Origin of the sequence: Rhizobium sp. BK112, from assembly GCF_014193215.1 — a bacterium.
Taxonomy (GTDB): domain Bacteria; phylum Pseudomonadota; class Alphaproteobacteria; order Rhizobiales; family Rhizobiaceae; genus Rhizobium; species Rhizobium anhuiense.
This window is the reverse complement of record NZ_JACHYZ010000014.1, coordinates 1-115,343: the sequence shown is the minus strand read 5'-3', so window position 1 is coordinate 115,343 and position 115,343 is coordinate 1. Positions and strand designations below refer to the sequence as shown.

Sequence of the window (115,343 nt, the reverse complement as noted above, 5' to 3'; positions counted from 1 at the left end):
AGCATCTGAGGATGAATGGTGATGAGGATCCCGGTCGACGCCATGAGCGCGGTAATGGTCAGATAACCGAGCTGAGGTGGGCAATCGATGACGACCACGTCGTACTTGTCATCGACCTGCTTCAGAGCGCTGGCGATCCGCATGTAGAACAGCCGGCCGTCCTCACCTTTCTTGGAAGATATCGCCAGCGGCACGTCATACTCGTATTCCTGAAGAACCAGGTTTGCTGGCACGACATCCAGTCCGGGAATATTGGTCTGCTGGATGACATCGGCGATCGACTTGCGCTCGTCGTCAAAGCGAAGAGCCTCATAAAGAGACGCTGTATCATCAAGCTCCGGCTGTATCCCGAACAAGGAAGTCAGGGATGCCTGCGGGTCAAGGTCGACCGCCAGCACACGATGGCCGGTGAGGGCAAGATACTGAGCAAGGTGTGCGGCAGTGGTGGTCTTGCCGCTTCCGCCCTTGAAGTTTACGACAGAGACGACCTGCATCGGTTCGCCTTCCCGCCGTCTGGGGACGTAATACCGCTTGTCGGATTTCTTGTTGGCCTCAAGATAATCACGAAGCTCAAGCATCTGATCGGCCGTATAATAGCGGCGTCCGCCAACCGATTCTATTTCAGGCCCCTTGCCATCGGCATGGATCTGCCTGAGATGAGTCTGGGTTACGCCCATGAAGTCGGCAACCTCCGCAAGCTGAAACTTGCGCAGTCCCTTGCGGGCGTCCGGCGGATACTGCTGGCTGCGCAACATGTGCAACGCACTTGAGATCTTCGCCCCTTGTTGGGCGATCTCAATATCAAATCTGTTGGGCAACATACTGGTCATTTCGCGAACTATTTCCCCGGAGGTCTTCACTTTCGAAAAAATGGCTGGAATGCCATCATTTGCGAAACTATCTCCCGATTCCCTCCGAGCCGCAAGACATTTAAGATTAACAAGAGGTTAACGCCATCGCGCGGGAAAATGCTATCCCGCTCGATTTTTCTTTAATAATCGAGAGTTAACAAGCCAGAGGTTCTGCTGCGTTCTCGATCTGTTTATCTGTGAATCCTGCAAACCGATCTGGCCGCGTTGGGCGTGAAATGACCTGATCTCCCTAAACTCGGCGATAACCGCGGTGCGACTCACTCGCCAAACATTGCAGGATCCTCCAACTACCGCTCGATTCCGTTCCATGCTGACTTCTCCGCCAATCAACGACGACGGAGAAATTCATGCAGGTTTTCGCGCTCACCAAACCGCGGAATGTTCACGAAGCTCGACTCATCCAGCAACATCACCAGCTACGCGCTCGCGTTTTCGCGGAGCGGCTGGGCTGGGAGGTCGAGGTTGTAGACGGCCAGGAATCGGATGGGTTCGACACTATTGGTCCAACCTACGTGCTGGCCGTCTCCAACGCCGGCGATGTGAGTGGTTGCGCACGGCTCCTGCCGGCCACTGGCCCGACGATGGTGACGAACGTCTTTCCATCGCTTCTACCGAAGGGCGGACTGAACGCCCATCCCGCAATGATCGAGAGCTCCCGCTTCTGCGTTGATACCACCCTTGAGGAGGGCAGGGGATCGGGCTCGGTGCATGAGGTAACGCTGACCATGTTTGCGGGCATCATCGAGTGGTGCCTCGTGAACGCCATCACCGAGATCGTTACCGTGACCGACCTGCGGTTCGAACGCATTCTCAGCCGTGTCGGCTGGCCGCTTCGGCGCATTGGCGAGCCGAGCCGTATCGGAGTGACCATAGCTGTCGCTGGAGTCCTACAGGCGAACACGGAAGCGTTTCAGAGGCTGCGCCCGTCCAGCTATCGATCTCAAATCACCGGCCCTCTGGGCCAGGCAGCTTAAGGAGAAAGCCGTGAACCAGCTTCGCTCTCATCCTCGACTTGTCCGCAAGCTTCAGGAGGCGCTCGGCGATCAGCTCTGCGTCGCTCTCGATGATTCGACCGTGGTCGAAATCATGCTCAATCCAGACGGCAAACTATTCATCGAAAGGCTTGGCCATGGCGTGGCACCTGCAGGAGAAATGTCGTCTGCAGCGGCGGAAATGGTGATTGGAGCGGTGGCGCATGCGCTCCAATCCGAGGTCGATACCGAGCAGCCGATCGTCTCAGGCGAGTTGCCGATCGGAGGCCATCGCTTCGAGGGTCTTTTGCCGCCCGTCGTCTCGAAGCCGGCTTTCACCATTCGCCGTCGCGCCTCGCGCTTGATCCCACTTGAGGATTATGTGCGTTCCGGCGTGATGAGCGAACAGCAAGCGTTGACGATCCGCAGCGCAATTTCGTCCCGGCTCAACATCATCATCTCCGGCGGGACCGGCTCCGGCAAGACGACGCTCGCGAACGCCGTCATCAACGAAATCGTCAAGTCGGCGCCTGACGACCGCCTCGTCATCCTCGAGGACACAGCCGAGATCCAGTGCACAGCCGAGAACGCCGTCCTTCTCCACACAAGCGATACTGTCGATATGGCGCGGCTGTTGAAAAGCACGATGCGCTTGCGTCCCGACCGCATCGTCGTGGGCGAGGTCCGTGACGGCGCTGCGCTTACGCTGCTCAAGGCCTGGAATACTGGCCATCCGGGGGGCGTTGCCACAATTCACTCGAACACCGCCATGTCGGCGCTTCGTCGTCTCGAGCAACTGACTGCTGAGGCCAGCCAGCAGCCGATGCAAGATGTGATTGGAGAAGCGGTCGATCTCATCATCTCGATCGAGCGAACGGCAAGGGGTCGGCGCGTTCGCGACGTCATCCAGGTCGAGCGCTACGCCCACGGCGAATACGAAATAGAATCCGATGAGCTCACGGAAGAACAGGAGGCGCGCCATGTCGCGTAAAAACGCTGTTATCGCCGCAGCACTCCTTGCAGCGCCCATCATCTTAACGTCAGTGGCCCCGGCTCTCGCGAGTTCCGGCGGCGGCCTCCCGTGGGAAGGTCCGCTGCAACAAATCCAGGAATCGATTACCGGACCAGTCGCCGGCGCCATTGCGCTTGCGGCAGTGGCGATCGCCGGCGGCATGCTGATATTTGGGGGCGAACTCAACGATTTCGCTCGGCGGCTCGTCTACGTCGTGCTCGTCGCCGGCATTCTGCTCGGCGCGACCAACATCGTCGGTCTTTTCGGCGCCACCGGCGCCTCGATCGGGCTCTCCGACGTGCGAGCCACCTCCATCGATCCAAGCGGAGAAGGGGAGGGGGATAATGGCTGAGTCCTTATCCGGACTGCAACGCAACCGCATTCACCGTGCCCTGTCGCGCCCGAACCTTCTGATGGGTGCGGACCGGGAACTGGTGCTGCTCACCGGGCTTGCTGCCGTCATTCTGATTTTCGTGGTGCTGACGGCATATTCCGCCCTCTTCGGCGTTGCCGTCTGGATCGTCATCGTCGAGCTTTTGAGAATGATGGCAAAGGCAGACCCGCTGATGCGACAGGTCTACGTCCGCCATATCTCATACCGGCATTACTACAGGGCGACCTCCTCGCCGTGGCGCCGGAATTAAGGAGGAGAGATGGTCGCTCTCAAACGTTTCCGGGCTACCGGCCCATCCTTTGCGGATCTCGTCCCCTATGCCGGTCTGGTGGACAATGGCATCCTTCTGCTGAAAGACGGAAGCCTGACGGCCGGCTGGTACTTTGCCGGGCCGGATTCCGAAAGCGCGACCGACTGGGAGCGCAACGACCTGTCGCGGCAGATCAATACAATCCTGTCGCGGCTCGGGAGCGGCTGGATGATCCAGGTCGAGGCGGTACGCATTCCGACATTCGACTATCCGTCGGATGATCGATGCCATTTCCCCGATCCGATTACGCGTGCGATCGACGCCGAGCGACGGGCACATTTCGCGCGCGAGCAGGGGCATTTCGAAAGCAAGCACGCGCTCGTCCTCACTTATCGGCCGCTCGAGTCCAAGAAAACGGCGCTCAGCAAATACATCTACTCGGACGAGGAGAGCCGTAAGAAGACCTATGCCGATACGGTGCTCTTCATCTTCAGGAACGCGGTCCGCGAGATCGAGCAGTACCTTGGCAACACGCTTTCGATCAGGCGGATGGAAACGCGGGAGGTCTTAGAGAGGGGAGGGGAGCGGGTCGCACGTTACGACGAACTGCTGCAATTCGTTCGATTCTGCATCACTGGCGAGAATCATCCGGTCCGCCTCCCGGAAGCGCCCATGTACCTCGATTGGATCGCGACGGCTGAGCTCGAGCATGGCCTGACCCCAAAGGTTGAAAGCCGCTTCCTCGGCGTCGTCGCGATCGACGGCCTGCCGGCTGAGAGCTGGCCGGGGATCCTGAACAGCCTCGATCTCATGCCGCTCACCTATCGCTGGTCTTCGCGCTTCATTTTCCTCGACGCACAGGAGGCCAGACAGAAACTGGAGCGTACCCGCAAGAAATGGCAGCAAAAGGTGCGGCCATTCTTCGACCAGCTCTTTCAGACGCAAAGCCGTTCGGTCGACCAGGATGCCATGACCATGGTGGCCGAGACCGAAGACGCCATCGCGCAGGCTTCGTCGCAGTTGGTCGCCTACGGCTACTACACGCCCGTCATCGTTCTCTTCGATCACGATCGAGAAGCACTGCAGGAAAAGGCAGAGGCCATCCGCCGGCTGATCCAGGCGGAAGGCTTCGGGGCGCGGATCGAAACGCTCAACGCGACCGACGCTTTTCTCGGCAGCCTCCCGGGCAACTGGTACTGCAACATCCGCGAACCGCTGATCAACACCAGCAATCTTGCCGATCTCATCCCGCTCAACTCGGTCTGGTCGGGCAACCCGGTCGCCCCATGCCCATTCTATCCGCCGAATTCGCCACCGCTAATGCAGGTGGCGAGCGGTTCAACCCCGTTCCGGCTGAATTTGCATGTCGACGATGTCGGTCACACGCTGATTTTTGGGCCAACCGGCTCGGGCAAGTCGACGCTGCTGGCGCTGATCGCCGCGCAGTTCCGACGCTACGAACGGGCCCAGATCTTCGCCTTCGACAAGGGGAACTCGCTCCTGCCGCTCACGCTCGCCGCAGGCGGCGATCACTATGAGATCGGTGGCGACGCTCAAGAGGAGGTAAAGGCGCTAGCCTTCTGCCCGTTATCGGACCTCACCAGCGATGCAGATCGGGCATGGGCTACCGAATGGATAGAAATGCTGGTCGCCCTGCAGGGTGTTACCATCACCCCCGATCATCGCAACGCGATCTCGCGCCAGATCGGATTGATGGCCAGCGCAGCCGGACGGTCGCTATCGGACTTCGTCAGTGGCGTGCAGATGCGCGAGATCAAGGACGCGCTTCATCACTACACGGTCGACGGCCCGATGGGTCAGCTTCTCGACGCGGAACAGGACGGCCTGTCGCTCGGCGCGCTCCAGACTTTCGAGATCGAGCACCTGATGAACATGGGCGAGCGCAATCTTGTGCCGGTGCTTACCTACCTGTTTCGGCGCATCGAAAAACGACTCGACGGTTCCCCGAGCCTGATCGTTCTCGACGAAGCCTGGCTGATGCTGGGACATCCGGTGTTTCGCAGCAAGATCCGCGAATGGCTGAAGGTGCTGCGCAAGGCCAACTGCGCCGTCGTGCTTGCCACGCAATCCATCTCAGACGCCGAGCGCTCCGGAATTATCGACGTGCTGAAGGAATCCTGCCCGACGAAAATCTGCCTCCCGAATGGCGCCGCCCGGGAACCCGGAACCCGCGAGTTCTACGAACGGATCGGCTTCAACGAGCGGCAGATCGAGATCGTTTCGAATGCAATCCCCAAGCGGGAATATTACGTCGTCACGCCTGAGGGCCGGCGGCTGTTCGATATGGCACTCGGCCCCGTGGCGCTCAGCTTCGTCGGCGCCTCCGGCAAGGAAGATTTGAAGCGTATCCGCACGCTCAGTTCCGAACATGGCCGCGACTGGCCGCATCTTTGGCTTGAAATGAGAGGAGTTCACGATGCCGCATCGCTGCTCAACTTCGAATAGATTGGTCGCTGGTATGGCGGCGGTCGTCTTGACGATCGGCGCTGTCATGCCCGCGGACGCCGGCACGGCCACCGGGGCGGCGACAGAATGGACGCAGGTCCTCAACAATGGCGAGCTCGTATCGCTTGTTGGCCAATCCGGCGAGCAAATCCAGAACCAACTCACCCAGATCAGCCAGCTCGCGCAACAGATCGAAACGCAGCTGAATATCTACCAGAACCTGCTGCAGAACACCGCTACCCTTCCGTCGCACATGTGGGGGCAGGTCGAAAGCGACCTCAATCGGTTGCGCAGCATCGTCGACCAGGGCCAGAGCATCTCGTTTTCCATGGGCAATGCCGATGACGTGCTGCAGCAGCGCTTCCAAAGCTACTCAAGCCTCAAAACCAACCTGCCAGACAATGCTTCTTTTTCGACGACATATCAGTCCTGGTCGGACACCAACCGGGACACGATCGCCAGCACACTGAAGGCGGCAAGCCTGACGTCCGAGCAGTTCGATAGCGAGGAGGGCACGATGTCCTCACTGCGGTCGATGTCCGAGACCGCCGACGGGCAGATGAAAGCTCTGCAGGTCGGACACGAAATCGCTGCGCAACAAGTCGCGCAGATGCAGAAACTTCGCGGCCTTGTCTCCCAACAGATGACGATGATGGGAACCTGGCTGCAGACCGAGCAAACCGACAAGGATCTTGCCCAGGCGCGGCGCGAGAAATTCTTCAGCGGGACTGCGCCTTCCACGTCAGGCGGCGAAAAGATGAAGGTGGAATGGTGAGAACGAAATTGATCCTCCTCGCGATCGCAGCGTTCGTGGCGGCCGGCAGTGCCGGCATCTGGTTCCTCATCTCCGAAAAGCTGGCTGCACAGCAGCGCCATGAACAGTTCTTCGGCACCTCCACGAAGTATCCGACCTCTGGCGGCGAAAAGATGAAGGTCGAGTGGTGAGCAGATGACGGTGATATCATTTCAGCGGCTCAGGGGAGCGATGCTACTTACGACCCTCTGCGTGCTGGCAGCCCAGCCGGCGCTTGCCCAGGAAGGTTCGGTGCTGACATCATTGCAGAGCCAGATCACGACGGCTGCAAAGGGGTGGGAAACGACCGTCATGGATGCGGCCAAATCCCTGTTCTGGATCCTGGCGACGATCGAGATCGGCATCGCCGCCGTCTGGCTGGCAATTCAGGCCGCATCGCTCGACAGTTGGTTCGCCGAGCTTGTCCGCCGGATCATGTTCGTTGGTTTCTTCGCCTTCGTGTTGGCACAAGGCCCTACCTTCGCGAAGGCGGTGGTCGATAGTCTGTTTCAGATTGGCGCCGGTGGGGGAACTGCCTCGCCGGCCGACGTTTTCAATGCCGGACTCGCGGTTGCAACAAAGATGTCCGGAAAGATTCAGTTCGGTCTTTTCGAGGACAATGCGTTGGCGATCTCGGCCGCTTTTGCCATGGTCGTCGTGGTCATTTCGTTCTCACTCGTTGCTGCGATCTTCGTTTCCGTCATGGTCGAAATGTATATCGGCCTGCTCGCCGGAATGATCATGCTGGGGCTTGGCGGCTCGTCCTACACGAAGGACTTCGCGATCCGATATCTGATTTATGCCTTTTCGGTGGGGATGAAACTCATGGCGCTCGTCATGATTTCTCGTATCGGATCAGAAGTTCTCATAGGACTTGCAAACCAACCTGACATTGGAGACCAGTTCCAGACTGCCCTTGCGATCGCCGGTATCGCCGTTGTGGTCTTCATTATCGCCATCTACGTTCCGAACATCATGCAGGGTGTTGTTCAGGGGGCGTCCGTCTCGGGCGGGATGGAGGCGATCAGGCATGGTGGTCAGGCCGCATCGTTTGCGACGGGAGCAGGGTTCCTCGCGGCTGGCGCTGCCGGTGCGGGATTTGCGGCGGCCCAAACCGCGCGGGCCGCGGGGTCATCCGTTGCAGGTGCCATGCTTCGAGGATTTGGTGCAGGGATCGGGTCAGCAGGAAAAGCGGCGGGCTCGGCTGCCAAGGAGAAGGCGATCGGCTCTCCCGGCGCCTACGCCGGGTCGATCCTCGGTCTTGCCAATTCCAAGCTTGATCAGGCGCGCAGTGGGCACAGCGGACCAAAACCGCCTCCCGAACGCAAAGACTAACAGTAATCAGAAAGTGATCGATCGATGGCAGCGAACCGCGCCCCCGAAAACCCCTATCTTGCCGCGCGCCAGGAATGGAACGAGCGATACGGCTCCTATGTGCAGGCGGCCGCGGGATGGCGCATCGTCGGCATCCTCGGCCTGACTATGGCGGTGATCGGCTTCGGGTACGCGATGTATCTCAGCACCCAGGTAAAGCTGGTTCCCTATATTGTCGAGGTCGATAAACTCGGGACCGCGGTGACCGCCGGCTATCCTCAGCAGATCGAATATGCCGACGTTCGGGTGGTGCGCGCCACGCTCGGCAATTTCGTCACCAGCTTCCGTTCGATCACGCCGGATGCCGTCGTGCAAAAGCAATATATCGATCGAACCTACGCACTTCTTCGGACATCGGACCCCTCGACAGAGAAGATCAACGCCTGGTTCCGCGGTAACTCGCCATTTGAAAAGGCGAAGTCCTCGACCGTTGCGATCGAGGTCAACAACATCGTCGCGCTCTCAAACCAGACTTATCAGATCGACTGGACCGAATACGAACGCGATCGCAAGGGCAAGGAAATCGGCACTCGCCGGTTTCGCGGGATCGCAACGGTGACGATTACCGCACCGCAGGACGAGGCGACCATCCGGTTCAATCCCATCGGTCTGTATGTCCGGGATTTCGACTGGACAGCACAGCTTTAAGGGCAGGGGTTTCTCAATGCACAGGACAAAATTATTCGCGGCCGCTGGCTGCCTAGGCGCACTCGTCTTCGTGAGCGGCGCGCAAGCACAGAGCATGACGAACAACGAGGTGAAGGGTACGAACATTTCAAGGAAGTGGCGCGGTACACCCGGCTTGGTCACGACCGGCCCGGACGGCAAGGTCATCTTCCTCTTCGGCGAGACGCAGCCGTCGGTCGTCTGCTCGCCGCTGCAAGTTTGCGACATCGAGCTCCAGGGGGGCGAAATCGTTCGCGATGTTCTGGTAGGCGATACCGTGCGCTGGAAGGTCGAGCCGGCGACATCAGGCGCCACTGGCGGGCAGGCTATCCACCTGATCGTCAAGCCGTCGGAGGCTGGTCTCGTCACTTCGATGGTGGTCACGACTTCACGGCGCACCTATCACATCCAGCTGAAATCGCATCCGAGCCAGTACATGGCCCGTATCGGTTTCGAGTATCCCGAGGACGTGTCAACCAAGCTTGCCGATATCAACTCGCGACTGGAGACCGGAGGCATTCCTGGCGCCGCACCCGACAGGCTGAACTTTTCTTACTCCATAAGCGGCAGTGCCCCCTGGAAGCCGAAGAGGGTCTATTCGGATGGCACCAAGACCTACATCCAGTTCTCAAGGTCGATCTCCAGCCAGGATGCGCCGGTTCTTTTCGTCGTCAGCGGCGGCCAGAACCGCATCGTTAATTACCGGATGAAGAACGACATGATGATCGTCGACTATGCGGTCGACAAAGCAATCCTCGTCTCCGGCGTCGGCTGGCGCCAGCAGAAAATCACCATTCGGCGGGGAGGCTGACCCATGCGCAAGCGTATCGCCATCATCATCGCCACCGCCATGCTTTCCGGCTGCCAGACGGCCGAGGACGGGCTGACCACGAGCTCGACGCCCACCACCCTGACAGGACCGGCCGCAAGCGCGATTGCTGGCGACATGGCAAGCCGGCTTGCCGAGCAGATCGGTCCTTCAGGCACGACAACCATCAAGATGGAGAAGGACTCATCGGACTTTGCGGCGGCACTCGAGGCGGCGCTGAAAGGATGGGGCTATGCGGTGATCACTGACGGCAAGGCCGGACAGGACGTGAAACCCGTCGAGCTCGCTTATTCGATCGACGGCGTCGACGGCCAAGTGCTTGCAAGGCTCTCGACGCCATCCATCGCGCTTGGCCGGGCCTATACGGCGACGCCTGCGGGTGCCGTGCCGGCAAGCCCGCTCTCGATCATGCAGCGCAATTGAGGGGAGGCGAGCATGGTCCAATCTCTGCAACTGGGCACCTCCAGCCAGGCCGAAGATCAGAAGGGTATGCGCCGCCTCAATCGGCTGCCGATCATCATCGCCATCGTCATCGTCGCGCTCTTCGTCGGCGTCGTCGTCATCGGGCTTTCGTGGCGCGGGCTTCCTTTCAATCGCAACAATGACCTCGACAGTGCCTCGAATACTCCCGCGACGAACTTCGGCGACCAACTCAAGCGTGGTGTCACCGACGGCATCATTGGCGATCCGGAACAACGCGAAGTGTTCCAGCCGACACCTGCCGTCGAACAGAAGGTCAAGAAGGAAACCGCCGTTGCCGACCCCACGCCGACACAGCGAGAGGAGCGGCGCCCGAGACTTGAATCGGAGGCGGAATGGAAAGCGCGGCTGAAACGGGAGCAGGATGAACAGTATATCCGTGAAGCGCAACGCCAGCGCATGGCCCGGCTGCAGGCGCGGGCGACAGCCTTGGACTCGCCGTTGAAGGTGGATATTTCCGATGTCGAGAAGGCCGCCAATGCCTCCACAGACACGAACCGACAGACGACGACTGCCAACAGCGCCTCGGACCTCTATGCCACTGCGATGAAGTCCGGTCTGATGGGAGAGAACGTCGATCCTAACGCGCAGACCTCGAAGGAGGATTTCTTCAATCAGGACATCAAGGATCTTGGTTATCTACCGAACCGGGTCGTGCCGCAGATGTCCGCCTACGAGCTCAAGCGCGGCTCCGTCATTCCAGCGACCTTGATCACCGGTCTCAACTCCGACCTTCCCGGACGGCTCACGGCGCAGGTGAGCCAGAACGTCTACGACAGCGCCACCGGTTACCGCCTTCTGATCCCGCAGGGGGCAAAACTGTTCGGCCGCTACGATTCCAAGGTTTCCTTCGGTCAGGAACGCGTCCTCGTGGTCTGGACCGATCTCATTTTCCCGAATGGATCGACGCTGCAAATCGGCGGCATGGCTGGCACGGATGCCGAAGGCTATGGCGGCTTCAAGGACAAGGTCGATCGCCATTTCTGGCGCACATGGAGTTCGGCCGCGCTCATCGCATTGATTGGAACAGGGATCGACATGTCGATGCCGCAAAGCTCGACGCTCGCAACACAGGAGACCGCCTCGGATGCGGCTCGCCGCAACTTCGCGGAATCCTTTGGGAGGGTCGCCGAGCAAACCATCTCGAAAAACCTGAATGTGCAGCCGACCATCCAGATCCGCCCCGGCTACAAGTTCAATGTGCTCGTTGACCAGGATATTATATTTCCGTCGGCCTAAAGCAGAAACTGACGAACATAGTCCGACAGCTTCGCCGCCATTTCACCCGCTGGCATGCCCCCCATGCCGGTGCAACATTGCAATCCCCGCAATAACTTTCCTACAATTGTCATCTTTTTAGTTCAAAGGGACTTGAAACTTGCCTTTTCGCAGGTAGTGCTAGACGTACACGGCTAAAGGGACTGCTTCCTGGCTCTCCCGTATCGTGGGTTGCATCGAGATGCCTGTGGCTGATTATGGCTATGACCTGGCCGCCGGGCGGCGAGGCCGTTCGAGCGTCTCGATGTGCCAGATCATGACCGACCGACAGGTCGATAAGACAGGAGAAACGCTGGTGGATGGAGAATTTCGCTCGCTCGTCGACATGTTGGAAGCTGCGCAGGACGAGCTCACGATCAAAGGTGCCATGAAGCGCTTCGCACGGTCCTGCGGCTACGAACGGTTTGCCTATCTTCAAAAGGAAGGCGCCCAGATCAAGACCTTCAACACCTATCCAAAGCCTTGGGAACGCATCTATCTCTCGGCCGACTACTCCAATATCGATCCAGTGGTGACGCAGGCGAAACGGAAAGGCGATATATTTTTTTGGACGGCGGACGATTGGAGACCACGCGGCTCGTCTGAGCTCAGAAGGTTCCGCGATGGGTCCATCGAGCATGGGATCCGTTGCGGTGTGACTATTCCAGTGGAAGGCAGCTACGGCACTTCAATGATGCTGACCTTCGCGTCCTCCGAAAGAAAAGTGGACCAACCGGTTGCCTTTGACCCGAAGAGGGCAGTGCAATTGGTGATGATGATCCACTACCGGCTAAAGATGATCGGAGGCAAGACCGCACTCAATCCAAAGCAGGCGTTGTCGCCTCGTGAAATGGACTGCTTGATCTGGGCGGCCAAGGGGAAGAATACACTCACAACAGCCAATCTGGTCGGCATTGCCTTCCGAACTGTCCAGCATCATCTCGATAAAGCCCGTGGGAAACTCGGCGCTGAGTCGGTGCCACAACTCGTGGCGATCGCCAAGGATCGGGGTTTGCTGCCTCCTAGCTAGCCTTCATCATCGACCGGTACGTCCGGCACGAAACCAAGTGCGTCGAGCATATCCGAAAGCTCATCCTGCTGAGCTGCGGCCCTTTTCTGGCGCGCGAAATGCTCTTCCTGAAGGGTCACCAAGACCGAGTTGGCGATTGAAGGATCCTCGCTTGCGCGTATCCATTCCTCGTAAACCTCCTGGTCGGCAGCGAGGAGACGGCGATGTTCGCGAATGGCGGACACGGTGAGTTCCTCCAACTCCGCCTTATCCATCAAATCGTATCGAGGTTTCGTCTGATCTCCTTCGGCTTGCGAGGAGCCCGCATCTTGCATTTCTTTTCCTTCCCAGATCGATGGATTGGCACGACCGCTCCATATTCGCGTTCGCGTCTCTTGTCTCCTATGTCAGACGATCCTCTTGAAGAGTAAACATCTGATCATCCGGCAATATCACAGGCTTGGACGAATCGGAACTATAGTTCCTAGAACAATAGTTCCGATTCTGGTTCCGCTGACGTCATGGATCTCAACGAGGTCATGGCGAGCAATTTGCGTCGAATACGTCATGGCAAGAAACTGACGCAGGAGGAGCTGGCCCATCGCACAGGCCTAAGCACACGCCATATCGGCGCCATCGAGCGCGCCGAGATGTCGGCGACCCTCACGGTTCTTGGCCAGATCTCTGAAGCGCTAGATGTCGACCCAAGGGAGTTCCTGGCGAAAACAAGCCCGACCTGACGGTATCGACGCTTATCAGATTCCGGATCGCCAACCCGTCGTAAAGTTTAGCGCATTCATCATCTCGAAACTGTTGCACCACTGAACACCGAGATCCTTGCAAACGTCGGGAATGCGGCGATTTGCGCGCTTCGCGCTCGGCTTCGACGCCTCGACCGTCACGACGGTTCGATCAGCAGGCTGCGCCATCGCATAGGCAATCAGAAAGGGATCCCGACCGATCTCGATGACTTCCGCGTCGTTCAAATCCGGCGCGTATTTTTCGATGACGGCCTGCACCAGCGCCGGATCGACATCTTCATCGAGCCTGAGGCTGTCGTAGTTGTCACCCTCGCCCAACCATCGACCGATCTCCGAACCCTCGGTGATTTCCTCGAGGATCTCGACGGGAATTTTGATCTGGCCGGTATTCCCCATATGAACCAGCCAATCCCAGAATTCCGGAAACCGGCCGATCGGGTAGTACAGATTGTGGGCGGTGATGAGAACGTTCGCGTCGAGGAGATGCACGGCTTCTCCTTACGCCGCGCTATCTGTAAGGGAATAAACGTTGCTGGCCCTGACACCGAGGATCGCAGCTGCCTTGGAAGGAGACAACGCGCCCTCCGCCAGCATTCGCTTGGAGAGTTCGACGAGCCGATTGCCGAGCTTGTGGCGCTTGACCGTATAGTAACTTGGCCCGCCCTCGTTTTCCCGGGCGCGATCGCGCTGCGCGGCTCGGTTTCTCAGCCACTGCTGGCGGAACAGCGTCGTCACCGTGGACCAGGTTTCCTGGTCGATGATGCCTTCGCGATAGAGTTTGTAGGCGACCATGGAATGGCTGACTTGGCGAGCTTCCGCGATCGCGGAAATCCGCCCCATAACCTGCTCCTGCGACGCACCGAAGAGGGAAGGCTCCTGCGCAATTTCTGCCGTAGGCAGTAGGATGCGCCCGGCAACATCGTTGCAGAACGTCTCGATCGCGCTCGCCGGCCGTCCGCCGCTGACGCCGGTTTGGCCCAGCCAGATATGTGCGAGCTCGTGCAGAAGCGTGAATGACCACGCCTGCTCGCTGTCCTGATCGTTAATCACGACGAAAGGGGCAATAGGATCGGCGAACGCAAACCCCCTGAAGAGTTCGACATTCAGCGTGCTGTGATGACTGCCGAGATTGCCGATAAGGAGCACGAAGACGCCAGCCGCTTCAGCGCGTTCGCGAAGATAGGCGAACCCTTTGGGCGTTCCCCGGCCGTTACCGTGCCGGAACGTCTGCAAGTCGAACGCCAGGCGCGTCCGGATCGCCGTTGCCAAAGCCTCGGCCCCTTGCCCTTGGTCGAACGAGCCAACGAAATCGAGTGGGGTGGCCTCGTCCTCGGTTTCGAGCACGGCTCTGACCATTTCCTGACGTGCGCGAACTTCACGCAGCAGCGTATCGACCAATGCCGCATCGCGCTTTGCAAACTCGGCCGGCAAGGTGCGAAAATCCTCGCCGCGCGCGGCCACCGAAGGCGGCTCTGCCAAATAGAAGGTCAACAGGGGCCTGCGATATTGCGCAGCCATTTTCAAAAGCATCGGCCGCGTCGGCTCGCTATCCCCCGCCTCAAGCATGGCCAGGCGATCGCTGCCCGCTACACCGCGAGCCTCGCCAAGACCGACTTTCTCAGCGGCATCCTCGAGATTGAGTCCCGCGGTTTCGCGGGCCCAACGAAGGATCGATGGATTGACCTTAGGCACTCTTTTCCCCTGTTCGAAGCAGGCGATACTCGGATTGATATGATCATGCAATCATTACGAAAGATATAGGAACTGCGGACCCATGGACGAGGATACCACTTTCCGATGGCGCTCTTCCTCTTGAAGAAAGCCGTTTCACCCAGCGCAGTGCGCCTATTTTTGCCCACCGATCCGCGACAGATCGATCCGCATCCCTGCGGCACCGACTTCCCTCCCGTCCAGGGGTTCGGCATCGATCGGTGGAGGCTCTTCCACATTCACAGTATCGGTCTCCTTGCCGACGGTCCGATCGCGCTGATTTGCGATAGCGCCGCCCGGATCCTCCGCCTGAAAGACACTCACGCCCTCGAACTCGCCGGTCTTCCAGGCATAGACGGCATCCTCGAAGATCTGGGGGAAGACATCGTCGCTCTTCGGATTGCCGTACCACTTGGCGACAATCCGCAAGACTTTGGCAAACATGGCCGTCCCCTTGCGGAGGTTTTCGCAAGCATCGACGAGATCTGGCTTCAGATCAGCCGCGTCCTTCACGCCGACGCCAGCCGGAAACTGCGTCAGGCCGACACGCACCACTGCCTGGCCGACATACTGCCGGATGATCGCCATTGCCTCGTCAGGCGATGTCGCCTTCGGGACGAGGATCAAGCGGCCACCCGATTTGACAGTGACGGCAAGTGGGTCATTCGAGCCTGCAGCGGTCACGAACTGCGCTACGATCGCGGGCTTCAGCGAATGGTCGGCGCATTGTTGAATTAGAGCAGCATCGAGCATTGCGGGCTCCTTGGAACTCATGTGTTGAAGGAAAAAATGATGGGTTTGTCGAACAGACGCGCCCAGGCTTGCGTGCTCGCGCGCTGGATAGCCACGATGGATGTGCCCTTGGTCCACCAGCCATTGCCGACGGCGACGATGACGTCCGGACCGTGCAGCATGGATTGGAGAATGGGCCAGACAATCAGTTGCTCGTAGCAGATAAGGGGTGCTGCCCGACTGTCGGCAACGGCCACGACCGGATTGGCGAAGAAGTGCGCCCCCGCGCCGCCGCTCTCACCAAGCAAGGGACGCCAAGGTTGCCACATCGAGCCTGGCACAGGCATGCGCTCGCGATAAAGGAGCCGAGCCCCGTCGCCTGAGATGGCGATCAGAACGTTATCGTATCCGCCCGCACCGACAACTGCGGCGCCGGCGATAATGGAGATGTCAGTGCCCTGCAGAGACTTTACCCAGAGCCGCCCGACGGTCGGAGTCCAGAAGCCCAGAGCGCTTTCGGGAAGAACAATGGTGCGGGTGCCGCCGGATGCCCGATCCGTCACCGTGGCAATCAGATCACGGTGACGCTCAATGCTGGCGTCGCGCCCCAGCGACGCGCCCATTTGGAGGTCGACCCCTTGCCAGGATTCCGGTAGGTTCGGTTCGTCCCAAGTTGCGGCGGACCACATCCAAAAGCCTACCAGGACAATCGCGACAGCCGGCCACATGCGGGTTACGAGGCCCATGATCCCGGCTGTCGCAGCAACCAGCCCCCACCATCCCCATCCCGGAAACAGCACGCCCGCGGCGGTGATCGGATGAGCCCAGCCGGTGATGCCGAATGGCGGAACGGCCATCAGAACCGCTGCCAGGAGATAGCGGCGCGGACGAGCACCCGTCTTCTTCGTCCAGAGGACGGTATGCACGATGACGAAGCCGGCGGACGCACAGAGCCAAAGCAATAATCCCGGCCAGAGGTCGGAGGAATAGAAGGTCGCAACGCCCTGCGGCAATCCCCGGGAAGCGGCCAGGAAATAGCCGGCTGAGACAACCGCGGCTGTCAGCCTCGTTCGCGCAAACGCCCAGAGGACCGGAAATGTGAAAGCGACCGGAAGAAGGAGTATGTAGCCACTCCACGCAAGTGTTCCGGCGACGATGGATGCGGCAATCAACAGCGTTGCCCGCACCTTGTCATGGCGCATAGGTGAGAACCTCTTGCGCAAGACCGAGGATACCGGAAGCGGGCAGGGGACCGAAATAGCGGGAGTCATAGGAGCCAGCGAATGGTGAGTGGAGAAAGAGGCTTCCCGCCGGCACGACGCCGCCGGCAAACGGCGTCATTGGCCGACCTTTGCCGTCCCACTCTGCCAGCCTCGAAAAGGGAAGCTTTCGCCCGTCGACCGTCACGTGGGCGCCGATTTCAACACTCTGGCCGGCGATGGCAATGACCGTTTTGATGAGAGGCGCGACGCCGCCAGGGCAGGTGCCGACACGGAGATAGCCGCGCTCTCGCGCCTCGCGCATGACAGGCGTTTGCGGAGGGCAGATGAACACGAGATCGCCGGTCGACGCCGGCCGGTCAAGCGCCACGATACGCCAGAGGCCGATCGGTTCACTCGGTGTCAGGTTGATGCGATATCCGCCCACGATTGCGGCAGCAACGCCGCCGCCAACGATGGACGCCGCCAAGGCTAAGAGCACGACAGCATGCGCCCTTTGAGCGCGGCGCGTCCCAAACGCAAACGCGGATGTCTTCATTTGAGCGAGAGCCCCTGGCTCTTGGCCTGACGCAGCGTCTCCGCTTGCTTCAGCGCCTCGGTCGTGCGCTCGCGCGCGACGAGTTGCTGCACCGTCCGCATCGAATTCCACGCCGATTGCACCTCCGCTTTCTGTACGGCCGTCATTCCCGAAGTGACGGTGTTGAAGGTCTGCCCACTCGGGTCCTTCGCAGCAAGCGACAGGAAGGTTCGCTCGCCGAACCGCTCCGATACGGCCTTGGCGAAACCTTCCAGTTCCGCCTTCACCATTTTGTCGGCGAGCGCAAATTCGAGGCCGGCGGGCAGATCGTTCCGGTCGATCGCGTCGCGAACGCGTTCCAATGTTTGTTTTGCGTTTGGCGACAGTGCGGGAATGTCGATCGAGACCTTCAAGCGGGCAGCACGTTCTTCGACCTCGAACTTACGTTCCGCCTCCGCCCGCTGGCGCAGATAGCGCTCCAAGTTGCGGGCAAGCGCCGGCGCATTCGTTTGTGCCTTTTCTCGCTCCTGCTTGTGAGAGCGGCTGGCGAGGATCCCGGTCTTGCCCTTGAGCGCGCCGAAGCTTTCGGGCTCCGACCCGAGCTTGGTCAACGTGGATTTCGCAACGGTCTCGTCCTTCAGCATCGCGTCGACATTGATTGCCTTGAAGGCGCTTTCCGGCTGCGCGTAGACGATGTGGAAGCGGGTCGAGACCTCCTCCCATTGCTTCTTCAAGCCTGGATCGGCGGCGACCTTGTCCTCGATCGCCTGGTCGACCGATTTGGCGAAGGTTGTGATGCCCGAGACCATCGGCTTTGCCTCCTTGGTACTGTTTTGGGTTGGGGACTGCGCGGCGCCGCGGACGAGCCCGAGCTTGCCGGCGACGGCGGCGAGGCGGGCGCCGAGATTGGCAAGTTTTTGCTTTTGGCTGACGACCCATTCCAGCCGGTCGCGAAGCAGAGTTCGGGCGACGTTGACGAGATTGAGACCGCGGGCTTCGGCAAAACGAAGCGCCTGACGGTAGAAGTCACTTTTCTTGTAATCGAGAGTCGTTTCCTTCGCGTTCCGCCGCGACAGGATCGGGATCAACCCGCCGTTCTTGGCGAAGGATCTGCGACCGTAATAGACGGCCAAGTCCTCACGATGACGGGTCATGGCGACATAGGTGAGATGGCGGTCCAGCGAAAGCGAAGCGAGCACTTTCACCCGGTCGACGGTCGCGCCCTGGCTCTTGTGGATGGTCGTGGCATAACCGTGGTCGAGGTTGTTGTAGAAGCGCTGTTCGACCAGCACCTGGCGGACATTCTCCCCATCGCCGATCAGCGCGGTGATCCGTCCCGGCTTCGCTTCGACGACCTTGGCCAGCATGCCGTTCTTGACGCCCAGTGATCCCTCGTTCTTGAGGAAAATGATCTGGTCGCCGACGGCGAAGTTGCGTTCACCGTCCGCGGTCTTGAACATGGTTCCCTGATCGAGAACCCCGCGTTCAATGAGTTTGATGCGCGCCATCTGGTTGAGCATGCGCACGTCCCGGCGCAGATGAGCGAGGATCAGCGACGTCTTCGCCGGATCGTAATCGCGGTCCCAGGCGGTGATCAGGTTGTCGACGGCCTCGGCCTTGAGATCCGATCCTATTATCTTGCCGTTGGCGCGGTAGGCATCGACCGCCCTGCCGACCTTGCCACGCGCGAGATCGAGCGAGGCATCGCGCATCCATTGCTGGCGCTGGCGATAGATGGTTTCGAGCTCCGCATAGCCGATGCGATCGGCAATGGCGCGGAAGGCAGCACCTGCCTCGATCGGTTGGAGTTGCTCGGGATCGCCGACGAGAACGAGCTTGGCGCCGGCCTTCGTCACCGCTTCGACGAACAGCGCCATCTGCCGCGACGACACCATGCCGGCTTCATCAAGGACGAAAACCGTCTTGCTATCGAACTGATCACGGCCTTGGTTCCATCGGAGCTCCCAGGACGCAAGCGTTCGAGAGATGATGCCCGCTTCTTTCTCCAGACCCTCGGCGGCCTTGCCGGCAAGTGCTGCACCGACAACACGATAGCCTGCCGCTTCCCAGGCCTCGCGCGCGGCCTTCATCATCGTCGTCTTGCCGGCGCCGGCGCGGCCGATCACGGCGGCGATCCGCTCGGGTCCGGCCACATGCTCGATCGCCGTCTTCTGCTCATCCGACAGACGCTCATGGCGCGCAAATGTCGCGGCCAACACTGCGTCGCGAACGCCATGTGACGACCGCTGGGACAGCCAGACCGCTCGATTGGCCATCTCGGATTCGATCCGGATCATGTCGCGCGTCGTATACTTGGCCGGCACTCGGATACCGCTGGCAAGGTCGATCCGCTCGCGCTCGATGCGGAAGGTTTCAGGGTGGAGGATGATCCGAACCATCAGGGTTTGGAACAGCCCCGCGTCATCGACGTAGCGGTGAAGGATCTTGGCGACGTCACGCTCGTCGAAGACGCTCTTTTCGCGCATGATCAGGTCTAGGACAAGTTTGGGGCTCCGCTCGATCCGTCTCGCATTCTCGGCCCTTCGTGCGTCCTGCAATTCGAGGCGCTCGAGCTCGATCGGCTTTGAAGCAAGGTCGGATTTTCGCTCGATCGCCTTGGTCCCAACACCAAGATGGATAGTCGGTTCGAGATCGATCCCTTGCTTTTCGAAGGACCGTCCGTCGACGCGAAGGTCGAGGCCGGCAAGCGCCAGATGCCGATTCTGGCAGGCGAACCAGCCATCGCGAAAGGCGTTGAAATCGTAGATGCTGCCGGCCCAGAGCTCGTAGACGATCTTGCCGGTGTCGTTGCGGATAAGGTTGCCGTCCGGTCCAAGCACCGCGACCTTCTTGGCGCCAAAACCGTCCTCGGTCAGCGGCCGCAAGGTTGTCATCAGATGCACATGCGGATTGCCCGGTGCGTCGTGATAAACCCAGTCCGCTACCATCCCCTTCGACGTGATGTGCCGCTCGACGAAATCCCGCACCAGCGCGATGTTCTGCTCGGCGGTCAACTCGATCGGCAGGGCGATCGTCACATCCTTGGCGAGCTGCGCATCCGAGCGCTTCTCGAAATCTTCGACCATGTTCCAGAAGGCTTCGGACACGCCCGAAACCGAGCGGTCTGATATCATCTTGCGCAGCCATTCCGGCGCATCGGCGGGGATGACGAACTCTTCATGCAGCAATCCCTGCTTGCGCGTGTAGTCGATTATCCGCGCCTCGCGCTCGAACTCCATTTTGGCGCAGTGCCGGTAAGCCGCCGATAGCACGGCGCTGCGGCCGGAGCCACGGGCGACGACGCTGACGGAGAAATGGGGGACGGCCACGGCGGAATTCTTTCCCGATTGCGAACGAAATCAACAGGTTCGTCGAGAGCGGCAGACCGCCAGGGGCCTTGAGCAAGGGCGTCGCGTCAGCGACGTATAATTGCGCCCTTCGGATCCGCTCCTTCGGAACGGCCGGGATCATTCACCAAAGCATCGCCGCTGGCGATTGCATGATCCACCTAGTGCGTCCCGCACCGCGATCGGAAAGACTGAGCTCCGTATCACGCGCATTCTCACCAAGGAGACATCGGGAAATGAAGAAGCCATCCTCAAAGATCCGAGACGAAATCGCCAAGCTGCAGGAGCAGCTCAAGGCCGCCGAGACCCGTGAGGCGGAGCGCATCGGCCGGATCGCGCTCAAAGCCGGCCTCGGCGAGATTGAAGTCGACGAGACAGAGCTGCAGGCGGCCTTCGAGGAACTGGCGACACGGTTTCGCGGAGGAAAGGCCGCTACGACCGGAGGGAAGAAGGGGGGGAACGCGGGAGAAAGCAGCACATCGCCCACGCAGAACGCGTCTGGCGCTGCTGCGGGCGGGACTGCTGAGGCTTGAACGGATGGCGCGCGCGACAACATCCGATGCCCGCAAGAAGGACACGCGGGAGAAAATCGAGCTTGGAGGCTTGATCGTCAAAGCCGGTCTTCGCTTCGAGAAGCGGGCGCTTCTGCTGGGCGCGCTGATCGAGTTACGCCAGCGCCTTAGAACCGACGAGATGGAACGTTCGCGGCTGATGGCGATCGGCGCAGAGGCCTTCGGGAAAGCCGATGAATAGGACCATGCTCTTCATCGCCCCAGCCGCACTGATGATCGGGGTCACCATCGGATTGACCGGGATCGAACACTGGCTGTCCGGTTTCGGAAAGACGGATGCCGCACGGCAGATGCTCGGCCGAGCCGGCATCGCTCTGCCCTATGTCACCGCGGCGCTCGCCGGGATCATCTTCCTGTTTGCGAGCGCCGGCGCGATCAAAATCAAGACAGCAGGTTGGGGCGCCGTCGCCGGCGGTGTGGCGACGATCCTGATCGCCGCAATTCGCGAAACGATCAGGTTGTCTGCACTCGCAGACAATGTTTCGGCGGGTAAGTCCATTCTCTCCTATGTCGATCCGGCAACCATGATCGGAGCGGGGGCGGCGGCGATGGCTTCATGCTTTGCTCTGCGTGTCGCGTTTGCCGGCAATGCGGCATTCGCCAGCGCCGAGCCAAAGCGCATCCGCGGCAAGCGGGCGCTGCATGGCGAGGCCGAGTGGATGAAGCTGCCGGAAGCGGCAAACCTGTTTTCGGATACCGGCGGTATTGTCATTGGCGAACGATATCGCGTCGACAAGGACAGCACCGCGGCGCGCTCGTTTCGGGCCGACGACCCGGACACATGGGGCGCCGGCGGCAAGTCGCCGCTGCTTTGCTTCGACGGATCCTTCGGTTCGTCGCACGGCATTGTGTTCGCCGGCTCCGGTGGCTTCAAAACGACGTCGGTGACGATACCGACGGCGCTCAAATGGGGCGGCTCGCTGATCGTGCTCGATCCGTCGAACGAAGTGGCCCCGATGGTCTCGGCCCACCGGACGAGCGCGAACCGGGACCTGTTCGTCCTTGACCCCAAAAACCCGGCGACAGGCTTCAATGCGCTTGACTGGATCGGGCAATTCGGCGGCACCAAGGAAGAGGATATCGCGTCCGTCGCCTCATGGATCATGAGCGATAGCGGCGGCACGCGCGGTGTGCGCGATGATTTCTTCCGGGCTTCGGCATTGCAGTTGCTGACGGCGATGATCGCCGACGTTTGCCTGTCGGGCCATACGGAGAAGGAAAGCCAGACGCTTCGCCAGGTTCGCGCCAATCTTTCTGAACCGGAGCCGCAGTTGCGCCAACGTCTGCAGGAAATCTACGACAATTCGGACTCGGATTTCGTGAAGGAGAATGTCGCGGCTTTCGTGAACATGACGCCGGAAACCTTCTCCGGCGTCTACGCCAATGCGATCAAAGAAACCCACTGGCTGTCGTATCCAAACTATGCCGCGCTGGTTTCGAGCAAGACGTTTTCGACGGGCGATCTTGCCGATGGCAACACGGACGTGTTCATCAATATCGATCTGAAAACACTGGAGACGCATGCGGGCCTGGCGCGCGTCATCATCGGCTCGTTCCTCAACGCGATCTACAATCGCGATGGCTTGATGAAGGGCAGGGCGCTCTTTCTCCTCGATGAGGTGGCGAGGCTCGGCTACATGCGGATCCTGGAAACCGCTCGAGACGCCGGCCGAAAGTACGGCATCACTCTCATCATGATCTACCAGTCCATCGGGCAGATGCGCGAAACCTATGGCGGTCGTGATGCCGCCAGCAAATGGTTCGAGAGCGCGAGCTGGATCAGTTTCGCGGCGATCAACGATCCGGAAACCGCGGACTACATCTCGCGTCGCTGCGGCATGACGACGGTCGAGATCGACCAAATCAGCCGCAGTTCCCAAGCGAGAGGATCGTCGCGCACGCGATCGAAGCAACTCGCGGCTCGACCGTTGATCCAGCCACATGAGGTGCTGCGCATGCGCGCGGACGAGCAGATCGTCTTCACGGCGGGCAACGCGCCGCTCAGGTGCGGCCGCGCGATCTGGTTTCGGCGCGACGATATGAAAGCTTGTGTTGGCACGAACAGGTTTCACAGGCTCGGAAACACGCCTGGCCCCTCTCGGATCGAGCCGGCGCGCAGCGCAGCGAGCAAGGCCGATCCGGAACAATGAAGAGTATTGGAGAAATCAGCATAGCGGCCACCCAGGGGGTGGGATTTCGGGATTTCTCGTCGTGCGAGAGCGGGAAATAGCGCAGCCGCAGGAGCCTCAGCATAGCGGCCCGAAGGGGAGGCGGGACCGACTGCGCCCCGCTCCCGCACACCATACTGCCGGCCCGACTGAAGGTCGAGGCCGAGCCTATCCGTAAACGCAGATGAAACCGAGTCCGAGATAGGTTGAGGAAAGCAGGAGAGGAGCGGGCAAATGGTGAAATCGAATGTGGTTCCGCTCAGGAGGTCGCGGAAATCCGGGGGCAAGATCGATCGCCGTGGCCCGCAGGGAAAACCTCGAACGGGACAGAACCGTCCGCGCAAATCACTGATCGCAGTCATCTCAGCTATCGTCGTTGCTGCGGCAGGCTGGCTCGCCTTCGGCGGCGCCGGCGACCTCCCCGGACTGCCGGCTGTGGCCAAGTCACCGGTAGCGGACTCATCGTCGGCCGCGTTTTCAATCTGCGGCGACGGCCGTCATGTGAATTGCGTCGTCGACGGCGACACGTTCTGGTTCAAGGGCGAGAAAATCCGCATCGAGGATATCGACACGCCGGAGCTCAGCCCGCCGCGTTGCGAGGCGGAACGGATCAAAGGAGAGGCGGCGAAGGTGCGCCTGCTGGCGCTGCTCAATGCCGGCAACTTCTCACTGGCGGTCAGCTGGCGCGACGAAGACAAGTATGGCCGCAAGCTCCGGACCGTAATGCGATCAGGACACTCGCTCGGAGACACTCTCGTCAACGAGGGCCTTGCCAGGCGCTGGGACGGTACCAGACACGGATGGTGCGGTTGAGGACCCGCGAGAGGATCGTTGCCGGATGGCCGAAACCGCCCCGCGGGTTCGGGGAGCGTAAGCGAGTAGAGCCGTGCGCCGAAGGCGTCTCGCCCAAGTCTGTCATGACCGTTCACCTATCATCACCGATGTGAATCGATCTGTGCCGACCGATTCATAAGTGTCGTTGGACGCGATTCCCGGGATCAGCGATCCTAACCTCATGATCTCGCAACCATACCATCTCTATGTCGAGCGCTCGGACGCGTCCAGGAACATGTCGCGCTACTACGCCATCTCGATCGAACCCAACCTGTTCGGGGACGTCTGTCTCCTGCGTAAATGGGGCCGCATCGGAGCCAAAGGCCAGATGATGGTCCATCATTTCGGACGGGAAGAAGAGGCCGTCGAACTGTTTCTCGATCTGCTCCGACAGAAGCGAAAACGCGGTTACCGCCCGCGCGCCTCCGTGGCGAGTTGAGAAAGGCCCGCCGAAGCGGGCCAAGAGGGCGCCTCATCGGCGCCGGTTCCAATCGGTCTCGAACGATACCTCGATCTCGACGAAGAACGGGATCTTGATCGCGAGCTTCAGGCCGAGCTTGCCCTTGCGGAAAAAGTGGCTGATCACCTTGCCGAGAGTCCGGAGCCGACGGCCGGTGGCGGCGAGGAATTGGGCGAGTTGTTGCATGGCGTTTCTCCTTTCGAAATGCGGTTATCGCAGGGGATATGCGGCAGACCGGAAAGGAGGGACGCACCCAAAGGGCCGGAACGGGTGGAGGACCTGCCGGCGACCGAATTTTGTTCGGCGAGGAGCAGCAGAAAGCGGCGGGGAAAATTCTGGCGGCGGCAGGTTGCGTCGTGACGAACGGGCTGCAACATCCCCGATGACAGATGACGGCAGGTCGAAAAGAAGAGGCTCAACTGGTCGTTCTCACCATGATCGCAATGGTCTCGTCGGCATCTCAATGGAAAGGCGGCTCTCGCCGCCTTCCGGATGATCGAGCCCGCCGCAGGATTGATTATGATCCTGTGCACCTGATGTAGCTGACCCGGGAAGCATTGACCGCGATACCGGTTTCCCGCGTGATATCCTTGATGATCGGCGCGAGTGAGCCGAGTTCGTCGGCGGTGAGCGCAATCAACCCCGGAAAGTCGATGTCGACGCCGGTATGGTCGGCCGTCAAAGCAATGGACCAATCGCCGCCATTGACGCGGTATTCGTGCGTGTCGAAATCGATGTCGAGTTCATCCAGCAGATTGATGGTGAAGCGTCCGAAGATCTCGGTCTCACCTTCGAGCCGGTATGCGGCATAGTCGTCGTCGCCGGCAAGAACGCTCCGCTCCAATGCCATGATGGTCCGGATACGACCGGCAGTCGCCTCGAGCCCTTCGAGCAGTCGCTCATGGAGGTTTCGCGAGATTTCGGTTTCGCAGCCGAAGCGGTTTGCCAGGACGACGAGCCGGAAACCGGAAAGCTTGGTGTAGAGCGCAAGGTTATGGTCAGATGTCATTGTGTGATCTCCTTCATCTTGATGACGAAGATCGGCCACTCCAGTTGCAAAGAGGGGTCAGGGACCGCGGAACGCGGCGCGCAAGCGGGGGAGCCGATTTTTCCGGGAAGCGAAGCGGCGGAAAAATTGGGGGAGACCGCGCCGTCCTTGACGCCGGATTTGCTGGAGTAAAATAGGACGTCAGAGAGAGAAGAGACCCACGGTCCCAGAGGGGGCGTGACCGTATCCGGCGTGAGCCGGAGGGGAGCGTTGAGGGGTGAAATCCCTGACAGCCGAGAGGCCGGTCGATCCGGCCGACAGGCTTATATTCCAGCAGAATGAGAGCCGCCTCAGAAAGGCGGCTCGGCTTCGATGGTGCCGACCTGTTCGGCAAGCGCCACGGCCAGATCGGCCAGGGCGAGCTGAAGCTCCGCTTCGACCTGGGCCCGCTCGACGGCGCAGCAGGCGTTCCTCAATTCGGCGCGCAGTTCCTCGATGTGCTGTTCGATGGTCATCGTCTCATCTCCTTGAGTTCGTGAAAGACGAGACGGCGGGGCGGGAAGAGATGACGGGGTCAAGGAGCGCGGACGCGACCGGCGGAGCCGGCGAGTGGGGGAGCCGATTTTGTTGGAGCGGAGGAAACCGGAGCGGAGGCAAAATTGGGGGCGACCGCTCGTCCTCGAGGCCGGCATTTCTTCCCGGCACGATAGCCTCCACTGAGCAGACATATTCCGGTTCCGTATCGCACCGAAAAAGCCGGCGGCGGGCTCGATGCCTGCCGCCTGCTTGTCTTTGTGGCCTGTTGGCCCCGCCTGGCCGGCGGGGCCGTCCGGGCCTCAGTCGCGGTTGGGGCGGGACCAGATCAGCTGGTAGCCGTCCTCGCCTTCGACTTCGGTGAGGGTTGCGTAGATCGGAGCGGGGAAGCTCGGGTCGTCCAGCTTGACCGAGAGGTAGTCGCGGTCCTGCTCGGAGCGCTTCTGCCAGGCCGCACCCAGCTCGACATTGCCGGCGTAGATGCGGAAGTGCGGGCCCTTGTCGGAGGGGTTTTCGACGCGGGCGATGCGGGCCTTGACGTTGAGGGCGAGCGTGCGGATCGAGCCGTTGAAGCCGGTTTCGGAGGTGGTGAAGGTGCCGATGGTTGCCATTGTCGTATTCCTTTTGCTGTTTCGGGCCGCGCCCATCGCGGCCTCGATGGCTGTCGCAAGGATCGGGGAAGATCGGACCGCACCTGAAAGGCCGGAATGGAATGGAGGGCGGCCGGGAGAAACTTTGTTGTTCCGCGAGGAATGGGCGCGACCGCGCTCAGGGGAAGAAAGTTTTGGAAGGCCGTTGCGGGAGGACGATCGAGGCGAAGCCGCTCTCCGGTCAGACATGCCCCATCGAGCCCGCGAATGGAGCGCCGCTGACCCTTGGCAAAGGGACGTGGCAATGGCGGCCGCGCGCAGTTGGGCCATGGCTCCGATCCCGGCGCATCGGCGGACCAATCACTCCGTCTTTAGTTCAGGCCGTACCAGGTCCCGCGACCCGCTCCATGAAGAGTCAGATGCCCCTGTTCGGTCAACACCCGAAGATGATCCTTGACGGTGTTGCGGCTCGCGCCTGTGGCCTTGGCCGCGTCCATCACCGTAACGCGCCCGCGCTCACGCGCCAGTTCGAGGATCGAGACCGACAACTCCGGCAGGTCGCCCAGCAGGATACGTTCACGCTCGATCTTGCGCTCGAGCCGCTGCTTCTGGCGCTGCAGGCTCCGGAGGAAAAACTCGACCCACGGATTCCAGTCCTGTTGATCTGTCCGGATCGTGCCCTGCGTTCGACGAAGCGCGAGATAATAGGCTTCCTTGTTCTGCTCGACAACACTTTCGAGGGAGCTGTATGGCACGTAGGTATAGCCCGCCCGAAGGAGCAGCAAAGTGGTCAAGGCTCGCGACAGGCGGCCATTGCCGTCCTGGAAAGGATGGATTTCCAGAAAGACCACCACGACGACAGCGACGATGAGCAGAGGGTGAAACGTCCCATCCTTCTCCTGGGCCTGTTGCCAGGACACCAGTTCCGACATCCGGCCCGGCGTATCAAAGGGGGATGCTGTCGCGAAGACGACGCCCAGGCTTCGCCCATCTTCGTCGAAGGCTTCGACGTTGTTGACAAGGGTTTTCCAGTTTCCCCTGTGCCGCTCATCTTTGGTCGAGTGAGCGAGCAGATCCCGATGGAGTTGGCGGATGTGATTTTCGTCAAGCGGGATCGTGTCGAAGGCGGAGAAGATAGTTTCCATTACCTCGGCATAGCCTGCGACCTCCTGTTCGTCCCGGCTGGTGAACGAGCCGATTCGAAGGTTCGAGAGCAGCCTTTCGACTTCTCGGTCGCTCAGTTTTGCGCCTTCGATACGGGTCGAAGAGCCGATGCTTTCGATCGTCGCGACCCGGCGCAAGCTGGAGAGCCGGTCTGGCGCGATACGACCGAGCGCTCGCCATGCACCTTTGAATTCGTCGATCTCGGCGATCAACGATAGGATCTCAGGCGTGATACGCAGTTTCGCCAGATCAAGGGCCGTCATCCATTATCCCATCCGTTTCCATCCGAATGGGATATGACATACCGGACTCCATTTTTCCATCCATTTTCATCCAATAAAGAGAACGGCGGAAAAAAGTCAGAGCACGGGAGAGGCCCCGCCTTGGTGGCGGGGCCGTCCGGATCTCAGTCCCGGTTGGGGCGCGACCAGATCAGCTGGTAACCGTCCTCGCCCTCGACTTCGGTGAGCGTTGCGTAGATCGGGGCGGGGAAGCTCGGGTCGTCGAGCTTGACCGACAGGTAGTCGCGGTCCTGCTCGGGGAGCGCTTCTGCCAGGCGGCACCCAGCTCGACGTTGCCGGCGTAGATGCGGTAGTGCGGGCCCTTGTCGGAGGGGTTTTCGACGCGGGCGATGCGGGCCTTGACGTTGAGGGCGAGCGTGCGGATCGAGCCGTTGAAGCCGGCTTCGGAGGTGGTGAAGGTGCCGATGGTTGCCATTGTCGCATTCCTTTTGCTGTTTCGGGCTGTCGCAGGATCGGGGACGATCGGACCGCACCCGGAGGGCCGGAACAAGGTGGAGGGCGGCCAGGAGAAACTTTGTTGTTCCGCGAGGAATGGGCGCATCGCGCTCAGGGGAAGAAAGTTTTGCAAGGCCGTTGCGGGAGGACGATCGAGGCGAAGCCGTTCTCCGGTCAGACATGCCTCATCGAGCCCGCGAAGGACGTGGCATGGCTCAGGGCCAAAGGAATATGGCGATGGCAGCCACTCCCCGACTGCCTGCCGGATCCCTGCGACGGTGGATCCACCGCCCTGTCCACATGTCAAAATCAGACGTCCGGGAACAGCCGAACAAGGGCGTTGCGTTGGCCGTTCTTCGGGCTATCGTCGTGCTCGCGAATCGTCGCCCGGAGGATCTATGCGTCAGCAGACAAAGCCGTTTATCGTAGAAATCAAGCCGTCCCGGAAGCTCAAGCCGATCGACCGAAACACCTCGATCTGGGGCAAACTGGACCTTAAGGCTGATCCTGACATGCTCTCCGCGTTGAAGCCTGAACAGGTGCCGGCCGCTGGCGAGACCAACGACCGACGCTGATGGTCCTCAGGCAGCGAGCCGCTCGCCAGCGATTTCGGGCTGCAGGCCATGCAGGAAACTTACGGCCCGCTGCGCATGCGCCGCCGCCTGGAAGATCGCCCGTCTGTCATCGGTCAGGACCTTGAGCCAGGAGCCAAGGTACGAGGCGTGATCGGGGCGGGGCTCGAGCTCGGGAGCGATGCCGAGATCGGCGCAAAGAAAGCAGCTGCCGAGTTCGGCAATCAGTTCCTCTCGCGCTCGCTCGGTTTTGTCCTTGGCATAGCGGCTGAGATCGCGGCCGAGGCGATGCGCCGGCGCCGTGAAGTGCGTGACCTCGTGACTCAAGATCGCATAGTAGCTTGCCGCATCCTTGAAGCTCTCAAACGGCGGCATCTGGATGATGTCGGCGGCCGGCGCATAGAAGGCCTGGTTCCCACCGTGGCGGATCACAGCACCGGTGTTGCGAAAGAACCGGTCGGCATGCTCGATGCGCTCGACGGGATCGAGAACCGGAGCCGGCTGGTGACGATACTGGTCGGGAAGTCCGTCGATCTGTTCGACGTTGAAGACACTGTAGGTCTTCAGGAAAGGAATCTCCCGCTCGACCTCGCCGCCATTTCCGTCGGTTTCGGGCTTGGTAAAACGGCTGGCGAAGACGACCGTGGCGCCTGTTTCGCCCTTGCGGACGGCAGCACCCAGTTCGAGGGCCTGCCTGAACGTCATCCACGTAGATGACGTATATCCCCGGGCGTTGCCCTCGGACCAGAGAAGCAGCACGTTGACGCCGGAGTACGGCTGCCCGTTATGACGCAGCGGCCGGGTAATACGGCCGGTCGTGTTCTCGGCGTTCCATGGCTTCATCCACGGCCGCACGCCCTTCGCCAGATCCTCAACGATTCTGTCCGTGATGCGGGTATAAAGATCGACCCGTCGTTTCTCCGTATTGCTCATGTCAGAGCCTCCGTTTTGGGGCCGCGCCCGTCGCGGCCCGTTGCGGAGGGTTGAAGGCAGGAGCCGATCAGCCGGCCGATGCACCGGAACGGCCGAAACTTAAGTGGAGGACGGCAGAGCCGTTGCATCTGCCGGCAGCTCCTGCAGACCCGACGGACGGAACGGGCCGCAGACGGGCGTGCCATCTGCCTGATCTCCGTTTCCTATTGACCACGTCAGCGACACCATAACAGGCCGGCTCCGCCATGGAGCCGGCCCTTATTCGCGTTTGTCGAAAGGCGGGTGGCCAGAGCCCCGCCGGCAAGGCCTAGTCGAAGGCCGAGATCTGCGCTTCGGCAGCCTTGCGGCTGAGCGAGTGACCCGGCTGTTCGACCGGCCGGTCGAAAGGCTTCCAGGTCTCGCCGATCACCTGGGCATAGGCTGCGACGGCGCCTTCGGCCGCCATTCTGAGCGAATGGGCCTGTATGCCCATGTCGGCGGCGAATTCGCGCTTGCGCTGGGCGGCGCTGTCATAGCCGACCGGACCGTCGAGGTCCTCGTCGCGGGCATCGTTGGCAGCCTTGGCCGTGGCATCGCGCGCCTCGGTGACGGCGCGGCTGTAGAACTGCCCGGCGCCGTGGGCAGAGCCGACAAAGGCACCGACGATCCGCTGCAGGTGGATCTGCATAGCCTTGTCGCCCAAGCCGTCGCCGAGCGCATCGGCGGTCTCGATGACGAGCCGTTCGTGCAGGTCGCGGATGCCGTCACTGTCGATGACGGCGGTGCCGAAACTCTCGGCGATCTTCAGCGCCTGGCTGGCGTCGGGGCACGTCAGCCGGACCATTTCGACGGTGGCGCCCTTGCGCAGCTGCACGACGCGGGCGGATTGGCGAGAGGAGGGTGCGGACTTGGCCATGATGGTTTCCTTTCGAGGTCGTCCGATCGGGCTCCGGCCCGTGCCGGCTTACCCTTCGGTGCGGTCATTCCGAACCCGCGGAAGACGGGCGTTTCAGGGTCCGGTCCTGCCTGGACGAGCGGAGCCGGTTTGCGTGCGACGAGGGCAGACTGCCCTCGAAACAGCACGCGGGCCTGTTCCGCGACGGACGGCTGGGTCCGGCCGCCCCGCGGCGCGACAGCGGCCTTGAAGCGCACGGCCGCCGGTTCAGACCGCAGCAAAACCGAAGGGCGATCCGGCAGGAGAGGAATCATGACGTCCTCGAACGAAACGACAGGCGGTCCGCCCTGTCTCCACCCTTCCGGCTCGCTGACGTCGAGCGCTTATCGATCAGCCGGCTTGGGCAATTGGTAGGCCTGCAGCCAGGTCGGACCGTGCGAGTTACGAAGCCCGCGCAGCAGACCGCAGTCATCATGCGGCGGCCCGCCCATCCAGGCGTTGTTGAGGATCGATTTCCAGCGCCGTCCATGTCTGGCGGCATAGGCCTGAAGTGCTCCCTCCTGTTCCGGCGTCAAAGGCGGCAGGGTTCCGCGCGTGCGACGAACGGCGCGCGTTTTTGGTCCGGGATACGGCCCTGCTTCCCTTGAAGTAATCAGCCGCCTGAGTTCCGCGACACCGGCATTGAGGCAGGCTTCGCCTTCGAGGTGATGGAACTGCAGCCAGAAAGCGGTTCGCTCCGCCGGTGACGCGCCGATGCCTGCCCTTCGCTCCAGGTCTCCGATCGTGCTCATGCCTTCCTGCCTCCCTGACCGGTGTTTGTGACTTTGCCGTCGGATCCGGCCCGCGCCCGCAGCGCCGCAATTGCCGCATCCTGTCGGGCGAGTCTTCTCGAAAGCGCATCGATTTCCGGCTGACGCTCGGCGGTGATCGCGGCCAGATTGGACCGGTAGCGTTCGAGGAATGCGTCTGGCTCCGGTGCCTTGCCGCGACGATATCCGGACTGGCGACCAAGCTGGGGAATGATCGTGGTCATGCGTCGCGTGATCTGCCGGTCTATCAGATCGAGCTGGTGCTGCGTCTGCCGCCGTGCCGATTCCATTCTGGTAAACTGTGCGGCGGGTTGCTCGGAATTGGACATCATGCCGCCCTCCCGCGCCAAGCGGCGAAGCTGGAGGGACCCTCATAGACGGCATGCCGCGTCTCATCGATGACGAAGCCGAAGCGGCCGACCGCATACTCGTCGCTTGACACCAGAAAGCGGCGCTCCTGCGCGTGATCGCCGCGTGTGCCGCCGATGGTGGCGATTACCTCGGTCATACCAGGGTGGTGGTCCGAACGAAGTGCTGCAGTGACGATCCAGTCGCCGGCATGTTCCCGCGCGAACGCCTCGGCGTCCCTCTCGTGAGACTCGCCGGGTGCGAGCGACCGACCGAAGATCGTTTCCCAGGCATCCGGCCAGCTGTCGCGGATCGTCTTGTCGGCGCACTTGCGCTCATAAGTCGTGAACAGGTCGGGAAAGGTCAGCGCAACGATCGCCCATGCGGCGTCCTCTTCATACCAGCCGCCACCGGTCCTGAGCATCGGGTGGACCTTGGCATTGCGGGCGTCGGAGAGCCGGAAGCCACCATGGCCTGCCGTCGTGTGGCACACGATTCCGTCTGCGTAGACGGTGGCGCCCTGCGACGGCCCCCGTGGCGTGCTGCAGGTCACCCGGACGGTCTGGCGAGAAAGTAGCCGCAGCTCGCGGCTGTGCTCGGCCTGTTCGAACATGCGGTTGCGGAACGCGGCTTCGCCCTTGACAGAGCCGTGGTGCGAATAGAAATCATCGCGGTTCAGTTCGGCAAGCGGCCGGGACACGCGCCAGGCGCTGGCAAGAAAATACTGGCCATCGCGGGTCGGAACCATGGAGAAGACGAGATCGCCCACACGCGCAACAGCCATATCGTCGGCGCTTCTGCCGAACTCCACCCCTGACGCGTCAGGGGCGGAGACCGCGGAGGATTGCGAGGGAAGTACAGTCATGCCGCAGTCCTCCCCTCGATATGACCGGCGGCGACCTCGTCGGCAGTCACCTCTTCGAGAACGGCATGGGGATATCCATGCCGGGTGAGCCATTCCGCGGCCGCCTTCAGATTGTCCGCCAAGTGGACGAGTTCTGCATTGGCGCCGGGGCGGTCGAAGACGCGAACAGATCCAAGGGCGGGCCGCTCGACGACCTTGAACGTCAGGCCGCTATCGAGCGAAAAAGTCCGGTGGATGCGGACGGTGATGATGCCATTTGCGCCGAGATCGCCTTCATGCAGCGTGAAACACGGTGTCAGGCTGGTGTTGCCGACGCCGCGCTTGCCTTCCTTGCGGATCAGCCGACCCTGGCTATTGCGCGTTTGCCAAGCTGACAGTTTCTTCTTGTGGCACTCGGGCGGTTGTGGAGTACCATCCGACCAGGCGACAATGGCGCCGATCGGGGCGAGGTCATAAATCAGAGACGCGGACATCGCGCATCCTCCTTCTAGTTTTTTGCGAGTGGTGGAAACGAAACCGCCGCCGGGAAGACCGGCGGCGGAAGATCACGCGGAGAAGGACGGGGCGGCGGCTATTCCGCCGCGATGCCGTAGGCGGTTTCCTCCTCGTCGGAGGCGGCATCACTCACCGGGTCGGCGGCGGGATCGTCATGCCCCGTCTCCGTTGGATCGCGCTCGTCGACAACGAAGCTCTCGCCCTCAGCACCGTCGCTGTCGTCGCCGGCGAGATCGTCGGCGTGCTTCATGAGAGCTGCGATGTCCTTCGGGTCAGGCGCAAACAGCGCCGCCGGAAGGACGAAGGCAGCATCGGCCGCGAAGTGATCGACGAGTGCCGCACGGGTTTCGCGGACCCGCGCCCGCGGGACGAGATTGACCGACTTGGCGGCAGCTTCAAGCGCCTGACGCGACAGGCAAAGCAGGAAATCCTCGGTCCCCATATTCGGAAGGAAACCATCCGCGCCGATTGCGTTACCGGCAATGCGCGAGACGATGCCACTGTTCGACATGCCGCGCCGGCACGAGAGCACGTCGATCAGAACGGAGCGGGCGGCGACACGTAGGCTGTCCATGTCGAACGACAACCTTCCGTCTGCGGAATAAAGGCGCGCGACATGACGCTGGAAACGCTTCGGCCCGAACACGGTGTCGTTGGCGCCGGAATCGACCCGAACATTGGTGCCGGCAAAAGCCATGACCAGTAGCGCCATCAGCATGTCGTCCTCGATCGGCGCCCTGGCGAGCGCCTCATGCAGCGCATCGGTACGGAAATCTCCGATCATGTCCTGGCCCTTCTGCGTGACCTCCGGCCTGGTCTTGCCGACGGCATCTGTGCCGTCATCGGCCTCCGTCGAAGCACCGGCGAGACCGGATCGCCCTTCGGTTTTCCTTAGCTCCGGCATCCGGTAGTGGACGCTCTGCACTTTGCCGTCGCGATCGAGATACATCGCGGTGCAATCGCCCTTGGCCGGCTTGCCGTAGACGCGTTCGGCCCTCTTCGGCAGTTCCGGCTGACCCCAATTGTTGACCTCGACGATCGCCCCCTTCTTCGGAAGGTTGCTCGCCATCCACTCCTGCTGTGCGCCGAGAAAGGCTTCGACGTTGGTCGTGTAGCGATTGTCCTCATCGGCAGGGCCGAACAGGTCCTCGGCCCATTCGATACCGTAAGCGAGGCGAAGATCGTCGCCGAAGCTTGCATCGCGAGCATACATGCGGGTTTTCGAGAGGCCGTTGGCGACTTGCCACCAGGCCGCTGTGTCGCCCTTCTTCGGTTTGTGGGCTTTCCAGACCTCTTTCTGCTCCTCGGAGGATGCCGCCGCGATCGTCCTCAGCTGCTGCTCGTTCGGCATGTCGCCCTTCGCCATCTGGTCGAGCATGGACGGCAGCACGTTGGCAAGCAGGCGGAGCTTGCGGATCTGGCGGACGGGAAGCGCGAGCGCCACGGCGATCGCCTCCTCGGTCCAGCCGAGCGCGACCAGCCGCTCGATGCCCCTCCATTGGTCGACCGGATTGAGCGGCTCGCGCGCGATGTTCTCGACCATCGAGCGCATGGCGCCGTTGTCGTTGGCCGCCTCGACGACGATCACGTCGATTTCCTCGAGACCGGCGGCGATCGCCATGCGGGTGCGCCGGTGACCGGCTTCGATGACGTAGCCGTTGCCACCGGCTTCCGGGAAAATGACCGGCGGCTGGATCACGCCGACGGCTTTGATCGTCGCCAAAAGCAGGGCGTCGGCCTGCGGCGTCGACTTCGACTGGCGGGTGTTATCAGGGTTGTCCTTCAACGCACGTGGATCGACCTTCATCAGTTGCATGGGATGCTCCTTCTCGGGGGATTTGGACACGGCCCTCTGCCTGCCCTTGTCGCGTCTTCATTCTTTTCGAAGACACCTCCCGGACCGCAGAGCGGGCGGCCGGGTGCAACTGCGGCCGAGCATTGCTGCCGCGAAGAACGAGCGGGGCTGACAGCCCTGCGAAGGACGAGTGGCCGGGATGCGGAGGCGGCGGTTGAGCGTCAGCGGCGCCCGGCTGCCGGATCGGCGACGGGTTCACTTTTTCCCCACCCCTTCTTTTTCCCTTATTGAATATTCTTTCTTCAAATCCGCTTTGAAGTAACGCATTGTCACACACATACAACCATTCCTTGCTTATACTATGGGGTGACGACGGCGCTGGCGGTCCGATGGATCGAACAAGGGGGAGGGCTCTGATGTCAGAAATCGCGTTGAAGGTATTTTCGAATGCGGACGATGTTCACCTGGTGTGGTCGCATCAGGAAGACATCGCCGGATGCCTCGGTTTCGCAATCCAGTGCAAGCGCGGCGACGGGCAGCCGAAATTCCTGTCCAATCGCGTCGGGTTCGAGGACGACGTCGAGGTCGATGCGCATGGCAAACGCTTGAGGTCGCGCCCGTCCGACATATGGCCGTTTCAGCGCTACGACTGGACCGATCATGCCGCCGATCTTGGCGATGTCATATCCTACCGCGTCATCGCGCGGGTCGTCGGAACTGATGGAAAATTGACGGACGGGCCGGCGAGCGACTGGTCGCCGACATTGCGGCTGACGGCCGATTGCGGCGACGGGGTCAGCGTCCATTTCAACCGGGGCTTTGTCCTTTCCCAGTTCATGGCGCGCTACATGAAGGAGAAGGGGATCACCCTTCAGGAGCTCAAGGAAAAAGCAGTCATCATCAGCCAGGAAGTCGACCGCAGCGTCCGCAACTTTCTCGGTGGAACGCTGCGCGAAACCGTTCTCGCCATGATGAGCGAAGTGGAGCGCACGCCAGGGCTCGAGCTTCACGCAGCCCTTTACGAACTCAGCGACGAGGAACTGCTCGATGGCCTCGCCGCCATCGGCAGTCGCGCCCACATCGTTCTTGCGAACGGGAGCGTCAAGCAGGATGGCGAGGATGAAAATGTCGATGCTCGCGCCCGTCTAAACGATGCGGGCTGCGTCATTCACGACCGGTTCCTGGCGCCCGACGGCCTTGCGCACAACAAATTCGTCGTTATCGGCGAGCGGGAGGGAGACCTGTTTCATGCCGCAAAGGTCTGGACGGGCAGCTTCAACTGGACGCCCACCGGCCTTTGCACCCAGCTCAATAACGGCATCCTGATCGAAAATGTTGAGCTGGCCACGCGTTTCGAGGCGCAGTTCGAGCTCCTCAAAGGCGCCGGAAACGGCTTCACGGACGCCCTGTTGGACTCCAACAACAGTCCGAAGCGCGACATTGCGCTCGGTGCAGCCAAAGTCGACAGCTGGTTTTCCAAACTCGGCCGCGAGATCGATATCAAGGAACTGATCGAGCTCGTAAAGGGCGCGCGCCAGGGCATTTTCTTCGTCATGTTCCAGCCCGGCAACGAACCGGTGCGCACTCTCCTTCGCATGCAGAGCGAGAAGGATCTCTATGTTCGCGGGGTCGCAACGCAATTGACGAGCAACGGGCTCGAAGACTTCAAATTGCTGAAACAGGTGCCCGAGCAGTTCTTCCTCGACACCGCCCAGGCAACCGGCGTGGACATGTCCATCGGCCGATGGGCGGTCGAGGGAACAGCGAACGAGTTCAGGAACAGTATCGGCCACGCTATCACGCATTCGAAGGTGCTGGTGATCGACCCCTTCAGCGGCGATCCCATCGTGGTCACGGGATCGCACAACTTTTCGAAGTCGGCGAGCCGCGACAACGACGAGAACTTCATCGTGATCCGCGGTCACCGGGAGATCGCGATGCACTATGCGATCAATGCGGTGCAGACCTATAACCACTATCGCTGGCGGGCTTATCTCGAAGAGGCTGAGCGGGAAAACAGGGATCCGTTTCAATTTCTGTCGCGCGATCCCAAATGGCAGCGCCGGCGCACGACCGGCGAAACCAAGCGTATGCTGGCCTTCTGGCGCCCGGAGGCTTGAGGCTGCGTCTGGAGACCAAACGATGAGCCGAACAAAAAAATGGGCCAGCGGAAGACCGCGGCCCATAAAGTGTGAAGGTCAATTAACCTCCAGAGGGGAACAGCTGGTGCGGCGGAACTGGGAGGAGACCGCCAATGCATCAGCTACGTGCAGTATGAACGTTTTTTGACCAAGCGAAAGCCATTTATTGTGCAATGCAGCTATGCGAATGCTGCGCTGCTTCTAAAACCATTCCGCGAACCGCGGCGATCCAGACTGGCGCAAACCTCAAGCGGCTTTCGACTCCGTTGCGTGTTCCTCGCGTGCTGCGACGGCCAGTGACTCGTCGACGTCGCGAAGCTGCCGGCGCTTGTCGGCAAGCTCATCCGCGAATGCGAACAGGCCGCCTTCGCGCGAACGGAAGGAGGCAAGGCGCCTGCGCGCATCTTGCAAGCGATGGCGATAGCGCTCCCGCTCGCCGTCAAAACCATCGAGCGCATGTTCGAGGCGGGAGATGGCGCCAAGCGGCGTCACGGTCACCGGCAAATCGATCTCGTAGTCCGCGCCGGTGCGCTGGAGAAGGGTCGTGTAGCGATATCCGTCGTCCCTGCCGAACCGCTCGCCGGAATAGACGAGATCGAAGCCCCCGATCGAGGCAAGGACGCTCTCGTCTTCCTGCTGGAGCTGAACAAGGGTGAGGATTTCCTTCATCAGGGCGCGACCGGCGGCCTTCCGCTCGTGGAGGGCCTCGCCTACGACAGTCATGGCGAAGGCTTCGCCCGCGGCCGGAACGAGGCGCTCGATATCCTTGCCGATTTCCGCAATCCGCCGCTCCGAGATCTCGATATCGCGTTCGGCGTCGCGGATCTGCCGGCGCACAGCGTATTGATCGTCATCATGGGCGGCACGCAGCCGTTCGAGACGGGCAATGTCCGCCTCGAGCCCCGCCTTCTGCATCAGGCGCTCGTCACCGCTGGCAATCGCCTTGGCCATGGCAAACTGATTGGCCGCTCCTTCGCCGAGATCTTCGAGCCGGCGGATCGAAGTATCGCCTGAGAGTGCCGCCGCGATGAAGCGGGCCTTGCGCTCGTTGTTCTGCCACATCGAGGCGTCAAGCGAGCCCTGGGTGGCATAGGCGAAGATATCGACTTCGTCATGCTGGTTGCCCTGGCGCACGATCCGGCCCTCGCGCTGTTCGATCTGCGAGGGCAGCCACGGAACATCGAGGTGATGCAGCGCCTTGAGGCGAAGCTGGGCATTGACACCGGTCCCCATCGTGTCCGACGAGCCAATCAGGAAGCGGACCTTGCCGGCGCGGACGTCGGCGAACAGACGCTGCTTCGCCTCGGTCTTCTTGTAGTCCTGCATGAAGGCGATTTCGTTGGACGGAACGCCCATGCGGACGAGCTCGTCCCTGATCCAGCGGTAAGCGGAAAAGCCGCGGCTTTTCTCGACATTGATGGTGCCGAGATCCGAAAAGATCATCTGCGCCGCGCCTGGGACATCGAAGGGCTTGCCGTCCGGTCGCACAAACGTGCTTTGCGACGTCTCCTGCCAAATACGGAAGGCGTTCTGGACGAGCAGGTTGAGCTTGTTGTCCGGCTCGTTGTCATTGTTCGCATCGACCAGGCGGAGATCGATGGCGGCGTGTCGCCCATCGGTGATGACCGAGAGTAGGATGTCGTCGCCGGGCTGTGCCGGTCCCTCGCGCATCTCGATCGCCTTGATACGGGCGTCGAGGATCACCTGGTAGTTCTTGAACGCCTGCGTCGGCTTGGCCGTCAGGATCTGCCGGCGGCCGGTCGAGATATCGGGCACCTTGACGTAGTCGCGGAGATCCGCGGGCATAACCACGTCGGCGAAGGACCGGAACATCGCGATCAACTCCGGCACATTGACGAAAGAAGCAAAACGGCTGACGGGCTTGTATTTGCCTGATGGCTGGATCTCCAGTTCCGTCGTCGTATCGCCGAAGGTCGAGGCCCAGGCGTCGAATTCATGCAGCCCGCGTTCGGCCAGTGCGGCGTAGCCGAGCAGGCGTTGGACCGAGAACATTTCGCCAAGCGTATTGGTGATCGGCGTGCCGGAGGCGAGAACCAGAGCGCGGCCGGGGTTCCTCGTCTCGATGAAGCGAGACTTGACATAGAGGTCCCAGGCACGCTGCGAACCGTTCGGATCGATGCCTTTCAGGGTCGACATGTTGGTGGCAAAGGAAAGCTTGCGGAATTCCTGCGCCTCGTCGACGATAATCTGGTCCACGCCGATTTCGGAAATGGTCAACGGGTCGTCCTTGCGCGTGGACAGCGCCTCCAGCCGCTCCTTGAGCCCTTCCTTGAGCCTCTCCAGCCGCTTGCGGGAGACACGGTCCTCGCTGTCGACCTTGGTCAGCAGTTCCTCGTAGAGTTCGAGCTCGTCCTGGATCATCTGCCGTTCAAACGCCGGCGGCACAGCGATGAACCGGAATGCCGAGTGGGTGATGATAACAGCATCCCATGTCGCCGTCGCCGCCCGCGACAGGAAACGAGCGCGTTTGTCCTTGGTGAAGTTGGTCTCGTCGGCGAGGAGTATGCGGGCGTTCGGATAGAGCGCGAGAAACTCGCGGGCCGCCTGCGCCAGGCAATGTCCCGGTACAACCAGCATCGCCTTGGCGATCAGCCCGAGCCGGCGCTGTTCCATGATCGCGGCCGCCATCGTCATCGTCTTGCCGGCGCCGACGGCGTGGGCGAGATAGGTCGAGCCGGACGAGATGATGCGCCAGATGCCCCGTTTCTGGTGTCCATAAAGAATAAAGGCGCCGGAGGCGCCAGGAAGGTTCAGATGGGAGCCGTCAAACTTTCGAGGCGCGATATTATTGAATCGATCGTTGTAGACCCGCGCCAGCCGATCGGTGCGATCAGGGTCGGTCCACACCCAATTCTGGAAGGCCGTCTTGATCTTCTGCAGCTTGTCGCGAGCGGCTTCGGTATCGACGACATTCAGCATGCGCCGCTCGCCGTCTGCATCCTTGAAGACGTCGAAGATCTGCGGCACCCGGCTGTTCAGCGCATCGGCGAGCAACTCGCCGGCGTGGCGTCGGTCGGTGCCCCATTCGGATGTGCCGGCCGCCGTCCATCCGAGTTGCCGGGCCTCGACTGTCCATGAGCCGAGTTCCGGCATGTGATGGATCCTGATCTCCGCGCCCATCGTCTCCTGGACGAAGTCGACGATATCGGCCGCGGAAATCCACGGTGCGCCCAGCCGGGCGGTGATATCAGACGGGCGGAGATCAGCCGGCTGCACCGCCTGAAGCGCACGGACATTGCGCTGATAAGCGGGATCGAGGCCGGCCGCGGCTTCTGCAACGCCAAGCTTGGTGCGCACAGCGCCGGATAGATAGGCGTCCGAAGTTTGCCAGGAGCCGTCGGCCGGATCGCGAAAAACCGTGTCACCGAGCGCATCGAGAACCGCATCCGTGTCGCAATGGAGAAGCTCGGCGATATGATACAGATCGACCCGACCGCGCTCGTTGAGGACGACGGCCAAGGCATCGGCTGCAGAGGTGATGACGGGCGGAGAAGGGGGCGCGATGACACGTTCGGAGAAAATCGGCCCGGGCCTGGCGGTGTCGGTTTCGAGGTCATAGTCCTCGATGGAGGCGACCAGCCAGCAGTCCGGATCATCGCGAAATGGCAAAAGGTTCGGCTGGCGATGGGTTTCACGAACCTCGCCCGTCGTCTCATCCTCGATGATCATAACCGTGGTGTGATTGATCGGCCCGAAGTCGCGCACGAAGTTCGACCAGGCGATGCGCAGCCGCACTTGGCAGTCGCGCCACGGCCGGTCCAGTTCCTGGGCTTTCAGGACGTCGCGCACGGCATCGCGGATCGGGATCAGTTTGCGAATGATCCGGACGTGTTTTTCCGAAATTCCCTCGGCGCTGCGGGCCTTGCGCACATAAACCGGAACAGGCTCGCTGTCGACCACCTGCATGAGGCCATGCCTGACATCGATGAAATAGCTGCCTTCGCGCACCTTGGCATTGTCGGGACTGAGATCGACGATCTCGGCAAGCTCGTCCTCCAGATCGATGTCGATGGCGGTCGGCTCGCCGTCATAAAGGCCTTCCGGAAGAAGGGCGATGGCTGCCGTCAGCGCCGCGTCTAGTTCCTCGCCAGCGCGTGGCCGGCACGTATAGGTCTCCCCGAAGGGACCGGAGGTCAGGGCATGATCGCCGAGAACAAAGTCCGGATGCCGCGCGAACCACCTGTTCACGCGGATCACTCCCTCGTCTTCGGCAGCCGGCCGGACCTCCTCCAGTTCGAGCCACGAAAGGTCGCCTTCCGGTTCACCTGCCTTTCGCTTGCGGAAGAAGAGGATGTCGACCACGACGTCGGTCCCTGCGTCACGCCGAAAACTGCCTTCGGGCAGTCGGATTGCGGCGATCAGGTCTGCGGTCTTGGCAATGTGTTCGCATGCGGTGCGATCCGCCTTGTCCATCGTGCCGGCGCTGGTGACAAAGGCGGCCAGGGCGCCCGGCTTCAGGAGATCGATCGATCGGGCAATGAAGTAATCGTGCAACCGAAGACCGAGCGCACGATATTGCCGGTCGGAGCGAACCGTCCGATCGGAGAAGGGCGGATTGCCGATGGCAAGATCGTAGATCGCATTGAGGTCGGCGCGCGCGAAATCACCGTTGATGATGCGCGCCTTCGGCTGCAGCAGTTTCGCGATGCGGGCCGTGACCGGATCGAGCTCGATCCCGGTAACGTAGCTTACTTCGCGATACTTTTTCGGCATCAGCGCCGGAAACAGGCCAGTTCCGATCCCCGGCTCGAGCACGCGGCCGCCGCGCCAGCCGAGCCGTTGCAAGCCTTTCCAGATCGCCCGGATGACGAATTCGGGGGTGAAGTGGGCATATTGGGTGCAGCGGGCGAGCGACGCGTATTCGCCCTCGTTGACGGCCGATTCCAGTGAGCTCCCAAGGTCGTCCCAACCCGTGCGGAAATCAGTTTCGCCCGGCCGCCGGAACATGCCGTTTGCCAGCTCGCCGGCGCCGAAACCGGTGAACCGGATCAGCCTCGCCTGCACGGCCGCGGTCGCCGGCAGGTTCATCTTCTCGATTTCGTTGGCGGTGAGGATGGCCGCGACGTTGATGCGTGCCCGCTCCTTCCAGGTCGCGGCGAGGTCGCGGTCGCCATCGTCGAGATAGAAGTTGGCGCGCTGCCCCTGCTTTCGCGGGACCGGCCGGTTGGTCGCCGGCAGAGCCCGCGCCGGCGCAGGAGAGGGCGGGGTCGGATCGGGCTCGTCGTCGTTGGCGGCAAAACCGCCGAACGCCGTGACGCCAAGACCAAGTCCTGACGACAAAGCGCTGCTGCCAAACATATCGAGGGTGAAGGGATCGGTGCTCATCGAAAGCTCCTTATAAGCGAGCGTCATCGATCTGCCGCAAGGGGCAGTCGAGGAACGCGAAGGGGTGGAAGGGACCGCCGGCATGGGCTGCGCGGCTATCGCTGGCCGAGCGCCATTGCTTCGCGCCCGGATGCAATCGGAAACTCTCAAGCCGCTATCGGCGAGGGGAGGTGGCGCAGTTGTACCGGCAGCTTGGCGGCGATCTCGTCGTCGCTGAGGTCTTCCAGCAGCTTTCGAACGGCGCCGCCTTTACCGCCGTAGATCATCAGGGTGCGCTTGCCGCGCGAAGCCTCTGGCCAGCGCTCGCCCGCAAAGCCGCGATAGTCGTCCGCCGTACTGCTCCAGATGTGCTCGAGGCGTTCCGCGCGCGTCATGGCCCGAACCGGGCGGCTCTCGCGCTCGATAATCGCAAGGCGGATGGTTTCGACGGAGGCTTGATCGGCAAGGTCGCAATAGCCGTGAAAATAGCGGATCGCCTCGTCGATCCGGAGTGCGAAGAACACTGAGGTCACCGAGCCGGTCAGGAACTCGCGCATCGCAAACATCGAGCCGCGAATCCAGAGCGGCGGCAGGATTTCGAACATGTAGTCGTGCTCGGCCTCGCCGATCTCGAACCATTCGCCGGCGTAGCGCCGCGTCGCGTCGCCGTCCCAGCGGTTGAGTCGTTGATGATGACGGTCGAACATGCGGAACATCTGCGGTCGGCTTGCGACGCCCTGGAAGACTTTTCGGATTGCGGGAGAGGGGTTCATCTGCGGCTCCTTCGGGGTTTCGGACCGAAGCGTGGCACGGTCCTCTCGACCTTGCCTTCCTCGTCAGTCCTTCATGACCACTTCCGGGCCGCCGGCATCGCAGCTGCCGGGGTCAAGGGCCGGCTCCGCCGGGCAAAGCTTCCCTTGACGCGGACGGCGCGCATGCGGCACGCCTCCTCCTTCCATCGTTTCCCTCTTTTCCTTTTCCCTGATCTTCAGGGCCTCGTTCCAGTCGTCCGCCGGGGGGCGAAGGCGCGACCAGTCGCAACCTGCATCGTCGGCAAGCGTCCGCAGCCGTTCGGCAAACATGTCGCCCTGTGGATTGGCGTCCGTTGCGGCAACCATCTGGACGCCCGGTTTCGCGGCCAACTCGCGCAACGCTGCCTCCGTCGCCGGCGACCATCCGCCGCCGGTGCTGAGATAAAGCGTGCCCTCATGCGAACCTTCGATCGCCGCGAGGCTCATGGCATCGATCGCGGCTTCCGTCACAGCCAGGCGCACTGCGCTATCCGAACCGAAACGAAAAAGAACCTTGGTTCCTCCGGACGCAAAACCCCGGTATTGCGGACCGCGCGCTTCCCAGCCGGTTAAAACCCCGGCCTTATCCCGGTGCGCCGCCCACATGCTACCTTGCGGACCTTCGCGCAGAAGGTCGCCTTTGATCGCCGTCCGCAGCACGTTCGCTGGCAGGCAGCGCTCGCCGTTGAGATATCGCCATGACGCGGAACCCGGCCAGGGACGGCGGCGGGACTGCCACCGATCGGGAAGAGAGAGGTCGCATCTCGCGCCATCTTTCGCCGGCTGCCACTCCGGCTCCGTGATCTGAAAGCCGACCAGAGCCGCGACCCGTTCTGCGCCTTCGAGAAAACCGACGCGATCGAGATTCTCGACGAGCCGGAACACATCGCCTTTCGCTTCGGACAAAGGATCGAACCATCCGCGCCCTTCACAGGTGACGATGATGATCTCGCCGCCGCGGCGGAACTTGACCGCCCGCCGCGTGCTTTCCTTCGCGTCTATTGCAAACCCGGCATGCTCAAGCACTGCCGCACAACTGACCCGCTCGCGGAGCCCTTCTATCTCTCTTCTCTTCATTTTCCTTCCGATCGCCCGGCGATCGGCCTCCATAGTCCTTGCCTGCCCGTAGGTTCACGCACGCCTTTCGGCAGGCCCCGAAGAGCAAAGACTGCAAGGGCGCGGCTGACAATTGTCGGATCATGCAAGCTGACATCGGACGCGGCGAAGCTTCCCTTGCGGCCTGCCGCTCGCAAGGGGCACCCAGGCGGCGCCGGCTCAATGAGCCGGCCAGGGCATATACTCGTGCACGATCGCCAGATCGTCGTCGGCGTCGATCTCGTCGGACGGAAGGACGCCGTATTCGCCGTCGACCTCGAAGAGGGTGACCGGGACCATCAGGTCACGGGACAGCTGGAAGGCGTGGGACTGGGCGAGAGATAGATCGTGCGACATTTGAGAGGGCTCCTTCGGGAGCGGGCCAATTCCCGCTCGATGGCTCCTCAAAAGGCTCGGGGTCCGGGCGCGATCACCGCGACGCGAAGCGGCGGCGGCCGCAGCTTGCTAGCGGACCCTTTATGGGTTGATCGTGGAAGATCCGGAACCGAGCCAGGACGCCATCAAAAGAGAGCGGGATTGGCTTGCTTCCGATGGCCAATACGTTTCGGCACTATCTCTCTTGCATGTCCCGCCTGCTTGCTGCTGTAGACCGGTTTGATCATGGGATCGCCGATGGCGACACTAAGGCACAGGAGGGCAAATGGTGCTCGCTCACGGATCTTTTCTGCGCGATGCTCTTGGACCCTCACTCGCGGCGCATCCTGAGGGGTCCTGACGAAGTTTTCGCGTAGGCTTGCCGACAGGATGTCCCATGTGGGTTATCCAACACTACCTGCGTCATCGGCATCAACGAGAGTTGGGATGCAGAGCGAAGCCTTTCGAGCAAATTTGAGCCGGATCGTTCGGCGATGACCCTACGGTGGACCGTGCCTTTGAACTCGTGGAAGGCGGCTTGCAAAGCCTGAAGCCGGTTTCAATTCGTATCAATCGGATTTCTTGAGGTTTGCCTTCTCAACGGCCGCTTCTATTGACGTGGCGCCGAGCGACCGGACTGCCCGCTCAAAATACCCCTCGATTTCGTTGATGCTTTTCCCTTCGATCTGTGCAATTTGGGCCGCTGCCTTACCCTGTGCAACCCATCGTAGACATGTCAGTTCGAGCGGCGAGAGCATTCGCATTTTCATATGCAAAACCCTCGCCCTATCAAGGTTGCTCTTAGACACCGGCGCGCCCCGTCGCGTCACCGGTCATGACCTGCCAAAGCTCGGTAACGGGGTGCGAACGTGGAAGCTGCTGAATATCGCCTTCGATCCAGGTCTGCGGCGAATATGCGCATGCGTGCATGGGTGAGCTTGAATTGCCCGTCGGACGGATCGAGCGTGAAGCCGACGACGCCGAGGCCGAACGTGATCACCAGCAGCGTCGACGGACCGTAGATGGCATATCCCGCGCAGAGATAGTCGCGGCCCTTTCGCAAGACATTGCGATCGTCATCCGACAGGACCTGGCCGACGGCAAAGATCGAACCGACTGAGAGGCTCACCTCGAGGTTGGACGAACCGTCGAGAGGATCAACATAAAGGATGAGGTCTCCCGCGGACGGGGTCTTCAGCCACGCGACGTCCTCGACCTCCTCGGAAACATATGCGGCAAGCGAGTTGGCGCTGGCGCATGTTTCCCGAAACACGCGGTCGGCCAGAACGTCTAGGAGGTTCTGATCTTCACCCTGGACGTTCGTAGTGCCGGCGCTGCCGACCTGGTTCTGAAACGCCGCTTCCTTGAGCTGGTCGGCCACCACGACCGCAGAGGCGGCGATGCTTTCCATCAAGGCTGCAAGAGCGGGATCGACCTTCCTCTCGCGTAGATAGGCGCCCAGTTCCATGTCCAGTGTTATCGTCATTGTCGATACTCGGCCTGTCTTTGACTAGTGAATTGGTTTCACCGCTGTTTGCGAACGCCATTGTCATGCGCCATTCGCAGCACAGCGGCTGTCTCATGCGGAGCGTTGGGTGGGTGGAAACTGCACCAGCGTGCCGGCGCCGCCGGAAACCGGGTGCGACGTTTGGTCGGCCTCAGCGACACTCGCCGTTACAAAACCCATGTCTCGTCCATTTCCTTCGATCTTGAACTGCTGGACCAGGGCCAGCAGGCTGTCGGCCTGGGAGGCGAGTTCGCGGCTCGCGGCCGTCGTCTCCTCGACCATGGCCGCATTGTGCTGTGTCATTTGATCCATCTGATTGACGGTCGCGTTGACGCCCTGCAGCGCGCTCGACTGATCGTGGCTGCCGCGGGCAATCGTCTCGACATGCTGGCTGATCGTGACAATCTGCGTGCTGATCTTCGCCAGCACCGCCCCGGTTTCCTGAACCAGGTGCGAGCCTGTGTTGACCTCGGCTGTCGACTTGTTGATGAGGACCTTGATCTCCTTGGCTGCCTTGGCGGAACGTTGCGCGAGTTCGCGCACCTCCTGGGCTACGACGGCAAAGCCTTTGCCGGCCTCTCCGGCACGGGCTGCCTCGACGCCGGCGTTGAGCGCCAGCAGATTGGTCTGAAAGGCGATCTCGTCGATCACACCGGTGATCTGTTCGATCTCGCGGGAGGCTTCTTCGATGCGGCCCATCGCGTCGATCGCATTGTTGACGACGATAGCCGAGTCGTCTGCGCTCCGCTTGGCCTGGCGAACGATCTGGTCGGCGTCCTTGGCACGCTCCGCTGACGAGCGAACCGTGACCGTGATCTCGTCGACGGCGGCCGCCGTTTCCTCGAGCGAGGCAGCCTGCTGCTCGGTCCGCTTGGCAAGGTCTTCAGCCGCCTCCGCCATCTGGTTGCCATTGCCCTGGATCATTTCGACATTGTCGCGGATCTGGCGCATCGTCGCCTGCAGCCGCGTCATCGAACCGTTGAAATCCTGTCGAAGCTGGTCGAGCTCTCCGTCGAGAGGACGAGCGATGGTCACCGTCAGGTCTCCGCTCGCGAGTTTGTGCAAGCCGGACGCAACCGCCTCGACCGCGCTGCTGATCGCAGCCGCATCGCGGCTCTTTCGCAAATCGTCTTCTTGGCGTTGTTGCCGCGCGAGCGACCGCGACTGTTCCGCCTCACTTTCGATGCGGATCTTTTCGAGCGCGTTGTTACGGAATACGTCCAACGCTCTTGCCATTTCGCCGATCTCGTCGCGCTTTTCGACGCTGCCGATCTTTTCGTCGAGTTTTCCGGACGCAACCGCCTTCATCGATGCAGTCAGCGCTTCGATCGGAGACTTGAGGGTTCTGAGCAGCAGGAAAGCAGCGATGCAACCGAAGAGCAGGGCAAGCACGGTCGTCACGACGGATATATATTGCGCCTGATCCTGTGCGGCGGAGGCATGATCACGCTGGACTTGAGCGAACTCGAGGATCTTGTTCCAAGAGTCGTTCATCCTGGCGCTCGCCGCCTTGAATGCCGCGTCACGAGCCCCGACCTTGACGAGGAACTGATCGAATGCCTCCTGCGCCTGACCAATCACCGCAACGGCCTTATCGGACAATTCCTGGATGGGACCGTTGGCCGCGTGCTGTTCTTTCACCTTACCGAGATACAAGCCTAGCCCTTTGAGGCGACCTTTTACCTTCTTGAGCGTGTCTTCATTCATGCCACCTAGAAAATCGGAGGAGGCGATCCGAAGTTCATAGTTCATGGAATTGATCTTGTTCAGCGTTTCCGCCGTCGCCGCTTGTGCTGCCGCTTGGTCAGCGGGGATGTTCAAATAGGTTTGCAGTTTGGACTGCACATCCGACAAGGTTGAGAGATCGCTGGAAATCCCCTCCCGAAGTTGCCTTTCGTCGCTGTGCATTTCCCAGAGACCGTCGATCGTCTTTGAAACCTCTTCGGCAATCGTCCCGGCGGCAAGCAGGCTCTGTCGTTCATCCGGTTCCTGAGCGAAGGACAAGCTCGTCGATATCTTGGCGCTCTGGTCGGCGAGCAGCGCCTTCAGCGCATCGCGCTTGGCCTCCGTCGCCTCGAGCAGGAAGGAGTTCATCCCGTCCTGAGCCTGCTTGATCGCCGACAGCGTGACCATCCCGCTCGAGCTGCTCGCAAGCTGGGTATTCAGCATGTTGCCGGAAAGATAGTTGACGAGGCTCAAGCCCGCGATGCCGACAAGTATCGGCGTCAGCAGGCAGAAGATTTTGGTCCGGATCGGTCCGCGCAATAGCAGGAAGTCAAAATGAATGCTCATGATTCTCCACCCAAGATAACGAGTCCAATAATAATTATTCTGAGTGAATGAATATCCGGTAAAATCGATCTCGAATTAGTAATGTTTCATGAATATTCCGTCGCGGCCGTCTCCAGGATTTCCAGAATCCGGGCGGTCACGTCCTGAGGAGCGGCAAGACCGTCAACCTGAAAGTACGGCGACCGATCCTTGTAAAATTCACTGACCGAAAGGGTCTCGGCCCGATACGCTTGGAGGCGCAGTTCCAACGTCGCGGCATTGTCATCGGCGCGTTGCGCGCCGGCGGACTGTGCCGCTCTTCGGCAGATGCGGTCGTAGAGTTCTTCCTCCGGGACGACGAGTTCGATGACGGCCGTCAAGGAACGCTCCCCGAGCGATTGATCCAACGCGGCAGCCTGCACGATCGTGCGCGGGAACCCGTCGAGCACAAAGCCGCGCTCAGCTTCCGGACCGGCAAGCCGGTTGGCAACGATCGCCGAGACGGTATCGTCGGAAACGAGGCCGCCGGCTGCCATGGTCGCCGCGACCGTGCACCCAAGAGGCGTCTCCGCCTTTACCTCGGCCCGAAGGATGTCGCCCGTCGACAGATGAGGGATGCCGAGCTTTTCGCAGATGCGCTTGGCTTGGGTGCCCTTGCCGGACCCGGGCGGGCCCATCAGTATCAATCTCATGGGATAAGTCCTTTCCTTCGGTCTCACGCTGCCTCGACCCTGTTCTGCCGGTTGGCGATCAGATCATCGACGACAGCCGGATCGGCAAGCGTCGAGGTATCCCCCAGTGCACCGAAATCGTCCTCAGCGATCTTGCGCAGGATGCGGCGCATGATCTTTCCCGAGCGGGTCTTCGGCAGGCCCGGCGCGAACTGGATCTTGTCCGGCGAAGCGATCGGTCCGATTTCCGCGCGGACATGCTTGACCAGTTGCTGACGCAACTCCTCGGACCCCTCACTGCCGGCCATCAGCGTGACATAGCAGTAGATGCCTTGGCCCTTGATGTTGTGTGGAAAGCCGACGACGGCTGCCTCGGAGACAAGGTAATGCGAAACCAGAGCGGACTCGACTTCCGCCGTCCCGAGCCGGTGGCCTGAGACGTTGAGAACGTCATCGACGCGACCGGTGATCCAATAATAGCCGTCGGCATCACGGCGACAGCCGTCGCCGGTGAAATATTTGCCCTCGTAGGTGGAGAAGTAGGTCTGGATGAAGCGCGCGTGGTCGCCATAGACCGAACGTGCCTGACCGGGCCAACTGTCGGCGATGCACAGATTGCCGTCGGCGGCACCTTCGATAAGCTTGCCTTCCGCATCCACGAGCTCCGGCTTGATGCCGAAGAAGGGGCGGGTGGCGGAGCCGGGCTTGAGGTCGGTCGCGCCCGGCAGCGGCGTGATCATGATGCCGCCGGTTTCCGTCTGCCACCAGGTGTCGACGATCGGGCAGCGCCCGTCGCCGACAGTGTGATAATACCATTCCCAGGCTTCCGGATTGATCGGCTCGCCGACCGAGCCGAGAAGCCGCAGGCTTGAACGGCTTGAGCGTTTGACGAAATCATCGCCGGTGCCCATCAGCGAACGGATTGCCGTCGGGGCGGTGTAAAAGATGTTGACCTTGTGCTTGTCGATCACGTCCCAGAAACGGCCGGCATCCGGGAAGGTCGGAATTCCCTCGAACATCAGCGTCGTCGCGCAATTGGCAAGCGGCCCGTAGACGATATAGGAGTGGCCGGTGACCCAGCCGACATCGGCCGTGCACCAGTAGATATCGCCGTGCTGGTAGTCGAACACATATTCATGGGTCATCGAGGCATAGACGAGATAGCCGCCGGTCGTGTGGAGAACGCCCTTGGGTTTGCCGGTCGAACCGGAGGTGTAGAGGATGAAAAGCGGATCCTCGGCCCTCATCGGCTCGGGCGGGCACTCCGCCGAAACAGAGGCTGCTTCCTCGTGATGCCAGAGGTCGCGGCCCGGCGCCCAGCCGATCGCCGCACCGGTACGGCGGATCACCAGGACGTTCTTGACCAGGACATGACCGCGCGCGGCGATATCGATCGCCTTGTCGACGTTGGCCTTCAGCGGAACCGGCTTGCCGCCGCGCAGGCCCTCGTCGCACGTGATGACAAAGGTCGATTCACAATCGACGATGCGGCCACCCAGCGCCTCGGGCGAAAAGCCGCCGAAGACCACGGAATGGATCGCGCCGATACGGGCGCAGGCGAGCATCGCATAGGCCGCTTCCGGCACCATCGGCATGTAGATGGTGACGCGGTCGCCCTTCTGGACACTATGCTTCTTCAACACGTTGGCGAAGCGGCAGACCTGCTCGAAAAGTTCGTTATAGGTGATCCTCTTATCGACAGAGGGATCATCGCCTTCCCAGATGATGGCGACCTGATCGCCCCTCGTCTCCAGGTGCCGATCGATGCAGTTGTAGGCGACATTGGTCTCACCGTCTTCGAACCATTTGATCGAGACGTCGCCGGTAAACGAGGTGTCCTTTACGCTGGTGTAGGGCTTGAACCAGTCGATACGCTTGCCGTGCTTGCCCCAGAACTGCTCAGGGCTGCCGACGCTTTCCTCGTACCATTCCTGGTACTCGGCCTTGTCGATCAGCGCATAGCTCTGCACCGGCTTGGTAACCGGGTATATCTTTTCCGACATTAAAACTCCTCAAACGTCAGTCGGCCGGCCGACAGGATCGATGCGCCATTGCCCGCCAAAAAATCTCACTGCGCGGCAACCTGCCGCTGGACGACCTCAAAGATGAAACTATCAAGAAGGGACACTTCGCTGTGGCTGAGATGCAGCCCCTTCTTCGAGCGTCTCCAGAGAATGTCACTCGTTGTGCGTGCCCATTCGTGCTCCATCAGGTAAAGCACTTCGGCTTCGTAGAGGTCCGACCCGAAATGCCGGCCGAGATCCTCGATCTTCTTGGCAGTGCCGAGAAGGACGGATGCCTTCGTGCCATAGCGGCGGACAAGCCGGCGCGCATGTGAAGCCGCGAGGAACGGATAGGCCGTGTGAAGCTTGGTGACCTCCGCCTCGTAGCCTTGAACCGGAAAGTCGCCGCCCGGCAGATGGCTCTTGGCGGTCCAGGGGGCGCCCTTGACGCCGATCGCCTCGCCGACCTTCTCCAGCGCATGTTCCGCCAGACGCCGGTAGGTGGTGAGCTTGCCGCCGAAGATGTTGAGGAGCGGAGCCCTGTTGACCTCGCTGCCGACGAAGCCATCAAGCTTCAGCACATAGTCGCGCGTCGCCTCCTGCGCCTTCGTGGCGCCATCGTTGAAAAGTGGGCGTATCCCTGAATAGGTCCAGACGATATCGTCCTGCCTGACTGGCTCCTTGAAATATTCGCTGGCCGCCTTGCAGAGATAGTCCGTCTCCTCTTGTGAGATTCTGACATCCTTCGGATCGCCGCTAAAGTCGCGATCGGTGGTGCCGATCAGCGTGAACTCGTCCTCATAGGGAATGGCGAAGATGATGCGATTGTCGGGATTTTGGAAAAAGTAGGCGCGCGGCCCTTCGAACTTCTTTTTGACGACGATATGACTGCCCTGGACGAGGCGCACATTGCGGGACTCGTTCTTGCCGAAGGCGCCTCGGATGACATGGTCGACCCAGGGACCGGCCGCGTTGACGAGCATGCGCGCGCGGTGAACCGTCGCGATCCCGGAGACCGTATCCACCGTCTCGATCGTCCAGAGCCCATTCTCGCGCCGTGCCGAGACCACCTTGGTGCGCGGCATGATCAGCGCGCCCTTGTCGGCAGCATCGCGGGCGTTCAAGACCACGAGGCGGGCATCGTCGACCCAACCGTCAGAATATTCGAAGGCCTTAGTGAAGAGCGCCTTCAGCGGTTTGGCCGCCTCGTCGCGGCGCATGTCAAGCACCGCAGTCGGCGGCAGCAGCTTGCGGCCGCCAAGATGGTCATAAAGGAAGAGCCCAAGCCGGATCAGCCAGGCCGGACGGATGCCGCCCTTTTGGTAGGGCAGCACGAAGCGCATCGGCCAGATGATGTGCGGCGCCATCGCCCAGAGCACCTCGCGCTCCATCAGCGATTCACGCACCAGCCTGAACTCGTAGTGTTCGAGATAGCGCAAGCCGCCATGGATGAGCTTGGTGGCGCCAGACGAGGTGCCGGAAGCGAAGTCGTTCATCTCCGCCAGCGCCACCGAATAGCCGCGACCAACCGCATCACGTGCGATCCCGCAGCCGTTGATACCGCCACCGATCACGAACAGGTCGTGGATCTTATCTTCCATATCGATCTCCCGTGACGTCACGCCGTTGCCGCGTAGGAAAGCGTGCTTGCAACGGCAGCGCGCCATTTCCGATAGCGTCGTGCGCGCTCGTCAGTGTTGAGGTTGGGGGTGAACCTGCTTTTCGCCTTCCAGTTCGCGGCAAAGTTTTGAAGGTCGGGCCAGACGCCGGCCTGCGAGCCAGCCAGTGCCGCAACACCGTATGCAGTCGCTTCCTGGCTTTGCGATCGCTCGATGACGCTTCCCAGGCAATCGGCCAAAGCCTGCATGGCCCAATCGCTACCCGACAGGCCGCCGTCGACGCGAAGGGTCGCGCCCCTCACCTCCATCGGGTAGTCGCAGGCCATTGCCTCGAGGAGGTCGCGCGTCTGGTAGCAGACGGATTCCAGGGTCGCCCGAGAAAGCTCTGCGATCCCTGTGCCTCTCGTCAGGCCAAAAATCGCGCCACGGGCTTGCGAATTCCAGTGCGGCGCGCCAAGGCCGGTGAATGCCGGCACCAGATAGACGTCTTCCTGTTCGTCAGCCAGATGCGCAAGTCGGCCGGTTTCGTCGGCTTCCTTGATAAGCTTCAAGGAATCTCTCAGCCATTGAACCGCAGCACCCGCCATGAAGATCGAGCCCTCAAGCGCGTAGGTCGTTTTGCCATTGAGGCGATATCCAATGGTCGAGAGGAGGCGGTTGGACGACCGGACGATCTGATCGCCGGTATTCAGGACCACGAAGCATCCCGTGCCATAGGTCGATTTGAGCATCCCGGGTTTGAGGCAGGCCTGGCCGATCAAGGCGGCCTGCTGGTCGCCCGCAAGCGCCCGGATCGGAATTTGAGCGCCGAAGTGGCCGGCAATCGTCTGGCCGAAATCGTCAGCACAATCCTTGACTTCAGGCAAGAGAGCCCGCGGCACTCTGAAGGCGCCCAGCAATTCATCATCCCAGCGGTTCTCGCGGATGTCGAACAAGGCCGTGCGTGACGCGTTGGTCGCGTCCGTTGCGTGCACAGCGCCGCCTGTGAGCATCCAGGTCAGATACGTGTCGATCGTGCCGCACAGCAACTGGCCATTCTCAGCCGCGCGCCGCGCGCCCCCGACATTGTCGAGGATCCAGGCGATCTTCGTGGCGGAAAAATAGGGATCGAGCAGAAGACCGGTTTTTTCTTGAATCAGCGGACCAAACCCATCTGCGCGCAGGACCTCGCAGGCGCCGTAGGTCCGCCGGTCCTGCCAGACGATTGCAGGATGGATCGGCTTTCCCGTCGACCGCTCCCAGACAAGGCATGTTTCGCGTTGGTTTGTGATGCCGATTGCCGCAACGTCCCGCGCCTCGATGCCTGCCCGCTTCAGAGCATTGCGAGAGGTCTCAAGCACAGACTCCCATATTTCTGAGGCGTTGTGCTCGACCCAGCCGGACTTCGGAAACGACTGCGATATCTCTTTTTGATCGATCGCGATCGGCTGGGCATCGGGGCCGTAAACGATGGCACGGGAGGACGTTGTCCCCTGGTCGATCGCCAGAACATAGCCGGTCATGGAAGCCTCAAATCTTGTTGACAGAAGGGGACCGCCAGCGTCCTGGGAGGGAGACGCTGGCGGCCGGCGGCGGAAGACTGCTAAGCTGCAGCGTTCTTCGCCTCTTGTGAGAAAATCGCTTCGACCTTCGCCGCGATTGCCCGGCCGAGCGTGATGTTCGTCTCGGCAGAGAAATGGATCCCGTCGCAGCCATCGGTCTTTACGAACTCACCGGCGTCGAGGAAGTAGACCTTCAGGAAATTGGCGAGCGCCTTGTACTGCTTTGCGAGTTCGAGGGACTTTTCGTAGCCACCACCAAACATGCCTTCGAACCATGGGTCAGGCATGGGAGCGAGCGGCGGCGGCGAAACGATCAGGAGCTTCGGCGCAGGGTAGGGCGTGCCGATACCGCCGGCACAGGTGAGAACCTGGCCTGCAAGCTTGCCCATGCCGTTGGCGATCTCGTAGGGCGTGCGGCGGAAGTAGGACTTGGTATCGTTGGTGCCGAGCAAAATGATCACAAGATCGAGCGGCAGGTGGCTGGCGAGCGCCATCGGCAAATAGGCGCTCCCATTTAGCCGGGGATCGTTGGGGTCCTCGACGCTCGTTGTGCGGGCACTTAAGCCCTCCTCGATGATCGCATAGCCGTCACCCAGCGCCGCTGCCATGGCGCCGGTCCAGCGCTGCTCAAAGGGGTATCTGAGGGTCGGCGACGATTCCGGCACCGGAATCCATCCCCAGGTGAGTGAATCCCCAAAACACAGTATTGAGCGGCTCTCTGCCATATCGTTATTCCTCCGATAACTACGAGTTGCGTGCCTTGAGGCCGTAGAAAATGGCCGCAAGCAGGATGATGAGACCTTGCGCGATGAGTTTCCCGGAGTCGCTGACGCCGAAGGACGTCATCACGACAAAGAGGAGCGCGAACGAAAGGACACCGAAGAACGGCCCCCAGACGCCACCTTCCCCCCGGCCGAACACCACGCCGCCGAGAATGGTCGCCGCAACGGACAGGATCGGGAGATCCAGGCCGACACGAACGCTTCCGACCGCAATCGACGCCGTTTGAACGAGGGCGGCGATGCCGGCGATAAGGCCTGCGAGTGTGTGCGCCACGACAACCGTGCGTTCGACGGGAACGCCTGAGAAGTGCGCGGCTTCCGCATTGGCACCCACCGAGGTGACGTAGCGCCCGAACACCGTTCTCGACAGAAGCAGGGACAACAGCGCCGTCAGCACGACCCAGAACAGAACCGGGAGCGGCAGGGGACCAAGTTTCACATTGTAGATGGTGTTGAAGTAGGTCGGCACGTTGCCCGGCGGCTTGCCGCTCGACAGAAACTGCACGGCCCCGACAAGGATGATGCTGACTGCAAGGGTCACGATAACCGCCGAGACACGCCGCTTGCCGACCATGAAACCGTTGAACAGACCGATTGCCGTGCCCGTGAACAGAGCGAGCAGGACGAAACCTGTCGCCGACATTCCGGGAAGAAGATTCGACGAAATGAAGTAGTTGACGAGCAGGATGATGCCGCCGCCTGCGAGGTCAATGCTTTTGACGCGCATGACGAGCAACTGACCAAGGACGAGGACACCGAGAGGCGCCACCTGGCGAATGAAGATGCCCATGACATTTGCATTCAGCATCTGCGGGCGCGAAACCCACAAGACGATCAGTAGCAATGCAAAGACATAGTATGCGGGCGCAACCCTGAGCATTCGCTGAATTGCGGGATTGTTCGCGAAGGCTGACATCTTAGAGCCCCATCTTCTTGCGTGTCTGGAAACCGACGACAAGGAGCAGGATGCCGCCCTTGATCGCCGTCTGAATAAACGGCGAAACGTTGACCAGATTCATGCCGTTGGAGAGGAGCGCCAACACCAGGGCTCCGATAATCGTGCCCTGAAGGCTGCCGACGCCGCCGGACAATTGCGTGCCGCCAATGGCGACGGCCGTGATCGCATCGAGCTCGAAGAGAAGTCCGACATTCGGATCTCCGGACACGATGCGGCCGGCCAGGAACACGCCGGCAAGAGCCGCAAAGCACGAGCAGGCGACATAGGAAAGGACGACATTGCGCTTGTCGGCGACACCGAAGTTGCGTGTGGCGTCTTCTACGCCGCTGGAAATACCGCCGCCGATCGCGAAGAGGTGAAGTCCGAACCGCGAGCCGTAGAGCAATTTCCAGGCAACCAGGGCGACACAGATGCCCCAGAATATCGGCATGGGTATCCCCAGGAACGACCCGGAGACCGAGCGGATGACGACATCCGGAATTGTTCCCCCGGAGACGGGACGCAAGATGCGCGCAGCTCCGAGCACGATATATTGCATCGCCAGCGTCGCGATGATCGGATGGACGTTGAGACGAGTGATCACGATGCCGTTGGTCAGGCCGAGCAGGGCCGCCAGCAGGAAGACTGCCGGTATCGTAATGTAGCCCGGGGCGTCCAACGCCAGTATGGCTGTCGTGAAGCTGATCAGCGATCCGACGGAAAGGTCGAGGCCGCCGACGAGGATTACGAACAGCTGGCCGACCGCCGTGATGATCAGCGGCATTGCCTGGGCGATCAGGTTGAACAGGTTTTCACGGTTCAGGAACTGATCTGTCTGAACGATCAGTGCAATACTGAAGACGATGGTGATCAGCAAGGGAACAATCCAGAGACCTTGGCGGTTCTGACTTCCCGTAAATAGTCTTGCAAGGGCCTTAGTCATCGGTTTGACTCTCAGATTTGGCGTTCACGCGCTCAAGGCGGCGTCGAGGATGTCGTGCTCGGTGGCCTTTGCGGCGGGCATCTCGGCGACAACGGTGTCGCCATGGACGACGTAGATGCGATCGCATAGACCGATGAGTTCCACGGTTTCCCTCGACAGGACCAGCACGGCCCCACCGTTCTGCGTGAAGTCGCGAAGCAGCTTGTAGATTTCCGATTTGGCGCCGATGTCGACGCCGCGTGTCGGCTCTTCAATCAGCAGGATGTCGAGATTGGCGGCGATATAGCGTCCGAGCAGAACCTTCTGCTGATTGCCGCCGGAAAGAGCGCCAACGGGCGCGGACGCATTGATCGTCCGCACATTCAGCCGCTGGATCGTGTCGGCAACGACCTTCCGATAGTTCTTCGCGGGGGAAAAACCCCTCCGTGCCGAATGAAGGGCAATCTCGATATTGTGGGCAATCGGAAGGTTCAGGAACAGACCCTCTTCCTTGCGATCTTCAGGAACGAACCCCACACCCATCTGCTGCAGCTTGCGGATGCCGTTCTCATTCGGCACGGGCAAGGCAAGTGATTTCCCCTGGAATGTGACGGTGCCGGAAAACGGCTGGAACTGGCCAACGAGCGAGCGCATGAGTTTCTGCTGCCCTTGCCCTTCCAGCCCCGCGAGAGCAACAATCTCACCCTTGAAAACATGCAGCGAGAAAGGCTTCGTCGACGCGCCGATCTTGAAGTGCTTTATATCGAGCATCGGCTCGCCGGCTGCCGAGTTGTTTCTTTCCGGGAAAAGGTCTTTCAATTCCCGGCCGACCATCATTGCGATGAGCGATGTCGGCGTCATTTCGGAAAGAGGGCGCGTGCCCACCAGCTTGCCGTCTTTCAGGACCGTGACCGTGTCACAGATCTGGAAGATTTCATCCATCCGGTGCGAGATATAGACGATCGCCTTGCCCGCATCGCGCAGTCGCCGGATATGCTTGTTCATGATCTCGACATCGGCGGCATTAAGAGCAGCCGTCGGCTCATCGAGAATGAAAATCGAGGCATCGGCCTTGATGCCATGGGCGATCTCGACGAACTGCCGTTCGGCGATGCTGAGATTCGAAACCAGCGTCCGCGGATCGAGGTTGAGCGAAAGCTCCTTCAGCGCTTTGCTGGTTTCGGCATTCATGCGCTTGTAGTCGACAGTGCCGAAGCGCGTGACCGGCTCACGCCCGAGAAACATGTTTTCGGCGATCGTGAGGTTTGACAGGAGCGTCATTTCCTGGAAGACGGTCGATATGCCGAAATCAAGTGCCTCTTTCGGATTGACGAAGGAGATCTTGTGGCCGTTCTTGAAGATATCGCCGCTGTCGGGCCGATGAACACCCGCAAGGATCTTCATGAGGGTCGATTTACCGGCGCCATTCTCGCCCATCAGGGCATGCACCGAACCCGGCAAGAGCTCCAGCGACACTCTATCAAGTGCCAGACTTCCGCCAAACGACTTTGAAATGTTCGACATTTCTACAAGGTTGGCCATTGCTTCCTCCCAATCACGCAATTCCGTTCCGGTGGCCATCCGCCGGTTCCGGAACGAAACCGGCGGACGCGCCGCGGGAGAATGATTACTTGCTATAATACTTCTTCAGATCGTCTTCGGAGAGCTGAGAGGGCCACCAGACGTTCGCGGAGAGATCGTCGCGGTAATACTTCTTGACCTTCTCGAGATCCCATCCCGGAGGATTGTAGTCGTAGTGCTTGTAGAGCTGCTTGCCCTCGAGCAGAGCAATCGCAGCGTGCACGCCCTCGGCACCCTGGGCCGGCGAGTATTCTGCAGAGATCGACTCGAAGCCGTCGTTGATCCACTGGCCGAAGAACCCGTTGTTGCCTTCGCCCGAGATCGGCGGGATCTTGGCGCCGAACTGCTTGAAGACGTCGACGCAGGCGCGCGTCATGTCGGCGCCCGACGACCAGATGCCGTTCACATCCGGGTTGTTCAGGTAGAGGGTCTCGCAAACGCTCTTGCCCTTGTCATACTGCCAATCGCCATGCTCTTCGGCGACGATCTTGACGTTTGTGCCCTTCAGCGATTCCAGAAGACCATTGTAGCGGTTGGTGTCTTCCGGATGGCCGGCAAGACCGCGCAGCACCCAGATCTTGCCGTCGTTTCCGACCGTCTTGACGAGCCAGTCGCCCATCACCTTGCCGAAGTGCTCGGCACCGCCTTGGATTTCTGTCGTGTAATCGTCCGTTTCAACGCGGCCGGTATGGACGATGACCGGAATGCCAGCAGCAATCGCCTTCTTCATCGATGCGTTGGCGGAGGTGGACGTGACCGGCTGGACGATGATCGCGTCGACTTTCTGCGCGATCAGATCTTCGATGTCGGCAACCTGCTTCTTCTGGTCAAAGCCGGCGTCGAGCAGGATGAACTTCTTGATGCACTTGTTGGCAGCAGCAGCAGCCTCGGACTCGTGAGCGACCTGGACCGTCCAGGTATTGGCGTTGACGCCAAAGTCGCTCATGCCGATGACCCAGCCGCAATCCTTCTTGTACTTGCCAGCTTCGGTCTGCGGGTTGTCGCCAACTCGCGGCGTGATGCCGTCCATGAACTTGACGTCATCAGCCCAAAGCGGGCCCGCGGTGGATGCCACCACAAGCGTCGCCCCGAGAATAGATTTCAGATAGCCGTTCACTGAGAATTCCTCCCTTGCACAAACACCGTCGTCCTCATCGACGTCGGATCTCCATTGACACGGAGACGCACTTATCCAGGCCGCTGAAGCGGCTTTAGTCGCGGGCCAACGCCATTGGATGACGGGGGTTGGCTATGTTCAGTTCCTGGAAATCTTGCTCTCCCATTCACAGAAATGCCACACCTCTGAAACGCTGTCAATAATTATTCAGACTGAATGAATATCAATAAACTTGCGCCACAGATCGACAAAGGCCATAATCACCTCAGAATGTTCATGCGTCTTTATGATTTGCCATAAAGGTGGGGAGGAAATGCGGTCAGTCTTATGTTACGGCGACTCGAATACGCATGGCCAAATTCCGGGGGGCTCGCCGCTCGACCGATATGGGCCAAACGAGCGCTGGCCTGGCGTTTTGAGGCGGGAGCTTGGAAGCCAGTGGTACGTAATCGAGGAGGGTCTAAGTGGCCGCACGACGGTTCGCGACGATCCGATCGAGGGATCGATGAAAAACGGCCGGACCTACCTGCGGCCGTGCCTCATGAGCCATGCGATCCTCGACCTTGTCATCATCATGCTCGGGACGAACGACCTGAAGGCGCGCTTCGGTCAACCACCCTCCGAAGTGGCGATGGGGATCGGTTGCCTGGTCTACGATATCAGGGAACTTGCGCCCGGCCCGGGCGGCAAGCCCCCCGAAATCATGGTCGTTGCACCACCGCCGATGCTGGACGATATCAAGGAATGGGAACCTATTTTTTCTGGCGCCCAGGAGAAATCCCGGCGTCTCGCCCTCGAGTTTGAAATTATTGCCGATTCGCTCGAAGTCCATTTCTTTGACGCCGCTACCGTCGCGGCCTGTGATCCGCGGGATGGTTTTCACATCAACCGGGAAGCGCATGAAGCCTTGGGAACAGCGATTGCCAGGGAAGTCGAGGCGATCGGTTGGAGATGATGATATTGCCGCAACGACACGACAAATGGATGCCAGTTCATCTTTATGCCTTACTCGGCGAGGATTGCATTGATGCCTGATATGCGTTTTGCACCACCCAATCCCCTGCGTATTGCCGATCGGGCAACCGGCCTGAACGCCGTTAGCGTGCGCAGCTACAATGAGCGCCTGCTCCTGTCGCTGCTGCTTCAAAACAGTGAGATTACCAGACTGGAGATCGGCGAACGGACAGGCCTCTCAGCCCAGACGATCTCGGTGCTCGTCAGATCGCTGGAACAGGAGGGGCTGGTTTCAAAGGGAGAAGCCCAAAAGGGGCGTGTGGGCCCGCCGACCGTCCCTGTAGCCCTCAATCCCGAGGGGGCTTTTTCGATTGGCATCAGCGTTGGCCTGAAGCGGACAGACGTCGTGCTGATCGATTTCGTGGGCGCCATTCGCTATCACATGCAGTTGCCCAACCCGCGACCCGAGCGCGACAGCAACCAGACGATGTTCATCGACACCATTCGTCAGGCGGTGAACATTGTTCCGAAGAATGCTCAAAAGCGGCTGGCCGGTATTGGTCTCGCTCTGCCGTCGAGCGCATCGGAGGGTCGTGAGGCGAAAGCCTATTTCGACTCCCTGCAAAAGGAAGTCGAGGAACTGACCGGATACTCGGTGTTCGTGCAGAACGACATCACCGCTGCGGCCAGCGGCGAGAGCATGTTTGGCATTGCCAAGCCGTTTTCCGACTATCTCTATTTTTACATCGGTGCAAACCTCCACAGCCGCCTGGTGCTGAACCACCAGATTCATCACGGCAATTCGGTGGTCAGTTTCGATGTGGGGGTGGCGTCATTGGAATCCAAGTTGACCTCCGCAGGTGCCCCGACGGATCATCTTTGGCAGCCGCTTGCACCATGGCCCGAAAACGGCCTGGTTCTCGAATGGGAAGGCAGGCTCGCGGAAGAGATGCACCGCATCGTCAAGTCGCTTACCCAGTTTGTCGAGCTGGAAGCCGTTATCGTATCTTCGTTTGTGCCGGCCAACATTTCTCGGAATGTTTGTCTCTTGCTGCAGAAATTGGTTCCCGCGGTCCCGGTCATGCCGACAAGCATTCTGAGCGCACCAAAGGCGGTCGGCGCTGCAAGTCTGCCGTTCATGTCAAGGTTCATGGTCGAGAGTGGTGTCTAGCTGATCGCAGCGGCTAGAGGCTGCTTCTAAAGGCTGGGACCTTGCGACAGACTTCTCACGTCACCAACTCGCTATAAAACGAACTGACATTTCGCGTGCAGCAGAGCCGTGATCTAAGCCTGATGAGCGCCTTCTGTTTGTGGGGCGGTACGTCATCGGCGTCCCGGCGAATTGTCGTCCAGCCGGCAACATTGGTTGCCGGCCCTAGAACTGACTTCGACGAAGATGAGGGTGCTAAATCCATTTGGACTGCCGCAAATCAGGCGGCCCTATAAAACCCGAATTCTCGTCCATTTCCTTCGATCTTGAACTGCTGGACCAGGGCCAGCAGGCTGTCGGCCTGGGAGGCGAGTTCGCGGCTCGCGGCCGTCGTCTCCTCGACCATGGCCGCATTGTGCTGTGTCATTTGATCCATCTGATTGACGGTCGCGTTGACGCCCTGCAGCGCGCTCGACTGATCGTGGCTGCCGCGGGCAATCGTCTCGACATGCTGGCTGATCGTGACAATCTGCGTGCTGATCTTCGCCAGCACCGCCCCGGTTTCCTGAACCAGGTGCGAGCCTGTGTTGACCTCGGCTGTCGACTTGTTGATGAGGACCTTGATCTCCTTGGCTGCCTTGGCGGAACGTTGCGCGAGTTCGCGCACCTCCTGGGCTACGACGGCAAAGCCTTTGCCGGCCTCTCCGGCACGGGCTGCCTCGACGCCGGCGTTGAGCGCCAGCAGATTGGTCTGAAAGGCGATCTCGTCGATCACACCGGTGATCTGTTCGATCTCGCGGGAGGCTTCTTCGATGCGGCCCATCGCGTCGATCGCATTGTTGACGACGATAGCCGAGTCGTCTGCGCTCCGCTTGGCCTGGCGAACGATCTGGTCGGCGTCCTTGGCACGCTCCGCTGACGAGCGAACCGTGACCGTGATCTCGTCGACGGCGGCCGCCGTTTCCTCGAGCGAGGCAGCCTGCTGCTCGGTCCGCTTGGCAAGGTCTTCAGCCGCCTCCGCCATCTGGTTGCCATTGCCCTGGATCATTTCGACATTGTCGCGGATCTGGCGCATCGTCGCCTGCAGCCGCGTCATCGAACCGTTGAAATCCTGTCGAAGCTGGTCGAGCGACGGGGCGAAAGGATGCTCAATGCGATGATCCAGTTTCCCCTCGGCAAGATCCTTCAGACCGGTCGCCAGCGCTGACATGGCCACTTCCAACTCTGCCGCGCTTCTTGCCCTTTCGGTCTCGCGCAGTTGTCTCTCCTGTTCGAGCAGCCCATTGCGGTGGATCGCCTCATCCTCCATTCGCACCTTGTCGACGGCGCTTTGACGAAAGGATTCGAGCGCACGCGCCATAACGCCGATTTCGTCGGTACGCGACACGGATCGGATCTCGATCGTCTGATCACCGTTGTTTAGGCGGTTCATCAAGCCTGTGATGTCTTTCAAGGGTTTCGTGAGGCGAGACGAGAAAATGTAACCCACGATCCCCATGCCGAACAGCACCGCCAAGGTGGTCAGACCAGCCCACTTCGCAAGTTCATCCGCTGAGGCGAGAACCTTCGCCTTATCCTGGCCAATGACCAGAAGGTGCGGTTGCCCGAAAAGCGTCACCGGCACATAGGAATAAAAATTCACGCCGTTGGCGGCGTCGGCGAAGATGGAACCACTCTTTTGGTCTCTGGCAGCCTGAACCAGTTGCGGCGCTAAGCCGCCTTCCGCTACCTTGCCGGCCCGCAATGTGCCATCGGCGCCGATAAGAAAAGCCTCGTCAACAGCCCGGCCCAGCCCTTCGGGCGAAATGAGCGCCAGAAGCTTGGCTGGTGCGATCCGGATCACGACGGTGCCACGTTTGACAACTGAGCCCCAGACGACGTTGGCAAGGGGCTTAGCAAGAAAAGCCGAAACGTCGCCTTCCTCGCTTTTGAACGGTATGAACCCCGTCCGGTACACCTGATCGGCGGGGCCGGCGACGGATGAATCAAACAGCGACCTCAGGGACGCGTTCTTCGGATCCTGAACGGTCGCCATGAACTCCGGTCCCTTGGTCACTGTGTAGACCAGCTGGCCATTGTTATCGATGACGAAGATATCGCTCAGATCGGCATTCTTCCAGGCGCTGAACAGTGGCCCATGCACCGAGCTATGCTTGACGGAATAGAGCATCTTGACCGTCGATCCGTCGAAAGCTGCTCTTTGTTCAGGAGTCTTCGACATGTCTTGGAACGCCTCGCGTACCTTTTGGTCAGACATCGCGATGGCCTTTCCGGCCTGCTCCGTCATTTCGCCGAGCGACTGGCTCTGTGCAATTTCGGTCAGCGTCTGCGCTACCCGTTCATCATAGGCTCTGAGCGCCTTCGACTGATTTGCTGCGATTGCCTCGAGGCGGATCTTGCTTGCCTCTATCAAACCGTTCTTTCCGATCTGATAGCTCAATGCCCCGACAGACGCGCAAGAAACGATTGCTGTTCCTATGATCACGGCCGCAAACTTGGCTTTGATGGACCGCATGCGGTGGAAGAGTCGCAAAGAATTGTGGGACATCTGCATTTTGAATCCATTTCGAGTTCAAACAGTTGCAAATCATCATTGACGATACTTCTAAAAAATCCGTTACGACCCGAAAGTTTCTTACTATTTTCAATGCCTTGCACAGAATCCTGCTCGGATCTTTTGAGGTTTTCCAATGTTGCTTTTGTGGCTTTAAGGCCAATTCGTTGATGATATCGCTTAAATATTGCAACATATCCACATACGGGCGATCTGGGCTGGAGTTGTCACCACCGGGACTGGTACTGAAATAACCTATGAAACGTGTACACGTTGCTCGTCACATCGGAAGCGAGCCGCGGGCGGGCAGGGTGGCGTTTCAGAATTCTCGTCCGTGGAAATCAGGGCATTTCGTTTGAAAGATGCGCAAACACCACATAAATACACAATTCCAAGGACAACGTCGTGGGCTTCCGGGTTCGCGGTCATCCAACTACGAACGCATAGATCCGCCACTCCAGGGACTGTCAGCATCAACGTTGCTGTCGGCCCGCACCGACCCGAGGAAGAAGCCGTCGATGTCGAGCGAAGTCCGCAAGGAAGTCATTCTGGAACGGCTGGATCGTGACCAACGCGTCAGCGTTGTCGAGCTTTCCGCGGAGTTCGGTGTTTCGGGTGAAACCATTCGACGCGATCTGAAGGACCTCGAGGCCGAGGGGGCCGTCCGGCGTGTTCACGGAGGAGCTATACCGGCCGGGCGCACCGCTGATGTGCCGATCACCGATCGCATCAGGTTTAATGCGCTCGAAAAGGATGCGGTCGCGCAGATGGCGCGCAACCTGATCAACGATGACTGTGCCATCTTTCTAGATACTGGCACCACCACTTTATCCCTTGCGCGGCACCTGGTTGGCTTCAAGAAGCTAAGGCTCTACACGAATTCCCTAATGGTGGCGCAAGCCGCCTGCCAGCATTTTGGCGTCCGGGTCCAGATGACACCGGGAAATCTCCGCCCTATCGAACAGGACCTGGTCGGCTACGACACGCTGTCCTACATCCAGCAGTTCCACTTCGACATCGTCTTCATGGGCGTGGCGGCGATCAAGGCGGAATATGGCTTCATGGACTATGAAGAGGATGAAGCGAGAATCCGCCAAGCTCTACTGAAGCAGACGGCCCGAAGCATCATGCTGGCCGACCATTCAAAGTGCGGCAAAACCGGCAATGTCATTACCGCCGCGTTTTCCAGCGTAAACACATTGGTCACCGATCAGCGCCCGCCGACGGATATCCTGGCGGCGGCAAAAAGGGCCGATCTTGAAATCATCCACGGTTGACAGTCCGCTGAAAGCATCAGGTTGGTAATATCCGCCACCTGAAGGAGAGACGGGGTCACTCTCCGTGCAGAACGCCCATGATTTGAGTGTGAAGCGCGGCATTTGCAGCAGCGACGATACCGCCGCCCTGCTCGGCGGGCCCCCCATCCCAGTCGGTCACAACGCCGCCCGCCTGTTCAATGATCGGGACGAGCGCGACGATGTCGTAGGGATAAAGGCCAGCTTCGACAACGCAGTCAATCTGGCCTGCTGCAAGCATGCAATAGGCATAGCAATCCGTTCCATAACGAGCCAAACGGACCTTTTTCTCAAGCTGGTCGTAGCGTGCTCTGCGGGCCGCTTCGAAGATGGCAGGCGTAGTCGTAAACAGCGTCGCCTCAGAGAGGTCCTTCGTGGCGCTGGTTGAGAGCTGCGCCTGACCATGCGGACCCTCATAAAAAGCACCGTTGCCGGTGGCATAGAACAACTCGCCGATAAAGGGCTGCGCCATCATGCCGGCAACTGCGCCACCATCCTTGGTCAGGCCAACAAGAGTCCCCCAGAGCGGGATACCTGATATGAATGACCTTGTTCCGTCGATCGGGTCGATGACCCAGACCAGGCGAGCATCCGCACCTTCATTGCCGAATTCTTCGCCCAGAATGCCGTGATCCGGGTACTCGGTACGAATGAGCTTTCGAATGGCTTTTTCTGTTTCCCGGTCGGCTTCGGTGACCGGATCGAACCCTCCGGCGGCCTTGTTGACAACCGCGCCTGGCAATCGAAACCGCGGCAATGCCTCACGCCTCGCTACAACTGCCAGGCGGCGAAAAAAATCGGGCGAGACCAGGTTTTCGTTGGTTTGAATAGGCATGTGTCAGACCGCCTTCAGCCACTGCGACCATAGCGGATTGCTCATCACGAAACGTGCCCGCATATGTTTCCAGAATCCATATTTGAAAAAGTCGAAATCCAGACGTGAGACTTCGTTCTGCACCATGGCCCAAGTCGCCCATTTGAGGTCGACGAGCGCCTTGAATAGTGAGATCCGCGCCAGGATGCTCGGGTCCGCCCGACCATAATATTCCTCGATCAGTTCCTTCTCGATCTCGGGCGAGAAGCACATCTCGCAGAACCAGAGCGCCAGTTCGGCAGCGCGATCATTGGTCGACGCGTATTCGAAATCGACGAGCATGACCCGGCGATCGGAATGGAGGAGGAAATTGCCAGCCAGCGTATCGTTCATGCACGGTGCCAGATCGAGACCTGACGCCTCCAGTGCGCTGCGCGCCTCGCGATAGCGCGCGTTCATCCAGCCGAAGTCGCTCGGAAATTCGCCGCCCAGATCCAGAGCCTGCTGGAAATGTTCGTCGATCATGTCGAAGGTTGTCTTTTGCTGCGAAAGCGGGGCGGTATCGTTGAAGGCTTTCAGCGCGCGAAGACCATTCAGGCGTATGACCGGATCCAGGAAATCGGCATTGGTTGATGTTCTCAGCCCTTCGACGAATTCACTCACCTCGACCCCGGTTTCGGGGAAGAAGTCGATGATCCGGGCCCCGACGCCCGCTTCATGCGCCTTGCGGCCCGCTTCGTTCGCCGTTCTTCGGTCGATGAACATTTCGGTTCCAGCACCGGGAATCTTCACGAAGAAGCTGTGTGGCGCACCGAAGACGTAGACGCGCCAATTGGGGTTGCTGATGCCGCCGGGCACCGGTTCGTAGGAAACATCGAGGCCCCGCCAATCCGCCACGGCTGCGATCGCCTGCTCGATCGCCCGTTCCGCCTGCGACGCGCCTTCGCCTAATCTGCGTCTCATCGCTTTCTCCGTCAGACCTGTTTCAGCCATGTCTCGAAGCGTGGTCCTTCGATGACCGTGCGGGCTCTCAGAAGCCGCCATTCGGCATATTTGAAGAATTCAACATGCTTGCGTGGCGAGTGGGCGGCATTGATGAAGCCCCAAAGCGCCCACATGAGATCGTCGGCCGCACCGTAGAGACGGCCGCGTGCAAGCACACCCGCATCCGGCTTTCCGGTTGCGATCTCGATCGCCAAGAGCGCGTCGCCATCGAAGGGGAGGAGTTCGGCCAGCACGGTTCCGATATCGTACGCGGGGTCCGCCTGGCGCGCCCACTCGAAATCGACCAGCCGAACTCCGTCGTCCGGCCCGACCATGACGTTCGACGAGGCGCCGTCCGCATGGCATGGGACCGTATCGACACCCGCGGCGCCGATGGCGCCGGCAATCCGCTGGACAGCAGCCGATACCGTGAATACCGGCGCTGGCAGGAGGACACCCGGTCCTTCGGCAACTTGCCGGTAGGCGGCAATGAGATCGAAAACGCTGCGTACTTCCGCAAGCGGCTGCGCTTTCTGGAAGGTGCGTTTCGCCGTCAGAAGATTTTCGAGAACCCGCGGGCGGCGAAGGACATCGGCATGGCCCCAGTCCCATTCATCATCAAGCGCCTCGAATACCAGGACGCCGCCCTCGGGATCGGCCTGGATGAGTCGCGGGGCAATGCCCAGTTCGCCCGCCTTACGGCTGGCCTCCACAACGCCGTCCAGCGCGATAAATTGGGACATGTCATCGTGGAGACGTTTGACGAAGAACCGCGGCTGATTAGCCTTGCTTGCAAAAAAGCAGAGATTTTCGACAGCGCGGTGAATGGGCGACACAACCCCGCCAATCGGAGCAGAGAGGCTCGCGCCGGAAAGGCCGACAGCTTCGAGCGCACCCTGAATTAAAACATCATCCTGCATGAAACTCTCCCTCAACGAGGTGGCGAAGCGTGGTCGTCAGCACCGTCAGACCAGCCTGCACGTCCTCCGGCTCGGTCAGTTCGTCGGGATGATGGGCAATGCCATCGACGCTCGCAATGAAGATCAGGGCGGACGGGATGCCGCCGTTTTGCAGGGCAACGGCATCATGGCCTGCGACGGAACGCATGGTCAACGGCTCGAAACCGCAAGAGCGCGCCGCCCGGTCGACAAGCGCCATCAGCCGGCCATCCATGCTGGCAGGATCTCGCAAAGTATCGGCGACGATTTCCAGCTGCGTGCCCGTATCGGCTGCCGCCTTTCGAAGCGCGGCAAGGGCGAGTTCGCCGGCTGCGTCCAGTTCGGACACGTCAGGCCCCCTGAGCTCGAACCAGACAGTCGCTCGATCGACCACAACGTTCGGCGAGTTGGGCTCGACCACGAGGCGCGCCGCCGATCGATGGAGGTGGGGATAGCTCGCCGCGACAACAGCCTCGAAGGCGGCAATCCCTCGCGCCGCGGCAAGAAGCGCATCGCGGCGATCGGCCATCGGCGTCGGGCCGGTATGCGACGCGCGCCCGATCCAGCGCACGGTCGTCTTGCGCGCCGCCCAGGTTCCTTCGACGATGCCGATGCGTCGGCCCGCTTCGAGAAGTTTCCGTCCCTGCTCGACATGCAATTCGACGTAGGCTTTGGGGGAGGGGGGAACAGTTCCTGTCCTGCCGTTGATACCTATGGCCGCGAGGGCGTCCTTGAGGGATATGCCGTCACCATCGCGCAGTTCAAGTACATCATCGAGTGCCAGTGCGCCGGAATAGACCGCGCTGCCGGTCAGGCTCGGTTGATAGCGAGCACCTTCCTCGTTTGTCCAGTTGACGACCGCGAGGTTATAGCGCGGCTTGCAACGCCCACGGAGAACCTCGGCGTGAATTTCGAGTGCCGCCTGTCCGGCGGCCAGCACACCAAGGGTGCCGTCGAAACGGCCGCCTCTCGGCTGGGTGTCGAGATGGGAGCCCGCAAAAATCCAGGGGGCGTCCTGACCGGCCCATTCGAAGCAGGCGAACTGGTTGCCAATCGCATCGTGCGCGAGCTGTATGGCTGCCTGCTCCATCCACACGGCAAAAACGCCTCGCGCCATGCCGTCCTCGGCGCTTGCCGCCAAACGTGTGACACCTACTCCAGGCTCAGCGCCGATGGCAGAGATCCGGTCGAAGATCGCATCGAAATCGTTACGCGGGATTGTCCCTGCATCAAGCATGAATAATCTCCAATTCTTCAGCCCGAACGGCGCCAAGGATATCTTCCGGCGGACGCCGGTCTGTAACGAGCGTGCCGATTTCTTCGAATGGAGCGGTGATCACATTGCCGACCCTTCCAAACTTGGAATGATCGGCCAGCATGACGCTTCGTGACGATCTTCTGATCAGGATCTGGCGAATTCGCGCCTCGTCCTCTTCATAGTCCATGAACCCATATTCCACATTGATCGCCGCTGCGCCCATAAAGACCATGTCGAAGTGAAACTGCTGGATGTAAGACAGCGTGTCGTAGCCCACCAGGTCCTGTTCGATCGGCCGCAGATTTCCGGGCGTCACGTGCACGCTCACGCCGAAATGTTGGCAGGCCGCTTGCGCGATCATCAGGGAATTCGTGTAGAGCCGCAGCTTTTTGAAGCCGATCAGCCGGCGAGCAAGCGCAAGTGTCGTCGTGCCCGTATCAAGGAAGATCACACAGTCGTCATTGATCAGGTTACGCGCCACGCCGGCGACCGCATCCTTTTCGACCGAGTTGAGCTTGATGCGCTCGGTGATCGGCGTGTCGGCCGTACGACCTGCTGGAATTGCGCCGCCATGCACGCGCCGCACGGCACCTTCTGCTTCGAGGTTCTTCAGATCGCGGCGAATGGTTTCACCCGAGACACCGAATTCGGCAGATAGCTCGACAACGCTGACGCGTTGATCACGGCCGAGGCGCTCCAGGATGATCTCCTTGCGGATCTCACTGGACATGGACCGCCTCGTCCTCGTGCCGATGCAGGCAGGCTGCGTAGTTGCCGCCCTCGGAACCCTGCAGCATCGGATCGGTCTTTTCGCAATCGGTCTGCGCGCGCGGGCAGCGCGAGCGGAACGAGCAGCCGACAGGTAGATGAATAGGGCTCGGTGGCTCGCCATCCAAGAGATATTCCGCGCCCGGGAAACGGTTTTCCTCCAACGTTGGCATGGCGCTGAGCAGCGCCCGCGTGTACGGGTGTTGGGGATGTTCGAAAAGGGTTTTATTGTCCGCCAGTTCGACGATGCGCCCAAGATACATGACCGCAACGCGGTGACAGATCCGACGGACCAGCGCCAGGTCGTGAGATATGAAAATATAGGAAAACCCGTGCGCCGCCTGAAGCCGTTTGAAGAGATCGAGAAGCTCGGCCTGCTCGACCTGGTCAAGTGCCGACAAGGTCTCGTCAAGGATTAACAGACGCGGCTTGAGCACCAGCGCCCGGGCAATGTTGATGCGCTGGCGCTGACCGGCGCTAAGGCCCACCGGCAATCGATCGGCAAGTTCCGCATGAAGACCCACTTCGCGCATGGCTTCCCGCGCGCGTTGCTCCGCATCGCGCCGGCCGACCCCGTGGATTAGAAGCGGCTCTTCGATCATGCGGATGATCGACATGCCCGCCGGTAGCGATCCGTAGGGATCCTGCAACAGCAGTTGGAACGATTTGCGCATCTCGGTCAGCGAACGAGCGGAGAGACTCGAGAGGTTTTTCCCTAGGAACGCAATGCGTCCGGCGTTCGGCTGTTCGAGCCACGCAAGCAGGCGCGTAAGCGTGGATTTGCCGCAACCGCTTTCACCGACAATGCCAAAATTTTCGCCTGCCTTGACGGTAAAGGACACGTCTCGTACGGCCTTGACTTCGTTGAATGCATTGAACGCATCGCGCCGGCGTACCCTATAGGTTCGTGTTGCATTCTCGACAGTCAGGACAGCCTCACCGTTTTTTGCTTCCGGTGCCGATACGTTCTTCCATATCGATGGAATGCGGGAAAGAAGCACGCGCGTATAGGCCTGCTGCGGATCGGCAGTAATATCGGCAGTCTTGCCCTGTTCGACGATGCGGCCGCCTTGCATAACGAGCGTTCGCTCGGCGATCTGTGACACCACGGGTAACGACGAAGAGATAAACAGGAATGCCGTATCGAGGCTTTCCCTGAGATTGTCGATGAGCCTGATAATCTGGGCAGCGACCGTAACGTCGAGCGGCTGCGTAATATTGTCCGCAATGACAAGCGATGGCTCGGAAACGAGCGCATCGACGATCATTACACGCTGCATCATGCCGCCGGAGAATTGGAAGGGTGCCTCATGGAAACGAGAGCGCGGCGAGGGAATATGCACCCGGCCAAGTAGATCGAGAACCTTTTCCTTAGCTTCCGCCTTACCGATATCAGGCCGGACAGATCGAAGCTTCTCGATGATCTGATGGCCGATTGGCAGCCGCGGATCGAGCGAGCCCATGGGGTTTGCACCAATGAAGCCAATGCGGTTCCCTCTGATCGACCTGAGCCCCCGGGCATCGAGCGAGAGGACATCTTTTCCTTCGAAGATCACCTTCCCCGAAGAGATTTCAAGTGGTGCGTGGATGGAGTTCACCATTGCGCGCGCAAGCACCGACTTGCCCGATCCGGCCTCGCCGACAAGGCCGAGGACTTCGCCTGGCTGGAGGGAAAAGCCCACATTGTCGACGATGCGCCTTTTGCTGCCATCGCGCAGGAGATCGACTGAGAGATTGGAGACAGTGAGAATTGGATCGCTCATTACGCATCCCCTCTCAGAACCGCATTGCGCGCGCGCTCCAATGCCGAACCCATCAGATTGAGGCAGGTCAGCGATATCAGCATGAACAGACCGGGCATCGTCGCGATCCACCAAGCGTTCAGCAAATACTTTCGTGAATCCGCAATCACGTTCCCGAATGTTGGTGTCGGCGGCTGAACCCCGAGACCGAGAAAGCCGAGGATCGACTCGAAGATCATCATGCGGGCGATGTCGAGAACCGCAACGAACGCGATCGGCGGGAGCACAACGGGAGCCACGAAGAGGAGCATGATTCGGAGATCGGATGCGCCGAGCACACGCTCGCCGAGAACGTAACCACGGCTGCGCTCGCCGAGAGCAACTGAACGGGCGACACGCGCATAGAGCGGCCATCCTGAAAGACCAAGCACGAGGATGATCGCAGGCACTGTTGGGCGGGACACACCAAGGATCGTGATGGCAAGAATGATCATGGGAATTGAGAGCTGAGCATCGGTCAGTCGCATGATGACCGTATCAAGCCAACCGCCACGAAAACCGGCAAGAAGACCGAGACTGCAGCCTACGATGAACATGAGGATCACGGTCGTCGCGCCGATGAACAGCGAATAACCCAGTCCGACGAGACAGCGCATGAGGACGTCCCGGCCGAGCTGATCGGTACCGAGCACGTACGGCCATTGCCAGCCTTCGGAAGGGAAGGGTGGGACGAACTTGTGGCTGTACGCCATCTTGAGCGGATCAACCGAACTGATAAATGGCAAGAGAATCGCAAGTCCAAGCAGCAATCCGAAGCCAATGAGGCCAATGCGAAAGTCGAGGCGCGCCACGGCAATCTGCAACATGCGCCGGGTCGGTGTGGTGCCCCGCTTGACGATGGTGCGCTCGCCGGCGCTCTGTTCTACGATATCGGTCATCTTAATATTCCAGTCTCGGATCGATAGTCATCGCGATAAGATCGACCAGGATGTTGATCACCACGAACATCACGGAAATGAAAATCGCGACGCCCTGTATGAGCGGAAAGTCGCGCTGTTGAACGGCATTGATCGTCAAGAGCCCCAAGCCGGGATAGTCAAAGATGAACTCGACCACCAGAACGCCGCCCAGAAGCATGCCGAGTTGTACGCCGAGCAGGTTGATCAGCGGGACCGCCGAGTTGCCAAGCACATGCGAGAAGATGGTGCGTCCACGGCTGAGCCCTCTCACCGGGGCAAGCTGAATGAAGTCCTCGCGCAACACCTGCGCAACAGAAACGGTCAGCGTACGCAGGATGAAAGGCGCAATCTCCACCGCCAGCACGATTGCCGGGAGAATGGTGTACTCGAAGCCGTTATACCCGATCGCAGGCAGTATCCTGAGTTTCACCGAGAGAAAAAGCGTCAGAACAATTCCAAGCCAGAAATTCGGCGTCGAGACGAAGATCGACCCCAATGCGAGGGCGAGTTTGTCAGGCCAGCGGCCCTGATAGAGCCCGCCGGCGAGGCCCAGTGGAACAGCAACGAGCAAGGCGATGACCAATGCGACGGCAGCGAGTTGCAGGGTCATTGGCAATGTGCCGAGAATAAGGTCGAGAACTCTCGCCCGCTCTTCCCGTGTCGGGTCGTTGTAGGCCGAACCGGCCAGGCTTGCACCGCTCTTCGGCCTGACGAACGACGTGCCGAGATCACCGGTCGCCAAATGGCCAAGATAGGATACAAATTGCAGCGGTATGGCCCGATCAAGACCAAGTTCCTTTGCCTTCATCGCCACCACCGCATCGGGGGCCATGCCGCCCACGATAAGGCGCGCGGGGTCACCCGGCACCACACGCAACAACGTGAAGATGATGAATATGACGAGAAGGATGATCAGGCTTCCCTGCAGAAGCCGTCTCAACAGGAATGATAGAAGAAACATGAACTTACCCTAGTCTGTCGGGGAAGGCGGCCGCAGCGAGGCAGCGGCCGCAGCGGTGGATCAGGCCAATGTCGCCTTATTGGCGTCCATCATACCATTCGGATAGATGTACAGACCACTTAAGCCATCACGCATGCCGTGTATGAAAACCGACGTGAAGAGAGAGAACGAAGGCGTTTTGGTCGCCAGCAACGGCATCAGCTCGGTCTGAATGACCTTCTTGCGCTCCTCGGGCTTCGAGGCGTTGCGCTCCTTATCGAGGGCAGCATCGATTTCCGGATCCTGGATGCCGCAGATGCGGTGCGTCGTCGAGTGGAAATGCGTGCGCAGCACGAGGTCCGGCTCCGGCGAACCGGTCGACCAGCCGCAGTCGATCATATGGCCAGGCCCGCCGCCGGGACGATCGTAGAGCGCGTCGCCCCAGGCCGCGACTTCCATGACGTTGAGCTTTACCGGGAAGCCCTGTTCCTGAAGCATGGCCGTGATGGCCTCGGCATATTCCTTCGTCTTCGGGTAGAAGCCCACCGATGTGATATATTCGAGTTCGGGCAGTCCTTCGCCCTTCGGGAAACCGGCTTCCGCCAAAAGCTTTTGGCACTGGTCCGGGTCGTACTTCGGATAGTTCGGGATATCGACATAGCCGAACTTGACCGGGGACACATAGCAGTTCGAGGCATGACCAGAAACGCCGAGAATATCGTCGATCACCGATCGGTCGATCGCGTGGCAGACGGCGCGACGCAGTCTCCAGTCGTTGAAGGGCGGCTTCGAGCAACGGAACCAGAGATACTTATTTTCGACCGAGATCGCCTTGTGAAGCTGGAAGCCTCCGGTCTTTTCGATCGTTTCGACCTGTTCCGCTTCAAGGCGTTCGATAAGGTCGGCTTCGCCGTTCAACAGTGCCAGTGTCCGGGTCGTCGCATCGCCGACAAAGCTGAAATTGATGCCGGGAATCGTCGGCTTGCCGAGGTAGAAATTATCGAAGGCCTCGAGGACGGTCGTGTTGCCGTCCTGTTTGACGAACTTGAATCCACCGGTGCCGTTCGGCCGGGCAGAGAGCGTCTTGGGGTCGGCAACGTCCTTTGCCGACATGATCGGCAGAAACGAGGAAAGGAACCAGAAAAGGCTTGCGGGGTAGCCGGCCTTGTCGGTTTTGACGCGCGCGACGTAATCGCTGACGACTTCGACTTCACATGGACCGGGATACCAGGCAGCCGGCCGGTCCGGGCGACTGGCATATTCGAACGTCGCCTTGACGTCTTCGGCGCTGAACGGCTTGCCGTCGTGAAACGTGACGCCTTCGCGCAGCTTGAATTCGAGCGTGTGCTCGTCGATCAGCTTCATCTCGGTCGCCAGTTCCATGACGAACTCGTCAGGTTTTTCCGGCGTCATCGGTGCGCGGGTCAGATAGCCGAACACAAAGCTTTCAAGGTTGATCTGCGCCAGCGTCGTATGAGACGAGGGGTCCCAATTGCCGGTCAGAGTTTCGGCCGAGAGAAATTTAAGAACCTTGTTTTCCGCGGCATTGGCCGGGTTGACCAGGAACTTGGTATTGAGAACAGGCATGCCGAGCGCGATGCCCGCAAGCGCCGAACTCTTTAAGAGTGATCTTCTATTGAACTCCATGACGACATCTCCACAGTTGATTTGCTGGGCGTTCCCCACCCCATCTTGTCGCCAGCAACGACAAGCGGAGGATTGTTGTTTTTGAAAAGATGGTCTTCGGCTTGCTGGCAGAACGCCATGACAAGTGCATCGGCGTGACGGCGGCCGACGACCTGCAGGCCAACGGGCAGCCCGTTGGCAGTCAGGCCGCAAGGCATCGATGCCGCCGGATTGCCGGAAAGATTGAACGGATATGTGAAGGGCGTCCAGCCCGTCCACGCGAGGACCTCCGAGGGCGACTGGAACCCTTCGGGCGCCTCCCGATCCGCCGAAAACGGCTCGACCGGGATAGTTGGCAAGAGGAGCAGGTCGATGTCTTCGAAGAGTGCGTGTACGCGACCAGCAAATTCCGCGCGCGCTTTCGCGGCCGAAAGATAATCATTGAGATTGTAGCCCGCCGAAGCTTCGACAAGGGCGCGGAAACCGCTGCCGAAATCGGACAGGTCGGACTGGGAGCCATAGGCGACGCCCCGGCCGGCAACCCAAAGGGTCTCGAAGATCCGGATCGGATCTTCCCAGTCCGGGGAAACCGAACGAACATCGATTGTGAGTGCCTGCGTGAGGGTATCGACTGCTTCGCGCACGACCCGATCGATTTCCGGCGCGACTTTGAACCCAAAGAGGCTTGGAGCAAAACCAATCCGCAGCGACTTTGTCGATCGCGTTTCGGTGTAATCGGCTTCGTCGTCCGGCAGCGCCTGATGGTCTCGCGGATCGGGCCCCTTGGCGATGTTGAACAAGAAAGCGCTATCCTTTGCCGAGACGCTCATCGGGCCAGCGTGGGACAACATCTCCGTCGCGCTCCAGGGCCATGCCGGAACGCGCCCCAGCGAGCCTTTCATGGCGAACACACCGCAGAATGCCGCCGGGATGCGCACGGAACCACCACCGTCGGACCCCAATGTGAAGGGAACCATCCGAGCCGCGAGCGCAGCACCCGAACCGGAGCTCGAACCACCACTGGTGAGCTTAGGGTCCCAGGGATTGCGTGTCGGACCATAGAATTCGGAAAAGCCGGAACCGGACCACCCCATTTCGGTGGTCGTCGTCTTGCCGATGATAATAGATCCGGCGTCAATCATCCGCTGGACGATCGGCGCCGTCGCCTTGGGAGCGAAATCCTTATAGGCATGAGATCCGCGCTGGCAGAGCTGCCCTTCGACAAAGAAGAGATCCTTGACGCCCATCGGGATACCGTGGAGAGGGCCGCGGAACCGACCTTCGGCTGCTTCGCGATCGCAGGCTCGCGCCTCGTCAAGAGCCTGTTCTTCAAACACCTGACTGAAGGCATTTACGATGGGGTTCAGCCGCGCGATGCGCGCCAGGCATTCCTTAACGAGCGCTTCGGACGTGAGCTTGCCGGAAGCGATTGCTGAGCTGAGCGAAAGAACTGAAAAATCCACGATTGTGATCTCCTTAGAATGTGGATTTATGTTGATTTATTGCGTTTGTCAACACGTCAGCGAGGGTATTTTGTGTTTCACGAGATGAAGATCGATAGCCCACCCCGAGAAGTCGGGAAGGGCAAGCACCGGTACACGCGACGGATAAATACATCTAGGAAGAGATAATACCGCGCAAAAAGGCATTACATGCAGGCATTTTCCTAGCAATTAGCAATTCCGCCAAACTCCACAGTACGAACTTTTGACCGCGCCTAGCTTCAGGCGTCACTTAGAAATTAGACAACGTTGGTTATGTTGACTTTGTGTTGCGTTTATTGTTTTTGTTGATATGATGTGGAAATCAACGGAGGGATTCATGCAGGAATATCAACTTCTGAGCCCGGCGGAGTCACCAGTTGCGATCGAAAACGCCGCTGGGTCGGGGGATATCGTTATTATCTGCGAGCATGCATCGAGAGCCATCCCTGCCAAGCTCGGCGATCTCGGTCTGGATGCAGCGGCGCTCGAAAGTCATATCGCTTGGGACCCTGGCGCGTTGGAGCTTTCGCGGTGCCTATCCGCTTCGCTCGATGCTTGCCTCTATGTCCAGCGATTTTCGCGCCTTGTGTATGACTGCAATCGCCCGCCGGAAGCCCCCTCCGCAATGATAGAGAAGAGCGAAATCTACGACGTCCCTGGCAACAAGAACATCGCGCCAACTGAGCGCCAAGCGCGTGTGGACGAAATCTACTTGCCCTTCCGAGACGGCCTTTCCTCGCTACTTTCCTCACGGGCGGCTGCAGGGCGACATTCGGTTCTGGTCACCGTCCACAGCTATACGCCGGTCTATTTCGGCAAGAAGCGCGATGTCGAAATCGGTATCTTGCACGACAGCGACAGCCGTCTGGCAGACGCAATGCTGTCAGAGGCGCAGTCTCGTCATCAAGAATTCCTGATCCTGCGGAACCAACCATACAGCCCTGTGGATGGCGTCACTCACACGCTTGTGGAGCATGCGATCGCGCGAGGCTTACCGAACGTTATGATCGAGGTCCGCAACGATCTTCTCACAGATAGCCAACGCCTGCCACAAGTCGCGGCATACCTCTCGTCACTGATCGAAGCTGCCGTTAACGCTGTTCGTCCAGAGCGCGAGAACGAAGCCATTCTGGCTTCTGCCTTGATTGCCGCCGAGGCGGCGATCAAGGCCTGACTCGAAAACCGTCCAAATCGCGGCAGGCAACTCCGCTTTCCATTCTGAGGCATCTTCATGAGCTCAACATATACATTTGACGATCTAAAACAGGATGTGGCCGAAGGCCGTATCGATACCGTTCTCACCTGTCTCGTCGACATGCAGGGACGCCTCATGGGCAAGCGCTTTCACGCCCAATTCTTCCTGGACGGTGCCTACGAAGAAACGCACAGCTGCAATTACCTGCTCGCGACGGACCTCGAAATGGAAACCGTGCCCGGCTTTAAATCCACGAGTTGGGCATCCGGTTATGGCGACTATACGATGAAGCCTGACCTTTCGACTTTGCGCAAGGTGCCCTGGCTCGAGGGCACCGCTCTGGTGCTCTGCGACGTCCTCGACCACAATACCCACGAAGAGGTGCCGCACTCGCCGCGCGCCGTCCTTAAGAAGCAGGTCAAGCGTCTTGAGGCTATGGGCCTCAAACCTTTTATGGCGACCGAACTGGAGTTCTATCTTTTCGACCAGACATTCGAAAGCGCGCAGGCGGCCGGCTACCGCGATCTTCGTCCAGCCGGAAGCTATAATGAGGACTATCACATCTTCCAGACGACCAAGGAAGAGGAGGTGATGAGGGCATTGCGGAACGGCCTACAGGGCGCCGGAATCCCGGTGGAGAATTCCAAGGGCGAGGCGTCGCCCGGCCAGGAAGAGATCAATGTCCGCTATGCCGATGCGCTTGTGATGGCCGACCGGCATGTGATTATCAAGAACGCATGCAAGGAAATCGCCTGGCAGCGCGGCAAGTCTGTCACCTTCCTTGCGAAATGGAACGGTAATTCCGCTGGCTCCTCATCGCACATCCACCAGTCGCTCTGGAGCCTGGACGGCAAAGAGCCGAAGTTCTTCGAAAAATCGGCCAAGTTTGGCATGTCTGAGCTGATGCGCAATTATGTGGCCGGGCTCCTCGCACACGCCAGTGAAACTACCTATTTCCTGGCACCTTACATCAATTCCTACAAACGCTTCGTCGCCGGTACGTTCGCCCCAACCAAGGCGATTTGGTCTAAGGATAACCGGACGGCTGGCTACAGACTGTGCGGCGAGGGCAGCAAAGGCATTCGTATCGAGTGCCGCGTCGGCGGATCTGACATTAACCCGTATCTTGGCATGGCAGCACTGATTGCAGCCGGTATCGATGGGATCGAGAACAACCTAGAGCTCGAAGCCCCCTTCGTCGGCGATGCCTATAGCGGCAAGGACATTCGTGAAATTCCGAAGACCCTGCGCGACGCTGCCAAGTCCATGTCAAACTCGAAGATGCTGCGCAGCGCGTTCGGAGACGACGTTATTGACCACTACACGCGTGCGGCGGAATGGGAGCAGGAAGAATACGATCGGCGCATCACCGACTGGGAGGTGGCTCGCGGTTTCGAGAGGGCTTAGCCCAACAGCGACCGTCGCTCCTGACGAGAGTCATTCAAATCCGAATCAAAATTCACAACTGGGAACCTGATCATGCCAATGATCCAATGCATATCGCCGGTCGACGGATCGGTTTACGCGGAGCGTCCGCCGCTGCCGCTCCAGGCTGCGAAGGAAGCCGTGGCGCGGGCGCGCAAGGCACAGAAGGCCTGGGCGAAGCGTTCGCTCGAAGACCGCATTCAGATGGTGCTGAAGGGTGTCGCGCGTCTCAACGAGATGTCCGACGTCGTCGTGCCCGAGATCGCCTGGCAGATGGGCCGTCCGATCCGCTATGGCGGCGAGTATAAGGGCTTCAACGAGCGCTCCAACTATGTCGCCTCGATCGCGGCCGATGCGCTGGGGCCTCTTGTCGTAGAGGAGAGCGAGCGGTTCGAACGTCGCATCGAGCGCGAACCACATGGCGTCGTCTTCGTCGTCGCGCCCTGGAACTATCCCTATATGACGGCGATAAACACGATCGCGCCGGCGCTGATGGCCGGCAATACGGTGGTGCTGAAACACGCCTCGCAGACGCTGCTGGTCGGCGAGCGGCTGGTACAGGCCTTCGTCGAGGCCGGCGTGCCGGAGGATGTATTCCAGAACGTGTTCCTCGATCACGAAACGACCTCGGCGCTGATTGCCGCCGGCAGCTTCAATTTCGTCAACTTCACCGGATCGGTCGAAGGCGGGCGTTCGATGGAGCGTGCCGCCGCCGGCACCTTCACCGGCCTCGGTCTTGAACTCGGCGGCAAGGATCCGGGTTACGTAATGGAGGACGCCGATCTCGAGGCGGCCGTCGATACGCTGATGGACGGCGCGACCTATAATTCCGGCCAGTGCTGCTGCGGCATCGAGCGCGTCTATGTGCACGAATCCCTCTATGACGCCTTTGTCGAGAAGTCGGTCGCCTGGGTGTCGAACTACAAGCTCGGCAATCCGCTCGATCCCGAGACTTCGCTCGGCCCAATGGCCAACAAGCGTTTCGCCAAGGTGGTGCGCGAGCAGATCGCCGATGCGGTCTCCAAGGGCGCCAAGGCGCTTGTCGACCCGAAGCTCTTTCCGCAGGATGACGGCGGCGCCTATCTCGCGCCGCAGATCCTCGTTGATGTCGACCATTCCTTGGCCTTCATGCGTGAAGAGACGTTCGGTCCGGCGGTCGGCATCATGAAGGTGAAGAACGACGAGGAAGCGCTTGCCCTGATGAACGACAGCCGCTACGGGCTGACCGCCTCGCTCTGGACGAGGGATGCCGAACGGGCAGCGCGGCTCGGCCGCGAGATCGAAACCGGCACCGTCTTCATGAACCGCGCGGACTATCTCGATCCGGCGCTCTGCTGGACCGGCGTCAAGGAGACCGGCCGCGGCGGCTCGCTGTCGATCATCGGCTTCCAGAATCTGACGCGTCCGAAATCCTACCACCTGAAGAAAGTCACAGCATGAGCAGCAGCAACATCACCGCAAACTGGAGCTATCCGACATCGGTCAAGCTCGGCCGGGGCCGCATCAAGGAGTTGCCCGACGCCTGCAAGAGCCTCGGCATGAAAAAGCCGCTGCTCGTCACCGATCGCGGCCTCGCATCGATGGCGATCACCAAGAATGCGCTCGACATTCTGGAGGACGCCGGTCTTGGCCGGGCGATCTTCGCCGAGGTCGATCCGAACCCGAACGAGAAGAACCTCGATGCCGGTGTCAGGGCGTTCCGAGACGGCGGTCATGACGGCGTCGTCGCCTTCGGCGGCGGCTCGGGCCTCGATCTCGGCAAGTGCGTCGCCTTCATGGTCGGCCAGACGCGGCCGGTGTGGGATTTCGAGGATATCGGCGACTGGTGGACGCGGGCGAGCCTCGAAGGCATCGCGCCGATCGTCGCCGTGCCGACGACGGCCGGCACCGGCTCGGAAGTCGGCCGCGCCAGCGTCATCACCAATTCCGAAACGCATGTGAAGAAGATCATCTTCCATCCGAAGTTCTTGCCCGGCGTTGTGATTTCCGATCCGGAGCTGACGGTCGGCATGCCGAAGATCATCACGGCCGGCACCGGCATGGATGCCTTCGCCCATTGCCTGGAGGCCTATTCCTCGCCCTTCTATCATCCGATGTCGGCCGGCATCGCGCTGGAAGGCATGCGGCTTGTCAAGGAGTTCCTGCCGCGCGCCTATAAGGAAGGCACCGATCTCGAAGCCCGCGCCAACATGATGGCAGCCGCCGCCATGGGCGCGGTCGCTTTCCAGAAAGGGCTCGGCGCCATTCATGCGCTGTCGCATCCGATCGGCGCGGTCTACAACACCCATCACGGCATGACCAATGCGGTTGTCATGCCGGCGGTGCTGCGCTTCAACCGCGCCGCGATCGAGGAGAAGATCGGCCGGGCTGCCGCCTATCTCGGCATTTCCGGCGGTTTCGACGGCTTCTACGACTATGTGCTGAAGCTTCGCTCCGACCTCGGCGTACCGGAAACTCTGACAGCAATGGGAATCGCCGCAGACCGCATCGACGAATTGTCGGCCATGGCAATCGAAGATCCGAGCGCCGGCGGCAACCCTGTTGTGATGACCCTCGAAAATACCAAGGCGCTGTTCAAGGACTGCTTCTGAACCAGATACGGCTTCCCCAACTGGCCCGGAAAAAACAGGTCTTTTCCGGGCCCTTTTTTAAGTTCGAACAATGACTTTCCTGACAGTCCTACCAGGGCAGGGCGATACGGCGCTCCTGGACCAGGCGGACGGAAAAACTGAGGATTTCCAAGGCATGTTGACAATTAAGCGGCTGGCGCTTGCGGATGCCAAACTGCTCATCGAAGGCGCCGCTATCAGAGCAAAGGATATCGGCGTCCCGATGTGCATTGCGGTCACTGATGAGTCCGGGCAACTGATCGCTTTCGAACGCATGGATGGTGGCAAGATAACAAGTGCGATCATCGCTCAAGACAAAGCCTACACGGCTGCTGGCGCCAAGCGCACGACTGAAAGCTACGGAACTGCCAGCCAGCCAGGTTCACCGGCCTATGGGATCAACTCGGCAATCGGTGGTCGATTGATGGTAGTTGCAGGCGGTCTGCCAGTCATTGTGGACGGCGAGGTTGTCGGTGCCATCGGACTTAGCTCAGGAACCCCGGCCCAGGATACTGAGTGTGCGCAAGCCGGCATCGAACACCTCCTAAAATGCCACAAGTGACTCACATTCCACCGATGCTGCGGTGAATAACCGACAGACGCAAACCGGTACCATCACCTGATTTCGCGGGACGAATGGCGAGGGTTGGCGACGTTGGTTTCCGCAAGACGAGATCTTTGCGGCAGGCAAGCTTCCTCGCAAGCTTCGGTGGCAAGATACTACGGTCGTGCAGGAGAGATGGCGCGTTGCGCCACGCCGAAGGAGCAACCCCCCAGGAAACTCTCAGGTAAAGAAGACTGCAGGCTCGATTACAATCTGGAGAGAGGCACGGCGTGTGTCCACCGAAGGGGACCCTCAGGAGAGGGAGAAGCTCTCAGGTAAAAAGACAGATGGGGGCTATGGGACTGGCAAACGTTCCCGAACCAATGTTGGAGAGAATACGTGCCCCACATCGTCGTTTTGGGCGCTGGAATTACCGGCGTCACCACCGCTTATGCCCTGTCCCGCCGCGGATTTGATGTCACTGTCATCGATCGGCATCGCTACCCCGCGATGGAAACCTCCTTCGCGAACGGGGGGCAACTGTCCGCGAGCAACGCTGAAGTCTGGAATCACTGGTCTACGGTTGCCAAAGGCATCAAGTGGATGCTGAAGAGCGATGCTCCTTTGCTCCTCAACCCGACGCCCAGTTGGCACAAATATTCATGGATGGGGGAGTTTCTTGGCAACATTGGCAACTACCGATCAAATACGATAGAGACAACCCGATTGGCGATTGCGGCTCGCAAACATATGTTCGAGATCGCCGACGAAGAAGAGATTGAGTTCGACCTCGAGAAGCGCGGAATTCTGCACGTCTACTACGACAAAGCCAGCTTCGATCACGCCTCACAGGTAAATGCGATGTTGGTCCAAGCCGGGCTCGATCGCAAACCGGTGACGGCCAGTGAGATCCGGACGATTGAACCTGCGTTGGTGGGGGATTTTTTCGGGGGGTTCTTTACGCCCTCGGACTCGACAGGCGACATTCACAAATTCACCCGAGGCCTTGCGGCAGCCTGCGTCAAACGCGGTGTGAAATTCGTGTTTGATGCAAATGTCGATCGGCTCGTTTCGCAAGGCGGCGTGAAGGTCATCTGGAAACCGACGGGTTCGGAGGACGGGAAGCAAAGCATCATTGACGCAGATTCACTGGTGATATGTGCTGGTGTCGCTAGCCGGCGTTTTGCCGATATGCTCGGTGACCGCATCAACGTCTACCCGGTAAAGGGATATTCGATCACCGTCCATCTCGATGATCGCGAGAGCCAGAGCGGCGCGCCCTGGACGAGCCTGCTCGACGATCGCGCAAAGATCGTCACGAGCCGTCTCGGGGTCGATCGGTTCCGCGTGGCAGGAACAGCAGAATTCAATGGCGTGAACCGTGATATCCGGCAGGACCGCATCAATCCATTGACCGAATGGGTGAGAACGCTGTTTCCCAAAGTTGCGACGTCACGCGTCGTTCCGTGGGCGGGTCTGCGTCCAATGATGCCGAACATGATGCCGAGGGTCAGGTCAGGAAGCAGGCCGGGGGTGTTTTATAATACCGGTCATGGCCACCTTGGTTGGACGCTTTCAGCGGCCACCGCGGAGTTGGTAGCCGAAATGATCCTGAAACATAAGACAAAAGTCGCATGACATCGAATAGGAGAGGTGGGTGGCGACCTTTCCGAGCGTCCGCAAGATGCATGGGCCAAGGGTGATTGTCTTTCACCTCGAGATCCTCGGCCCTATCGTAGAGGCTGCTCGGCATGTTCTGGATGCAGATGGGCATCAGAACCGGTTTGGTGGCTGCGGAAGTCATGGGAGGCGGCTCCTCGGATTTAGGGCGAGCGGGGACACAGCAGCCCAACGTGGAATGATGGCATCGCGGACAGACGATCCGGGGCAGCGCTGCGACGGAACGATTGTCCACAAACAGGCGAAGCCGTCATGGCTTGCCGCAAAGGGTCTTGCGCTCGGATTCCGTCAGGCTGCTGGGCATCCAGAATTTCTCGTTGAGATCATCGCGAAAGTTCGCTTTCGCCTTCGCGATGTCCCAGCCGTCAGGTTCATAGACGTAGCGCTTATGGAGTGCCTTGCCCTCAAGGAGGGCAACAGCGGCGCGTACAGCGGCGGCTCCTTGCTCGGGACCGTACTCGGTCGCGACAGCATCGACCCCGCTATCGATCCATTGCTTGAGAAAGCCGTTATTCGCTTCACCAGTGATCGGCGAATTTTGGCGCCGTACTTTTGGAACACATCGATGCATGCCCGGCTCATGTCGGCTCCAGATGACCAGATGCCGTCAACCGCCGGATTTTCGAGATAGAATGTCTCACAAACCTTGTGGCCGTAGTCGTAACTCCAAAGACCGGCGTCTTCGGCGACGATCTTGATATCGTTCCCTTTATCGCCTCGAGCAAACCCTTATACCGATTGATGTCTTCCGGGCGGGTCGGAAGACCACGCAAGACCCAGATATTGCCTTTTCCACCCAGTTCTTTCGCCAGGAAGTCGCCCGAGACCTTCCCGAAATTCTCCCCGCCACCCTGGATGTCGACCGTGAACTTGTCGGTCTCGGTTAGGCCGGTGTGCACGATCACCGGAATTCCGGCGGCGACGGCCTTTTCAATACCGGCATCGGCGGAAGTGGGCGACACCGGGGTCACGATGATGGCATCGACCTTCTGTGCGATCAGTTCCTCGATATCGGAGATCTGTTTGGCCTGGCTAAGATTGGCGTCAAGAAGCACGAATTGCGAGATACGTGGGTCGGCTTTCACGACCGCCTGCGCTTCCGCCGCCATCTGCGTTGCCCAGGTATTGGCATTCACGCCAAAATGGCTCATGCCGATTTTCCAGGGGCTCGCCTTCTTGAATTGATCGGCCGGAACAGTTTGCTCGTCGCCAGGGCGGGCAACGACACCGGACATCAAGTCGACGTCTTCGGCGTACGCGACATGACCGAGAAATAATACCGTCGAGCAGAACAAACACCGCAATATGTGGCTTCGGATGGTGAATATGCGCTTTCTGTGTCCCGTGATTAGGTAATGGTCAGACGGCGGGCGCCGCATAAGGTGATTCAGGATTGCCGAAATTGCTGAGAAGGCTTCTTGCGATGCCCTGTCGAGGGATTTTGGCTATTCAGTTTTCTTCGTTGCGGTCTCTGTCTGATAGGCCAGAATTGCCGCTTGGGTCCGTTCGGCCTGCTGCAAGAGATTGACCAAGATCTCGCCGGCGCGGAGATACCGGTCAGCTTCTGACTCCGGGCTTCCATCGGATGGGCTGACATGCGCACCAACCCTCCGCTCCCTGGGGAAATGAACGATTTCGGCCATGACTGAGCTTTCCTTCTTCCGCCGACCAAAACGCAGCCGGGCAAAAATGTGCCCTCAAAACGTCTTATTGAAATAGTTATTCATAGAGAATGAATATTAGATTAACCCTGTTTTGAGCTCTGTCAGCGCCGCGTCTCGACGTTGGCGGGTTGCAAGCTCCGAACTTTGGGGAGGACTAAAACAGGGATGGGTCCGCAGTCGGCGCTAGCGACGGGCCAAATGAAGTCGGGTGCTGGCATCCGCGTGAGTGGTGAATCTTGCGCCGGCAATTCGAACGAGCGAGATCTTTCGCCGCCTTGGAGTAATCTTAAATTCGCCAGCGCAAGGGCGCTGCGGTCATCTCAGCAAAAATGCGGCAAATCGGAAAGGTTGCCCCGGGTCGCTGCGCACATCCCACGATAAAGGTTGCAGCGCTTCACTGGCGTACCTTTGCCAGCGCCTCCGTTGCCGCTTTTGCCTCCAATGTGAGAAGTGCGGTCTCCAGGCTCTTCTCGATCTTATTTGCGGTGGTTCCTTCAAGCAAAGCGATTTCGGCGATGGTCCTGCATTGAGAAACCCATCGCAGGCACATCATTCCGAGTGGCGAAAGCATCCGCGTTTCCATGACAAAATCTCCAATTGCGTGTTATGTTATATCCGCAGCAACCATTAAGCTTCATTATGGAACTCATATCCGCAAGCTCAGCAAAAGATGGCCAATAAAGGATCTTGCAAACGATAGCGGCACCACGCGCAAATAGCCGGCTGTCCTGCCTCCGCCCAATAACGGGAAAGTTCCTTTGTCGTCGCGCCACATCGAACGAGTGTGGCGATGGTCGAGGCCAATTTTGACTACGCAACCGCACAGCTCAATCGCTCAGTAATCGTGGGACTTTCCTCGTCACGCAGACGGAATTGGTAAAGAAGCTTGCGAAGATCTTCTGCTTCTACGGCGACGGATTTCACGATGTGGTTTGTCGCTTCGACCATTATGCCATTTTGCTGTGTAATTTTGTCGATCAATCCAACCGCGGCATTGGTTTCCTGAATACTCGCATTCTGGGCGTTCGCACCCTCTGCGATTGAATCAATATTCATGGCGATCGAGGACACGCTTCCCATAATTTCATTGAGCCGCTCCTGCGCCGCCTTAACGAGTTCCGCACCATGGACGACGTTTCTTCTTGACTCCGAGACGAGATTGCGGATTTCCAGCACCGACGACCCGGCCTTTTGAGCTAACTCGCGGACCTCGTGCGCGACAACTGCAAAGCCTTTTCCGCTTTCACCAGCCCGCGCCGCTTCCACACCAGCATTCAAAGCAAGAAGGTTTGTCTGAAACGCGATGCCCTCAATCATGTCAGCGATCGTCGAAATTTTCAGGGATGATTTTTCGATTTGGTTCATGGCATCAACAGCCTGGACGACAACCTCTCCGGACTTTTGGATCTGTTCGTTTGCGCGCTGTGCAGCTTGAGATACATCTGCGGCCAACTGGCTTCCATTGATTGCGACCGTCACGATTTCGTTGAGCGCGGCTGATGTCTCTTCTACCGACGCAGCCTGCTGTTCCGTGCGCTTCGCAAGGTCATTGGTATCGGTCTGCAAATCCAGCATATCCTGGCTTATGAGCGTGGCTTTATCATTGGCCTCCTTCAAGGTCGCGCCAAGTCTTTCCATCGACAGGTTGAAATCAAGCCGGAGTTGATCCAGTTCCTGCTTGAACGGTTGCTGCAAGCGGACTGCGAGATCGCCTTCCGCGACCTTGCGCAGGCCGAGCGCGAGCGCCTGCACGGCATACCGTGTCGTCTCTGCATCCTCTTGTTTTTCTGCCTGGATTGTCCGCTGCTGTTCGGCCGCAAGCGTGCGCGCCTCGCCGGCCTCGTGCTCCGCTGCGAGCTTCTTCTGAGCGTTTTCCCGGAAGATTTTCAGGGCTCGGGCCATTTCGCCGATCTCATCTTTTCTATGTGCCCCGGTGACGTCGATCGATAAGTCCCCACCCGCGAGCTTCATCATCAGTTGCGTCAGCGCCTGGATTGGGGTCTTGAGCGCAAAGATGAGCAGGATTCCTGCCGCCATACCGACGAGAAGAGCGGTGATCGACGCAACGATCGACAGTGTCTGCGCTTGTGCCTGAACGGCTGCGGCACCTTCCCGTTGCTGGTCTGCAAAACGAACGATGCTTTCCCAGGCCTTATTTATGTCCGCAGCGATGGCTCCATAGGACCGACGCCTGTCTTCAGCGACCCTGACCAGAGCGCTTGCCTGATGGTCGAAATCCCGCATCAGCACACTCGACTGCGTCACAAGTCCAGTGATGCCGGGCCTCAAAGCCGACAATGGCCGGTACTGCGAAAGGTAAAAGCCCGCACCTTTGATTCTGCCTTGGAACTTCTGCAAACTTGCGTCATCTGGCTGCGCAAGAAAGTCAGCGGCTGATAGACGTAATTCGAGAAGTGCGCCCTCCATTTTCTGGCTCAGTTGAGCGGTTTTCTTCACATCGGTGGGACTTGTCTCGCCGATCATCGTAACCTGGCCCAACATATTGGCCCTGATTTGGAGGAGCGTCCTCAATCCGTCGATAATCGTGCGACGCGCACTTTCTTCACCAAGCTGCAACACCCAAAGCTGGTAAATCTTGGCCTGCATGAAGATGGTGATGGTTCTGGCTTCACGCAGATCGGCCATCTCTTGCGGCAGAGAGGCGAGCATCATGTTCTTTTCGAGCTGGAGAATTTGTTCTCCAAGCAACCGCTTCACCGCATCGCGATTGACATGATCGGATTTTTCGAGAAATCCCGCCATTTTTTCATAGGTCTGCTTATAGCCACCGAGCGTGACGATACCGGCATTCGTCCCGTGCAGACGATCGTTCAACATGGATCCCGCGACGGCATTGACGACGGCGAGCGAAATCATGCCCAGGAGCAGCGGCATGACAATCAGGACGATTTTGGTCTGAATTCGACCTTTTTCCAAGAGATTGCCAAAGGCCATATTCTTTTCCTAACAAAAGTATTGGCTCGCGCCTTTTGGAACCGCTAGATCAGGCGTTGTTCGAGCGACGTCGCAAAATCGAGCATGGTGGCTTCGTATCCGCGGCGACCGACGATCTGCAGGCTCGGCGGCGGCATCGCAGATTGCTTCTTCATCGGCATTGTCAGGGCTGGGTGACCTGTATGATTGAACAGGCAGGTCTGGCGGACCAATGCGAGCGTGAAATCGAGTTCCTCACCTGACACGCACAATTTGGCCGCGTCCTTGCGCGGATGCAGGACCGATAATGTGGGCGTCAAAATGAGATCGACGTCGTCAAGAATGTGATCGATCGAGCGGGTGAAGAAGGTACGTTGCTCGCAGGCACTGATATAGCTGCCAACTTGCATTCTACCCGCGGCTTCGAACCATTCCTGGGCCATGATGGGGTAGTTCGAAATGTCCTTGCCGAAATGAGCCCGGTGATACGCTGCACCTTCCACGAAAAAGATGCGCCCATGCATCTCCAGTATCTCATCCAGATGCGGAAGCTGAATTTCCCTGACGGTTGTTCCGGTCCGGGCAAGACGATCCAATACAGCGGCGAAATCATCGGCAATGACGCAATCTGCGTCACTTATCCAGCGCCGATCGAAACCGACGGATCGTACATAGCCAATTTTGGTGCCTCTTTCGGAAAGTGCGTTCCACATGAGACGCACGTCTTCCACGGTCGTTGCCATAGGACCGATATGATCAAGCGACGGAACCAGAGGATAGACGCCGTCTTTCGACCAGGCGCCAAAACTCGGCTTCAGTCCGACCGTCCCGCAACAGGCCGATGGAATCCGGACCGATCCTCCCGTATCTGTTCCGATAGCTCCAAGGCAGTAGCCGGCGGCAAGTGCTGCCGCCGAGCCGCCGCTCGATCCCCCAACAGTCAGCGCCGGGTCGCGTGGATGGGTGACTTCTACGGTCCGGACGCCAAAAGCCCCCGGATCGGAAACCGAAACGCCGAGAATGATGGCGCCTGCATCCCGCACACGCTTGACCACCGGCGCATCGCTAGTGGGAATATATCCTGCCCGGAACGGAAGGCCGGCCGAACAAGGAATGCCGGTCGTATCGCAGTTTTCCTTGATTACGACCGGCATACCAGCCAGAGGCGGTAATGGTCCGCCAGCCTCCAACCGCCTGTCTAACGTCCGTGCAGTGTCCAGCGCTTCCATAGCCGTCACGAAGCGAACGGCACCGATCACGGAATTACTCTCGGTGATACGCGCCAGGAACTGCGACGTCAGTTCCTCAAAGCTGACATCGCGACGACTAAGAGCGACGCTTGCCGTCGCCATGCTAGAAAGCGGAGTATTCATGGCATCTCCGCCCGATGCTCAAAGACTGCACTGGGCAATTTCCGGATCGATCTGGCCGTAGTTCTTGACAATGTCCCACTGGCCCTTGTCGTTTCCGCGTGCAAGCAGACTATTCGACCGCATGACGTTGTTCGCCGCAAAGTTCACCTTACCCTGGGGGGCATCGAACTCCACCTCGCGGAAGGCAGCCCTGATGGCTTCCGTCTCCGTCGTCCCGGCCTTCTCGACGGCAGCCTTGTAGAGATAGACTGCGTCGTAGGCAGCCTCGCCGATCGCGTTGATAGGCTTGTCTGCACCGAACATGTCGGCATAAGCCTTCTTGAATGCGGTGTTTCGTTCGCTTTCGAGACCCATAAAATAAGCCTGGTTCGAGAGCGCTCCGGCCGTCAATTCCGGGTGGAAGAAGGAAAAGGTTTCGTCCAGACCATTGGAAAACAGCTGCTGCTTAAAGCCGAAGCTCTTGTACTGCTTCAGGCAAGTGATCAGATCGTTGCCGGCAACCATGATCCAGACGAAATCCGGGTTTGCCGCCTTCAGCCGGTCAAAGACCGGGCCGAAATCCTGCGTACCGAACGGCAGGAATTCCGCGCCAAGCACCTTGCCGCCCTTCGCCTCGAGCGCGACCTGGACTTCCTCGGCGCTCTTGCGCGGCCAGACGTAATCCGAGCCGATGATGTAGGTCGTCTTTCCTTCGTTGGCGGTCAACCATTCGACAGACGGCACGATCTGCTGGTTCGGCACCTGGCCGGTCGAGAAGAAATAGGGCTCGCAGACGCCTCCCTCGTAATAAGTCGTGTACATCAAAAGTTTCTTCGCAGGCGTCGTGACGCTACGCGCGGCGACATGGGTCAGGCTCGCGATCAAGCCGATGATGGCATCGACCTCGTCGTCGTTGACGAGTTTTCTTGCCTTGTCGATAGCACCGCGGGTCGTTGTCTGGTCGTCCTCCACGGTGACATCGATCTGGCGTCCGGCAATACCACCGGCATTGTTGATCTCAGCGATCGCAAGGTTGAAGCAGTTGAGCTGGGTTTCGCCGAGGATGGTTTCCAAACCCGTCAAGCCTGACAGGAAACCGAGCTTGATCGGTCCCTCCTGCGCGCGCAGGATGCTCGGCAAGCCCAGAGACATCGAGGCGACCGCGGCTGCGCCCGCACCAAAGGTCTTCAGCGTCGCGCGGCGTGTAATCAATCTTGAAGTCATGTCATTCCCCTTTCGTTGTTGTTGATTTATTCCGGCTTCAGACGGACAGGTACCGCTGAAGAAGTTCCTCACTCTCAAGTTCGGCGGGATGGCCGCCGTAGACGATTTCTCCCTTGACCATGATTACGAAGCGATCGGCCGCAGCCTTCACGAGCTCGAGGTTTTGCTCGACCATCAGGACGGATATCCTTCGGGTTTTGACGAGCTCCTTTAGGAAGAGCCCGATGTCCTGAACGATGTTGGGCTGGATGCCTTCCGAGGGCTCATCGAGCAGCAAGACCCTCGGATCGCCGCAAATGCCCCTCGAAATGGCCAGCTGCTGTTTCTGACCTCCGGACATGGTGCCGGCGAGCTGCCGACGTCGTTCGGCAAGGATTGGAAAGCGCTCGAACACAAAGTCCGGTATTGCGGCAGCAGCAGCGGTATTCGCTCTCAGTCCCATACGGAGATTTTCCTCGACGGTAAGTTTGTCGAAGATGCCGCGACCCTGTGGGATATAGCCGATACCGCTTCTTGCGATATGATACGTCGGCATTCCGGTAATGGCGCGATCCTTCAGGTGAACATCGCCTCCTGTTGCCGGAACCAGGTTCATGATCGTTTTCATCAGCGTCGTCTTACCTACGCCGTTGCGTCCGAGCAGGGCCACGACTTCGCCTTCGCCGACGTCGAGATCGATGCCGTTCAGGATCTGCGCCGAGCCGTAGGCCGATTTGAGTGCTTTAACCTTCAACATCAGTGTCGCCCCAGATAGACGTCGCGAACTGTCTCATTGCTTTCGATTTCCTCGAAGGATCCGGACGCAATCAGTGCACCATGGTGAAGAACGATGGTGCGAGCATTCAGCTCTCGCACGAACGCCATGTCGTGCTCGATCACAATGACCGTGACCTCGCCGCGCAACTGTCTTAGGAACCGGGCGGTGTCGCGGGTCTCATCGACCGAAAGGCCAGCCGTCGGTTCGTCGAGAAGCAGCACCTTCGGCTTCATGGCCAATGCCATGCCGATCTCGAGCCATTGCTTGCGGCCATGCGGAAGGTTGGCGCCGCGAACATCTCGTTCCGCCGTCAGGTGTATCTTGTCGATGAGCGCCTCGCGCTCGTCCTTATGCATCGTACGTCCGCCGGCCAGCATCAGGTTTTCCGCAACGGTCAGGCTTTCGAAGACGCTAGGCACCTGAAACTTGCGGGCAATGCCGAGATTGGCGATCCTTTCCGGTGACAGGCCGTTGATCACTTTGTCTCCGAACAGGATCCTACCCTCACTGACCGGAAGCGTTCCGCAGATCATGTTGAGAAGCGTGCTCTTGCCTGCACCGTTCGGCCCGATCGCACAGATCAACTCGCCGGGTGCAAATGCTTCGGAGAAGCCATCGATCGCCGTGAATATGCCGAAGCGCTTTCTGACGTTTTCGAGTGTAAGGATAGGGATCGGCGAGGCACTCATCGGGAAGCTCCCTCATTTTTCCAACGTTTTACCTGATCGAGAAAGAAAGCTGGAATACCCTTCGGAAATACGAGAACGAGCAGGATGAAGAAGGCGCCGATCGCTAGCGGCCATGCCGCGACGCTGATGGAACTGATCTTCTGCTGAAGTTGCCAGACGACGAACGTGCCGATCACCGCGCCCGTCAGCGTCCCGCTGCCGCCAACGGCGACCCAGATGATCACCTCGGTCGACAGCAGAAGCGCGATCTGGTCCGGCGCAACGAAGCCGGTGCAGCTTGCGTAAAGGGCGCCTGCGAGACCCGCCATCGCGGCAGAGCCGACGAATGTGAAAAGTAAGATGCGCTGCGTCGGATAGCCGAGCGTCCTGACTTTCGTCTCGTTGTCCTGGATTGCCGTCAGAAGCAGTCCGAGACGGCCGTGCATGAGCCGCAATGCGACGAGCAGGCTGACGGCAAGAACGCCAAATGCCAGATAAAAGGAAGCGAGGGTGCCGGAGAAATCAAAGATGAAGATCGACAGGGGCGGAACGCCGATAAGCCCGGAGTCACCTCCTGTCATGCTCGACCAGCCGATCGCGATTTGGTTAGCAATCAGCGTTAGGGCCAGCGTCACGATCGTGAAGTAGGCGCCGCGGACGCCACCATAGAGAATGAAATAGCCGACGCAGAGCGCGACCAGCATAGCAAGGCCGACGCCGAACAGCAGGCCCACCAAGCTGTTCCATTGCGGATCGAGGCCGAACCGGATCGAGGCGATTGCCATGCCGTATGCACCGAGCCCGAAGAAAGTGGCATGGCCGAAGCTCAGGATGCCGGTTCGGCCCCAAAAAATGTCGAGGCTCAGGGCGAACAGACCAAGCAGCATAATGTCGCGATATGTCGATAGCGTAAAGCTCTTGACGAAGAGGGGAAGAATGACGAGGATCGCCAGCATGATGAGCGCGATGATCGTCGAAGGGCGGTAAGCCCTGATCGTGCGGCTTACCATGGCAACGCCTGTCGGTTGATTGATACTCATGCGGGCAGCACCCCATTTGGACGGAAACGCAGGATGACAATTGCCAGCACCAGCACGAGGGCTTGGGCGACGGTGGTGGGTATCTGGTAGGAAAGCGCTGTCTCAAGACCGCCGATGAAGCTGCTTCCAGCTGCAACGCCGGCCACACTGCCCGCACCTCCGACCAGAACCACGAAGAAGGAGCGTGCCAGGTAGTTAACGCCCATATAGGCAGTCACCGCCGTCATCGGGGCGATAAGGACGCCTGCCAGAGCGGCCATTGCAGCACCGGACGCAAATGCCCGCGCGTTGACCTTCTCGACATTGACACCCATCACGGCTGCCATCTCACCGCTCTGGATCGCCGCTCTGACATTGAGCCCGAAGTTGGTCGTCTTGAACACGACGATTGTGGCGATGAAAACGGTCAGGACGAAACCGATCAGGAATAACCGATAGGCCGGATAGGTCGCGCCAAAAATATCGATCGCACCTTCGAAGGGACCGGTGACCCGCTGGGGGGCTGCCCCAAACGTCAGGACCAGAAGCTGCTGAATGATCAGACTGAGACCCCAGGTTACGAGGATCGCATGCAGCGGGCTGGCATAGACGCGGGCGATCAACACCCGCTCGATCACAAGCCCGATGCAATATCCGACGACCGGCCCGACAAAAAGAGCTAGCCAGAAACTGCCGCCCACCGCCTCGACTGCCACGAGCGTGAATGCACCGATTGTGACGAATTCGCCATGCGCGAGGTTGATCACGTTCATCAGTCCGAAGATGATGGCAAGCCCCATGGATACGATGAGAAGAATACCGACCAGGGTCATCATGTTGAGCAGGAAGGGAATCGCGGTTTGCATCAGGCGTTCCCCCCGAATGCGACTGGCCACTTCGCTGGAGATATGGGGAACCTTGCCGGGAACATCTTCTCATAGGTCATGGCTGCACTGAGAACCGCGCTGTCGGCTCCACGCGCGCCGATGATCTGCAGACCAATTGGCAAGCCATCCTGCGTCAGTCCGCAGGGTACGGAGCAAGCAGGCTGCTGACTAAGATTGATCGGAAAGCTGAATGAAGACCACTCAACCCAGCTTCCCAGCCCGCTTCCTGGCGGAACATCGTAACCCGCTTCAAACGGTAAGATGGGAACTGTTGGCGATATAATGAAGTCGAAGTCGACAAGAAGCGCATCCATCGCTGCGCCGTATCGACTGCGCTGGACCTCCGCCGCCATTCGCTCCACGCCGCTGTAGCCCTGTCCGAGACGGGCGGCCTGAAGGAAGCCTGGATCAAGCGTCGGATAATTTGCCGCGTCGATCAAAGATAGCCGGTTGGCAGCGCCAATGTACCAATGGCGATAGAAAATCTCCAACAGGTCGTCCTGGTGGGGAAGCTGAATTTCCATGACGCTTGCACCGGCTGCCTCAAGGTCTAAAAGAGCACTTTCGACAGCAACCTGGACTGGGGCATCAACGCCACCGACGCACGGCGTTTTCCAGTAGCCGATCCGCTTGCCGGACCATTCGATGCGAGAGGCCGTGATGGGTGAAACTGGTGTTGGCGCCTGCGTCCAATCGCAGATGTCGCGCCCAGACATGACCTCGAGCATAAGAGCGGCGTCGGCGACTGTCCGCGTCAACGGCCCAATATGCGCGACCGTACCGTAGGAGCTGGGTGGGTTGGCCGCGACGCGGCCGTAAGTCGGCTTGTGTCCGACAATGCCGGTGAAAGCGGCGGGGATGCGGATCGAACCGCCGCCATCCGTGCCCAGATGCAGTACGCCTGCGCCGCAGGCCGCTGCAACGGCAGCACCACCCGAGGAGCCGCCTGGTGTTCGCAAAATGTCCCAGGGATTCCGAGTAATGCCAAAAGACGGGCTGTCGGTCAGAGCCTTCCAGCCATATTCTGGTGTGGTGGTTTGTCCGATGAACACTGCGCCGGCCTGACGAAGCCGGCTAACCGATGGCGCATCTTGCCTGCCGACAGCGGCGTCGGTGCTGCTACTGCCATATCGTACGGCCCAACCTTCAACGAGAACGATATCTTTGAGAGTCGCCGGCACGCCATCGACTGGTGATGCTGGTGCCCCTGCGCGCCACCGCGCTTCTGAAGCTGCGGCTGCCGCCAAAGCACCGTCAGCGTCCAGAAAAGTAAATGCGTTGAACGGCTCAATCTCCGCGGCGCGGGCCAGGGCTGCGCGAGCGACATCGACTGGCGACAGGACGCCGGTTTGATAGGCAGCCGTCAGTGCGTGACAGTCGAGAAAACATAGGTCTGAAGCCGCCGAAGCCAATCCAGCGAAATTACGGTCGGTACTCAATTTAGTTCCCTTTATTTAGTTTTGCACACTATGCACCGCGGCAAGGATTATATAAAATGCAAAATATGAAGAGAATTAGTCTATAAAGTAGATCAATGAATCTTACGCTCCGTCAGCTTCGCTATATTTCTGCAGTCGCGGAAAGCGGCTCGATCGCCGCCGCTGCAAGAGAGTGCCGGATCGCCCAATCCTCCATTCTTGCTGCTCTCGACCAAGCCGAAGTGGAGATGGGGGCTCGACTTTTCGATCGTCGGCCATCCCGCGGGGTCGTCGCGACGCCCGCCGGCGGCCGCTTCCTCGCGTCTGCCCGGCGCCTGCTCGTAGCTGAGGCTGAATTCGAGAGGACTATGGACCGCCACAATCAGCTGATGCCTCCTGTCCTTCGCATCGGCTGTTTCGAGCCGTTCGGTGCGCTGTTCATGCCAGAACTCTTGCGGCGGTTTACGGAGGGTGCGGACATTGAAGTTCAACTCTATGAAGGTGAACAACTGCAGCTTCTCGCTTGGCTGGAGGCCAGCACGGTGGACGCGATTGTTACTTATGACATCGGGACAGGTCTTCCCGAGGACGCTGCCGTGCTCGCGCGAGTGCCGGCACACGCGCTCATGCATGCCTCTCACCCTCTGGCGTCGAAGCCCGCTGTTAGCCTGGCCGAGCTTGCTAAAATCCCCTTCGTTCTGCTCGACCTCCCACAAACTTCCGCGTATCTCCTGACTTTGTTCGATATTGCCGGCCAGCGGCCCAAAGTCGCCTTCCGCACACGCAGCTATGATTCCGTGCGTGCAGCGGTGGCTTGTGGCTTCGGCTTCTCGATACTCAATATGAGACCGGTCGGTCGCGGCAGCCCCGATAGTGAGGAACTTGTACGTAGACCGCTGATCGATGACCTGCCAGCACCGCAGTTGACGATTGCCGACCGATACGGGGATGCAAAGCCGGCATTCCTCAGACGTTTCACGAAAATGGCTTACGAGTTCTTCGATAGTGTGGGACCGAAACAGTTCACGGTCACCCTGCCGAGCAAATCGAAGTAAGCTCAGTTTGTTACACCATAATTTTTTTAAGGACCGGAGCAGAAACTGTTCAGATGGAACTCTCTCAGAACCTGTAGAAATCTATCAAGTCAATCGGACTCACTGAGGTCCGCTTTCTGAAGGGCCTCCTTTATCGATTTTGCCTTCAATGCAACCAACGCACTTTGCAGGCAGCTCTCGATATCGGCGACGCTTTTGCCCTCAATCGAATCAATTTCCCCGACGGTCCTGCCTCGGGATATCCACCGAAGGCAGGTCTTTTCAAGGGGCGAAAGTATCCATTCCTTCATGACAAAAATCGCACTCAGTTGCGCCGCGGTCGGCGGCAGGTGTGGTAAGCTTGCGCGCGATAGGCAGATGAAGGGCCTCGACCGCGATGCCAGGCGTGCCAAACAACACGATCGGGGTTCTCGCGGGAGCCAACTCGTTATCTAAGCTAGTTCAAGCAAGTGCTGAGAGGTATCTGGACAAAACCGCCATTCGAACTCGAGCGGGTGTGGCAGTGGAAGCAGGGTTCTGGTTGAGCGCAAGGCATCGTCCCGCCTGCCTATTTGAACGCGCAACTCCTCAGTGCGGCTACGATCGGCCAACCCGGTCGCCGAGAGTCTTGTCAGAGAGTCAATCACGTTCGTCGGATATCACCTTGTTCTGCGCATCCGCGATCTTCCTTCAAAGCGCCTTTACGTGTTCAATCCCGCAGGTACGCCGAAGGATTTTGCGCAAACTGGTTGGCGGCAAGATCAAGCCGAGCCAGTTGCTCCGTAAGCTTGCCTCCTACCCGCGCCAGAACGATCTAGCAGTTGCGCTGCGGGAGGTTGGCCGCGTGAAACGGACACTCTTTATTATAGAGTGGATCCTCGACACGGACATGCAGCGGCGTGCCCAGATCGGCCTCAACAAGGGCGAGGCCCACCATGCTCTCAAGAATGCGCTGCGTATCGGTCGCTAGGGTGAAATCCGTGACCGCACCACCGAGGGCCAGCATTACCCCGTCGCCGGGCTTCAGCGTAAGACCGTATGACCGTCTTCGTGGCGGAGGTGGCTCGCCCTACACTGCTCTTCCGAGGGTTGCTCGGATAGGCCGAGCCGATCCTCATCACAGGAGGACGGACATACGGTCTTACGCTGAAGCTGCTCACCGCAATCATCATCCACTGGAACACCCTCCATCTCGGCCACGTGGTCGCAGAGCGCCGGAATGAAGGACTTAATGTGCCGCCCGAACTTCTGGCGCATATCTCTCCGCTGGGTTGGGCACATATATTACTGACCGGCGAGTATCTCTGGCCCGACGCCGCAAGCGCTTAGAGTGTCATTTCGCCCCCAGCCGGAACCGACCCCACAGCCGCGACGGTCGATCCTAAATCAGGATGCTCATGATTGGCTGCACGGACATCGCGACAAATTGGCTGCGCAACATCAATCAGAATGAGAGACGTTCGTCTTTGCAATAGCCTCCTGGCTCGAATTTGCCTGGAGCAAGCCGCGGGCACGCTCCAGGCTAAGTTCGATCTCCGTGACGCTCTTACCCTCCAGCAGGGCGATTTCAGCGAGGGTTTTGCCTCGTGCAGTCCAGCGCAGACACGTCATTTCAAACGGTGGGAGTACCGATGTCTTCACACACAACTCATCGTCGTTAAGTAACTGAAATTGACCGATAAAATCGGATCAGACGATTTATTGAACTGCTTGGGTGACAGGCAGCTCGCTTGGACCGTGTTTAAAGCCGCGTCGCAGCAACTTCGCTATCTCGTCCGGCACCTTTCCCAGTAGGTTTTTCAAGTCCGGCTCGTTGGCTGCCTCCGCAGCCTCCGCCGGCACAAACCAACGCAATGTCCGTTGTCCTTTCTCCGGGAAGAACTCCTCAATCCGCGTGACCAAAATCAGATGAACCCGGACGCAGGCGAGAACGACATCGCCGCCCTCCAGGACTTTCGGGTATTTGTAGGAACCCAATGATCTCTTCCATACGCGCCCCTTCATCCCTGCCTCTTCCCAGGCTTCCTGCTTGGCGACTTCGAAAGACCTTTTCTTCGCCATACCCCATCCCTTTGGAATCACCCAACGACCCGTGTCACGGCTGGTAATCAGCAAGACCTCAATTGCACGCTCGGAGTTCGGGGAAAACCGGAAGCAGATAGCTCCGTACTGCACGGCGTTGTCCGCGATCGGCAGCCGATTACCCGATTTCTTCTTTTCCGAAAGACTCGAATTTCTCGCGTGACCCATTGTGGTGTCCGTCTATCCTTTGGATTCTTTGCGTGAAAATTGCGGGTTCGTGACTAGTCAGTTCACGTCCTTCAGGCGGCTTTCGACCAGCAGGCCATGCTCGTCCATGATCGGGTGGGCGACCGAGACAATGTGGGCGTTAATGCGCTTCAGGTCGCGCAGCATGTCGAGATGCAGGGAACTCGTCTGCAGGCTGTCTCCACCACACCCCAACCCGATAGAGCTTGCCTTATGCGGCAGCTCCCAGGACGGCAGTTCAGAACAAGCGGCCAACCACCTCGTGGACCTCTCGTGTGGCAGCAATGATGTTCTGGCTGGCAACCTCGTAGGTGCCTTCGGAGAACACCTCGAGTCCCGCCTCGGCGCAGATCACAGAGCCAGCGGCAATGTCCCAGATGCTCGTGTTTTTCTCGACGTAACCATCTGTGTAGCCGAGGGCGGCGAAGCCCAGCCCGATCGTTGCGCACCGGTATTCCGCAACGCCCCAGCCCGCCTTGCGCAGCGCCAGCTCGACTTCGGCAATGCCTTCCGCAGACCAGCGCGGGCTCTCTCCTACGGCGGCAACGCGGACCGAGGGAAAATGGACCTTGCGATCGAAGCGCTCGCCATTCTTCGAGACGCCAAGCCCCGTGCCGGCGCTAAGCCTGAGACCGAGCGAGGGATAGGAAATGACGCCAACAGTCGACTTGCCGTTTTCGACGAACCCGAGCGACACGCCCCATAGTGGCGTACCGCGGAGAAAGTTTGCGGTGCCATCGATGGGGTCGATAGACCAGAATGCCTCCGCGCCATCGCCGCCCATTTCCTCACCCATCACAGGGTCGCCGGGGAACAGACTTTCCAGCCGGCCGCGGATCAACTGCTCGACTTCGCGATCGGCTTCAGAGACGAACTCATTGGCCTTCTTCTCTTCCAGGACGAAGCGATCACGCTCGTTGAAGAATTCTAGCGCCAAGGCCTCAGCCTCAATCATAAGCTCGTTAGCGCCGCGCAGGCGAATCTCAGGAGTGATCATCGGTCTTCCTCAGGCGTCCAGAAGGGTAGGAATATCTGTCGAAATCGTCTGGGCGCCGCTTTCGAGGAACTGACGCGCACGATCCGGATCGTTGACGACAGCAACCGCATATTCGACGCCACTATCTGCCAGGATCTTCGAGGCAACATCGGTGAGAAGCGCCTGCGTTACGTGCAGGACCTGGCACCTCGACTCTTCGAGAAGAGCGATCGGATTGCGTGGGGGAACAACCACAGCGAAGGCACGCGGAACGTCCGGCAGCAGGCGGGCAGCCGCATGTATCGAACGGATCGAGAAGCTGCTGATGAACAGACGTTCCCGGTTGCGCGGCCAGAGGTCCTTGAGGACCTTCAAGGCGATTTCGGCGGTTTCGATGTCATCTCCGCGCGTCGGCTTCAATTCGAGCTGGAGGCCCACGTCGAGCGCGAGAACTGTTTCGATCAGTTCTTCGAGCGTCGGGATCTGGACTCCCGCGAACTGCTCGCCGAAACCGTTGCGCGCATCCAGCGCCCGGATCTCATCGAAGGTCAGTCCGGCCACGTAGCCGGTTCCATTCGTGGTGCGATCAACCTTGTCGTCGTGGATGATAACAGGACGAGAATCCTTGGTGATCTTGACGTCGATCTCAACCCAATTCGCACCCTGCTCTGCGGCGGCCCGCATTGCGGGGAGCGTGTTCTCCGGCGCCAGCCGGGGTGCCCCGCGATGTGCGATGATTGACTCTGTTACGACTGGTTTGCGGCCGTTCGCGGCCGAGCGAAGTGCATGTGATGCTTGCATTGTGGTTCCTGGAAATAGAAGGGGCGAGGGCGCGCCAATGCTGGCGGCCACTCGCCGGGAGCCTTGGGAGGCTATTGCTGGAGAACGTTCTTCATGAACTCCTTGGGAATCTCGTCGCCAAGGGGCCGTGCAGCGCGGGTGAAGCCCTTGCCACGATCTGCGTCCGATATCAGAGTTGCGCTGGTGTCGGCGTCGGGGTTTTGCGGGGCAGCGCCGAAGTCGCGGCTGAAGGCCGTCTGGGTCTTGCCACTGGTCAGCCAGTTTATGAGAACCAGTGCCGCCGCCTTGTGCTTGGCATTGGCAGGGATCGAAACGACGTTGCCGCCACGCGGCATCCCAAAGTCAGGCACATAGACTTTGAACGTCGTCGGGACCTCGCCCTTCTTCTGGAAGCCTGCGAGGAAATCTTCGAAGGTGGTGACCATCATGAACTCGCCTGACGTCAGGCGGGTGATGCTGTCCGCATTGGACGCGGTGACGACGTACTGGTCCTTGTGCTTCTTGAACCATTCCCAGGAAGGACCGAATTTTGCGAGCACTTCCGGCTTGACGGTTCCGTCCGTATAGTCGACGCCAGGAACGAGTGCGCGCGTGACACCCTCGATAAAACCTGGGCCGGAGCCACCTCCTGCCGAGGAGGCGTTGAAGCCGAACTCGCCGGGGTTCTTCTCGAAGAAGGCTTCGAACTGCTCCAGCGTGCGGGGAAGGTCGGATTCCTTGATCCGATCGGGGTTGTAGGCAATGCACATCTGGTTGCCCCAGAAGGCTGGTGCATATCCCTTGCTGTCGCCGCCGTCGATCTCGTAACGAAGCTTCGCGCCCTCGGGCAGCGTTTGTTTGATCGGGCCGTAAAGGAAGTTCTGAACATCCAGCTTCTTCAGATCGGCGCCGGTGAGCGAGAGGACGTCGATGTCTCCCTCCGCACGGTCCTTTTCGGCGAGTAGCTTGTTGAAATTGGCATCGTGGCTTCCATCGGGGATGGTGACCTTGATGCCTGTTTCGGCCTCGAACGCCTTTATCTGTTCCCGGAAGCGGTCTTGAAAGTACCAGTGAAACCAGTTCACCTGCCCTTCTGTTTTCGCCTGGGCGACGATCTGGTCCCAGGACATCGAAGTCAGGTCCTGGGCGTGTGCGGGCAGCGCCATAGCAATCGCCGCCAAGCTCATTATCGCGATTTTCTTCAACATGAGGTGTTTCCTACGAATTGCGTTGTGGTTGGAGTATGCGAACATCGCCATCATCCCTTGCCCGTGATCGCGGCCGGGTTCGCCCTTCCGAGGAAGCGCTCGACCAGCAGCATCAGCAGCACGTTCGGGACGACGAGGATCAGGGAAACGACCGCGGCATTCGGTCGAATGAAGTTGTAACCGAGATACGAAAACAGGATCGTCGGGACCGTCGTGAAGTCCGGGGCGCCGATCACATAGGACAAGGCGAATTCCTCGATCGACTGAATGAACACGATGATGAAGGCGGCGATCACGCCCGGCCTGAGGATCGGAAGATAGGCGGCGCGGAATACACCAATGGGTGACGCCCCCATGTCCCGCGCAGCATCTATGAGATCCTGCCTGATCAGTGTGAAGGAGACGGTCAGCAGCCTGATTGCGAACGGCAGGAACATCACCGTGTGGCCGATGAGAATTCCCAGAAACCTCGAATAGATCCCAAGCTTGATGAGGAGCGACGAGAAGAAGATCGCGACAACAAAGCCGGGCAAAACGAGAGGAAGCAGTGTCAACACCTGCATGACGGATTTACCTGGAAATTCCATCCGCCCGAAGGCATAGGCGGTCGGCATTGCGAGGATCAAAGCCAGTGTGGCAACGCATGGTGCGAGCGTGTAGCTGTTGATCATCGCCTGGGGGAGCGCCGTTGTGTTCCAGACCTCGATCCACCTCGAGAATGAGAGAACCGGCGGGAACATGGCGGGATAAGCCCAAGGGTGGTTTACATCCACGAGGGACCATAGCGCTGCCAGCGCAAATGGCATCACCAGCCACAATAGGCCGACGACGAACAGAACGGAGAGCAGGACCCGATTGGTCCATATGCTGGAAGTGGATTCTGCGTAACCCATCAAGCGCCCCTCCCGAGCCGAGCCACAAGCTGGGTGACGCCTGCCAGGATTACGCACCCGAATAGCGAAAGAGACATCAGAAGCACAGCGACCACGGCCGCCGTGTTCCAGCCTTCATTCCCGGCCTCCTGAACCTGGAACATGAACTGCGCCATGGAATTTACATTCGTGGGACCGGCGACCACCTGAAACGAGAAGTCGCCCGCAGCGCCGATGAAAATGAGGATCAGTGCCGCCTGCAGCGACCGCAGCGTGAGCGGTACGATGACCTTTCTAAAGCGGGACCAGGATCCAGCGCCCAGATCGCGGGCGGCGTTGAGAATGTCATCGCCGATCGCCTGAACCGCTCCCGTCAAGATGAGAAGCGCGAACGGCATCTGTTTCCAGACTTGCAAGACGACGACGCCAATCCCGTAGGGATCATTTTGCAACCTCAACGGCCGTGCCACGATCCCGAGCTTCACAAGCGCGAGGTTGAAAAAGCCCTGAAAGGATATGAAGTTGATGAACAGGAACGCCACAACGAGGCCATGCACCAGCAGGGGCGCTTTGAGTACGGCGCTGATCAGGCTCGATCCCGGAAATGGCTTACGCAGCCACAGGGCGAGCGGGTAGGCGAGCGCGACCGCGAGAATAGTGCTGATCAAAGCGATTCTCGCCGAATACCGGAAGGCCTTCCAGAGCTGTGGGTCTGCAGTGGTCGCCTGCCAGAACTGCGTTGAGAAGCGACCTTCACCGGAAAAGTTGAGATAGCCGAAGGACTGCGAGATGGCCATTCCGATCACCACGCCTGTGAACGCGACGATCAATCCAAGGCCGGGGATGAGGAGGAGATAGGCATGCATGGAGGCGCGCGCATTCATTGGACGCTCTCCTTCAGGAAACGAATCTTTTTGGGGTCAATGCGAAAGGTCCGGGTGCTGCCCTCGCTGACGGCCGCCTGGCCGAGAACCTGCACCCGTAACGCCGTGTTGGAGTTCGCTGCGGCCACTGAAAGATCGGTCAGATTGCCAAGGAAGCTCTGGGCTTTGATCGTGAAATCAAACCGATTTGCCGATCCATCCTGTTCACAGGCCATGGCGTCTTCCGGCCGCCACATTGCATAAACGTAGTCGGAAACCGGCGGTTCATCGGAGTGGATTTCCACTTCGCCCATTGGGCTATCCACGCGATAGACGTCTTTCCCGGCGTCTCGCTGTCTGACCTGGACCGGCATGATGTTCGCGGTTCCCACGAAGTCCGCCACGAACCGGCTGACCGGTCGGTAGTACACTTCGTGCGGCGTTCCCGCCTGTTCGATCTGGCCGGCATTCATCACGACCACCAAGTCCGACATCGCCAGGGCTTCCGCCTGATCGTGCGTCACGTAGACCGCGGTGAAGCCATGGGCGCGCTGCAACTGACGGATTTCGAAGCGGACCTGATCGCGCAGCCGTGCATCGAGGTTCGACAGGGGCTCGTCGAAAAGGATCACGCCCGGACGAACGGCAAGCGCTCGCGCCAGGGCCACCCGTTGCTGTTGACCGCCCGAAAGTTGCGTCGGGAGCTTTTGAAGCTGGGCCTCGAGGGAAACCTGCGCCGCCGCTTCCCGCACACGGCTTTCGACCTCGCTTGCGCGAACCCCCTTCTGGCGAAGCCCGAAAGCGATGTTCTCGAAAACCGTCAGGTGAGGGAACAGAGCGTAGGACTGAAAACACATTGCCGTATTGCGGCGCTCAGGTGGGACGTTGCGCATGTCGGCTCCATCAATAGTGATGGAGCCTTCGTCCAGAGAAATGAAGCCCGCGATGGCGCGAAGCAGTGTGGTCTTGCCGCATCCCGAAGGGCCAAGCAGGGTAACCAGTTGACCCTCCTGCACCGCGACGGAAATACCTTTTAGGGCTTCATAGGTGCCAAAACGGATTCTGGCTCCTTCGATATTCAATACGCTCATTTTCCCTCCCACGTCGCCGCGGTGAAAACCTTGAAGTTTGCATCGCGACGATTACTACTCATCATGAGTAACAAATTTATGACATTTGGCAAGATGGTCGCCGCAAAAATCCTTTTCTAGTCCCCTCTCGTCGGATAGACTCCGCATAAAATACTCGCCGAAGGTAGATTTTGGTCATGTATGTCGGAAATTATCGCCCCCAAGCTTTGATCGGCTCGCAGTTTATGCGTGGAGATGGCGAGGTCGTTCATCCCAGTGAACGGGCCATTTTGAAGCTTCTGTGGAATCAGCCGCATCTCGCCAGATCAGAGGTCACGTCGTTCACCGACCTCTCCCAGCAATCAGTTTACAGAATAATCGATCAACTCGCCGAACGCGGATTGGTGTCGATAGGAACTCCAAAGCCAGGAGTAGGGCGCGGCCAACCAAGCCCAACTCTGAAACTAAATGGCGAGTTCGCTTATGCGTGCGGAATTTCACTAAACACCGACATCGTTGGAATTTGCCTAATCGATCTCGCTGGAGACGTTATCGCCGAAGGGAGTGTTCTACTTCGCGGGCAGGATATGCAACGCGCTCTCGAACAGGTCCGAGGGGAGATCGCCCGATTGCAGGGAACCGCTGGTCTGTCCGCCAAGAACTTCTTCGGGATAGGGTTCGCGATTGCCGCCTTCCATGTCGGAGGCACCCGATACAATGGACCGCTTCCTCTACACGAGTGGTCCCTGATTGAACTCGGGCCGCTATTGTCGGACTTCTTCCAGTTACCTGTCTGGGTCAACAACAATGCGAACACCGCCGCTGTCGCGGAATCCATGTTCGGGGTCGGCCGGCATGTGCGGAACTTTGCCTATCTCAGTTTTAACTATGGATTTGGCGGCGGCCTGATCAGCGATGGCGAGTTGTTGCTTGGCGGCAACGGCAATGCTGGCTCATTTTCGCAGATGTACGACGATGACGAGTCGAAACGCCGGCCTGCGCTGCAGTTCCTGATGGAACTCGTCAATAAGAAGGGAGTTGAGGTTCCATCGATAGAATACATGCGAAAAAACTTCGATCGAAACTGGCCGGGCGTCAGCGAATGGATCGACGAAATCGCGCCGGGCTACAATCGGCTTGTCAATGCTCTGCGCGCAATCTTCGATCCTCAAGCAATCGTATTCGGTGGTCAGATTCCGGAAGGTCTTGCACAAATGTTAATTGCGGAAACGCGCATCTACGAACGTTCGCGCTATGGAGTTTCAAGGCCCGTCCCCAAGCTGATGATCACCGAAATCGCAAGCGACGCGTCGGCAATGGGTGCGGCTGTCGTTCCGTTTCGTGCCACTTACTTCTGATCTGGCTGCATTCGATGGCTACGATGAACAAGCACAATATTGGACCTGCCGAAGGCGACCCAAATCTTGAGCGTGAAATCATCGCACAATACGCGGCAGTTGTTTGAGGCCAAAGCCGGAGCCTGAGCAGAGTGTCTTTAGCCCGCTAAATGAGCTTGCGAACTTCAGCTTTCTCAACAGCGGCGGCGACGGAGGTCACGTTGAGTGCCACCAGGGAAAGGTCCAACTGCTTCTGAATCTCGCTCACATGTTTCTTCTCGATCTCAGCGATATCGGCTAGGATTTTGCCCTGAGCAATCCATCGAAGATATATCGTTTGGGCCGTCGAGAGTTTCATTTCGCCGTGCCAGGTCCCAACCTGTTCTTACAATAGGAAAGTTGATCACGGCCCTCAGAGCCAACGGCGGCACGCGCTGTTTGGCAGCGGTGCCGCCGCGGTTCAGGTGCTCGAGAAGAGTGTTTCCCTCGTCCTCGTCTCAGGCCCATGAACATGGATCCTTCAGGCCGCTTCCAAGGTCTTTTCGCAGCGCAGAAGCATGCCGTAGAGGTCGCGGGGATCGTCCGGATCCGCCAGCAGATCGAGTTCGGTGAACATGCCGAGGTCCACGATTTTGTCGCGGATATAGCGAAGGGCGGAGAAGTCCTCGATCGCAAAACCGACGCTGTCGAAGAGCGTGACCTGGGTGTCGTTGATCCGGCCACGGGCTTCGCCGGTCATGACCTGCCAGAGCTCGGTGACCGGATGAGACGCCGACAGTTGCTGGATATCGCCTTCGATGCGCGTTTGCGGCGGGTATTCCACGAAGATATCGGATCTCAGCAGAACGTCCTTGCTGATCTCGGTCTTGCCAGGGCAGTCGCCGCCGACGGCGTTGATATGGACGCCCGGGCCGACATGGTTGTCGGAGAGGATGGTGGCGTATTGCTTGTCCGCGGTCACCGTCGTGATGATGTCGGCGCCCTCGATGGCATCCGCAACCGAACGGCACTCAACGATGTTGAAGCCAAGGCCAGTGAGATTGCGGGTGCATTTCCGGGTCGCTGCAGGATCGATGTCGAAGAGGCGGAGTTCGTCGATTCCGAGGAGAGACTTGAAAGCCCGCGCCTGGAATTCGCTCTGCGCGCCATTGCCGATGATGGCCATCGTTCGCGAATTGGGTCGAGCCAGATACTTGGCCGCCAGCGCGGATGTCGCTGCCGTGCGAAGAGCCGTCAGGATCGTCATCTCCGATAGCAGCAACGGATAGCCGTTGCCGACATCCGACAACACACCGAACGCAGTCACCGTCTGGCGGCCATCATGGGTGTTCTTCGGATGGCCGTTGACATATTTGAAGCCGTAGAGCGTACCGTCGCTGGTCGGCATCAGTTCGATGACCCCTTCCTTAGAATGGGATGCAACGCGGGGCGTCTTGTCGAACACCGGCCAACGCCGAAAGTCTTCTTCGATGGCGGCTGCGAGCTCCGTCAGGAACCTGTCGATACCCACCGCGAGTACCAGCTTCATCATGTGGTCCACGCTGATGAACGGGACGACATTCAGTTTCGGATCAACAGGCATCTTTCCTCCAGGCAAATTGAGCCCCTCATGAGATGGCAAACGCGGTATTTCAGCCTTGATTGAATCGGGAGATGAACTGATCGAAACGTTCGTTCACGCCGCCCCCGAACAGTTGTTGCGGCGAACCTTCAGCCTCGACCCGCCCCTTTTCCAGAAACAAGATCCGGCTCGATACATCACGTGCGAAGGCCATTTCGTGGGTTACGATCAACATCGTGCGTCCCTCTGCCGCCAAATCCCGCATGACTTTAAGGACTTCGCCAACCAGTTCCGGATCGAGGGCAGATGTCGGCTCATCGAAAAGAAGAACACGCGGTTTCATAACCAAGGCCCGGGCAATTGCTGCACGCTGCTGCTGGCCACCCGATAGCTGCGCCGGATAGAATTTGGCTCGGTCTAACAGCCCTACGCGCTTTAAGACCGTCTCAGCCTCGTCTCGCACCTCTGCCCGGCTTCGGCGCTGCACGTGGACGGGCGCCTCCAGCAAGTTGTCGAGAACGGTCATATGGTTCCAGAGGCAGAAGTTCTGAAAAACCATCGCAACTTGCGTGCGAAGGCGATCGACCTGTTTCCGATCGGCAATGCGAAGATTGCCGCCGCCCGGCCGCAGCTTCACCTCTTCGTCAAAGACGCGCAGTCGTCCGGCCGAAGGCAGTTCCAGCAGGTTTAAACACCGCAGAAATGTGGACTTGCCCGAGCCCGATGCCCCAAGGATTGAGACCACCTCCCCGTCATTTGCGCGGAAGTCGATGCCTTTCAAGACCTCAAGGTTGCCAAAGTGCTTGTGAAGACCTTCGGTCGAGATGGCAGGAATTGCTGCGATACTGTCCGCGACAGCGAAGTGAGAGGCGGAAGCCATGAGAATCTCCGATTTATGCCCAGTCAGGCGCGACGATGGGCGTGGTGTGCATGGAGCCGCCATTCGGCCAGCGAAAATGCTGAGCTGAGGAGAAAGGTCAGCGTCAGATAGATCGCGCCGGTGACAACGAAGATTTCGAGTACGCGATAGGTTGAGGAAATCATCTTGTAGGCGATACCGGTGACCTCGGTGAGGGTGATGATGCTGGCCAGCGACGTTGCCTTGATCATCAGGATCGCTTCGCTGCCGTAGACGGGAAGACCCTGGCGCAAGGCAATCGGCCAGACGATCCGGCGACGAAGCAAGAAACCCGACATGCCGCACGCGCGACCGGCTTCAATCTCACCGGCTGGCACCGCCTGGACGGCACCCCGGATGATCTCGGCGGTATAAGCGGACGTGTTGAGGGCCAGAGCCAGGATCGCACACCAATAGGGTTCGCGCAGGAAAGGCCACAGGAAGGAATGCCGCAGCGGTGTGATCTGTCCAAGTCCGTAGTAGATCAGGAAGATCTGCACCAGTAGCGGTGTCCCGCGAAACAATTCGACGTGAGCGCGTGCGATCCATCGCAATGGAAGAACCCGGCTACTAGCGGCGGCGGCTACTAGCACCGCCAAAACAAAGCCCATCGTGAGAGACAGCGCCGCGAGTTGCAGCGTTAGCGGCAAGCCCGACAAGAGTTGACGGAGGACGTCCAAAAGAAAAGGCCAATCCATGATCAGCGCCTCCAGGGTTTGGCGAGGTGGTTTTCCATCCGCGTTAAGGCAAAGCCTGTCGTCCGTCCGATGATCAGGAACATCACAGCGGCGGCGCCGTAGAACAGAAGTGGCTGGCGGGTCGAACCGGCTGCAGTGCCAGCCTGGCGCAGCAACTCGGTCAGGCCGATGACTGACAGAAGGGATGTTTCCTTCAGCACTGACTGCCAGATGTTGCCAAGCGCGGGTAACGCGATACGCAGCGTTTGCGGAGCAATGATCCGCCGCAATAGCAGAAGCTTCGACATGCCACGGGCGGCGCCAGCTTCGATCTGCCCGCGGTCCAACCGCAGGAACGCTGACCGATAGGCTTCCGTTTGGTAAGCACCAGAGACAACACCCACAGCAATCACGCCGATCGCGAAGGCTGGCAACGAATAGAAGCCAGGCAAGCCGCCAGAGTTCATTGCTTTTGTCAGGACGACGCTTCCGCCAAAGTAGAAGAGGTAGACGACCAGGATTTCCGGGACACCGCGAAAGACCGTCGTGTAGAACTGGCCAATTGCTTGCAGCAGGCGCGACCGTGCGAGCTTCAGGTTTGCGCCGCAGACCCCAAGCAGGCTCCCAAGAAGAAATCCACAGATCGCGGCTGCAAGGGTTACTCCCGCCGCTTTCAGCAAAGGCACCCCCCAACCCTGCGACCCGAAGCCCAACAAGTCTATGATACCCGGTGTCATTGTAAGGCCTCATCGTTGCGCGGTGATCGGGGGGCAAAACGGTCCGCGGCAAACGGTGCAAGCCTTGGATCGACAATTCCGTCGATCAGCGATTGGGCGACAATCTCTCCTACTGCCGGGGCAAGCTGGAAGCCGTGACCGCAAAAGCCAAACACATGCCACAGACCGTGATGCTGGCGACTAGGACCGATAATCGGAATTCCATCTGGCATCGCACCTTCCAGTCCGGTCCAGGTCCGCAGGACGGGCACTCCGGCCAATGCAGGAAAGGCTGAGACAGTGGCGGCGGCGCTTGAAGCCATGCGGTCCATGACTGTGAAAGAGGTGTCCTGATCCAAGAACGGTTTGCCCGAGATGCCGCCGCCGATGACCAATGAGCCGACGGCGCTCTGCTTGAACGACAGCGGCTGATCGATGCCGATCACTACCGGTGTGATGAAGGGCTTTACCCGCGCCGTCACCATCATCGTCAATGCCAGAACCTTGATTGGCAGCGTTTCTCCGAGCAGGGCGGCGACATTCGCGCCCCATGCGCCGGCGCAATTGACAACCCATTCGGCTTCGATAAGGCCCGCATCGGTGTCAGCACACCAACCGCCCACGGGTTTGGGTTTTAGCTCACGCAGGGCACAGCGTTCGAGAATTCGCGCGCCGGCTGCCTCGGCTGCATCGCGGAAGGCGCGAGCAGCGTTGGCGGGATTTGCGTGACCATCGCGACGAGAAATAAGACCACCGAGCGCCGAGCTCGCCAGGCCGGGCAATAGCCGGTGCAATTCTTCCGGGCCGATCAACTCTTCCGAACAGATGCCACGACCTTGCATGTCCCGGATTCGCGCGCTGGCCCATTCGAGTTCCGCCGCATCCATTGCCAGCGCGATCTGCGATGTTCCCAAACCAACTTCGCAGGCTTCGGCGGCAGTTGCCCCCACCAGGTCCGAGAGATTGGCCCACATCTCCATTGCGCGTAGAGACAGCGGATATTCCCGCACATCCCGCATCAGAAGGCGAAGCCCACCGGCGTTCACACCCGACGCATGTCGACCGGCAAGGTTTTTCTCTACGACAGTTACTTGCCAGCCAGCCCGAGCGAGGAACATTGCGATCGCGCAGCCCTGTAAGCCGCCACCGATGATCAGAACGTCGTCAACCTGCTTACGCATGATCGTCGCCTCCCCCGGCAGTTTGGGGCTTATCGTCGAGCGACACGACTTTTGCCAACTCAGGGTCAAGGCCGGTGAGGTTGGCAAGCGCCCCAAGCGGCAGAGGTCGCAGCGGCGGCCGCGCACGAAAGGGGGCTGGCGATGTCGGTGTTTGCGTGGTTGCTTCCGCAAGCAGGCGGGCCACCGTGACGGCGCAACTTCGACCCTGGCAAGGACCCATGCCACAGCGAAGGAGACCCCGGATCAGATTCATGTCGGTGGCGCCTCCACGAATGCTTTTACGGAGCGAACCGGCTGTGATCTCCTCACAACGGCAGACGATCGTCGCGTCATCGGGAAGTTGTTTGGCGAGGCCCGGTGCGAAGGCCACGTCGATAAACGGGCGACCGGCCATGGTGCGTTTGACCGCGGCCGCAGTTCGCCCGGCTGCGCCGGTCACGGGCTTATCTGATGCACGATTAAGTTTGGCGAGAATGGCTTTTGCAGCATGGCGACCATGTGCAATGGCGGCGTCCGCTCCTCCAATTTGGCGAGCATCGCCCGAGATGTGGATGCAGCAAGCCTCCGACGTCAACGACGGACCTGGCGCCATTTGTGCCTGACCGTCCTGCGATGTTTTTGGTCGCCAGCTTGCATCCGCTTGCTGCCATTCCAACGCGAGGCCTGCGCAATGCGCCAAATCGGTGGATGGAACGATGCCGTCATGCACCACCAGCAGATCGCAGGGAAGTTCCAGTTCCCCGCCCGCGATGCTCATGCTTACGGTTTCGACGCGGTTCTGGCCCCGTGCCCTAAGGTCGGAGACCCCGGTCCGCATCGGGATACCCGCCAATCGCAGTCGGGAAAGCCAGCCCAATCCCTTCAACAGTGCCGGTATGCCTGCCGGGCGTAGATGAGGTAGGGCGTGAAATTTGTCTTTAAGCTGGTCCGTGCGGGCAATGAGGGCTGGCTTGACGCCGAGGCGCCGCAACTGATCGGCGAGGAGAAAAATCAGCGGACCAGTACCGGCCAGCACGATCCGGCCTTCGGGCTGGAGGCGACCCGCTTTGATGAGCGTCTGCACGGCTCCCGCGGTCATCACGCCTGGTAGGGTCCAGCCTGGAAATGGCGCCGGCCGCTCCATTGCGCCATTGGCGACGACAACATGCCGGGCACGCAAATAGCCCGCCGACTCGTCTTTAAGCCAACCGACTGTGCCGTCGGCGCGCAGATCCCAGACTGTGGTTTCAGGCCGATAGTCGATGCCAGGCGTTGCCCGGAATTGTTGGATCAGTGTCCGACCAGCATTGTATGTGGAACCAAGAGCGGCCAGCAGGTCGTCGGTGCCTGGACGCGCCTCGAGGTTCGCTTCGAGTGCGCGGAAAATCTGGCCGCCGGGTGCAGGCTGCAAGTCGAGCACGATAACGTGGCGACCTGCGGAAGCCAATTCGACCGCAGCGGACATACCGGCGGGGCCTGCGCCGATAACGATTACATCCGCGTCGGGCGCAGGCCTGTCCCGCCCTTGGCCATGCGGTGCCGGATTTGTCGGGGTGTTCATTGCAGATATTCTCCAGCAATGGCCGCGGCACCTTCTTGTGTCCGAAGCCTCATGCCGTGCCGGACCTGCGAGAGGCAGGCCTGACGGCTTCCAATGCCGTCGATCTCGATCAGACAGTCGAAACAATGACCGATCATGCAATAGGGCAGTCTGGCGGCACCGCTGACTGGTGTAGTGCGGAAATAGGGAACGCCCGCCCTCAAAAGGCACGCCGCTATTGTTTCCCCTTCGCGGGCCTGGATGGGCTTGTCGTCGAGAAAAACAGTGATCGTTGCCTCGGTTGACCCGATGGACGTAAACATGCCAGCCCCTGTTCGATTGTTTTGCCAGATCGCTTCGACACGATCATCCTAGGCCGTGCGCTGATGATCCCCTCCTCTCTGACAGGAGGGGATAGAGCCGATCATTCGTGGATGGAGATATCCGTCCCGAACCACTTTTCGGTGAGGGTCTTGTTTGTGCCATCCTTGTTGATGGCCGTAATCGCCTCATCGAACGCGGCCCGCAGCGCATCATCACCGGGGCGCAAGGCAACGTTGGTCGTGCCGAGGCCAAGAACGCCCCCAGCAAAGGTTGGGCCAGTAAAGACGAGCGTTCCCTCAGGGTTGGCGTCAATGACAGCCTTGAAAGCCGTGACGTTAGCGACGGCCAGATCGATGCGTCCGGCGGTCAGTTCCAGACCTAGTTGCTCGAACGAAGGATATTCACGGATATCCAGTCCTTTGAAATATTGTCCTGTGAAGGTCGCCGCTGTGGAACCGGTTTGTACGCCGATTACCTTTCCGGCAAGCTTCGCCTTCAGCGCTTCGATGGCACCTTCGGACTCCTTGGGAGAATTCGCCAGATCGAAGGATTGACCTGCATCTGGCAAGTCTTTGAGGGTGTTGTCGCTCCCAGTCAGGAACCCGTTCGGCGCCTTCGCATAGGGTTTGGAGAAGGCGACAACTTTCTTGCGCTCTTCGGTCACACCCATCGAAGCGATAATCGCATCATATTTCCCAACGGTCAGGCCGGGAATAATGCCATTCCACTCTTGGGCGATGAGGTCGCATTTCACCTTCATTCGCTCGCAGAGAAGTTGAGTCAGTTCAATTTCGTAGCCATTGAGGGAGCCGTCAGCGGCAGTGAAGTTCCACGGAGGATACGCACCTTCGGTCGCGATAGTGATGTGATCCGGTAGATTTTGGGCGGCTGCCACGCAGGCCAGGAGCGGCATTGTGGCAAGGGCAAGCAGCATACTGCGTCTAAGCATCTCTTCGTTCCCTTTGTCTTATTGTTACGGGCTTTCCAAAGCCCGCTGGCTAATATGCCATCGCACCAGGGTTATTTGGATACAGTATCTGATTGACTGCAAATTCCGAGGCAATCCGCCCCCTGATTCCGAAATGATCTCGCCCCCCAATTCCGAGAAATAGTCGCCCCCTGATTCCGAGATGATGCCGCC

At 59.7% G+C, this 115,343-nt stretch carries 104 protein-coding genes, 7 pseudogenes and 1 riboswitch (1 of these 112 running past the window's edge); of the genes and pseudogenes, 34 read left to right on the top strand and 77 right to left on the bottom strand.

Annotation, left to right across the window (positions count from 1 at the left end; genetic code table 11):
• Positions 1-830, bottom strand: the 5' portion of a protein-coding gene (repA, locus tag FHT75_RS29745) for a plasmid partitioning protein RepA (protein ID WP_183845392.1). The gene continues 361 nt to the left of window position 1, outside the view; the window shows 830 of its 1,191 coding nt (coding positions 1-830); it begins with the start codon at positions 828-830; its stop codon lies off the left edge, out of view.
• Positions 831-1,219: 389 nt separating this feature from the next.
• On the opposite strand from repA, the gene traI reads away from it, so the two are divergent.
• The 13 genes from traI to FHT75_RS29680 all read left to right on the top strand — a co-directional run bounded on the left by traI (position 1,220) and on the right by FHT75_RS29680 (position 12,394).
• Entirely contained in the window at positions 1,220-1,846 is a 627-nt protein-coding gene (traI, locus tag FHT75_RS29740) for an acyl-homoserine-lactone synthase TraI (protein ID WP_183845391.1), read from the top strand.
• A 10-nt stretch (positions 1,847-1,856) separates the two neighbouring features.
• Positions 1,857-2,834, top strand: a complete 978-nt coding sequence (gene trbB / locus FHT75_RS29735; protein ID WP_183845390.1) for a P-type conjugative transfer ATPase TrbB — start codon at positions 1,857-1,859, stop codon at positions 2,832-2,834.
• Positions 2,824-3,207: a TrbC/VirB2 family protein gene (locus tag FHT75_RS29730; protein WP_183845389.1), complete on the top strand. Its 384-nt coding sequence runs from the start codon at positions 2,824-2,826 to the stop codon at positions 3,205-3,207. The genes trbB and FHT75_RS29730 overlap by 11 nt, the downstream gene beginning before the upstream one ends.
• A complete protein-coding gene (locus FHT75_RS29725) occupies positions 3,200-3,499 on the top strand; it encodes a conjugal transfer protein TrbD (protein WP_183845388.1) in 300 nt (99 codons plus the stop codon). The genes FHT75_RS29730 and FHT75_RS29725 overlap by 8 nt, the downstream gene beginning before the upstream one ends.
• Before the next feature lie 9 nt (positions 3,500-3,508).
• The gene (locus tag FHT75_RS29720) at positions 3,509-5,965 is read left to right on the top strand and encodes a conjugal transfer protein TrbE (protein WP_183845387.1); all 2,457 of its coding nucleotides are present in this window, start codon (positions 3,509-3,511) and stop codon (positions 5,963-5,965) included.
• A complete protein-coding gene (gene trbJ / locus FHT75_RS29715; RefSeq protein ID WP_183845386.1) occupies positions 5,937-6,740 on the top strand; it encodes a P-type conjugative transfer protein TrbJ in 804 nt (267 codons plus the stop codon). Before FHT75_RS29720 ends, trbJ begins: the two co-directional genes overlap by 29 nt.
• Positions 6,734-6,910, top strand: coding sequence for an entry exclusion protein TrbK (gene trbK / locus FHT75_RS29710; RefSeq protein ID WP_113334002.1), 177 nt, complete (start codon positions 6,734-6,736; stop codon positions 6,908-6,910). The genes trbJ and trbK overlap by 7 nt, the downstream gene beginning before the upstream one ends.
• 4 nt (positions 6,911-6,914) lie before the next feature.
• Complete coding sequence (gene trbL / locus FHT75_RS29705; protein ID WP_183845385.1) at positions 6,915-8,093, top strand: P-type conjugative transfer protein TrbL; 1,179 nt, start codon at positions 6,915-6,917, stop codon at positions 8,091-8,093.
• Positions 8,094-8,117: 24 nt separating this feature from the next.
• The gene (locus FHT75_RS29700) at positions 8,118-8,780 is read left to right on the top strand and encodes a conjugal transfer protein TrbF (protein ID WP_113334000.1); all 663 of its coding nucleotides are present in this window, start codon (positions 8,118-8,120) and stop codon (positions 8,778-8,780) included.
• A gap of 16 nt (positions 8,781-8,796) precedes the next feature.
• Positions 8,797-9,609 (top strand): P-type conjugative transfer protein TrbG, encoded by an 813-nt coding sequence (gene trbG, locus FHT75_RS29695; protein WP_183845384.1) that lies wholly within the window; start codon positions 8,797-8,799, stop codon positions 9,607-9,609.
• A gap of 3 nt (positions 9,610-9,612) precedes the next feature.
• Positions 9,613-10,050 (top strand): conjugal transfer protein TrbH, encoded by a 438-nt coding sequence (gene trbH / locus FHT75_RS29690; protein ID WP_183845383.1) that lies wholly within the window; start codon positions 9,613-9,615, stop codon positions 10,048-10,050.
• 12 nt (positions 10,051-10,062) lie between these two features.
• Positions 10,063-11,346 carry an IncP-type conjugal transfer protein TrbI gene (gene trbI / locus FHT75_RS29685; protein ID WP_183845382.1) on the top strand — a complete coding sequence of 428 codons (1,284 nt, stop codon included), beginning with the start codon at positions 10,063-10,065 and terminating at the stop codon, positions 11,344-11,346.
• Positions 11,347-11,680: 334 nt separating this feature from the next.
• Positions 11,681-12,394, top strand: coding sequence for an autoinducer binding domain-containing protein (locus FHT75_RS29680; protein WP_183845418.1), 714 nt, complete (start codon positions 11,681-11,683; stop codon positions 12,392-12,394).
• Here FHT75_RS29680 and FHT75_RS29675 read toward each other — a convergent pair.
• Positions 12,391-12,708, bottom strand: coding sequence for a transcriptional repressor TraM (locus FHT75_RS29675; RefSeq protein ID WP_183845381.1), 318 nt, complete (start codon positions 12,706-12,708; stop codon positions 12,391-12,393). The two genes, FHT75_RS29680 and FHT75_RS29675, sit on opposite strands and share 4 nt — an antisense overlap.
• 186 nt (positions 12,709-12,894) lie before the next feature.
• Between FHT75_RS29675 and FHT75_RS29670 the strand changes: the two genes are divergently transcribed.
• Positions 12,895-13,113 (top strand): helix-turn-helix domain-containing protein, encoded by a 219-nt coding sequence (locus FHT75_RS29670; protein WP_025582042.1) that lies wholly within the window; start codon positions 12,895-12,897, stop codon positions 13,111-13,113.
• 15 nt (positions 13,114-13,128) lie between these two features.
• Here FHT75_RS29670 and FHT75_RS29665 read toward each other — a convergent pair whose 3' ends face one another.
• The 6 genes from FHT75_RS29665 to traA all read right to left on the bottom strand — a co-directional run bounded on the left by FHT75_RS29665 (position 13,129) and on the right by traA (position 20,642).
• Positions 13,129-13,623, bottom strand: a complete 495-nt coding sequence (locus FHT75_RS29665) for a DUF4411 family protein (RefSeq protein ID WP_183845380.1) — start codon at positions 13,621-13,623, stop codon at positions 13,129-13,131.
• 9 nt (positions 13,624-13,632) lie between these two features.
• A complete protein-coding gene (locus tag FHT75_RS29660) occupies positions 13,633-14,826 on the bottom strand; it encodes an ImmA/IrrE family metallo-endopeptidase (RefSeq protein WP_183845379.1) in 1,194 nt (397 codons plus the stop codon).
• A 153-nt stretch (positions 14,827-14,979) separates the two neighbouring features.
• The gene (locus FHT75_RS29655; protein ID WP_183845378.1) at positions 14,980-15,597 is read right to left on the bottom strand and encodes a TraH family protein; all 618 of its coding nucleotides are present in this window, start codon (positions 15,595-15,597) and stop codon (positions 14,980-14,982) included.
• Between the two features lie 17 nt (positions 15,598-15,614).
• The gene (locus FHT75_RS29650; protein ID WP_183845377.1) at positions 15,615-16,778 is read right to left on the bottom strand and encodes a conjugal transfer protein TraB; all 1,164 of its coding nucleotides are present in this window, start codon (positions 16,776-16,778) and stop codon (positions 15,615-15,617) included.
• The gene (traF, locus tag FHT75_RS29645; protein WP_183845376.1) at positions 16,768-17,334 is read right to left on the bottom strand and encodes a conjugative transfer signal peptidase TraF; all 567 of its coding nucleotides are present in this window, start codon (positions 17,332-17,334) and stop codon (positions 16,768-16,770) included. Before traF ends, FHT75_RS29650 begins: the two co-directional genes overlap by 11 nt.
• Positions 17,331-20,642 carry a Ti-type conjugative transfer relaxase TraA gene (traA, locus tag FHT75_RS29640; protein WP_183845375.1) on the bottom strand — a complete coding sequence of 1,104 codons (3,312 nt, stop codon included), beginning with the start codon at positions 20,640-20,642 and terminating at the stop codon, positions 17,331-17,333. The genes traF and traA overlap by 4 nt, the downstream gene beginning before the upstream one ends.
• A 254-nt stretch (positions 20,643-20,896) precedes the next feature.
• On the opposite strand from traA, the gene traC reads away from it, so the two are divergent.
• The 5 genes from traC to FHT75_RS29615 all read left to right on the top strand — a co-directional run bounded on the left by traC (position 20,897) and on the right by FHT75_RS29615 (position 24,673).
• Positions 20,897-21,193, top strand: a complete 297-nt coding sequence (gene traC / locus FHT75_RS29635; protein ID WP_183845374.1) for a conjugal transfer protein TraC — start codon at positions 20,897-20,899, stop codon at positions 21,191-21,193.
• A 4-nt stretch (positions 21,194-21,197) separates the two neighbouring features.
• Positions 21,198-21,413, top strand: coding sequence for a type IV conjugative transfer system coupling protein TraD (traD, locus tag FHT75_RS29630; RefSeq protein ID WP_183845373.1), 216 nt, complete (start codon positions 21,198-21,200; stop codon positions 21,411-21,413).
• Positions 21,406-23,382, top strand: a complete 1,977-nt coding sequence (traG, locus tag FHT75_RS29625; RefSeq protein WP_183845372.1) for a Ti-type conjugative transfer system protein TraG — start codon at positions 21,406-21,408, stop codon at positions 23,380-23,382. The genes traD and traG overlap by 8 nt, the downstream gene beginning before the upstream one ends.
• Before the next feature lie 369 nt (positions 23,383-23,751).
• Complete coding sequence (locus FHT75_RS29620) at positions 23,752-24,213, top strand: thermonuclease family protein (protein ID WP_409527372.1); 462 nt, start codon at positions 23,752-23,754, stop codon at positions 24,211-24,213.
• A 202-nt stretch (positions 24,214-24,415) separates the two neighbouring features.
• Positions 24,416-24,673: a WGR domain-containing protein gene (locus FHT75_RS29615; RefSeq protein WP_183845371.1), complete on the top strand. Its 258-nt coding sequence runs from the start codon at positions 24,416-24,418 to the stop codon at positions 24,671-24,673.
• Between the two features lie 33 nt (positions 24,674-24,706).
• Here the strand turns inward: FHT75_RS29615 and FHT75_RS29610 are convergent, their stop codons facing one another.
• From FHT75_RS29610 to FHT75_RS29585, 6 genes and pseudogenes are all read right to left on the bottom strand, one after another.
• A complete protein-coding gene (locus FHT75_RS29610; RefSeq protein WP_183845370.1) occupies positions 24,707-24,880 on the bottom strand; it encodes a hypothetical protein in 174 nt (57 codons plus the stop codon).
• Between the two features lie 331 nt (positions 24,881-25,211).
• A complete protein-coding gene (locus FHT75_RS29605) occupies positions 25,212-25,703 on the bottom strand; it encodes a hypothetical protein (RefSeq protein ID WP_183845369.1) in 492 nt (163 codons plus the stop codon).
• A gap of 329 nt (positions 25,704-26,032) precedes the next feature.
• Positions 26,033-26,197 carry a hypothetical protein gene (locus FHT75_RS29600; protein ID WP_183845368.1) on the bottom strand — a complete coding sequence of 55 codons (165 nt, stop codon included), beginning with the start codon at positions 26,195-26,197 and terminating at the stop codon, positions 26,033-26,035.
• Positions 26,198-26,518: 321 nt separating this feature from the next.
• Positions 26,519-26,827, bottom strand: a complete 309-nt coding sequence (locus FHT75_RS29595) for a DUF736 domain-containing protein (protein WP_011427400.1) — start codon at positions 26,825-26,827, stop codon at positions 26,519-26,521.
• Between the two features lie 350 nt (positions 26,828-27,177).
• Entirely contained in the window at positions 27,178-28,182 is a 1,005-nt protein-coding gene (locus FHT75_RS29590) for a Fic family protein (RefSeq protein ID WP_246712990.1), read from the bottom strand.
• Positions 28,183-28,376: 194 nt separating this feature from the next.
• Positions 28,377-28,687 (bottom strand): annotated as a pseudogene (locus FHT75_RS29585) (DUF736 domain-containing protein).
• Positions 28,688-29,105: 418 nt separating this feature from the next.
• On the opposite strand from FHT75_RS29585, the gene FHT75_RS29580 reads away from it, so the two are divergent.
• Positions 29,106-29,282 carry a hypothetical protein gene (locus FHT75_RS29580; protein WP_183845366.1) on the top strand — a complete coding sequence of 59 codons (177 nt, stop codon included), beginning with the start codon at positions 29,106-29,108 and terminating at the stop codon, positions 29,280-29,282.
• 6 nt (positions 29,283-29,288) lie between these two features.
• Here the strand turns inward: FHT75_RS29580 and FHT75_RS29575 are convergent, their stop codons facing one another.
• The 7 genes from FHT75_RS29575 to FHT75_RS29545 all read right to left on the bottom strand — a co-directional run bounded on the left by FHT75_RS29575 (position 29,289) and on the right by FHT75_RS29545 (position 35,419).
• Positions 29,289-30,212 carry an ArdC family protein gene (locus FHT75_RS29575; protein ID WP_183845365.1) on the bottom strand — a complete coding sequence of 308 codons (924 nt, stop codon included), beginning with the start codon at positions 30,210-30,212 and terminating at the stop codon, positions 29,289-29,291.
• A 307-nt stretch (positions 30,213-30,519) separates the two neighbouring features.
• Positions 30,520-31,107 carry a hypothetical protein gene (locus FHT75_RS29570; protein ID WP_183845364.1) on the bottom strand — a complete coding sequence of 196 codons (588 nt, stop codon included), beginning with the start codon at positions 31,105-31,107 and terminating at the stop codon, positions 30,520-30,522.
• 362 nt (positions 31,108-31,469) lie between these two features.
• A complete protein-coding gene (locus tag FHT75_RS29565) occupies positions 31,470-31,877 on the bottom strand; it encodes a hypothetical protein (RefSeq protein WP_183845363.1) in 408 nt (135 codons plus the stop codon).
• On the bottom strand, positions 31,874-32,227 hold the full coding sequence (locus FHT75_RS29560) for a hypothetical protein (RefSeq protein ID WP_183845362.1): 354 nt from the start codon (positions 32,225-32,227) through the stop codon (positions 31,874-31,876). The genes FHT75_RS29565 and FHT75_RS29560 overlap by 4 nt, the downstream gene beginning before the upstream one ends.
• On the bottom strand, positions 32,224-33,108 hold the full coding sequence (locus FHT75_RS29555; RefSeq protein ID WP_183845361.1) for a DUF7007 domain-containing protein: 885 nt from the start codon (positions 33,106-33,108) through the stop codon (positions 32,224-32,226). Before FHT75_RS29555 ends, FHT75_RS29560 begins: the two co-directional genes overlap by 4 nt.
• A complete protein-coding gene (locus FHT75_RS29550; RefSeq protein ID WP_183845360.1) occupies positions 33,105-33,581 on the bottom strand; it encodes a hypothetical protein in 477 nt (158 codons plus the stop codon). The genes FHT75_RS29555 and FHT75_RS29550 overlap by 4 nt, the downstream gene beginning before the upstream one ends.
• 98 nt (positions 33,582-33,679) lie before the next feature.
• Positions 33,680-35,419, bottom strand: a complete 1,740-nt coding sequence (locus tag FHT75_RS29545; protein WP_183845359.1) for a ParB/RepB/Spo0J family partition protein — start codon at positions 35,417-35,419, stop codon at positions 33,680-33,682.
• A gap of 395 nt (positions 35,420-35,814) precedes the next feature.
• Here FHT75_RS29545 and FHT75_RS29540 point away from each other — a divergent pair, with 395 nt between their 5' ends.
• Positions 35,815-37,518 carry a phospholipase D-like domain-containing protein gene (locus FHT75_RS29540; protein ID WP_183845358.1) on the top strand — a complete coding sequence of 568 codons (1,704 nt, stop codon included), beginning with the start codon at positions 35,815-35,817 and terminating at the stop codon, positions 37,516-37,518.
• A 267-nt stretch (positions 37,519-37,785) separates the two neighbouring features.
• Here FHT75_RS29540 and FHT75_RS29535 read toward each other — a convergent pair whose 3' ends face one another.
• The 17 genes and pseudogenes from FHT75_RS29535 to FHT75_RS29460 all read right to left on the bottom strand — a co-directional run bounded on the left by FHT75_RS29535 (position 37,786) and on the right by FHT75_RS29460 (position 60,076).
• Positions 37,786-42,885 (bottom strand): helicase-related protein, encoded by a 5,100-nt coding sequence (locus tag FHT75_RS29535; protein WP_183845357.1) that lies wholly within the window; start codon positions 42,883-42,885, stop codon positions 37,786-37,788.
• Between the two features lie 146 nt (positions 42,886-43,031).
• On the bottom strand, positions 43,032-43,637 hold the full coding sequence (locus FHT75_RS29530) for a DUF1419 domain-containing protein (RefSeq protein WP_183845356.1): 606 nt from the start codon (positions 43,635-43,637) through the stop codon (positions 43,032-43,034).
• A gap of 63 nt (positions 43,638-43,700) precedes the next feature.
• The gene (locus tag FHT75_RS29525) at positions 43,701-44,732 is read right to left on the bottom strand and encodes a DUF3991 and toprim domain-containing protein (RefSeq protein ID WP_183845355.1); all 1,032 of its coding nucleotides are present in this window, start codon (positions 44,730-44,732) and stop codon (positions 43,701-43,703) included.
• A 198-nt stretch (positions 44,733-44,930) separates the two neighbouring features.
• A complete protein-coding gene (locus FHT75_RS29520; protein ID WP_042119556.1) occupies positions 44,931-45,107 on the bottom strand; it encodes a hypothetical protein in 177 nt (58 codons plus the stop codon).
• Positions 45,108-45,694: 587 nt separating this feature from the next.
• Complete coding sequence (locus FHT75_RS29515) at positions 45,695-45,883, bottom strand: LuxR C-terminal-related transcriptional regulator (protein WP_246712989.1); 189 nt, start codon at positions 45,881-45,883, stop codon at positions 45,695-45,697.
• A 49-nt stretch (positions 45,884-45,932) separates the two neighbouring features.
• Positions 45,933-46,040: pseudogene (locus FHT75_RS29510) on the bottom strand (ornithine cyclodeaminase); the annotation flags it as partial.
• Between the two features lie 25 nt (positions 46,041-46,065).
• Positions 46,066-46,593, bottom strand: a pseudogene (locus FHT75_RS36030) (hypothetical protein); the annotation flags it as partial.
• 231 nt (positions 46,594-46,824) lie between these two features.
• A pseudogene (locus tag FHT75_RS29505) lies at positions 46,825-48,366 on the bottom strand (methyl-accepting chemotaxis protein); the annotation flags it as partial.
• 644 nt (positions 48,367-49,010) lie between these two features.
• Entirely contained in the window at positions 49,011-49,595 is a 585-nt protein-coding gene (locus FHT75_RS29500; RefSeq protein WP_183845353.1) for an adenylate kinase, read from the bottom strand.
• A gap of 23 nt (positions 49,596-49,618) precedes the next feature.
• Positions 49,619-51,577, bottom strand: coding sequence for an acetate--CoA ligase (acs, locus tag FHT75_RS29495; protein ID WP_183845352.1), 1,959 nt, complete (start codon positions 51,575-51,577; stop codon positions 49,619-49,621).
• 65 nt (positions 51,578-51,642) lie between these two features.
• Positions 51,643-53,178: a glycerol-3-phosphate dehydrogenase gene (glpD, locus tag FHT75_RS29490; protein ID WP_183845351.1), complete on the bottom strand. Its 1,536-nt coding sequence runs from the start codon at positions 53,176-53,178 to the stop codon at positions 51,643-51,645.
• A 17-nt stretch (positions 53,179-53,195) separates the two neighbouring features.
• Positions 53,196-54,698 carry a glycerol kinase GlpK gene (gene glpK, locus FHT75_RS29485; RefSeq protein WP_183845350.1) on the bottom strand — a complete coding sequence of 501 codons (1,503 nt, stop codon included), beginning with the start codon at positions 54,696-54,698 and terminating at the stop codon, positions 53,196-53,198.
• Positions 54,699-54,778: 80 nt separating this feature from the next.
• On the bottom strand, positions 54,779-55,462 hold the full coding sequence (locus FHT75_RS29480) for an SGNH/GDSL hydrolase family protein (RefSeq protein ID WP_183845349.1): 684 nt from the start codon (positions 55,460-55,462) through the stop codon (positions 54,779-54,781).
• 19 nt (positions 55,463-55,481) lie between these two features.
• Positions 55,482-56,435, bottom strand: a complete 954-nt coding sequence (locus FHT75_RS29475; protein WP_183845348.1) for an ABC transporter permease — start codon at positions 56,433-56,435, stop codon at positions 55,482-55,484.
• Between the two features lies 1 nt (position 56,436).
• Positions 56,437-57,333, bottom strand: coding sequence for an ABC transporter permease (locus FHT75_RS29470; RefSeq protein ID WP_246712988.1), 897 nt, complete (start codon positions 57,331-57,333; stop codon positions 56,437-56,439).
• Between the two features lie 90 nt (positions 57,334-57,423).
• A complete protein-coding gene (locus FHT75_RS29465) occupies positions 57,424-58,920 on the bottom strand; it encodes a sugar ABC transporter ATP-binding protein (RefSeq protein ID WP_183845346.1) in 1,497 nt (498 codons plus the stop codon).
• Positions 58,921-59,005: 85 nt separating this feature from the next.
• Entirely contained in the window at positions 59,006-60,076 is a 1,071-nt protein-coding gene (locus FHT75_RS29460; protein WP_312865388.1) for an ABC transporter substrate-binding protein, read from the bottom strand.
• 286 nt (positions 60,077-60,362) lie between these two features.
• On the opposite strand from FHT75_RS29460, the gene FHT75_RS29455 reads away from it, so the two are divergent.
• Together FHT75_RS29455 and FHT75_RS29450 are read left to right on the top strand one after the other, a co-directional pair.
• The gene (locus FHT75_RS29455; RefSeq protein WP_312865387.1) at positions 60,363-61,031 is read left to right on the top strand and encodes an SGNH/GDSL hydrolase family protein; all 669 of its coding nucleotides are present in this window, start codon (positions 60,363-60,365) and stop codon (positions 61,029-61,031) included.
• An 81-nt stretch (positions 61,032-61,112) separates the two neighbouring features.
• Positions 61,113-62,201: an ROK family transcriptional regulator gene (locus tag FHT75_RS29450; RefSeq protein ID WP_183845413.1), complete on the top strand. Its 1,089-nt coding sequence runs from the start codon at positions 61,113-61,115 to the stop codon at positions 62,199-62,201.
• A 259-nt stretch (positions 62,202-62,460) separates the two neighbouring features.
• Here FHT75_RS29450 and FHT75_RS36025 read toward each other — a convergent pair.
• Positions 62,461-63,696 (bottom strand): annotated as a pseudogene (locus FHT75_RS36025) (methyl-accepting chemotaxis protein); the annotation flags it as partial.
• Positions 63,697-65,252: 1,556 nt separating this feature from the next.
• Here FHT75_RS36025 and FHT75_RS29440 point away from each other — a divergent pair.
• Entirely contained in the window at positions 65,253-66,011 is a 759-nt protein-coding gene (locus FHT75_RS29440) for a DeoR/GlpR family DNA-binding transcription regulator (protein ID WP_183845344.1), read from the top strand.
• 55 nt (positions 66,012-66,066) lie between these two features.
• On the opposite strand, the gene hisN is transcribed toward FHT75_RS29440, so the two are convergent.
• The 10 genes from hisN to FHT75_RS29390 are packed head-to-tail and all read right to left on the bottom strand — an operon-like array spanning position 66,067 to position 77,521.
• Complete coding sequence (gene hisN / locus FHT75_RS29435; protein ID WP_183845343.1) at positions 66,067-66,864, bottom strand: histidinol-phosphatase; 798 nt, start codon at positions 66,862-66,864, stop codon at positions 66,067-66,069.
• A gap of 3 nt (positions 66,865-66,867) precedes the next feature.
• The gene (locus FHT75_RS29430) at positions 66,868-67,806 is read right to left on the bottom strand and encodes a choline kinase family protein (protein WP_183845342.1); all 939 of its coding nucleotides are present in this window, start codon (positions 67,804-67,806) and stop codon (positions 66,868-66,870) included.
• Positions 67,807-67,817: 11 nt separating this feature from the next.
• Complete coding sequence (locus FHT75_RS29425) at positions 67,818-68,747, bottom strand: phosphotransferase (protein WP_183845341.1); 930 nt, start codon at positions 68,745-68,747, stop codon at positions 67,818-67,820.
• Positions 68,737-70,002 carry a Zn-dependent hydrolase gene (locus tag FHT75_RS29420; RefSeq protein WP_183845340.1) on the bottom strand — a complete coding sequence of 422 codons (1,266 nt, stop codon included), beginning with the start codon at positions 70,000-70,002 and terminating at the stop codon, positions 68,737-68,739. The genes FHT75_RS29425 and FHT75_RS29420 overlap by 11 nt, the downstream gene beginning before the upstream one ends.
• Complete coding sequence (locus tag FHT75_RS29415) at positions 69,995-70,753, bottom strand: DeoR/GlpR family DNA-binding transcription regulator (protein ID WP_183845339.1); 759 nt, start codon at positions 70,751-70,753, stop codon at positions 69,995-69,997. Before FHT75_RS29415 ends, FHT75_RS29420 begins: the two co-directional genes overlap by 8 nt.
• A complete protein-coding gene (locus FHT75_RS29410; protein WP_246712992.1) occupies positions 70,743-72,554 on the bottom strand; it encodes an ABC transporter ATP-binding protein in 1,812 nt (603 codons plus the stop codon). Before FHT75_RS29410 ends, FHT75_RS29415 begins: the two co-directional genes overlap by 11 nt.
• Positions 72,554-73,471, bottom strand: coding sequence for an ABC transporter permease (locus tag FHT75_RS29405; protein ID WP_183845337.1), 918 nt, complete (start codon positions 73,469-73,471; stop codon positions 72,554-72,556). The genes FHT75_RS29410 and FHT75_RS29405 overlap by 1 nt, the downstream gene beginning before the upstream one ends.
• A 1-nt stretch (position 73,472) precedes the next feature.
• Entirely contained in the window at positions 73,473-74,453 is a 981-nt protein-coding gene (locus FHT75_RS29400) for an ABC transporter permease (protein WP_183845336.1), read from the bottom strand.
• 60 nt (positions 74,454-74,513) lie between these two features.
• Complete coding sequence (locus FHT75_RS29395) at positions 74,514-76,079, bottom strand: ABC transporter substrate-binding protein (RefSeq protein WP_183845335.1); 1,566 nt, start codon at positions 76,077-76,079, stop codon at positions 74,514-74,516.
• Positions 76,052-77,521 carry an amidase gene (locus FHT75_RS29390; protein WP_210299130.1) on the bottom strand — a complete coding sequence of 490 codons (1,470 nt, stop codon included), beginning with the start codon at positions 77,519-77,521 and terminating at the stop codon, positions 76,052-76,054. Before FHT75_RS29390 ends, FHT75_RS29395 begins: the two co-directional genes overlap by 28 nt.
• Positions 77,522-77,879: 358 nt before the next feature.
• Between FHT75_RS29390 and FHT75_RS29385 the strand changes: the two genes are divergently transcribed.
• The 6 genes from FHT75_RS29385 (at position 77,880) to FHT75_RS29360 (ending at position 84,953) form a co-directional block, all read left to right on the top strand.
• Complete coding sequence (locus tag FHT75_RS29385; protein WP_183845334.1) at positions 77,880-78,716, top strand: N-formylglutamate amidohydrolase; 837 nt, start codon at positions 77,880-77,882, stop codon at positions 78,714-78,716.
• A 57-nt stretch (positions 78,717-78,773) separates the two neighbouring features.
• Positions 78,774-80,144, top strand: coding sequence for a glutamine synthetase family protein (locus FHT75_RS29380; protein WP_183845333.1), 1,371 nt, complete (start codon positions 78,774-78,776; stop codon positions 80,142-80,144).
• Positions 80,145-80,216: 72 nt separating this feature from the next.
• On the top strand, positions 80,217-81,602 hold the full coding sequence (locus tag FHT75_RS29375) for an aldehyde dehydrogenase family protein (RefSeq protein WP_183845332.1): 1,386 nt from the start codon (positions 80,217-80,219) through the stop codon (positions 81,600-81,602).
• The gene (locus FHT75_RS29370; RefSeq protein ID WP_183845331.1) at positions 81,599-82,753 is read left to right on the top strand and encodes an iron-containing alcohol dehydrogenase; all 1,155 of its coding nucleotides are present in this window, start codon (positions 81,599-81,601) and stop codon (positions 82,751-82,753) included. Before FHT75_RS29375 ends, FHT75_RS29370 begins: the two co-directional genes overlap by 4 nt.
• A 70-nt stretch (positions 82,754-82,823) precedes the next feature.
• Positions 82,824-83,333 (top strand): heme-binding protein, encoded by a 510-nt coding sequence (locus FHT75_RS29365; protein WP_312865386.1) that lies wholly within the window; start codon positions 82,824-82,826, stop codon positions 83,331-83,333.
• 159 nt (positions 83,334-83,492) lie between these two features.
• A riboswitch (glycine riboswitch) is annotated at positions 83,493-83,582 on the top strand.
• 132 nt (positions 83,583-83,714) lie between these two features.
• Positions 83,715-84,953: a D-amino acid dehydrogenase gene (locus FHT75_RS29360; RefSeq protein WP_183845330.1), complete on the top strand. Its 1,239-nt coding sequence runs from the start codon at positions 83,715-83,717 to the stop codon at positions 84,951-84,953.
• Positions 84,954-85,245: 292 nt separating this feature from the next.
• Here FHT75_RS29360 and FHT75_RS36020 read toward each other — a convergent pair whose 3' ends face one another.
• The 11 genes from FHT75_RS36020 to FHT75_RS29310 all read right to left on the bottom strand — a co-directional run bounded on the left by FHT75_RS36020 (position 85,246) and on the right by FHT75_RS29310 (position 96,939).
• Positions 85,246-85,566, bottom strand: a complete 321-nt coding sequence (locus FHT75_RS36020; protein ID WP_246712986.1) for a hypothetical protein — start codon at positions 85,564-85,566, stop codon at positions 85,246-85,248.
• Positions 85,567-85,573: 7 nt separating this feature from the next.
• Complete coding sequence (locus FHT75_RS36015) at positions 85,574-86,299, bottom strand: substrate-binding domain-containing protein (RefSeq protein WP_246712985.1); 726 nt, start codon at positions 86,297-86,299, stop codon at positions 85,574-85,576.
• 141 nt (positions 86,300-86,440) lie between these two features.
• Positions 86,441-86,638 carry a hypothetical protein gene (locus tag FHT75_RS29350; RefSeq protein WP_183845329.1) on the bottom strand — a complete coding sequence of 66 codons (198 nt, stop codon included), beginning with the start codon at positions 86,636-86,638 and terminating at the stop codon, positions 86,441-86,443.
• Positions 86,639-87,469: 831 nt separating this feature from the next.
• The gene (locus FHT75_RS29345) at positions 87,470-89,614 is read right to left on the bottom strand and encodes a methyl-accepting chemotaxis protein (RefSeq protein WP_183845328.1); all 2,145 of its coding nucleotides are present in this window, start codon (positions 89,612-89,614) and stop codon (positions 87,470-87,472) included.
• 44 nt (positions 89,615-89,658) lie between these two features.
• Entirely contained in the window at positions 89,659-90,966 is a 1,308-nt protein-coding gene (locus FHT75_RS29340) for an amidase (protein WP_183845327.1), read from the bottom strand.
• Positions 90,967-90,984: 18 nt separating this feature from the next.
• Positions 90,985-92,169, bottom strand: coding sequence for a substrate-binding protein (locus tag FHT75_RS29335; RefSeq protein WP_183845326.1), 1,185 nt, complete (start codon positions 92,167-92,169; stop codon positions 90,985-90,987).
• 37 nt (positions 92,170-92,206) lie between these two features.
• A complete protein-coding gene (locus tag FHT75_RS29330) occupies positions 92,207-92,905 on the bottom strand; it encodes an ABC transporter ATP-binding protein (protein ID WP_183845325.1) in 699 nt (232 codons plus the stop codon).
• Positions 92,905-93,615, bottom strand: a complete 711-nt coding sequence (locus FHT75_RS29325) for an ATP-binding cassette domain-containing protein (protein WP_183845324.1) — start codon at positions 93,613-93,615, stop codon at positions 92,905-92,907. Before FHT75_RS29325 ends, FHT75_RS29330 begins: the two co-directional genes overlap by 1 nt.
• Positions 93,612-94,634, bottom strand: a complete 1,023-nt coding sequence (locus tag FHT75_RS29320; RefSeq protein WP_246712984.1) for a branched-chain amino acid ABC transporter permease — start codon at positions 94,632-94,634, stop codon at positions 93,612-93,614. Before FHT75_RS29320 ends, FHT75_RS29325 begins: the two co-directional genes overlap by 4 nt.
• Positions 94,631-95,479, bottom strand: a complete 849-nt coding sequence (locus tag FHT75_RS29315) for a branched-chain amino acid ABC transporter permease (protein WP_183845323.1) — start codon at positions 95,477-95,479, stop codon at positions 94,631-94,633. The genes FHT75_RS29320 and FHT75_RS29315 overlap by 4 nt, the downstream gene beginning before the upstream one ends.
• Positions 95,479-96,939 (bottom strand): amidase, encoded by a 1,461-nt coding sequence (locus FHT75_RS29310; RefSeq protein WP_210299129.1) that lies wholly within the window; start codon positions 96,937-96,939, stop codon positions 95,479-95,481. Before FHT75_RS29310 ends, FHT75_RS29315 begins: the two co-directional genes overlap by 1 nt.
• 95 nt (positions 96,940-97,034) lie before the next feature.
• Between FHT75_RS29310 and FHT75_RS29305 the strand changes: the two genes are divergently transcribed.
• The 3 genes and pseudogenes from FHT75_RS29305 to FHT75_RS29295 form a co-directional block, all read left to right on the top strand.
• Positions 97,035-97,973, top strand: coding sequence for a LysR family transcriptional regulator (locus FHT75_RS29305; RefSeq protein WP_183845322.1), 939 nt, complete (start codon positions 97,035-97,037; stop codon positions 97,971-97,973).
• 630 nt (positions 97,974-98,603) lie between these two features.
• Positions 98,604-98,919 (top strand): annotated as a pseudogene (locus FHT75_RS29300) (Tn3 family transposase); the annotation flags it as partial.
• A gap of 179 nt (positions 98,920-99,098) precedes the next feature.
• Positions 99,099-99,281 (top strand): annotated as a pseudogene (locus FHT75_RS29295) (Tn3 family transposase); the annotation flags it as partial.
• A gap of 369 nt (positions 99,282-99,650) precedes the next feature.
• On the opposite strand, the gene FHT75_RS29290 reads toward FHT75_RS29295, so the two are convergent.
• From FHT75_RS29290 to FHT75_RS29255, 8 genes are read right to left on the bottom strand one after another with little or no spacing between them, the layout of a single operon-like run.
• Positions 99,651-100,202, bottom strand: a complete 552-nt coding sequence (locus tag FHT75_RS29290; protein ID WP_183845321.1) for an NUDIX hydrolase — start codon at positions 100,200-100,202, stop codon at positions 99,651-99,653.
• 57 nt (positions 100,203-100,259) lie between these two features.
• Positions 100,260-100,475, bottom strand: a complete 216-nt coding sequence (locus tag FHT75_RS29285) for a hypothetical protein (protein WP_183845421.1) — start codon at positions 100,473-100,475, stop codon at positions 100,260-100,262.
• Positions 100,459-101,217, bottom strand: a complete 759-nt coding sequence (locus tag FHT75_RS29280) for an inositol monophosphatase family protein (protein WP_183845320.1) — start codon at positions 101,215-101,217, stop codon at positions 100,459-100,461. Before FHT75_RS29280 ends, FHT75_RS29285 begins: the two co-directional genes overlap by 17 nt.
• Before the next feature lie 9 nt (positions 101,218-101,226).
• Positions 101,227-102,048 (bottom strand): glycerophosphodiester phosphodiesterase family protein, encoded by an 822-nt coding sequence (locus FHT75_RS29275; RefSeq protein ID WP_312865385.1) that lies wholly within the window; start codon positions 102,046-102,048, stop codon positions 101,227-101,229.
• 20 nt (positions 102,049-102,068) lie between these two features.
• Positions 102,069-103,184 carry an extracellular solute-binding protein gene (locus tag FHT75_RS29270; RefSeq protein ID WP_183845319.1) on the bottom strand — a complete coding sequence of 372 codons (1,116 nt, stop codon included), beginning with the start codon at positions 103,182-103,184 and terminating at the stop codon, positions 102,069-102,071.
• A gap of 50 nt (positions 103,185-103,234) precedes the next feature.
• On the bottom strand, positions 103,235-104,077 hold the full coding sequence (locus FHT75_RS29265) for an ABC transporter permease (RefSeq protein WP_183845318.1): 843 nt from the start codon (positions 104,075-104,077) through the stop codon (positions 103,235-103,237).
• On the bottom strand, positions 104,077-104,940 hold the full coding sequence (locus tag FHT75_RS29260) for an ABC transporter permease (protein WP_183845317.1): 864 nt from the start codon (positions 104,938-104,940) through the stop codon (positions 104,077-104,079). Before FHT75_RS29260 ends, FHT75_RS29265 begins: the two co-directional genes overlap by 1 nt.
• Entirely contained in the window at positions 104,937-106,010 is a 1,074-nt protein-coding gene (locus FHT75_RS29255) for an ABC transporter ATP-binding protein (protein WP_183845316.1), read from the bottom strand. The genes FHT75_RS29260 and FHT75_RS29255 overlap by 4 nt, the downstream gene beginning before the upstream one ends.
• A 176-nt stretch (positions 106,011-106,186) precedes the next feature.
• On the opposite strand from FHT75_RS29255, the gene FHT75_RS29250 reads away from it, so the two are divergent.
• A complete protein-coding gene (locus tag FHT75_RS29250) occupies positions 106,187-107,347 on the top strand; it encodes an ROK family transcriptional regulator (protein ID WP_183845315.1) in 1,161 nt (386 codons plus the stop codon).
• A gap of 145 nt (positions 107,348-107,492) precedes the next feature.
• Here FHT75_RS29250 and FHT75_RS29245 read toward each other — a convergent pair whose 3' ends face one another.
• The 9 genes from FHT75_RS29245 to FHT75_RS29205 form a co-directional block, all read right to left on the bottom strand.
• Positions 107,493-107,684 (bottom strand): hypothetical protein, encoded by a 192-nt coding sequence (locus FHT75_RS29245; protein ID WP_183845314.1) that lies wholly within the window; start codon positions 107,682-107,684, stop codon positions 107,493-107,495.
• 162 nt (positions 107,685-107,846) lie between these two features.
• The gene (gene ocd / locus FHT75_RS29240) at positions 107,847-108,908 is read right to left on the bottom strand and encodes an ornithine cyclodeaminase (protein WP_183845313.1); all 1,062 of its coding nucleotides are present in this window, start codon (positions 108,906-108,908) and stop codon (positions 107,847-107,849) included.
• A gap of 49 nt (positions 108,909-108,957) precedes the next feature.
• Positions 108,958-109,767 carry an ABC transporter ATP-binding protein gene (locus tag FHT75_RS29235; RefSeq protein WP_183845312.1) on the bottom strand — a complete coding sequence of 270 codons (810 nt, stop codon included), beginning with the start codon at positions 109,765-109,767 and terminating at the stop codon, positions 108,958-108,960.
• A 23-nt stretch (positions 109,768-109,790) separates the two neighbouring features.
• Positions 109,791-110,483 carry an ABC transporter permease gene (locus tag FHT75_RS29230; protein WP_183845311.1) on the bottom strand — a complete coding sequence of 231 codons (693 nt, stop codon included), beginning with the start codon at positions 110,481-110,483 and terminating at the stop codon, positions 109,791-109,793.
• 2 nt (positions 110,484-110,485) lie between these two features.
• Positions 110,486-111,199, bottom strand: coding sequence for an ABC transporter permease (locus FHT75_RS29225; protein WP_183845310.1), 714 nt, complete (start codon positions 111,197-111,199; stop codon positions 110,486-110,488).
• Positions 111,196-112,359: an NAD(P)/FAD-dependent oxidoreductase gene (locus FHT75_RS29220; RefSeq protein WP_183845309.1), complete on the bottom strand. Its 1,164-nt coding sequence runs from the start codon at positions 112,357-112,359 to the stop codon at positions 111,196-111,198. The genes FHT75_RS29225 and FHT75_RS29220 overlap by 4 nt, the downstream gene beginning before the upstream one ends.
• Positions 112,352-113,899 carry an NAD(P)/FAD-dependent oxidoreductase gene (locus FHT75_RS29215; RefSeq protein WP_183845308.1) on the bottom strand — a complete coding sequence of 516 codons (1,548 nt, stop codon included), beginning with the start codon at positions 113,897-113,899 and terminating at the stop codon, positions 112,352-112,354. Before FHT75_RS29215 ends, FHT75_RS29220 begins: the two co-directional genes overlap by 8 nt.
• On the bottom strand, positions 113,896-114,201 hold the full coding sequence (locus tag FHT75_RS29210; RefSeq protein ID WP_183845307.1) for a (2Fe-2S)-binding protein: 306 nt from the start codon (positions 114,199-114,201) through the stop codon (positions 113,896-113,898). Before FHT75_RS29210 ends, FHT75_RS29215 begins: the two co-directional genes overlap by 4 nt.
• Before the next feature lie 101 nt (positions 114,202-114,302).
• Positions 114,303-115,151, bottom strand: coding sequence for a transporter substrate-binding domain-containing protein (locus FHT75_RS29205; RefSeq protein ID WP_183845306.1), 849 nt, complete (start codon positions 115,149-115,151; stop codon positions 114,303-114,305).
• Positions 115,152-115,343 lie beyond the last annotated feature (192 nt).

Coding starts and splice junctions, on each gene's coding strand:
- traI (WP_183845391.1), top strand. CDS start 1,220: ATGCAGGTTTTCGCGCTCACCAAACCGCGGAATGTTCACGAAGCTCGA.
- FHT75_RS29730 (WP_183845389.1), top strand. CDS start 2,824: ATGTCGCGTAAAAACGCTGTTATCGCCGCAGCACTCCTTGCAGCGCCC.
- FHT75_RS29725 (WP_183845388.1), top strand. CDS start 3,200: ATGGCTGAGTCCTTATCCGGACTGCAACGCAACCGCATTCACCGTGCC.
- FHT75_RS29720 (WP_183845387.1), top strand. CDS start 3,509: ATGGTCGCTCTCAAACGTTTCCGGGCTACCGGCCCATCCTTTGCGGAT.
- trbJ (WP_183845386.1), top strand. CDS start 5,937: ATGCCGCATCGCTGCTCAACTTCGAATAGATTGGTCGCTGGTATGGCG.
- trbK (WP_113334002.1), top strand. CDS start 6,734: ATGGTGAGAACGAAATTGATCCTCCTCGCGATCGCAGCGTTCGTGGCG.
- trbL (WP_183845385.1), top strand. CDS start 6,915: ATGACGGTGATATCATTTCAGCGGCTCAGGGGAGCGATGCTACTTACG.
- FHT75_RS29700 (WP_113334000.1), top strand. CDS start 8,118: ATGGCAGCGAACCGCGCCCCCGAAAACCCCTATCTTGCCGCGCGCCAG.
- trbG (WP_183845384.1), top strand. CDS start 8,797: ATGCACAGGACAAAATTATTCGCGGCCGCTGGCTGCCTAGGCGCACTC.
- trbH (WP_183845383.1), top strand. CDS start 9,613: ATGCGCAAGCGTATCGCCATCATCATCGCCACCGCCATGCTTTCCGGC.
- trbI (WP_183845382.1), top strand. CDS start 10,063: ATGGTCCAATCTCTGCAACTGGGCACCTCCAGCCAGGCCGAAGATCAG.
- FHT75_RS29675 (WP_183845381.1), bottom strand. CDS start 12,708: ATGCAAGATGCGGGCTCCTCGCAAGCCGAAGGAGATCAGACGAAACCT.
- FHT75_RS29670 (WP_025582042.1), top strand. CDS start 12,895: ATGGATCTCAACGAGGTCATGGCGAGCAATTTGCGTCGAATACGTCAT.
- FHT75_RS29655 (WP_183845378.1), bottom strand. CDS start 15,597: ATGCTCGATGCTGCTCTAATTCAACAATGCGCCGACCATTCGCTGAAG.
- FHT75_RS29650 (WP_183845377.1), bottom strand. CDS start 16,778: ATGCGCCATGACAAGGTGCGGGCAACGCTGTTGATTGCCGCATCCATC.
- traF (WP_183845376.1), bottom strand. CDS start 17,334: ATGAAGACATCCGCGTTTGCGTTTGGGACGCGCCGCGCTCAAAGGGCG.
- traC (WP_183845374.1), top strand. CDS start 20,897: ATGAAGAAGCCATCCTCAAAGATCCGAGACGAAATCGCCAAGCTGCAG.
- traD (WP_183845373.1), top strand. CDS start 21,198: ATGGCGCGCGCGACAACATCCGATGCCCGCAAGAAGGACACGCGGGAG.
- traG (WP_183845372.1), top strand. CDS start 21,406: ATGAATAGGACCATGCTCTTCATCGCCCCAGCCGCACTGATGATCGGG.
- FHT75_RS29615 (WP_183845371.1), top strand. CDS start 24,416: ATGATCTCGCAACCATACCATCTCTATGTCGAGCGCTCGGACGCGTCC.
- FHT75_RS29610 (WP_183845370.1), bottom strand. CDS start 24,880: ATGCAACAACTCGCCCAATTCCTCGCCGCCACCGGCCGTCGGCTCCGG.
- FHT75_RS29605 (WP_183845369.1), bottom strand. CDS start 25,703: ATGACATCTGACCATAACCTTGCGCTCTACACCAAGCTTTCCGGTTTC.
- FHT75_RS29600 (WP_183845368.1), bottom strand. CDS start 26,197: ATGACCATCGAACAGCACATCGAGGAACTGCGCGCCGAATTGAGGAAC.
- FHT75_RS29595 (WP_011427400.1), bottom strand. CDS start 26,827: ATGGCAACCATCGGCACCTTCACCACCTCCGAAACCGGCTTCAACGGC.
- FHT75_RS29580 (WP_183845366.1), top strand. CDS start 29,106: ATGCGTCAGCAGACAAAGCCGTTTATCGTAGAAATCAAGCCGTCCCGG.
- FHT75_RS29575 (WP_183845365.1), bottom strand. CDS start 30,212: ATGAGCAATACGGAGAAACGACGGGTCGATCTTTATACCCGCATCACG.
- FHT75_RS29570 (WP_183845364.1), bottom strand. CDS start 31,107: ATGGCCAAGTCCGCACCCTCCTCTCGCCAATCCGCCCGCGTCGTGCAG.
- FHT75_RS29565 (WP_183845363.1), bottom strand. CDS start 31,877: ATGAGCACGATCGGAGACCTGGAGCGAAGGGCAGGCATCGGCGCGTCA.
- FHT75_RS29560 (WP_183845362.1), bottom strand. CDS start 32,227: ATGATGTCCAATTCCGAGCAACCCGCCGCACAGTTTACCAGAATGGAA.
- FHT75_RS29555 (WP_183845361.1), bottom strand. CDS start 33,108: ATGACTGTACTTCCCTCGCAATCCTCCGCGGTCTCCGCCCCTGACGCG.
- FHT75_RS29550 (WP_183845360.1), bottom strand. CDS start 33,581: ATGTCCGCGTCTCTGATTTATGACCTCGCCCCGATCGGCGCCATTGTC.
- FHT75_RS29545 (WP_183845359.1), bottom strand. CDS start 35,419: ATGCAACTGATGAAGGTCGATCCACGTGCGTTGAAGGACAACCCTGAT.
- FHT75_RS29540 (WP_183845358.1), top strand. CDS start 35,815: ATGTCAGAAATCGCGTTGAAGGTATTTTCGAATGCGGACGATGTTCAC.
- FHT75_RS29535 (WP_183845357.1), bottom strand. CDS start 42,885: ATGAGCACCGATCCCTTCACCCTCGATATGTTTGGCAGCAGCGCTTTG.
- FHT75_RS29530 (WP_183845356.1), bottom strand. CDS start 43,637: ATGAACCCCTCTCCCGCAATCCGAAAAGTCTTCCAGGGCGTCGCAAGC.
- FHT75_RS29525 (WP_183845355.1), bottom strand. CDS start 44,732: ATGAAGAGAAGAGAGATAGAAGGGCTCCGCGAGCGGGTCAGTTGTGCG.
- FHT75_RS29520 (WP_042119556.1), bottom strand. CDS start 45,107: ATGTCGCACGATCTATCTCTCGCCCAGTCCCACGCCTTCCAGCTGTCC.
- FHT75_RS29515 (WP_246712989.1), bottom strand. CDS start 45,883: ATGCTCTCGCCGCTCGAACTGACATGTCTACGATGGGTTGCACAGGGT.
- FHT75_RS29500 (WP_183845353.1), bottom strand. CDS start 49,595: ATGAGATTGATACTGATGGGCCCGCCCGGGTCCGGCAAGGGCACCCAA.
- acs (WP_183845352.1), bottom strand. CDS start 51,577: ATGTCGGAAAAGATATACCCGGTTACCAAGCCGGTGCAGAGCTATGCG.
- glpD (WP_183845351.1), bottom strand. CDS start 53,178: ATGGAAGATAAGATCCACGACCTGTTCGTGATCGGTGGCGGTATCAAC.
- glpK (WP_183845350.1), bottom strand. CDS start 54,698: ATGACCGGCTATGTTCTGGCGATCGACCAGGGGACAACGTCCTCCCGT.
- FHT75_RS29480 (WP_183845349.1), bottom strand. CDS start 55,462: ATGGCAGAGAGCCGCTCAATACTGTGTTTTGGGGATTCACTCACCTGG.
- FHT75_RS29475 (WP_183845348.1), bottom strand. CDS start 56,435: ATGTCAGCCTTCGCGAACAATCCCGCAATTCAGCGAATGCTCAGGGTT.
- FHT75_RS29465 (WP_183845346.1), bottom strand. CDS start 58,920: ATGGCCAACCTTGTAGAAATGTCGAACATTTCAAAGTCGTTTGGCGGA.
- FHT75_RS29455 (WP_312865387.1), top strand. CDS start 60,363: ATGATTTGCCATAAAGGTGGGGAGGAAATGCGGTCAGTCTTATGTTAC.
- FHT75_RS29450 (WP_183845413.1), top strand. CDS start 61,113: ATGCGTTTTGCACCACCCAATCCCCTGCGTATTGCCGATCGGGCAACC.
- FHT75_RS29440 (WP_183845344.1), top strand. CDS start 65,253: ATGTCGAGCGAAGTCCGCAAGGAAGTCATTCTGGAACGGCTGGATCGT.
- hisN (WP_183845343.1), bottom strand. CDS start 66,864: ATGCCTATTCAAACCAACGAAAACCTGGTCTCGCCCGATTTTTTTCGC.
- FHT75_RS29430 (WP_183845342.1), bottom strand. CDS start 67,806: ATGAGACGCAGATTAGGCGAAGGCGCGTCGCAGGCGGAACGGGCGATC.
- FHT75_RS29425 (WP_183845341.1), bottom strand. CDS start 68,747: ATGCAGGATGATGTTTTAATTCAGGGTGCGCTCGAAGCTGTCGGCCTT.
- FHT75_RS29420 (WP_183845340.1), bottom strand. CDS start 70,002: ATGCTTGATGCAGGGACAATCCCGCGTAACGATTTCGATGCGATCTTC.
- FHT75_RS29415 (WP_183845339.1), bottom strand. CDS start 70,753: ATGTCCAGTGAGATCCGCAAGGAGATCATCCTGGAGCGCCTCGGCCGT.
- FHT75_RS29410 (WP_246712992.1), bottom strand. CDS start 72,554: ATGAGCGATCCAATTCTCACTGTCTCCAATCTCTCAGTCGATCTCCTG.
- FHT75_RS29405 (WP_183845337.1), bottom strand. CDS start 73,471: ATGACCGATATCGTAGAACAGAGCGCCGGCGAGCGCACCATCGTCAAG.
- FHT75_RS29400 (WP_183845336.1), bottom strand. CDS start 74,453: ATGTTTCTTCTATCATTCCTGTTGAGACGGCTTCTGCAGGGAAGCCTG.
- FHT75_RS29395 (WP_183845335.1), bottom strand. CDS start 76,079: ATGGAGTTCAATAGAAGATCACTCTTAAAGAGTTCGGCGCTTGCGGGC.
- FHT75_RS29385 (WP_183845334.1), top strand. CDS start 77,880: ATGCAGGAATATCAACTTCTGAGCCCGGCGGAGTCACCAGTTGCGATC.
- FHT75_RS29380 (WP_183845333.1), top strand. CDS start 78,774: ATGAGCTCAACATATACATTTGACGATCTAAAACAGGATGTGGCCGAA.
- FHT75_RS29375 (WP_183845332.1), top strand. CDS start 80,217: ATGCCAATGATCCAATGCATATCGCCGGTCGACGGATCGGTTTACGCG.
- FHT75_RS29370 (WP_183845331.1), top strand. CDS start 81,599: ATGAGCAGCAGCAACATCACCGCAAACTGGAGCTATCCGACATCGGTC.
- FHT75_RS29365 (WP_312865386.1), top strand. CDS start 82,824: ATGACTTTCCTGACAGTCCTACCAGGGCAGGGCGATACGGCGCTCCTG.
- FHT75_RS36020 (WP_246712986.1), bottom strand. CDS start 85,566: ATGCATCGATGTGTTCCAAAAGTACGGCGCCAAAATTCGCCGATCACT.
- FHT75_RS29350 (WP_183845329.1), bottom strand. CDS start 86,638: ATGGCCGAAATCGTTCATTTCCCCAGGGAGCGGAGGGTTGGTGCGCAT.
- FHT75_RS29345 (WP_183845328.1), bottom strand. CDS start 89,614: ATGGCCTTTGGCAATCTCTTGGAAAAAGGTCGAATTCAGACCAAAATC.
- FHT75_RS29340 (WP_183845327.1), bottom strand. CDS start 90,966: ATGAATACTCCGCTTTCTAGCATGGCGACGGCAAGCGTCGCTCTTAGT.
- FHT75_RS29335 (WP_183845326.1), bottom strand. CDS start 92,169: ATGACTTCAAGATTGATTACACGCCGCGCGACGCTGAAGACCTTTGGT.
- FHT75_RS29330 (WP_183845325.1), bottom strand. CDS start 92,905: ATGTTGAAGGTTAAAGCACTCAAATCGGCCTACGGCTCGGCGCAGATC.
- FHT75_RS29325 (WP_183845324.1), bottom strand. CDS start 93,615: ATGAGTGCCTCGCCGATCCCTATCCTTACACTCGAAAACGTCAGAAAG.
- FHT75_RS29320 (WP_246712984.1), bottom strand. CDS start 94,634: ATGAGTATCAATCAACCGACAGGCGTTGCCATGGTAAGCCGCACGATC.
- FHT75_RS29315 (WP_183845323.1), bottom strand. CDS start 95,479: ATGCAAACCGCGATTCCCTTCCTGCTCAACATGATGACCCTGGTCGGT.
- FHT75_RS29305 (WP_183845322.1), top strand. CDS start 97,035: ATGAATCTTACGCTCCGTCAGCTTCGCTATATTTCTGCAGTCGCGGAA.
- FHT75_RS29290 (WP_183845321.1), bottom strand. CDS start 100,202: ATGGGTCACGCGAGAAATTCGAGTCTTTCGGAAAAGAAGAAATCGGGT.
- FHT75_RS29280 (WP_183845320.1), bottom strand. CDS start 101,217: ATGATCACTCCTGAGATTCGCCTGCGCGGCGCTAACGAGCTTATGATT.
- FHT75_RS29270 (WP_183845319.1), bottom strand. CDS start 103,184: ATGTTGAAGAAAATCGCGATAATGAGCTTGGCGGCGATTGCTATGGCG.
- FHT75_RS29265 (WP_183845318.1), bottom strand. CDS start 104,077: ATGGGTTACGCAGAATCCACTTCCAGCATATGGACCAATCGGGTCCTG.
- FHT75_RS29260 (WP_183845317.1), bottom strand. CDS start 104,940: ATGAATGCGCGCGCCTCCATGCATGCCTATCTCCTCCTCATCCCCGGC.
- FHT75_RS29255 (WP_183845316.1), bottom strand. CDS start 106,010: ATGAGCGTATTGAATATCGAAGGAGCCAGAATCCGTTTTGGCACCTAT.
- FHT75_RS29250 (WP_183845315.1), top strand. CDS start 106,187: ATGTATGTCGGAAATTATCGCCCCCAAGCTTTGATCGGCTCGCAGTTT.
- FHT75_RS29245 (WP_183845314.1), bottom strand. CDS start 107,684: ATGAAACTCTCGACGGCCCAAACGATATATCTTCGATGGATTGCTCAG.
- ocd (WP_183845313.1), bottom strand. CDS start 108,908: ATGCCTGTTGATCCGAAACTGAATGTCGTCCCGTTCATCAGCGTGGAC.
- FHT75_RS29235 (WP_183845312.1), bottom strand. CDS start 109,767: ATGGCTTCCGCCTCTCACTTCGCTGTCGCGGACAGTATCGCAGCAATT.
- FHT75_RS29230 (WP_183845311.1), bottom strand. CDS start 110,483: ATGGATTGGCCTTTTCTTTTGGACGTCCTCCGTCAACTCTTGTCGGGC.
- FHT75_RS29225 (WP_183845310.1), bottom strand. CDS start 111,199: ATGACACCGGGTATCATAGACTTGTTGGGCTTCGGGTCGCAGGGTTGG.
- FHT75_RS29220 (WP_183845309.1), bottom strand. CDS start 112,359: ATGCGTAAGCAGGTTGACGACGTTCTGATCATCGGTGGCGGCTTACAG.
- FHT75_RS29215 (WP_183845308.1), bottom strand. CDS start 113,899: ATGAACACCCCGACAAATCCGGCACCGCATGGCCAAGGGCGGGACAGG.
- FHT75_RS29210 (WP_183845307.1), bottom strand. CDS start 114,201: ATGTTTACGTCCATCGGGTCAACCGAGGCAACGATCACTGTTTTTCTC.
- FHT75_RS29205 (WP_183845306.1), bottom strand. CDS start 115,151: ATGCTTAGACGCAGTATGCTGCTTGCCCTTGCCACAATGCCGCTCCTG.